This is a genomic window from Synechococcus sp. CCAP 1479/9 (genome assembly GCF_019038535.1).
GTDB lineage: Bacteria > Cyanobacteriota > Cyanobacteriia > PCC-6307 > Cyanobiaceae > Cyanobium.
Genome location: NZ_JAFKRK010000001.1, coordinates 1 through 97,835, shown reverse-complemented (window position 1 = coordinate 97,835; position 97,835 = coordinate 1). Strand labels below are relative to the sequence as shown.

Below are 97,835 nucleotides of genomic sequence, written 5' to 3'. Positions count from 1 at the left end.
TCCCGGCTATGCCATGGCCAAGCTGATCATCCGCTTCATCAACGGCATCGCCGACGTCGTCAACGCCGACCCCGACATGGACGGCCGCCTGCGCGTCATCTTCCTCGCCGACTACAACGTCAAGCTCGGTGAGCGCGTCTACCCCGCCGCCGACCTCTCCGAGCAGATCTCCACCGCCGGCCTCGAGGCCTCCGGCACCGGCAACATGAAATTCATGATGAACGGCGCCCTCACCATCGGCACCCTCGATGGCGCCAACGTCGAGATCCGCGAACAGGTGGGCGACGACAACTTCTTCCTCTTCGGCCGCACCACCGAAGGCATCGCCGAACTCAAGCAGCAGGGCTACCGGCCCTGGGAGTGGATCGGCAACGATCCGCTGCTGGCGGAGGTGTTCGCGCTGATCGAGCGGGGCCATTTCAGCCAGGGGGACCCGGACCGCTTCCGGCCTCTGACGGACCAGCTGCGGGGGACGGATCCCTTCGCCGTGCTGGCCGACTTCGGCGACTACCTGCGGGCCCAGGCCGCCATCGATGCCAGCTGGGCCGGTCGGCCCAGCTGGCATCGGATGGCCCTGCGCAACACCGCCCGCAGCGGCTTCTTCTCCTCCGATCGCGCTATCGGGGAGTACGCCCGCAGAATCTGGGCGGTGGCCCCCTTCCCGGTGACCATCGGCGGCTGAACCCTCAACCCGCCGCCCCCGGCATGAAGCGCCGCTCGTGGGGGGCTCCCTTGAGCATGCGGTTCCAGTAGATCCAGGGCAGCACGTCTTTTTTCACCACCCACATGCTCCAGCGCTCCTGGGTGGGATCGAGGGGGAAGGAGGGAACGGGCTGGGCGTCGTAGTTGAACTCGGCCATGATCACCCGCCCGTAGCCGGTGATCAGCGGGCAGCAGGCGTAGCCGTCGTAGCGGGCGGCCAGGGGCTGGCCATCGAGGTGGGCCAGCAGGTTGGCCACCAGCACCGGCGCCTGGCCCCGCACCGCCGCGGCGGTCTTGGAGTTGGGCAGCGAGGAGACGTCGCCGAGGGAGAAGACGTTGGGATGGCGCACGTGCTGGGTGGTGAACTTGTCCACGTCCACCCAGCCGCCCGCTCCGGCCACCGCCAGGGGGCTGGTGGCCACCACATCCGGGGCCGCCATCGGCGGGGTGACGTGCAGCATCCCGAAGGGGAGCACTTCTTCGCGCACCGTGTCCCCGTCCTTGACGGCGAACACCGCCTCCTTGCTGGCGGCGCGCACCTCCTTGAGGGTGTGCTGGTAGTGGGGCTCGATGCCGCGGCGGGCCACCACCTGGCGCAGGGGTTCGGCGAAGGTGGGAATGGCGAAGATGCCCGGGGTGGCGGTGGCGTAGATCACCCGGGTGGCCGCCGCCACCTCAGGCGAGCGCTTGAAGACGTCGTCGGCCAGGTACATGATCTTCTGGGGCGCCCCGGCGCACTTGATCGGCGTGTCGGGGAAGGTGAAGATCGCGTTGCCGCCGCGGAAGGCCTGGATCGTCTGCCAGGTGTAATCGACCAGATCCTTGGAATAGTTGCTGGTGATGCCGTTGCTGCCGAGGGCCTCCGGCAGGCCCTTGATCCGGTCCCAGCAGAGCTTGATGCCGGTGGCCACCACCAGGGCGTCGTAGTGGAGCGTTTCGCCGTCGCTGCTGGTCACGGTGCCGGCCACCGGATCGAAGCCGGCGGCGGCGGCGCGGATCCAGCGCACCCCTTCGGGAATCAGATCGGCCTCGGCGCGGCGGGTCTGCTCGAGGGTGAAGACGCCGGCGCCCACCAGGGTCCAGCCAGGTTGGTAGTAGTGGTCGGGGGAGGGCTCCAGGATGGCGATCTCCAGACCGGGCCGGGCCCGCTTGAGCTGGCTGGCCACGGTGAGGCCCGCAGCCCCTCCGCCGACGATCAGGATCTGGTGATGGGCCATGGAACGGGAATTCAGACGCGGAGGGCCCGGCAACGGTGAGGGGAATCGTTACGGTCCTGATCCTTCGTGGCACAGAAGCGCCAGCAGACTGAAGGAATCGAGAACCGGAGCAGGGCGATGTTTCTGAAGGTACGCCACAACGACGACGCCGGCCTGGTGGAGGTGCTGAATGTCAAGCAGTTGTTCAGCCCCTTCGACTCTCTGGTCAAGGCCCGTCTCCACGGCGGCGAGGAGATGCAGGATCCCCAGCAGTACGCCAAGGCCGACCTGTTCTTTCCCTCCGGGGAGGCCCTGCCCCGCTGCTGGCTCGATTCCCATTACCAGAGCTGAAGGCCAGTCGACGCCGGCGCTGCTAGGACGCCTCCATGGCGTCCCATTCACACCAGCACGAGCACGCGCACGAGCACGCGCACGAGCACGGGCATCCCCACCGCCAGGGTTCGCCCCGGGCCTTCTTCTGGGGTGTGCTGCTGAACAGCGCCCTCTCGGGGCTGCAGCTGGCGATCGGCATCGGCTTCGGCTCCCTGGCCCTGATCGGCGATGCCATCCACAACCTCGGTGACGTGGCCGGGCTGCTGTTCGGCTGGGGGGCCGAACGGCTCAGCGCCCGGCCGGCCACGGCCCGGTTCACCTACGGCTTCGGCCGCAGCACCCAGCTGGCCTCGCTGATGAACGCGGCCCTGATCCTGATGGCGGCCGGGGTGGTGATCGTCGAAGGGGTGCAGCGGCTGCTGGATCCGGTGCCGGTGGTGAGCGGCCCGGTGGCCTGGGCGGCGGCGGCCGGCATCGTGATCAACCTGCTCTCGGCCCGGCTGTTCGGCAGCGGCCACCACCACGATCTGAACCGGCGGGCGGCGGTGGTGCACCTGCTCACCGATGCGGCCGTCTCGGCCGCGGTGCTGGTCAGCGCCGTGCTGGTGGGGCTGGTGGGCTGGAACTGGCTGGATGCGGCCACCGCCATCGGCGTGGGGCTGGCGGTGGCCTGGAGCGGCTGGGAACTGCTGGGGGAAGCCCTCAGCGCCAGCCTCGATGCTGTGCCGCGGGGCATTGACCTGGCTGAAGTGGAGGCGGCCCTGCGCAGCCTGCCCGGGGTGGAGAACGTCCACCATCTGCACGTCTGGGGCATGAGCACCTCCCGCACTGCGCTCACGGCCCACCTGGGCCGCGCCACCGCCGGCGGAGACGACGCCGAGCTGCTGCAGCTGGCCCAGCAACGGCTGGCCGACCTCGGCATCACCCACAGCACGCTCCAGATCGAGGCGCCCGGGGGCTGCTCGCAAGGCCCGATCAGCCGTCCAGAGGCATCCGGCTCGCCTTCTTGTCCTGCTCCAGGACCTGCTCCACCAGGAGCTTGAGCAGCAGCGACACGATCGCCACGCCCCCCAGCACCATCGCCGCCCCGAAGGCCAGTTCGGTCTGGTAGTTCTTGTAGGCGTCCTCCACGAACAGGGGCAGGGTCTGGGTGAGGCCCTCGATGTTGCCGCTGACCACCGCGACGGCACCGAATTCGCCCAGGGCCCGGGCCGTGGTGAGGATCAGGCCGTACAGGGCGGCCCAGCGCACCGAGGGGAGGGTCACCTTCCAGAACACCTGCCAGTTGGTGGCGCCGAGGGTGCGGGCGGCCTCCTCCTGCTCCCAGCCCTCCTCCTCCAGCAACGGAATCACCTCCCGGGCCATGAAGGGGAAGGTGACGATGATCGTGGCCAGCACGATCCCGGGCCAGGAGAAAATGATCTTCCAGCCCAGGCTCTCAATGACACCCCCCAGCAGGCCATGGGTGGGGCTGTAGAGCAGCACCAGCATCAGGCCCACCACCACCGGCGAGATCGAGAAGGGCAGGTCGATGACGCTCAGCAGCAGGGCCTTGCCGCGGAACTCACGGCGGGCAATGGCGGTGGCCGCGGACAGGCCGAAGATGACGTTGCAGGGCACCGCCACGGCCGTGGCGAACAGGGTGAGCCGCAGGGCGGACAGCAGTTCGTGGGATTGGAAGTTCTCCAGGAACGGGCCCACCCCCTTGGCGAAGGCCGAGGCCACCACGCTCAGGGCCGGCAGCAGGATCACCACCCCCACGTAAAGGCAGGCGATCAGGGGAATCAGGATCGCCGGCAGATTCAGGCCCTGGCGGCGCGATCGCTTGGCTGGAGCGGGCGTGGGACTGTGGGTCTCCAGGCTGGGAACAACGATGGTCATGGCGAAAGGATCAACGCAAGGAAAGCTGGAGGAAAATCAGGCGGAATCGCCCTGGTAGCGCTGGCCCCAGACCTGCAGCAGGTTGATCACCAGCAGGCTGAACAGGGAAAAGATCAGCATCACCGACCCGATCACGGTGGCGGCCTCGAAGTCGTACTCCTCGAGTTTCTGGATGATCAGGGTGGGGGTGATCAGGTCACGGAAGGGCACATTGCTGGAGATCATCACCACCGAGCCGTATTCGCCCACAGCCCGGCTATAGCCCTGGGCCACCCCGCCGAGGATCGCCGGCAGCAACTGGGGCAGCACCACCCGCACGGTGGTCTGCAGGGGCGAGGCCCCCAGGCACCAGGAGGCTTCCTCCTGCTCCTTCTCCAGGGAACGCAGCACCGGCTCCACCGTCCGCACCACGAAGGGCAGCGAGATGAACACCATCGCCACCGTCACCCCGGGGGCAGCAAAGGCCACCTTGATCCCGAAGGCCTCGTTCAGCGGTTGCCCCAGCCAGCCGTTGGTGCTGTAGACGGCCGTGAGCGCCAACCCGGCCACGGCGGTGGGCAGGGCGAAGGGCAGATCGATCAGGGCATCCAGCACCCGCTGGCCGGGAAAGCGGCAGCGCACCAGCGCCCAGGCCACCACCAGACCGAAGACGCCGTTGATCACACTGGCCACCAGGGCGAGGCCGAAGCTGACCTTGTAGGTGGCGATGGCCTCCGGTGTGGTGGCCATCTCCCAGAACCCAACGGGTCCAACGCGGGCGGCCTTCAGCAGCATGGCCCCCAGGGGCAGGAAAAGGATCAGGCCCAGGTAGGTCCAGGTGATGCGCCAGGGCCAGCTGGGCAGGCTCAGGGCAGGCGGGCGCCAGCGGCGCAGGAGGGCGGAGGTCATCGAGGCGCCGGATCGGCGGTGTGGCGCTGACCGTATCACCGTAGCCGGCCTAAAGCGCGGTTCAGCGGTGTGTTTACCGGTATAGTCGGCTCTCCACTGCCACCCAGGCCGTTCCGATGGGCATCCGCGTCGCCAACGTCAGCAAGAACTTCGGCGACTTCCGTGCTGTGGACGACGTCAGCGTCGACGTGGAAAGCGGCTCCCTGGTGGCCCTGCTGGGGCCCTCCGGGTCGGGCAAGAGCACCCTGCTGCGGCTGATCGCCGGGCTGGAGGAGGCCGATGCCGGCCGCATCTGGATCACCGGCGAAGAGGCCACCCAGCGCTCGGTGCAGGAGCGCCAGGTGGGCTTCGTCTTCCAGCACTTCGCCCTGTTCAAGCACCGCAACGTGCGCCGCAATGTGGCCTTCGGCCTCGAGCTGCGCCGCTGGAAGCCCGAGGCGATCCGCCGCCGGGTCGACGAACTGCTCGACCTGGTGCACCTGCGGGGCTACGGCAGCCGCTTCCCCTCCCAGCTCTCCGGCGGCCAGCGCCAGCGGGTGGCCCTGGCCAGGGCCCTGGCGGTGCAGCCCCAGGTGCTGCTGCTCGATGAACCCTTCAGCGCCCTCGATGCCAAGGTGCGCAAGGAGCTGCGCGCCTGGTTGCGCAACCTGCACGACGAGATGCACGTCACCACCGTGATCGTGACCCACGACCAGGAGGAGGCCATGGAGGTGGCCGATCGGATCGTGGTGATGAACGAAGGGCGGGTGGAGCAGATCGGTTCCCCGGCGGAGATCTACGACCATCCCGCCTCCCCCTTCGTGATGAGCTTCGTGGGCGCCGTCAACGAGCTGCCCAGCGGCTCCCTGCCCGTGCGGCGCGATGCCGTGCCGCCGCTGCCGGCGGACGGGCGGATCTTCGTGCGCCCCCACCACGTGCAGGTGCATGCCACCCCGCAGCCGGGCACCGTGCCTGCCCGGCTGCGGCGCCTCACCCACATGGGCCGCGACCTGCAGGCGGAACTGGTGCTTGATACCGAGGAAGTGGTGATGGCCCAGTTCCCCCGGGAAGAGGTCGACTACGCCAACCTCAAGCCCGGCGACCAACTGCATGTGATCAGTCGCCAGGCCCACGCCTTTCAACCGGATTATTCGATCTGATCAGTCGATCGGAGCCCTAGCGGCGCGGCGGCGCGGAGGTTCGGAATGAACCTCCGCCAGGCGTGCATCGGCGAGGTACTGGGCCACGGCCAGGGGATCCTGGTGACGCAGCAGCTCCCCGTTGCGGAAGACGAGGGTGAAGCGCTGGGGCTGGGGCTCATTGAGCCTGGAGCGGAAGTACTGGGCAGCCATGACGGTGATGGTTGATGTGTGGGTGTTGATGAACAGACAGGACGCTGAGAATGGGGCGCCGAGAATTCGGCGCTGAAATGTTGGTACTGAAAAGTTGATGCTGAGACGCTTCGGCGCACTCAGGGGATGCTGATCATCAGGTCGGTGTCGCTCACCTGGTGCAGCAGGCCGAGGCGCTTGAAATGGTTAAGGGTCTTGGTGACCGTCACCCGGGTGAGGCCGCAGATCTCCGCCAGGGCCTGATGGGTGAGGTTCATGTCCCGCAGGGAGAGGCGGTAGCCGCGGCTGCTCACCTGCCCGAAGCGGATGCCGATCCAGCGCAGCAGCCGCAGCAGCCGTGAGTCGGCGCCGCGGACCCGGTTGATCTCGAACAGTTCCTCGGTGTTGCGGATCTGGTGATGCAGGAAGGCCAGGATCTCGGCCTCGCTGGGATGGCCCTGCTCCACCACCACCGTGGACAGGCACTGGATCTCCACCGGACTCAAGGTGGAATAGGCGTTGGTCACCCAGTCACCCGGACCCCAGAGGCCGAGGGTGAAGGATTCGCCTTCCTCGTCGTGGGAAGCGGTTCTGATGTAGCCGTCCTGGATCTTCCAATGCAGCCCATCGGGCAGGACGTCATGGGGCAGGAGCGTGAGGCGGAGGGCCTGGGGTGTGCGTGAGGTGGTCATGGCCGCAGGAAAGAAGGGATGGGTACGGGGTCATCTGGGCAGAGCAAACGGCCAGCGTTCGGCTGGCGACAGGCATTCGCCGACAACAGCACATGGGGAGCCTGCGGGGACCCCAGCACCATACCTCACATTCCCCATCGGCAATGTGGTCTATTTAACGGTCCGGTGCGGTCCGGCCGGATTCAGGGCCGGTCCGCTCAGATGAAGTACATCGCCTGGGCCTGGGCCAGGTGGTCCCGCTGGTCCAGCAGGTCCTGCAGGGTGGTGCCCGACAGAATCCCCAGGCGGGCCTCCTCCAGCCGCTGCTCCAGCCGGCCCAGCACTTCGAATTCAGGCGTGGCCCCCTCCTCAGCGGAACGGGGGGGCACATCCCCCTCCAGGCAACTGACGATGTCATCGACCCGGATCTCGGCCGGCGGCCGGGCCAGTTGGTAGCCCCCCTTCGGACCGCGGATGCTGCGCAGGATCTGGCCCCGCCGCAGGCTGGCGAGCATCTGCTCCAGGTAACGGTCGGGGATGCCCTGACGCTGCGCGATCTCCGCCACCTGGAGCACCCCGCCGCGGGAATGGATGGCGGCCAGCTCCATGAGCGAGACAAGGCCATAGCCGGTTTTCGCGCTGAAGGCCAAGGGAATCCCCGGTTGGTTTACGGGGATTGTGGCAGCCACCACCCCCGGGCCAACCACCGGCCAGACACCCAGCGGGTGTAATCCGCCTTACGTCGCAGCGGGGGGCTGACGGATAGCTTTCACCAGTTCACCCATCGGACAACCGTGCTTCATCCCTTCTCCTCGCCGGTCCTGCCAGCCGCTCGCCGCCCGTGGCATCCCGGCCTGGTGGCCGCCCCCCTGGCCGTCGCCGTCGCCCTGGGGGGTTCCGGCACCCTGCTGCCCCTGAACGCCCAGGCCCAGCAACCGGCGCCACGGCAGGAACTGCTGCTCGTGTCCTATGCCGTCACCAAGGCGGCCTACGACAAGATCATTCCCCGATTCACGGCCGACTGGAAGAAGCGGACCGGCCAGACCGTGGTGATCCGGACCAGCTACGGCGGCTCCGGCTCCCAGACCCGGGCCGTGATCGACGGTCTGGCGGCGGATGTGGTGGGCCTGGCCCTGGCGGCCGACACCCTCAAGCTCGAGGAGGCGGGGCTGATCCGTCCGGGCTGGGAGAAGGAGAACCCCAACAACAGCATCATCACCAACTCGGTGGTCGCCTTCTTCGTGCGGCCCGGCAACCCCAAGAAGATCCGCACCTGGAACGATCTCGACAACAAGAACGTTGAAGTGATCACCGCCAATCCCAAGACCTCCGGCGGTGCCCGCTGGAACTTCCTGGGCCTGTGGGGTTCGGTGACCGAGACCGGCGGCAATGAGGCCAAGGCCCGCTCTTTCGTGACCAACGTGTACCGCAATGTGGACACCCTGCCCAAGGATGCCCGTGAGGCCACCGACGTGTTCGTGAAACGCAACCAGGGAGACGTGCTGCTGAACTATGAGAACGAGGCCATCCTGGCCAGGAAGAGCGGCACCTGGACAACCCCCTTCATCGTTCCCCGCACCAACATCCTGATTGAAGGACCGATCGCGGTCGTCGACAGGAACGTGGACCGCAAGGGCACCCGCAAGGTGGCCGAAGCCTTCGCCAGGTACCTGTACAGCGAGCCGGCCCAGCGGGCCTTCGCCGAAGAAGGATTCCGCCCCATCAACGCCAGGGTGAGGGCCGAGACTAAGGCGCAGTTTGCTCCGGTCTCGAAGCTGTTCACCGCCAAGAGCTTCGGCGGCTGGGACACCATCAACAAGCGGTTCTTCGGCAAGGGAGGGCTCTGGGATTCGATCTTCTCGAAGTCCCGCTGAGCCAGCAGCCGGCCCCCTGAGCGGGGGAGCAGCAGATCAGAGAGAGGGGGAGGGGGCAGGCCAGGGGCACAGGGGAACTGGATAGCCGATCGGGATACCGGTGTAAGCTCTGCCGGATTGTCGATCAGAAAACCGTGGTTTCACCCTTCGCCCGTTCCGCCGCCCCCCTGGCCATCACCGGCCTCCTGCTGGGGGGCCTGGCCCTGACCAGCTGCGGCGCCAGGCCCGAAGGCGGTGCCGGTGACAGCGCCAGCGGCGCTCCCCAGGAGCTGCTGCTGGTGAGCTACGCCGTGACCAAGGGGGCCTACGACCGGATCCTGCCCAAGTTCGAAGCCGACTGGAAGGCCAGAACCGGTCAGACCATCAACGTCAAGACGAGCTATGGCGGCTCCGGCTCCCAGACCCGGGCGATCATCGACGGCCTTGATGCCGACGTGGCCACCCTCGCCCTGGCCGGTGACGTGCTCAAGCTCCAGGAAGCGGGGCTGGTGCAGCCGGGATGGGAGAAGGACCTGCCCGGCGGCGCGATCATCACCCACTCGGTGGTGGCCTTCATCACCCGTGACGGCAACCCCAAAGGGGTCCGGACCTGGGCCGACCTGGCCAAGCCCGACGTCACCGTGGTGACGGCCAATCCCAAGACCTCCGGTGGTGCACGCTGGAACTTCCTGGGGCTCTGGGGCTCGATCAGCCAGACCGGCGGCAGCGAGGCCCAGGCCAAGGCCTACGTCAGTTCGGTCTACCGCAACGTGGAGAACCTGCCCAAGGACGCCCGCGAGGCCAGTGACGTGTTCCTCAAACGCGGCCAGGGCGACGTGCTGCTGAACTACGAGAACGAGGCGATCCTCGCCAAGCGCAGCGGCGACCTCAAAGCCCCCTTCATCGTGCCCGAGGTCAACATCCGCATCGAGGGCCCGGTGACCGTTATCGACCGCAACGTGGATCGCAAGGGCACCCGCAAGGCCGCCGAGGCCCTGGCCACCTATCTCCAGAGTGAGCCGGCCCAGGAGATCTTCGCCGAGGAGGGCTTCCGTCCGGTCAGCCCCGGGGTCTGGAGCCGGGTGAAGGGCCGCTTCGCTCCGGTGAAGCAGCTGTTCTCGGCCGGCGACTTCGGCGGCTGGAAGCAGATCAACGACACCTTCTTCGGCAGGGACGGGGTCTGGGACCAGCTGTTCAGCAGCTCCCGCTGATCCGGGCCTCCCCCGGTGGGGAGAATGGGGGCCTCGGTGGACCTCGGGTGATGTGTGAACTGCTGGCCCTCAGCGCCAACACCCCCACCGACATGCGCTTCTCCTTCCATGGCCTCACCCGCCGGGGGGGCGCCACCGGCTGCCACGGGGACGGCTGGGGGGTGGCCAGCTTCGACCCCGATGGCCGCGGGGTGCATCTGTACCGGGAGGACGCCCCGGCCGCCTTCTCGCCGATCGCCGCCCAGGTGGCCAGCCTGGATCTGCGCTCCCACTGCTCGATCGCCCACATCCGCAAGGCGACCCAGGGGGTGGTGGCTCTGGAGAACTGCCACCCCTTTCACCGGCGCTGGCAAGGGCGGGAATGGGTGTTCGCCCACAACGGCAACCTGCTGGGGCCTCTGCCGCGGACGGAACTGTTCGTTCCGGAGGGATCCACCGACAGCGAAGTGGCCTTCTGCTGGATCCTGGAGCAACTGAACGCCGCCGGTGCCGATCCGGCGGACCTGGACGCCATCTTCCGCACGCTGGTGCAGTGCTCCCGGCAGCTGGAGCAGCAGGGCACCTTCAACTGTCTGGTGAGCAACGGCAGCTGGCTGTTCGCCCATGCCAGCAGCCGACTGCACCGCATCACCCGCCGGGCCCCGTTCGGCCGGGCCACCCTGGCCGATGACGACCTGAGCGTCGATTTCTCCGAGCTTGCCGGCGTCGACGACGTCGTGACGATCGTCAGCACCGAACCGCTGACCAGGGATGAGCAATGGCTGCCGCTTCAGGCCGGCGAAGCCGTCCTGCTGGTGGGGGGCGAAGTGGTGCGGCACCAGCCCCCTGGAGCGCCTGTCGCCCCCAACCCCTAAGCCAGGCAGAACACGTGGCGGTAACCCAGGTCGAGCAGGTCCTCCGCCAGCTGAACGGCTGACGCCTGGATCGCTCCGCCACTGCCCCGTCCGAGACAAAGCAGGGGCCAGGCCACGTCGGGCAGCAGGGCGCGGATCCGATCCGGCTCCATGTCCGCCTCCAGCTGGACGGCTCCCTGGAGGGCATCACCGAGCGGATGCTTTCGTTGCACCAGGGTGGCTCCCTCCCAGAGCAGACGGCGCACCTCCAGGGGCTGAAGATCCTGGCGCTTGGCGCGCGTGAGGTACTCCCGATCGCAGAGGGAGTCCTGACGCTCCCGGAACCCATCGTGGTCGTGGTGATAGCCCATGCGGAACGGAGGAAGAGTCCTTTTCGCCTGCAGCATGACCTGCATCAAGGGAGCAGCCTGTGCGTTCAGGCCTTCGGCCATGTGTTCACAACCACGACCGAAGCGACAGCGGAAGAGCACCATGTCGGAGTGCTCCGAAGGAGTGCGAGTAAGGGACTTCAGGGATCCTGCCGAACAGCAGGATCCTTTTTCATGGGCGGCACCCTGGAGGGACCCTCCCGGGTGACATCCGTGCAGCGCACCGGCGGAAAGCCTGCTTTCAACGGTTTGTTGCCCGGATTACCGTAGTTAAGGCTTTCGGGCCTGAAGATTGGGGCACCGCAGCAAGGATCTCCATGGCATCCGCCCTCCAAAAAGAAGAATCCACAGACCTTTCCGGTGATCTCCTCTCCCCCCGGCAACTCCTGCGCCTGCTAGCCGGCTCAGGCCCCAACGGCCCGGATGCACCGGCACTGATCATCGATCTTCGCGCCAGGAGCCGCTATCGCCACAGCCATGTTCCCGGGAGTCACAACATTCCCAGCGGCTGGCTGATCAGCGGCGAGCTCCCCGACGGTGACCTGATCCTGGTGGGCGACAGCACCCAGCATTCGGCCACGACGATCGACCATCTCCAGGCGCAGGGCCATGCCCGCCGCATCCGCCATCTCGCCGGCGGCTTCGGGGCCTGGCAACACCAGCACCTGCCCGTGACCGGACGGCAACGCAAGGGGTGGCCCCAGCTCTTCCGGGGGATCCCGGGGCTCCGCCCGAGCCGCCTGCTCCGCCCGGCCTCGCCGCAGGAGGCCTGACCTTGACGACCACCCGAACGACGCCTCGCGCCGGCCATCGGCAGGTCCTCGAGCTGTTCGGCGAGCAGCCGTTGCGGCTGGAATCCGGGGACACCCTGGGGCCGATCACCATCGCCCATGAGAGCTGGGGGCGGCCCGATGCCGCCCGCAGCAACGGGGTGCTGCTCCTGCATGGATTCAGCGGCGACAGCCACGCCGCCGGTCCGGCGGGCCCCGGCCACCCCACCCGAGGCTGGTGGGATGGGCTGATCGGCCCGGGCCGGGCGATCGACACCGACCGGTTCTTCGTGGTTTGCCCGAACGTGCTGGGGGGCTGCCAGGGCAGCACCGGCCCCGGCAGCCCGGCCCCCGACGGCAGGCCCTGGGGGAGCCGTTTCCCCACGCTCACGATCCGCGACCAGGTGGAGGCGGAGGTGGCCTTCAGCGACAGGCTCCAGATCCGGCGCTGGCAGGCGGTGATCGGGGGCTCCATGGGCGGCATGCGCGCCATGGAATGGGCGATCACCCATCCCGGGCGGCTGGAGCGGCTGGTGCTGCTGGCCACGACAGCCCGCTGCTCCGAGCGGACCAACGCCTGCCACCGCAGCCAGATCGAGGCCATTCGCCAGGATCCGACCTTCCTGGGCGGCGACTACTACGACCATCCCGGCGGCGGGCCCCGGGCGGGGCTGGCCCGGGCCCGGACCATCGCCCGGCTCACCTACGGGGGCATCGAGGACGGGGGCCTCGAGGAAGGTGGCGGGTTTGTGGAGCGCTTCGATGCCAACAGCTACCTCGTTCTCACCCAGGCCATGGCCGGCCATGACGTGGGCCGCGGGCGCGGCGGGGTGGCCGCGGCCCTGGCCCGGATCAGCGTCCCCGCCCACGTGGTGTCGGTGAGCTCCGACCGGCTCTTCCCGCCCCACAGCCAGCGGGAGCTGGCACGGGCGATCGGTGGGCCGGTCCGCTTCAGCGCGATCGACAGCCACCACGGCCACGACGGCTTCCTGGCGGAACAGGATCAGCTGGCGTCGATCCTGCGCCAGTCACTGGCCTGACGCCAGCGGGCCAGGGAACGGGAGAGGGGCGGCAGCGCCGGCGTTCCATCGGCCGAGCGCAGCAGGGCCAGGCCCAGGACAAGCAGTGGCACCCCGATCAGCAGCGGGGCCGTGAGCAGACCCAGGGCCAGCAGCAGGGTAGGGCCGAAGTTGTTGGGCACCGGAGGGAGGCTCTGGGGGTGAACGACAGGGGCCTCAGGAGAAGCGTGTGAGAAGAAAGACTGTGACACGAATGGTGGTCAGCGACAACATCGTCCTACCGACAATCGAGCGAGGGGAACGTCACTCGAACCACAGCAGGATGTGGGCCTGGATCATCGATCGAACAGCCAGCCGCAAAGCAGACAGAACGCCGCGATGAGAACGAACAACTGGGGGGAAAAGCCGATCACCTGGCCGACAAGCACACCCACCAGCATCACCATCCAGGCCCGCCAGTTCGTCCACGGACTGAAGAAGGAACCCCCACGGACCGGCTCGGCCGGCGGCTTCTGCGGCTTCCATCCGCCAGCCCGTTCACCGGGCCTTTCGCCGGCTCTGGAGCTGGGACCATCGCTCCCTGCCATCGCCAAACTTTTGCGTCCATCTTGGTGCCCATCGATGGGCGGGATGTAAGTGGAAACACATCCGATCGGCGACGGCCGGGGTCATCCCGCTGATTAAGTTATGAGCCTTCGCGGTGCCGATCGGTGCTGAAGGATCCGTTCAGCCTCGCCACGGCCGCCCGCTTCTGGCTGCGGCTGGGACTGGTCAGCTTCGGCGGGCCGGCCGGCCAGATCGCCCTGCTCCATGCCGAACTGGTGGAGCGCCGGCGCTGGCTGTCGGAGCGACGCTTTCTGCACGCGCTGAACTACTGCATGCTGCTGCCGGGGCCGGAGGCCACCCAGCTGGCCACCTACCTGGGCTGGCTGATGCACGGCCTGGGCGGCGCCCTGATCGCCGGCGGCCTGTTCCTGCTGCCCTCGGTGGTGGTGCTGCTGAGCCTTTCGGCGATCTATGCCCTCTGGGGCCAGCTGCCTTTGCTGGCGGCGGTGTTCTGGGCCCTCAAGCCGGCGGTGCTCGGGATCGTGCTCCAGGCGGCCTGGCGGCTGGGGCGGCGCACGCTGCACAACCCCGCCCTGGTGCTGATCGCGGCGGCGGCCTGCCTCTCCCTGGCCGTGGGCCAGGTGCCCTACCCCGCCCTGATCATCGCCACGGCCCTGGTGGGTTGGATCGGCGGTCGGCTGCGGCCGGCCCTGTTCCGGGGCCCCTCACCCCATACCGCCGCCGAGGTCGGGGACGCCACCCCACCGGAGGCCGCCCTCCACGGCGACGACACCCCCACCCCCACCCACGCCCGCTTCCACTGGCGCCGCCTCGCCCTCACCCTGCTGGGGGGCGGGGTGGCCCTCGGCCTGCCCCTGACCCTGCTGACGCTGGCGGGGGGCTGGGAGGGCCAGCTGGCCACCATGGCCCGGTTCTTCACCAAGGTGGCCCTGATCAGCTTCGGGGGCGCCTATGCGGTGCTCCCCTTTGTGGCCCAGGGGGCGGTGGACACCTACGGCTGGCTGGACGCCGCCCAGATGGTGGACGGCCTGGCCCTGGGCGAGACCACCCCGGGGCCACTGATCATGGTGGTGGCCTTCGTGGGCTTCATGGGCGGCTGGAACGGCAGCGGCACCCTGTCGGCCGGCGTGGCGGCCGCGCTGGTGGTGGTGTGGTTCACCTTCCTGCCCTCCTTCCTGTTCATCCTGGCCGGCGGCCCCCTGGTGGAGGCGAGCCGCGAGGACCTGCGCGTCGGCGCCCCCCTCACCGCCATCACCGCCGCGGTGGTGGGGGTGATCCTGAGCCTGGCGCTCTACCTGGCCGGACCGGCCCTGGCCCCCAGCGGCGGCCTCGACGGCGGCGCCGTGCTGGTGCTGCTGGCGGCGGTGGTGCTGCTGGGCCGGGGACTGGGGGCCCTGCCCGTGATCGGCGCCGCCACCGCGGTCGGCCTGGGGCGCTGGTGGCTCACTGCGGCGGGCTGAGGTGGCGGGCTGAGGCGGCCGTTCAGGGGATCATCCCGCAGACGAACAGCTTGTTCACCACCGGGCCGGCGACCTGGTCGATGAAGCCCTGACGCAGTTGGGGATCATCGTTGAGCATGTCGAGCACGCGCTGCTCCTGGGACCCACGCCGCTCGCTGCGGGCGGCCCAGAGCTGTTCGCAGCTGGATTTCTGGTAGCGCTCGATCACCTTCTTGGCCACCAGGTTGACGACCGGGGACTGGGCCCGGACGGGGGGGGCGGTCAGCAGACCTCCTGTAACCCCGGCCGTGACGCCAACCGTGACTCCCAGAGCGACACCCAGACGGGCCATCGGGCGGATCAGCATGGAGCGCCAGGGGAGAAGGTCCCCCCAACGTAGAACCGTCCCCTCGGCAATCCGTCCCCTCGGCCGGGCTCAGAAGACGTCCAGGGGCTCCAGGCTCGGCGACTCGACGCCACCGGTGGGGAGGGCATCGAGGCGCACGGTGAGCGACGACGCCTGGCGCCGGGCCGATTCGCCGCAGCTGCGCGGGGTGGGGAAAATCTTGCCGGGGTTGGCCAGGCCCGCCGGGTCGAAGGCCTCCCGCACCAGGCGCATGGTGGCCAGGTCGTCGGGGGCGAACATCCAGTCGAGGTAACAGCGCTTGTCGCTGCCCACCCCGTGCTCGCCGGTGATGCTGCCGCCCGCATCGATGCAGAGGCGCAGAATCTCGGCCCCCAGCGCCTGCACCCGGTCGGTCACGCCCGGCTCGTCGGCCCGGTACAGGATCAGGGGGTGGAGATTGCCGTCGCCGGCATGGAACACGTTGGCCACCGGCAGCTCGTAGCGGCGGCTGAGCTCCTCGATCGCCGCCAGCACCCCAGGCAGGGCGCTGCGGGGCACGACGCCGTCCTGCACGTAATAGGTGGGAGTGATGCGGCCGACGGCGGCGAAGGCGGACTTGCGCCCCTTCCACAGCAGGGCCCGGTCGGCCTCGCTGGAGGCGCGCCGGATCGTGCGGGCGCCGGCCTGGCGGCAGAGCTCGCCGGCGATCTCCACGGCGGCGGCCACCTCCCGCTCCTGCCCGTCGAGTTCGATCAGCAGCACCGCGGCCGCATCGCGGGGGTACTCGTCGCGGCCGAACAGATCGTCGACGGCGTTGACCGTGAAGTTGTCCATGATCTCCATCCCGGCGGGCAGCACCCCTGCCGCCGTCACCAGACGCACCGCCTCGCCAGCCGCCTCCATGGCGGTGAAATCGGCCAGCAGCACCGCCACGCTCTGGGGCGCCCGCAGCAGCCGCAGGGTGATGGCGGTGGCGATGCCGAGGGTGCCTTCGCTGCCGATGAAGACGCCGCGCAGGTCCAGCTCGGGGGTCTCGGCCAGGCCGCTGCCCAGGGTGGTGACCGTGCCATCGGGGAGCACCACCTCCATCTCCAGCACGTGGTTGCTGGTGACCCCGTACTTGAGGCAGTGCACGCCGCCGGAGTTTTCGGCCACGTTGCCGCCGATCGAGCAGACCACCTGGCTGGAAGGATCCGGCGCGTAGTAGAAGCCGTCGCCGGCCACCGCCCGGGTGACCCAGCCGTTGATCACCCCCGGCTGGACGGTGATGCGCCGGTTGGCCAGATCGATATCCAGGATCGAGCGCATGCGGGTGGTGGCGATCACCAGCGCTCCGTTCTCCGCCAGGGCGCCGCCCGAGAGGCCGGTGCCGCTGCCGCGGGCCAGAAAGGGCACGCCGCGGCGGTGGCAGAGCCGCAGCACGGCCGCCACCTGCTCGGTGGTTTCCGGCAGCACCACCAGGGGGGGCTGGGCCCGGTGCAGGGTGAGGCCGTCGCAGTCGTAGGCCAGCAGCTCCTGGGGCGCCGCCACCACGGCCCGCGCCGGCAGCAGGGCGCGGCAGTCACGCTCCATCGCGGCCCAGTCGATCGTCACGGAAGGGGTCCGGTGGGCCGGTGAAGGGGGTGCCATTGCTTCCGAACTTACCGACGCCCGGCACCCCGGCACCCTTCTGGGTCAGGATGGGAAACGAATGCGTCCACCTTCCGCGGATCCCGCCTTGAGTTCGGCCACCCCTTCAGCGCCCGCCTCGGCCCCTTCCCTCCTCACCACCCGATCCGAGGAGATCTTCGCCGCCGCCCAGACACTCATGCCCGGGGGCGTCAGTTCCCCCGTGCGGGCCTTCAAGTCGGTGGGCGGCCAGCCGATCGTCTTCGACCGCGTCAAGGGGGCCTACGCCTGGGACGTCGACGGCAACCGCTACATCGACTACGTCGGCAGCTGGGGGCCCGCCATCTGCGGCCACAGCCATCCGGAGGTGATCGCCGCCCTCCACCAGGCCCTGGAGAAGGGCACCAGCTTCGGCGCCCCCTGCGTGCTCGAGAACGAGCTGGCCGAACTGGTCATCGCCGCCGTGCCGTCGGTGGAGATGGTGCGCTTCGTGAACTCCGGCACCGAGGCCTGCATGGCGGTGCTGCGGCTGATGCGCGCCTTCACCGGCCGGGAGAAGGTGATCAAGTTCGAGGGCTGCTACCACGGCCACGCCGACATGTTCCTGGTCAAGGCGGGCTCCGGGGTGGCCACCCTGGGCCTGCCCGACTCCCCGGGTGTGCCTCGCGCCGTCACCGCCGGCACCCTCACCGCCCCCTACAACTGCCTGGAGTCGGTCAAGCAGCTGTTCGCCAACAACCCCGGTGAGATCGCCGGGGTGATCCTGGAGCCGGTGGTGGGCAATGCGGGCTTCATCACCCCCGAGCCCGGCTTCCTTGAGGGCCTGCGCGAACTCACCAAGGAGAACGGCGCCCTGCTGGTGTTCGACGAAGTCATGACCGGCTTCCGCATCAGCTACGGCGGCGCCCAGGCCCGCTTCGGCGTCACCCCGGACCTCACCACCATGGGCAAGGTGATCGGCGGCGGCCTGCCGGTGGGCGCCTACGGCGGCCGGGCCGACATCATGGCGATGGTGGCCCCCGCCGGCCCCATGTACCAGGCGGGCACCCTGAGCGGCAATCCCCTGGCCATGACCGCCGGCATCAAGACCCTGCAGCTGCTGAGCCAGCCCGGCACCTACGAGCGGCTGGAGACGATCACCAAACGGCTCATCGACGGCATCCGCGCCGCCGCCGCCGAGGCGGGCATCCCCTTCTGCGGCGGCAGCATCAGCGCCATGTTCGGCTTCTTCCTCTGCGAGGGGCCGGTGCACAACTTCGAGCAGGCCAAGGCCGCCGACACGGTCCGCTTCGGCCGCCTGCACCGGGGCATGCTTGAGCGCGGCGTCTACCTGGCTCCGAGCGCCTTCGAGGCCGGCTTCACCTCCCTGGCCCACAGCGACGCCGACATCGACGCCACCATCGACGCCTTCCGCGACGTCTTCCTGTCACTGGCGTGAGCGTCGGTCGTCTCCTGAGGGTCGGCACCGGGCTGCTGACCCTGACCCTGCTGGCAAGCTGCGCCGCTGACCCCGGCAGCAAGCCCGTCGACGTGTCCGGCGGCGTGCCGGTGGGGGCGGTGCTCGCCCTGACGGGCAACGCCAACGTCTACGGCCAGGACCAGAAGATCGGCCTGGAGCTGGCGCTCCAGCACCGCAACGGCGCCGGCGGCATCAACGGCACCCCCCTGAAGCTGGCGCTGGAGGACAGCGGCAGCGACGAACCGGGGGCCAACGCGGCCTTCACCCTGCAGATCAACCGGGGCGTGCTGGCCCTGATCGGCCCCACCCTCTCCCAGCAGGCCTTCTCCGCCGACCCGATCGCCCAGCGCCGCGGCGTGCCGGTGGTGGCCCCCTCCAACACCGCCACCGGCATCCCGGAGATCGGCTTCTTCATCAGCCGGGTCTCGGCCCAGAGCTCGGTGATCGCCCCCCTGGCCATCGAACGGGCCCTGAAGATCCAGCCGGGCCTGAAGCGGGCGGCGGTCTTCTACGCCCAGGACGACGCCTACAGCACCGCCGAGACCACCATCTTCCAGAAGGCCCTCAAGGAGAAGGGCCTCGATCCGGTGACGGTGCAGCGCACCCAGCTCAACGACCAGGACTTCCAGAACCAGATCAGCGCCGCCCTGCGGGAGAAGCCCGACCTGATCGTGCTGTCGCTCCAGGCGGTGGACGGCGGCAACCTGATCCGCCAGCTGCGGGAGCTGGGTTACAAGGGCCTGATCGTGGCCGGCAACGGCATGAACACCCCCAACATCTATCCGATCTGCCAGAAGTACTGCGACGGTCTGCTGATCGCCCAGGCCTACAGCCCCGAGCTGGACACCCCCGCCAACACGGCCTTCCTCAAGGCCTTCCAGGCGGCCAAGGGCGGCGCCATCCCGCCCCAGCTCACGGCCCAGGCCTACACGGCCCTGCAGGTGATCGGCGACGCCCTGGTGCGGCTGGACAAACGCCAGCCCCTGAAAGGGGCCACCCTGGGCAACGCGCGCAAGGCGCTGATGGAGGAGATCCTGGCCGGCACCTACGCCACCCCCCTGGGGGAGATCCGCTTCACCCCGGAGGGTGAGGTGATCCAGAGCCAGTTCTTCGTGGCCCAGGTGCGCATGGATCCGGGCGGGCGCAGCGGTCGCTTCGCCCTGCTGAAGTGATCGCCGGGTGGACCTGCTCCAGATCCTGGTCAACGGTCTGTCGGTGGGGGCGGTCTACGGGCTGTTCGCCCTCGGCTACACCCTGGTGTTCTCGGTCCTGGGGGTGATCAATTTCGCCCATGGGGCGGTGTTCACCCTGGGGGCCTACTTCACCTACCTGCTGATCGGCGGCGCGGTGGGGGCCAACGGTCTGCTGGCCGGCTTCCAGCTGCCCTTCGCCCTGCCCTTCTGGGGCGCCCTGCCCCTGGCGGGGCTGGGGGCGGCCCTGGTGGCCCTGCTGGTGGAGCGGGTGGCCTTCCGCCCCCTGCGCCGCCGCCGGGCCGATCCCCTGCTGGCCCTGATCACCAGCCTGGGGGCCGGCGTGATCCTGGTGAACCTGATCCAGTTGCTGGTGGGGGCGGAGAGCTACGCCATCCCCACCGGCGCCCTCGGCGGCCTGCCGGCCTCCTTCCCCCTGCTGGGGGCCCGGGTGCGCACGGTCCAGGCCCTGCTGCTGGGGATCGCCGTGCTGCTGCTGGCCCTGCTCACTCTCTGGCTGGAGGGCAGCCGCAACGGCAAGGGGCTGCAGGCGGTGGCCGAGGACGCCGAAACCGCCCAGCTCCTCGGCATCGACAGCGCGGCCATGGTGCGCCTGGCCTTCGGGCTCAGCGGCTTCCTGGCCGGGGTGGCCGGCGGCCTGGTGGGGCTGAGCGTCAGCATCGCCGGGCCCTACTTCGGCATCGGCTACGGCCTCAAGGGGCTGGCGGTGCTGGTGCTGGGGGGGCTGGGCAGCGTGCCGGGGGCGGTGCTGGGCGGGCTGATCGTCGGGCTGGCGGAGGCGTTCGTCCCAGCCGACTGGTCGGGCTACAAGGATGCGGTCAGCTACGGCTTCCTGTTCCTGGTGCTGCTGCTGCGGCCCCGGGGGCTGCTGGGCCGGCCGCTGCCCACCAAGGTGTGAGGGCCATGGACGCCGCCCTGCTCGAACAGATGCTCCTCGGCGCCCTGCTGGCCCTTTCGGTCTACCTGCCGCTGCGCTGCGGCCAGCTGTCCCTGGCCACCCCGGGCTTCTATGCGGTGGGGGGCTACGTGGCCGCCCTGCTCTCCACCGGCGTCCCCGCCTTCGCCGGCAGCGGCGCCACCTCACCGTTGCCGGCCCTGCTGGCGGAGATGGTCCTGGGCGGGGCCCTGGCGGGGCTGATCGCCCTGGCGATCGGCGGGCCGGTGCTGCGGCTGCGGGGGATCTACCTGGCCATCGCCACCATCGCCCTGGTGGAGATCCTGCGGGTGCTCAACCTCAACCTGCCCTTCACCGGCGGGGCCATGGGGATCTTCGGCATCCCCCAGCCCTTCGCCCACGCCGAGGGCTACGTGCTGTTCACCCTGGCGCTGCTGGCCCTGGCCTGCTGGCTGTGCCAGCGGCTGGAGGCCCTGCGGCTGGGGCGGGCGATGGCCGCCATCCGCGACGACGAACTGGCGGCCGCCTGCGTCGGCATCGACACCCCCCGCACCAAGCTGACCGCCTTCGTGGCCAGCGCCGTGCTCGCCGGCGTCACCGGCGCCCTGGCGGCCCATTTCTTCAACTCCTGGAACGCCCGGGCCGGCAGCTTCGACGCCAGCATCACCACCCTGGCCTTCGTGGTGTTCGGCGGTTCCCGCCTTTGGCCGGGGCCGGTGCTGGGGGGGCTGGTGCTCACCGCTCTGCCGGAGTTGCTGCGGCCGGTGGGGGACCTGCGCCTGATCCTGTTCGGGGCGGTGATCCTGCTGGGTCCGCTGTTCTTTCCCCAGGGACTGGTGACGGCGGAGCGGCTGCACTGGCTGGCCGCCCGGCTGGGACGAGGGCGCCACCGGGGCCGCCAGGCTCCCCAGGCCCCATGAGCCGAAGCCCCGACAGCACCGGCCCCGTTCCCCTGCTGCAGGTGGAGGCGGTCAGCTGCCGCTTCGGCGGCCTGCTGGCCCTCGATCAGGTGAGCCTGGCGCTGGAGGAGGGGGAGATCTTCGGCCTGATCGGCCCCAACGGCGCCGGCAAGACCACCCTGTTCAACGTGATCTCCGGCCTCACCCCCCCCAGCGGCGGCCGCTGCCTGTGGCGGGGGGCCCCCACCACGGGCCTGGGGGCCAGCGGCCTCAACCGCCTCGACATCGCCCGCACCTTCCAGAACCTGCGCCTGTTCGAGAGCCTGTCGGTGCGGGAAAACGTGCTGGTGGGCCTGCACCACGCCGCCCGCGCCCCCCTGCTGGGGTCCCTGCTGGGCAGCGGGGCCTTCCGCCGGCAACAGGGGCAGCTGCAGGAGCGGGCGATGGAGCTGCTGACCCTGCTGGAGCTGGAGGCCCTGGCGGAGCAGCGGGCCGGGGACCTGCCCTACGGCGACCGCCGCCGGCTGGAGATCGCCCGGGCCCTGGCGACGGCACCGCGGCTGCTGCTGCTGGATGAACCCGCCGCCGGCATGAACCCGGCCGAAAAGGACGACCTGCGTCGGCTGATCGGCACGATCCGCCAACACTTCACCCTGACGGTGCTGATCATCGAGCACCACGTGCCGCTGATGATGCAGCTCTGCGACCGGCTGGCGGTGCTCAACTTCGGCAGGCGCATCGCCCTAGGCAGCCCCGCCGAAGTGCGCACCGATCCACGGGTGATCGAGGCCTACTTGGGCAGTTCGGGTGGCAGTTCGGGCGGCAGTTCGGGTGGCGCCGGCGGAGACGGCCGATGAGCGCACCGCTGCTGGAGCTGCGTTGCCTCACCGTGCGCTACGGCGCCCTCACCGCCCTGCGGGGCCTCGATCTGCAGGTGAAGGAAGGGGAGCTGGTGGCCCTGCTGGGGGCCAACGGCGCCGGCAAGAGCACCACCCTGCGGGCCATCTCCCGGCTGGTGGGCGCCGCCGCCGGCCAGGTGCTGTGGCGCGGCGCCGACCTGGCGGGGGTGAGCACCCACCGCACGGTGCGGCTCGGCATCGGCCACTGCCCGGAGGGCCGCCGGGTGCTGGCCCGCCAGACCGTGGCCACCAACCTGGAGCTGGGGGCCTGGCTGCGCCGCGACCGGGCCGGCATCGCCGCCGACCTGGAGCGCTGCTACGGCCTGTTCCCCCGCCTGGCGGAACGGCGCCGCCAGCTGGCCGGCAACCTCTCGGGCGGCGAGCAGCAGATGCTGGCGATCGCCCGGGCCCTGATGGGCCGGCCCAGCCTGCTGCTGCTGGATGAGCCGAGCCTGGGCCTGGCACCGAAGCTGGTGGCCGAGGTGATGGCCGCCCTGGCGGCGCTGCACAGCGAAGGGCTTTCGATGCTGCTGGTGGAGCAGAACGCCACCGCCGCCCTGGAGATCGCCGACCGCGGCGTGGTGCTGGAGGGCGGCGCCATCGGCCTCGAGGGCAGCGCCGACGCCCTGCTGGCCGACGCCGGGCTGCGGGCCTCCTACCTGGGGAGCGGCTGACGATGCTGCAGGTGCCGCTGCTGGAGCCCCTGCTGGTGCCGCTCCTGCTGGTCGGGCTGGTTGCCGTTGCCCTGGCCCTGGTGCGGGTGGTCGGGCGCCCCTGGCTGGAGCGCACCATCCTCGAGACGGACACCCCCTCCGGCAAGGCCTTCGACGCCGTGCTGATGCTGGCGATCGCCCTCAGCGTGCTGGCGGTGGTGCTGGAGAGTGACTCGCTGCTGCGGCAGCGCTGGGCCGCCGCCTTCCTGGGGCTGGAGTGGGCCTTCACCCTGCTGTTCAGCCTCGAGTACCTGCTGCGGCTGCTGCTGGTGGCCGAGCCGCGCCGCTACGCCACCAGCTTCTTCGGGCTGGTGGACCTGCTGGCGATCCTGCCCACCTACCTGGGGCTGCTGATCGGCGGCGGCCAGCTGTTCCTGGTGGTGCGGGTGCTGCGGCTGCTGCGGGTGTTCCGGGTGCTGAAGCTGGGGGCCTACCTGCAGGAGGCCGAACTCCTCTGGAGCGCCCTGATCGCCGCCCGCCGCAAGATCACCGTGTTCCTGCTGGCGATGGTGACGCTGGTGATCCTGATCGGCGCCTTCATGTACGTGATCGAGGCCGGCAACGACGGCTTCCGCAGCATCCCGGTGGCCATCTACTGGGCCTGCGTCACCATCACCACGGTGGGCTACGGCGACGTGGCGCCGGTGACGCCGCTGGGGCGCTTCATGGCCTCGGTGGTGATGCTGATCGGCTACAGCATCATCGCCGTGCCCACCGGCATCCTCAGCGCCGAGATCGGCCTGTCGGTGCTGCGGCCGCCGCAGGAGGACCAGACCAGCCCGGTGGTGTGTGGGGCCTGCCTCAAGGGCGGACATGACCCGGATGCCCGCCACTGCAAGTTCTGCGGCGCCGAACTCTGAGCGATGGCGTCTTGATGCCGCCTTGATTCAACAGTGCTGGTGCCAGGCCATTGTTATGGTGCGATGTCGTGGTAATAGCCTCATTCCGTTGCCGTCCATCCGTCCACCACAGCACACGCCAGCGGAAGGGCTGGCGTGAGCGATCATCCTTTCGCGCTATGGCTGAAACGCCTGGGACGATCCCGGAACCAAGGCCGATCAAGCCAGCGCCCTGAGCCTCAGCCGCGCCGGAACGACCGCAAGGCCCGGCCCCTTCACAAAGGGAGGCCCCAAAGCCCGGGGACACCGAGGTGGCGGCTCGCCGTGCTCAGCGCCTCCGGCGTGATCCTTGCCGGCACCATCGGACTGCTTGTCAAGCTTGCCTTCCCAACCGAAGGCTCCCCCGAGCAGGCCCTAAAGGCCCGGCGGCTGGAGCAACAGCAGGAATGCGAGCATCTTGTGAAGACCAAGCTGCTGTATCCAGCCAGCTACAAACTGGCCAGCCGGTTCTCGGAAACCAGGGATGACGGCGCCCAGCGCACCTTCGAATGGACCTTCACCAGCCGGAGCAAGGATGGAGCGACGGGCAGGGGCTTGGCCCGCTGCAAAGCCAGCAACCACCTGCACATGGCGACCATCGAAGTCCGGCAGGTCGAGTAGGCCGGGCAGCTCGACCGCATCGAACCGAACCCTGAGCGCGGTGGTCGGGGAGACTGCTGGAGCCCCCAGGGACTTCCGTCAGTGATGCCGACGCCGGAGCCAAGCCATCGCGCCGCCCTCAGGGCTGGGGGCTGGGCGGAGGTGGATGTGCGTCGCTATGGGCAGCTGTTGGAGTACCGCAGCCGCTGGGGTGCCGCCAACCTCAGCCGCGAGGAACGGCGATTTCTGCGCAACGCTGAAGCGGCCTTGGCCCAGATCCCGGCGTCGCCGGCCCCATCCAGCGCTCCCGGCCTGGGGGCCCTCCAGCCGGACTGCTTCGTGGCCCTGGATTTCGAGACGGCCGATCAGGGCCGGGACAGTGCCTGCTCGATCGCCCTCGTGCGGGTGGAGGGGCGCCAGATCGTGCGCCGCGAGCACCACCTGATCCGGCCGCCGCGCCGGACGTTCCTGTTCACCTCCATCCACGGGATCAGCTGGTCGCAGGTGACCGATGCGCCCAGCTTCGCCGAGCTCTGGCCCCAGCTGGCGGCCTGCCTGGATGGGGCGCAGTTCATCGCCGCCCACAACGCCAGCTTCGATGCCGGTGTGCTGCGGGCCTGCTGCGAGCAGGCGGGCCTGCGCCCCCCGGCCCAGCCCTTCGTCTGCACCGTGCAGGTGGCCCGGCAGGCCTGGAATCTGCGGCCCACCAAGCTGCCGGATGTGTGCCGGCATCTGGGGCTGCCGCTCCAGCACCACGATGCCCTCTCCGACGCCGAGGCCTGCGCCGGCATCGTGCTGGCGGCGGGTCAGGAGGTGACGGCCGGCTTGGCCCGCAGCCGCTGAGGCCGCCCCCTCAGGCTCCAGAGCAGGGCCAGCAGGAAGCCGAAGAACTGCACGATCACCACGCAGGGGCCCGACGGCAGGTTGGTGAGCCCCGAGCCAAGCAGGCCCAGCACGGCGCAGCCGCCGCCGATCACCGAAGAGAGCACCAGGTAGGTGCCGAAGCGCCGGCTCACCAGCCGGGAGGCGCAGGCGGGGATCACCACGAAGGCGCTGATCAGCAGCACCCCCACCGCCTTGATCGACACGGCCACCACCACGGCGAGCAGCAGGATGAAGGCGATCCGGTGCCACTGGCTGCCGACGCCGAAGGCCCCGGCCAGATCGGCATGCAGGGTGACCAGGACCTGGGCCCGCAGGCTCACCAGCAGGTAGGCCACCGCCGCCACCAGCAGCACGGCGATCAGGGCGAGGTCCAGCCAGGAGATGCCGAGGATGTCGCCGAACAGCAGTTGCTGGATCCCGCCTTTGTAGGTGGCGACCAGGCTGAGGGCCACCACCGCGAACGCAAGGGACGTGGAGTAGACGATGTTCAGCAGGGCATCGGTGGGCAGCTGGCTGCGCTGCACCAGCAGGTTCACCAGCAGGGCGAACAGCACCGCGAAGGGGATCAGCACCAGGGTGGGGTTGAGCCCCAGCAGGATGCCCAGGCTGATCCCCAGCAGGGCGGAATGGCCCAGGGCATCGCTGAAGAAGGACAGCTGGCGCAGCACCGCGAAGCTGCCCAGCAGGCCGCCCAGGGCCCCGGTGAGCAGCCCACCCACCAGGGCCCGCTGCATGAACGGCTGGCCGATCACGGCGCTGAACGGGGAGAACTCCGTCATCCGATCCGGGGGCGGCCCATGGGTGCCTGGCGCCGGGGATGGCTGGGGAGGTCGGCCGGGTCGTAGAGGCGCTCCAGCTGGGCCCGGGACAGGGCCAGTTCGGGATGGCCGCTGCAGCGCAGCTGGCGGTTGAGACACAGCACCTGGTCGCAGCTGCGCCGCACCATGTCCAGGTCGTGGGAGACCTGCAGCACGGTCCAGCCCTCACTGCGGCGCAGGTCGAACAGCAGGCTGTGGAACTGCTCGGTGGAGGGGGCGTCCAGGCCGGCCTGGGCCTCATCCAGCACCAGCAGGCGCCGCGGCCGCACAACGCAGAACGCCAGCAGCACCCGCTTCAGCTGCCCCCCCGACAGCTCGCTCAGCAGGCGCTCGGCCAGGGGACCGCAGCCCGTCTTGGCCAGGGCGGAATGCACGGCGGAGCGGCGCGCGCTGCCGCCGCTCCAGGGCAGACGCGGGCCGGGCGGATCCCAGCCGAAGCCGACGAACTCGGCCACGGTGAGGGGCAGGCGCCACTGGAGCGGCAGGGCCTGGGGCAGGAAGGCCAGCTGGGCGCGGACCTGGGCCGGCAGCTGGCCGGCGGGGCCCAGCCGGTGGCCGAGGATCCGCACCTCCCCGGCCTGGCGGGGGATCAGGCCCAGGATCGCCCCCACCAGGGAGCTCTTGCCGGCTCCGTTCGGCCCCACCAGGGCTGTATCGCTCTCGGCCGCGAGCTGGAAACTGACGTCGTCCACCGCCAGCACCCCATCGCGCAGCACCCGCAGGCCCTCGACCTCCAGCACGGCCATCAGCGGAAGGCGCTCACCAGGTCGGTGACATTGCGGCGCATCACTTCGGCGTAGGTGCCAGGGTTGCGGGAGGCCTCCTCGGTGCCGGTCTCCATCGGATCGAAGACGCTGATGCGGATTCCCAGATCCCCGGCCAGGGCGTTGAAGGAGCGATTGCCCTGCTGGGGTTCACTGAGCAGGGCCCGCAGCTGGGTGCGCTTCACCGTCTCCGCCACCCGGGCCAGATCCGCCGGCGAGGGGTTCTGCTCCGGCACATCCACCAGGTACGAGGCCTTGAGGCCGTAGCGGTCGGCGAAGTAGGGGGCGAAGTCGTGCAGGACCACGAAGGTCTTGCCCCGGAACGGCGCCAGCTGCTTCTCGAAGTCCGTGTTGAGCTGGCGCAGCTGGCCGCTGAAGGCGGCGGCGTTGCGGCGGTAGCCGTCAGCGCAGGCCGGATCGGCGGCGATCAGGCCGTCACGGATGTTGTCCACCTGCTGGGCGGCCCGCAGCGGATCAAGCCAGATGTGGGGATTGATCGGGCCGTGGTCGTGGCCGACGTGGCCGTGATCGTGGGCCTCGGCCTTGGCCTCACCGCTCGCCTCCGGGTTCTCCAGGGTGGCGATGCCGCTGCTGGAGTCGATCACCTTGAGATCGGGGTTCTCGGCCCCCTTGACCAGCTTGTCGAGGAAGGACTCCATCTCCAGACCGTTCTTGACCAGCACCTTGGCGTTCTTCAGGGCCGCCACATCCCCTGGCCTGGCCTGGAAATCGTGGGGGCCGCTGGCGGCGGGGATCAGGGCCGTCACCTCGGCGCAGTCGCCGGCCACGGCCCGGGTGAACAGGGTGATCGGCAGGAAGGTGGTCACCACCCGGGGGCGATCGGCCCGGCCGGCCTGGGCTTCCGGCGCCTGCACGGCGGGGCGGCAGCCCAGCAGCAGGGCGGACAGCCCCGCGGCCAGGGCCAGGACGGGACGACGGACGGGGGGCTGGGTCATGGGGCGAAACCTCCGGAACGGGGTGGGCGGGGCTGGGAGCGGGAAGGCTGGGGGCGGGAACGGACGGATGGGGGCAGGCTGACGGGCCAGAGCCACCACTGCCCCTGGTCGCCGCCGGCGACGAGGTGGCGGCCATCGGGTCGCCAGCTGAGGCAGGTGATCGCCTGGCCGTCGCCCTCGAGCAGCTGCTGCAGGCGACCGCGGCCATCCCAGAGCGCCACCGTGCCATCGCTGGAGGCGCTGGCCAGCAGGCTGCTGCCGGGGGCGAAGGCCACGGCGTTGACGCGGCCCTCGTGCAGCACCAGGGGCTCCGGCTTCCAGCCCTTGGCGCCGCGGTCCTGCTGGCTCCAGAGCACGGCGATGTCGGTGGAGGCCACGGCCAGCAAGGGGGCCAGGCGCCCCGGCTGATCGCACCAGGCCAGGGACCGCACCTTGCCGGGGAAGCCGCTGAACTGCCAGCCGCGGCCGGCGGCGCCGTCGGGCCAGAGCATCAGCGAGCCGTCGAGCTGGCCACTGGCCAGCAGGGTCCCCTGGTCGGACCAGCCCAGGGCCACGCCGGCCGAGCCGGTGGCGCAGCGCTGGGGCAGGTCGCCGGGATCGTCCGGCCGCCAGAGGAGCACCTCGCCGTGGCAGGCGGCCGCCAGCCGCTGGCCATCGCGGCTCCAGGCCAGGGACAGCACCGTGCGCTCCAGCTCCTGACTCTCCTCCCGCAGCGCGCGGGCTTCCCCGTCCCAGAGCCTCACCCGCCGGCCGGCCCCCAGCGCCAGCAGGGCGCCCTGGGGCCGCCAGGCGGCGGCATCCAGCCAGCCGGCCTGCAGCGGCACCGGATCGAAGGCCATCGGCCGCACCCCCGTGCCCCCCATCTCCCAGAGCAGCAACTCGCCGCCCTGGCCCGCCGCCATCAGAAACCGGCCGTCGGGACTGAAGCCGAGCACATCAAGGCTGCTGTCCCGCTCGCCGCGCAGCAGCTCCTCGCAACCCGCCCGGAAGTCGAGCAGCAGCAGCTCCCCGCCGGCCGTGGCCATCGCCAGGAATTCGCCATCGGCCGACCAGGCCTGGGCGGTGATGGCGTTGCCGCAGGTGCCACTGAGACGTTCCTGCACCAGGGCCTGGGGGGGCGCCATGGCCGGATCAGGCGACACAGGCCTCAAAACCGGCCCGCAGGGCGGGTTCATCGAGATCGCGGCCGATGATCACGAAATCGGTTCTGGGGGTTTCATCCGCCCGCCAGGGACGATCCCGGGCGCTGTCGATGAGCATGTGCACCGACTGGAAGACGTAGCGGTGGCTTTCGCCATCGATCTGGAGGATGCCCTTCATGCGGAACAGATCGGGACCCCGCTCGCTCACCAGCCCATCGACCCAGCGTTCCAGCTTCCCGTAACTCATCGGCCGCTCTTCGATGAAGGCCACCGAGCTGACGGCATCGTCGTGTTCGTGGTCATGGTCGGAGGCAAGGAACTCCGGATCGATCTCCTGGGCCCGCTCGAGCTCGAAGGCCCCCACGCCCAGGATCTGGTCCATGGCCGCATCGGCCCGGCAGGTGGGAATCACCCGGGCCAGGGGATTGATGGCCCGGGTGCGCTGGCGGATGGCCTCGAGCGCTTCAGCTTCCACCAGATCGGTCTTGTTGAGCAGCAGCACATCGGCGAAGGCCAGCTGTTCCTGCACCTCCTCGCTCTCCCAGTGCTGCTCCACATGCCGGAGGTCGACCAGTGTGACCACGGCGTCGAGCCGAAGCTGGTCCCGCAGGTCCTCATCAACGAAGAACGTCTGGATCACGGGGGCCGGATCGGCCAGGCCGGTGGTCTCGATCACCAGGTGATCGAAGCGGTCGCGGCGCTTCATCAGGTTGCCGATGATGCGGATCAGATCGCCGCGAACGGTGCAGCAGATGCAGCCGTTGTTCATCTCGAAGATCTCCTCATCGGCATCGATCACCAGCTGGTTGTCGATGCCCACCTCACCGAATTCGTTGACGATCACCGCCACCTTGAGACCGTGCTCGTGGGTGAGGATGCGGTTGAGCAGCGTCGTCTTGCCGGAGCCGAGATAGCCGGTGAGGACGGTGACGGGCAGACGATCCCGATCAGGGGCCGTGGAAGGGGCCGAGCGCATCGGAGCAGAACCCAAAGGGCCAGACATGGGAATCATTTTCAAGCTAGCAGTCCCGGTCCCCCCTGGCGGCCCCAGCGGGTCACCCCGCCAGCCCGTCCGCCAAACCGCTTCCGTCACTACCGCCCCGCCGCCATGAGCTGCCTACGGTTCGTTCCTGAGGATCAGCCCGATGGCCCCGGAACGCTTCTTCCTCGAGCTGGACCCACCTCTGGAGGCCATGCGCGACTGGCCCCACGTGGTGATCGTGGGCGGTGGCTTCGCCGGGCTCAAGGCCTGCCATGTCCTGGCGGGACAGCCGGTGCGCGTGACCCTGATCGACAAGCGCAACTTCAACCTCTTCCAGCCCCTGCTGTACCAGGTGGCCTCAGGCCTGGTGTCGGAGGCGGATGTGGCGTCGCCCCTGCGGCAGATGGTGGGCCAGGCCCCCAACATCCAGATCCTGCTGGGCGAGGTGGTCGACATCGACACCGAGGCCAGGGAGGTGGTGTTCAACGACCACCGCTACGCCTACGACCACCTGATCCTGGCCAGCGGTTCCGGCAGCACCTACTTCGGCCACGAGGAGTGGCGGCCCCTGGCGCCACCGATGAAGATCCTCGAGCACGCCGATGAGATCCGCCGCCGGCTGCTGATGGCCCTCGAGGAGGCCGAGCAGACCCGGGATCCCGAGCGGCGCCGCTTCCTGCAGTCGGTGGTGGTGGTGGGGGCCGGGCCGGCGGGCTGCGAACTGGCCGGCTCCCTGATCGAGCTGATGCACCGCGCCGTGGAGCGGGACTTCAAGCAGCTCGACCGCACCCAGTGCCGGGTGATCCTGCTGGATGCGGTGGATCGGGTGCTGCCGGCGATGGCGGCCGATCTCTCCGCCGACGCCGCGGCCTACCTGGAGCGGGCCGGCGTCGAGCTGCACCTCAACACGATGGTGGCCTCCATCGAACCCGGCCGGGTGCTCCTGCGGCGCCCCCCGGACGCCGCCGCTGACGAGGCGGACGCCGGCGGCGCTGGCCTCGGCGACCTGGAGGCCGCCACCATCTGCTGGACCGCCGGGGTGCGCGCCTCCCGCCTGGGCCGGCTGCTGGCCGAACGGACCGGCGCCCCCGTCGACCGGGGCGGACGGCTGCAGGTGGAGGCCGACTTCTCGCTGCCGGCTCACCCGGAGATCCGGGCGGTGGGCGATCTCTGCCATTACGCCCACACCGGCGACGGCCGGGTGCTGCCGGGCATGGCGGGCCCGGCAGTGCAGATGGGCGGCTGGGTGGCGCGCGACATCCTGGCGGGCCTGGAAGGCCGCCGCAGCGCCCCGTTCCGCTGGTTCGACCTCGGCAGCATGGCCGTGATCGGCCCCTGGTACGCGGTGGCGGATCTGCGCGGGCTGCACGTGAGCGGGCTGGCGGGCTGGATCCTGTGGGCCCTGGCCCATCTGGCCTTCATCCCCGACACCGAGAACCGCATCGCCCTGTTCAGCAAGTGGATGTGGCAGATCGCCACCCGCCAGCGCACGGCCCTGTTGATCACCGGCCGTCCCGATCAGCACCTCGGGGTGGACGTGGGTCTGGAGCGGGCCGTGCCACCCGATGGCGTGACTCAGTCGCCGGAGGCTTCCCCCCCCGGACCCTTGAACCGGTTGATCAGCACCCCCAGGATCACGGCGATGTAGAGCGGCCCGGCGATCCCCAGCACCACGCTGGCCATGCGCGCCGGGGGCCTGGCCGGAGTGATGTCGCCATAACCGGTGGTGGTGAGGCTGACGAAGGCGAAGTAGTTGATGCGGGCGAAATCCAGCTGCCAGACGCTTTCGGCGTTCGCCCCCGGATGGGAGCGAACGATCGCGGCCTGGCCATCGGCGGTGTTGGCCAGAAAGCTGCCGGGCTCGATCGTCTCCAGCACGCTCAGCACCAGGCCACCACTGAGGCCGAGCAGCAGGTAGCCAGCCACTGCCCCGGCCACCACCGGACTGGTGGCCCGGGGCTCCCGGCCCAGGGTCCGCACCAGCCGCACCAGGCTCCAGCCGATGAACAGCGTGGTGATCAGCAGCAGGGGCACCCCGGACAGCCGCTGCGACGCGGGGGTGAGCAGCCAGTACAGCTGCAGGAAGGGGTTGGTGCATCCCAGCGCCAGGAACAGGCGGTCGCTCCAGGAGCGCCCAACGCCACCGGCCAGGCACCCGCTCAGTTCCAAGGTGGTGAGGACCGTGATCAGGAGGTAGCTCACCGATCCGACCAGGCTCAGCGTCTGGGGAAACGCCAGGCTGAGCATCACCAGCAGGCAGAGAGCCAGCAGCCGGCGGTAGAAGCGGTGCCGCCGGCGCGCCAGAACGGCCGGCGACGCCGGCGCTGCCAGGGGTCGGATCACGGCGGCGATGGACTCGGAACCGACAACGTAGGCCGCGCTTCAGCGACAGCCAGCGGCGCTCAGACGCACGGGCGGATCACCGCCTGATACTGGAGACCTCCGCAAGGACTCCGATGGCCTTCCGCTTCCGGCCCGCCTCCCGCCTGCTGCCCGCCGCCGCGGGTCTCCTGCTGGCGGTGGCCCCCCTGGCCCCGTCCCTGGCCCAGGGCATTCCCTTCAACGAGATCCGGGCCCTGAACCTGGCCCGCAACGCGGCCGTGCTCAGCAACGGCGGGCTGACGGTCTACACCCCGGCCAACTGCATGTTCAGCACCTCGGCGGCCACCAACCCCTGCCTGGTGCGCAGCGGCGCGGACGGCTTCGTCTACCGCTTCCTCGGAGGCCCCCCCGGCTGGGAGGCCAAGGGCCTGCCGGCCACCACGGAAACGGAGATCAAAATCGCCCCGGACGGCCGCACGGTGGTGGCCATCCTCTACAACGGCCCGCCCCGCACCCGCTGATCCCGGCGGTCGGCCCGGGGAAAGCGGCCTAACCTCCCACCAGCCTCTCCAAGCCCTTGTCCGTCCCCGCTTCCCCCACCCTGCGCTGGGTCACCGCCGGCCTGCTGCTGGTGGCGGCTGTCCTCTGCCTGGCGCTTCCCTTCGTGTCAGCCACCCTGCTGACCATCGCCCTCGGTGGGGTGTCAGTCGCGGCGGGCGCCTCCCAGCTGCTGCGGCTCACCTCGGCCGATGACACCCGCAGCAAGGTGTTCCGCGCCATCTCCGGGGTGCTGTACGTGGTGGGCGGCATCGGCCTGGTGGCCTTCCCGGTGGCCAGCACCGTGAGCCTGACCCTCTTCATCGGCGTCCTGCTGGCCGTCGAGGGGGTGATGGAGCTGGCGGGCGCCGCCGCCGGCGCCGGGCCGGCCCGGGGGCTGGTGCTGCTCGATGGGATCGTCACCGTGGTGCTGGGGGGAATGCTGATCGCCGAATGGCCCTCCGACAGCCTCTGGGCCATCGGCACCCTGTTCGGCTTCGGCCTGGCCTTCTCCGCCTTCAACCTGATCACCGCCCCAAGCGCGCCCACGGCCGAGGGCTGAGGTTCATTCGGCCGCGGCCAGGCCTTCGGCCCGGCGCGGATCCACCGTCCCCAGGCTGCCGCCGCCCGCCAGCACCTCGACGCTGTTGGCCGCCCCCATGGCCGGGGCCCGGCGGACGCTGTGGCCCATGGCCTCCAGCAGCCGGCGGCTGTCGGGGCTGAGGCCCTCCTCCACGTCGATCCGGTCGGGCCACAGCTGGCTGTGGATCCGGGGGGCGGCCACGGCGCCGGCCAGGTTGAGGCCGTGCACCATCCGGTTGACCAGCACCTGAAGGATGGTGGTGATGATCCGGCTGCCGCCGGGGCTGCCGGTGGCGAGCCAGGGGCGGCCATCGGGGCGGAACACCAGAGTGGGAGCCATCGAGCTGAGCGGGCGCCTGCCCGGTGCGATGGCATTGGCCGACCCCTGGCGCAGGCCGAAGGCGTTGGCGCTGCCGGGGAGGGCGGTGAAGTCGTCCATCTCGTTGTTGAGCAGGAAGCCCATCCCCGGCACGCTGATGCCGTTGCCGTAGGGGAAGTTGAGGGTGGTGGTGAGGGCTGCCAGGCCGCCCTGCCGGTCGGCCACCGAGAGGTGGGTGGTGTTGGTGCCTTCACGGGCGGCGGCCGCCTCCAGGGCCGGGGCCGGGGTGTGGCGCCGGGGGTTGATGCGGCGGCGCAGGCCGTCGAGGTGGGCCGGCGCCAGCAGCCGTTCCACCGGCACCGGCACCTGGTCGGGGTCGCCGAGGAGGGCGTTGCGATCCCGGTAGGCCAGGTTCATGGCCTCGGCCATGGGGTGGAGGCTGGCGGAGGCATTCAGGCCGGTGGCCGCCAGGTCGAAGGGCTCGAGGATCCCCAGCAGCTGCAGCAGGGTCAGCCCGCCCCCGGGCGGTGGCATGGTGAGCACCGGATGGCCGCGGAACTGGCGCCGCAGCGGCCGCACCAGCCGGGCGCGGTAAGAGCGCAGGTCGCCATGGGTGATCAGGCCGCCGCCCCGTGCCATGGCCGCCACCAGAGCGTCGGCCACCGGTCCCCGGTAGAAGCCGTTGTCCCCCTCGGCGGCGATGCGACGGAGGCTGGCCGCCAGCTCGCTCTGGCGCATCACGCTGCCCGGCACCGGGGGCGGCAGGAACAGGCGGCGGGAGACGGGATCGGCCTGCAGCCGCGGGGCGGCGGCGGCCAGGGAATCGCTCAGCTCGCGGCTCACCGGGAAGCCCCGGGCCGCCAGGCGGATCGCCGGCGCCATCACCGCCTGCAGCGGCAGGCGGCCGTAGCAGCGCTGGGCCAGGACGAGGCCGGCGACGCTGCCGGGCACGGCGGTGCTGAGCAGGCTGCGGGTGGCGCGGGTCCGGTCGACCTGGCCATCGGGGCCCAGGAACATCGTGGCCGTGGCCGCCGCCGGGGCCGTCTCGCGGAAACTCACCGCCACCGCCGTGCCGCCGCCGATGGCCAGCTCGGGCCCGGCCGCCGGGTTGCCGCCGGGTGCCCGGTCCAGGCAGCCCCGCTGGCGGGCCGGCGAAGGGCCGGGCAGCCAGAGCAGCAGGAAGCCGCCGCCACCCAGGTTGCCGGCCTGGGGCAGGGTGACCGCCAGGGCGAAGGCGGTGGCCACCGCCCCATCCACCGCGTTGCCCCCCTGGCGCAGGATCGCCGCCCCCGCCGCCGAGGCCAGCGGCTCCTGGGCCGCCACCAGCCCCCGGGCCGACCACTGGGGCCGGAAGCGCTGCTCGCCCTCCAGCAGCACGTTGGTCTCGGTGGCAACCGCGGCCGGCGTCACCATCAGCAGCACCGCCCCGATGGCGACCCGGCGAACCATGCTCACAGCGAGGCTCCCGCGGCGCCGGCGTCCGTGGTGCCGTAACCGCCGCCGCCGGGGGTGGCGATCTCCAGCCGGTCGCCCGGCTGCACGGCCACCTGGTCGCAGCCGGCCAGCTCCTCCAGCCGGCCATCGGCCCGCTCCAGTCGGTTGCGTCCCACCGCACCATCGCCACCACCGGCCAGGCCGAAGGGGGGCACCCGACGGGAACCCGACAGGATGGCCACGGTCATCGGCGCCAGGAAGCGCAGCCGCCGCACCACGCCGTTCCCGCCGGGCCAGCGGCCGGCGCCGCCGCTGCCGTGGCGGATGGCGAAGCGCTCCAGTCGCACCGGGAAGCGGTCTTCGAGGATCTCCGGATCGGTGAGGCGCGAGTTGGTCATGTGGCTCTGCACCGCGCTGGCCCCGGCGAAACCGCTGCCATCCGCCAGCACGCCGGCGCCGGTGCCGCCGCAGATGGTCTCGTAGTACTGGCGCTGGGCATCGCCGAAGCTGAGGTTGTTCATCGTGCCCTGGGCCGCCGCCATCACCCCCAGGGCCCCGAACAGGGCGTTGGTGACCGCCTGGGAGGTTTCCACGTTGCCGGCCACCACCGCCGCCGGCGGCAGCGGATGCAGCAGGCACCCCTCCGGCACGACCAGCTCGATCGGTTCGAAGCAGCCGGCGTTGAGCGGGATCGGGCGGCCCACCAGGCAGCGGAAGACATAGAGCACCGCCGCCTTGGTGATCGCCAGCGGGGCGTTGAAGTTGCCATCCAGCTGGGGGGAGGTGCCGCTGAAGTCGATGCGGGCCCGGCGGGCGGCCCGGTCGATGCGCACGGCCACGACGATGCGGCTGCCGTTGTCGAGCTCGACGCTGTGGTCGCCGTCGCTGAGGCGGGCGATCGCGTCACCCACAGCCTCGGCCGCATTGGCCAGCACGTGGCCCAGGTAGGCGCTCACCTCCCTGGTGCCATCGCGGCTCAGCAGCCGCTGCAGTTCGCTCTCCCCCAGCCGGTTGGCGGCCACCTGGGCCTGGAGGTCGGCCAGCAGCTGGTCGGGGTTGCGCACCGGGTGGGGGCCGGCGGCCAGCCGCTGCCGCCAGGCGGCCGCATCGAACTGGCCCTGGCGCAGCAGCGGCACATGGCGCAGCAGCAGCCCCTCCTCCTCGATCCGGCGGCTGAAGGGGGGCATGGAGCCCGGGGTGAGGCCGCCCACGTCGGCATGGTGGCCGCGGCAGGCCACGAACAACAGCGGCGTCGCCCCGCCCTCGGGGGCGAACACCGGCGTGATCACGGTGATGTCGGGCAGGTGGGTGCCGCCGTCGAAGGGGTCGTTGGCGGCGTAGGCATCACCCGGCGCCAGGGGCGGCAGGCTGCCGGCGGCCACGGCGGACAGCAGGCTGGCGACGCTGTCCCCCATCGAGCCGAGGTGTACCGGGATGTGAGGGGCGTTGGCCACCAGCCGGCCGGCGCCATCGAACAGGGCGCAGGAGAAGTCGAGCCGCTCACGGATGTTCACCGAGCGGCTGCACTGGCGCAGCCGTTCCCCCATCTGTTCGGCGATGGCGCTGAAGCGGTGGTTGTAAAGCTCCAGCCGCACCGGATCCACCGCCCCGGCGCTGCTGGAAGCCAGGGCCGCTCCGGCTGCCGGCGCCTGCCGCTCCAGCAGCAGCTCGCCCCCCGCCAGCACCCGGCCGTCCCAGCCGGGTTCCAGCAACGTGGTGCCCGTGGGCTCCACCACCAGGGCCGGCCCCGCGATCCGCTGGCCCGCCGCCAGCTGCTCCCGGCGCCAGAGGGGCACCTGGAGCCAGACCATCCCGGAGCCGGCAGCGGCGCCGTGCTCTTCGGCCAGGCAGAGGGGCACCCATTCGCAAGGCTCGGGCGCATCCACCGCCTCACGCAGATCAGCGGGCCTGGTGGCGGGCGGCGGGGTCTCGGGCACCGGGGCACCCACCTCCACCTGCAGCCGCTCCGCCACCAGCGGCTCGTCCGGCACCACGAACCCGAAGCGCTGCCGATGGCGGGACTCGAAACCGGCGCGTAGCCCGGCCAGCCCTTCGGGCGAACCGGGGGACCAGGGCAGCTCCAGCCCCTGGTCGCTGCCGCGGTAGCGCAGCTCCAGGCGGGCCTGCCAGCGCGGCGCCTCGCCGGGCACCAGATCACCGCTGGTGCGCAGCTCGGCGGTGGCTTCGGCCACCAGCGCCTCGATCTGCCGCTCCAGCTGGGGAAGCAGGGCCGGCTCGAGGGGTTGCCGCAGGGTGCGCTCCCGCAGCAGGGAGGGGCGGGCCAGGCCGATGCCGTAGGCCGAGAGCACCCCGGCCAGGGGATGGAGCAGCACCCGGGTGAGGCCGAGGGCGTCGGCCAGGGGGCAGGTGAGCTGGCCGCCGGCGCTGCCGAAGGTGACAAGCACGGCGCCACGCAGGTCGTGGCCCCGCTGGATCGAGATGCGCCGGATCGCCTCGGCCATGCGCTCGATGGCGATCGTCAGCGCCCCCTGGGCCGCCACCTCCGGCCCGGCCACCCCCAGCTGGCGGGCCAGGGCTTCGAAGCGCTCGACCACCACCCCCCGATCGGCCGGCTGATCGCCGCCGGGGCCGAACAGCCGCGGCAGCGCGTTCACAGGGAGCCGGCCCAGCAGCAGGTTGGCGTCGGTGATCGCCAGGGGACCGCCGCGGCCATAGCAGGCGGGACCGGGGTTGGCGCCGGCCGAGCGGGGCCCCACCTGCAGGCGCCCGTCCTGAACCTGCAGCACCGAGCCGCCACCTGCCGCCACCGTGTGGATCGGCAGCATCGGTGCCAGCAGCCGCAGGCCGTCGATCTCGGTGTCGTTGCCGCGCTCCCAGGCGGCCTCGCCGCGGCTGCCATCGAAGTGGAAGACGTCACTGGAGGTGCCGCCCATGTCGAAGCCGAGGATCGGGCCATCGCCGAATCCGGCCGCCGTCGCCGCTGCCACCGCCGCCACCATGCCGCCGGCGGGGCCGGAGAGGATCGTGTCCTTGGCCTGGAGCAGGGCGGGGGCGCGCAGGGCACCGGCGGAGGTCATCACCCGCAGCGGGATGGCCGCCCCGATGGCGGCCCGCACCTGATCGAGATAGGCGCCCAGCACCGGACCCAGGGAGGCCTCCAGCACGCTGGTGTCGAGGCGAGGCACCAGCCGGGGCTGGCGGCTGAGCTGGTGGGAGAGCACCACCGGGCCGAAGCCCTGCGACGCCAGCCAGCTCCCCAGGGCCTGCTCCTGGACCGGGTGGCGACCGGCATGGAGCAGGGCCACGGCCACGCTGCCGAAGCCGTCGGAGCGGGCCCCCGCCAGGGCCGTCTCCAGATCCGCGTCCAGCTGCAGGGGCTCCAGCACCTGCCCATCCGCAGCCAGGCGGCCGCCCACTTCGATCACCCGCAGGGGCGGCGGCTCGGGCCGCCGGATCTCCAGGGCAAAGAGGTCGGGGCGGTGCTGGTCGCCGATGCGCTGCAGATCGGCGAAGCCGCGCGTCACCAGCAGCAGCACCGGCGCCCCCTGGCGCTCCAGCAGGGCATTGGTGGCCACGGTGGTGCCCAGCCGAAGCTCCGACACGAGCCCGGGGGGGATGGGCTGGTCCGGCGCCAGCTCCAGCAGCTCCCGCAGGGCGGCCACGGCGGGATCCTGCGGTGCGGTGCCATCGACCGGGCGCGGCGGATCGGAGAGCCTCTTGCGCACCAGCAGCTCGCCAGTGGGCGTGCGGGCCACCACATCGGTGAAGGTGCCGCCGCGGTCGATCCAGAAGCGCCAGCTGCCGCCACTCGTCACGATGGGCGCTGAGAGCTGGGTCGGCAGGCAGACACCGGAGAGGGCCACGGAGAGGCCTTCCCAGGATGAAGGTGCCGTCGGCATCTGGGAAGCCGATGGCCGGAGGTTCCAGCCGGCTGCTCGCCGCCGTGCTCGGCCGCATCATCAGATTCTCGCAGCTGCAATCGGTGGGCGGAGCAGAATGATGTTCAGGACAGAGGTGACTCTGTCGAGGGTGAATCCCGTTTCACCATCATCTCCGGAACTGGGGAGATTCATCGACGGCCCAGCTCAACATCCAGACAGCTGCAATGCCATACGTCTTGACGGCAGTCGCGACCAGCTGGTGGTCGCGACTGCCTGCGGGCGAGTGAGGCGTTGGCACTGGGATGCATACCGGCATCAGATCTGCATCAGTGGTGAAGATCCGACAACACTGACTGCCGCGCCAGCCATCTTCATCAAGGATGGAAATAGCGGCGACGCAGTCACAATGAAAAGGCCAGGTTGTCGACCCTATCCATCCATTGCCGTTGGGATCGTCAGTACCATGCTGCTGGCTCCGCAGGCGGCTCTGGCCTTGGACATCAAGTTCGTTCTCGGCGGTTTCATGGGCGTCTTCCGTGGCCTCGAGGCAGGTCAGACCACCGACGTACCTCCCGCCGAAGCCTGGATGACCTTCACCCACTCGAGCAGTGCCCCCGAGGGTCTCTACAGCCGGGCACCCATCTGCCAGCTGCCGGATTGTGGCTTCATCTCCGTGGATATCAGTGGCAGGAATCTCACCACTCCAGCCCTCTTCCACGGCGTCAATGGAGGCTGGCAGCTGTTGATCACGCCCTCAAGTTCAGGCGATCCCGGAAGTTCCGACTGGCCCCTGTACGGATCCCTGATTTACTGCCCCGGCTACGAAAGCGACGGCGATCCCGATGCGTGTCCGGATCCCACCCCCGAGACCGAGCCACGCTCCGGACCGGTCACACCGATGCCGCACCCCGACCCCGGGGATTCCGATGCACCTGGCCCCCTGCCGATCCTTGGGGTCGCCGCCGCCTTCCGCTGCAGCCGGCGCCTGAGGGGCCGGATCCGCGGTGGCCTCAGCGGTAGTTCTCGAACTGCAGCGGCACCTCCAGGTCCTCGGCCCGCAGCAGGGTGATCACCTGCTGGAGGTCGTCCTTGTTCTTGCCGGTCACCCGCAGGCTCTCGCCCTGGATCGCCACGGTCACCTTCTTGACCTCATCGCGCACCTTCTTGCTGAGCTTCTTGGCGAGCTCCTGGCTGAGGCCCTTGCGCAACTTCACCACCTGCTTCACCCGGTTGCCGCCCACCGGCTCGGGGGTCTGCAGGTCGAAGATCTTCAGCGACAGGTTGCGCTTGGTGGCCTTCTGACGCAGCACATCGACCACCGCGTCGAGGGTCATGTCGCTGGCGGTGGTGATCGTCAGGCTGGCCTCCTCCACCTCGATCTCGGTGTTGGAGTCCTTCAGGTCGTAGCGCTGGCCCACCTCGCGGCGCACCTGGTCGACGGCGTTCACCAGCTCCTGGCGGTCGAAGTCGGAGACGACGTCGAAGGAATAGCTGTCGGCCATGGCGCAGGCGAAGGCAAGGCAGCGCCAGCCTAGAAAAGAGACCCCAGCCGCCCGGTTCCGATGGCCACCTCCCTGCTCAGCCCCCTCCTGGCGGCCAGCATCGCCCTGCCGGTGCTGCCGGCGGCCGCCGGCGGGCCCTTCGCCTGGTCGCTGGTGCTCTCGGGAGCCGTGGTGGTGCTCAGCCTGATCCCCCTGGGCGCCGCCCGCTCCCAGGCCGACTTCCAACCCTCCGACCTGGCCGCCCCCCGGGCGATGTTCGAGCGGCTGCCGGCCTGGGGCAAGCGGGCCAACTGGGCGCACCAGAACAGCTTCGAAGCCTTCACCCTGCACGCCCCCGCCTGCCTGCTGTGCCTGCTGGTGGCCCCCTCGGTGCTGGCGGCCGCCCCGTGGGTGCCCCTGGTGGCCTGGCTGCACCCCGCCCTGCGTCTGGGCTACATCGGGGCCTATGTGGCCAACCTGCCGCCGCTCCGCAGCCTCTGCTGGGCCGGCGGCATTCTCTGCACAGCTCTTCTTTACAGCGAAGGCCTGCGGGCGGTGCTGCGCAGCTGAGGGCAAGGACGGCGGACGGGCCTCAGCTGCCGCCCTTCTCCTGCAGCCCCTTGAGGGCCGCCAGCAGCGAGGCCGGGCTCTGGGGATCCACCATCAGCACCGATCCGCCGTGGGAGCGGGCCATCTCCTGACCCATGGCCATCCAGTCCTTGGCCAGCAACAGCCGCAGGCCCTCGGCCGCCGCCGGATGGGCTTCGATCACGGCCGCCAGCTGGGTGGCCGACTCGGCCCGCGCCTTGGCCAGCAGCAGCTGCTGCTTGGCCTGGGCATCGGCATCGAGCAGCACCGCCTCCTGCTTGGCCTTGGCATCCAGCACCAGGGCCTCGGCCCGGCCCCGGGCCGCGTTCACCTGGGACTCCCGCTCCCCCTCGGAGCGCAGGATCGCCGCCCGCTTCTCCCGCTCGGCGGTCATCTGCTGCTCCATCGCCTGCTGCACCCCCTGGGAAGGCTGGATGTCGCGCAGCTCTACGCGGGTCACCTTGACGCCCCAGGGATCGGTGGCCTGATCCAGTTCCTTGAGCAGGGTCTCGTTCACCTCGCTGCGGGTGGTGAAGGTCTGGTCGAGGTCGAGCTTGCCCATCTCGGCCCGGATCTGGGTGAGCACCAGGTTGACCATGGCCGCCTGCAGGTTGTCGACGGCGTAGTAGGCGCGGGCGTGCTCCAGCAGCTGCCAGTACACCACCGCATCCACCTCGATCGAGACGTTGTCGCGGGTGATGCACTGCTGGGGGGGGATGTCGAGCACCCGCTCCTTCAGCGATTCGTGGCTGACCACCCGCTCCATGCCGGGGATCACCAGCGAAAGGCCCGGGCGCAGCTCCCGGTCGTACTTGCCGAGGCGCTCCACCAGCATCGAGCGACTGCTGCTGGTGACCTTGATGCCGCTGATGCCGAGACCGCCGAGCACCAGGAGCACCGGAATGAGGAGCACTTCCATGCCGGCTTCTTCACTGGCGCCACGCTAGGCAGGATGGGGGCGACGGCCAACCTTCCCGTTGGTTTCGTTGTTGCTCCGTCTCCGCCCCTGAGCCCGCCGCCGATGCCCGCACCCCCGATCCTCTGGCTCGCCCTGGCGGGGGTGCTGCTGCTGCTGGAGCTGGTGGGCGCCGACGGCGACGGCCTGCTGCTGATCGCTGCCGTGGCGGCCCTGCTGCTCACCCTCGTCGCCATCCTGGCGCCGGTGGTGCCGCCCCTGGCCCAGCTGCTCCTCTTCGCCGTGCTGGTCGGCACGGGCTACGTCTGGCTGCGGCGCTGGTCGGCCCGCCGCCAGGCCCGCACCATCCCCCCCGGCGCCCGCGCCGAACTGGCAGAGGTGACCACGGCCTTCGATGCCAGCGGCGAGGGCCGGGTGCGCTGGCAGGGCCAGAGCTGGGCCGCCCAGAACCTGGCCCCCGACCAGCTCCTGCCCCCCGGCGCCCAGGTGACGGTGATGGGCCGGGAGGGAACGCGGCTGCAGGTGCTGCCCCGCCAGGAAAACCTGCTGGGCTGAAGCCCGGCTGGACCGAAACCGGCGGCTCAGTCGAAGAACATCAGGCTGACCACCTTGCCCATATCCTCGGCGGTGCGACAGCTGGAGAGCAGGGTCTCGCTGTCGTGGAAGGCGTAGCAGATCAGCTGGTCGCAGCGGTTGATGATCTCCTGGTTGCAGAGGCTGCTGGCCATCGGCAGGGGCAGCTCGTCGTTCTCAGGCTTCTCCACCAGGTGCAGCACCCGCTCCAGCTGGCTGCGGGATTCGCCCGGCTGGCGCTCGAGGCTCTGGGGCAGCAGCACGGTGAGCCGGGCCGGATCCACCTCCAGCACGCTGCGGATCACGGCCGCATTGACCCCCTGGGCACCGGACGTGATCAGGTTGTGGCCCTCCTGGGCCAGGGAGCGGGCCACCAGCTCCACCAGATGGATCGACACCACCGGCACATGGCGGCTGCCGAGGAAGGCGATTCTGCGTTTGCCCCGGTCCTGGAGCATGGCCAGCTCCTGGGCGAGTGTATCGATCCGGTCCAGGGCCGGAAGATCTAGGGACCGGGTCACCCGTTATCGACAACCAACGAACTGAAACTAGCAGCGCCCTCAGGCATGGACCGCCAGCCGCAGCCGGCCGAACAGCCGATCGAAGTGGCAGTTCTCTTCGACCAGCCGGATCGCATAGGTGGCCTTCACCGCTTCGTGCAGCCGCACATGGCCGATGGCGGCGTCGATCACCTCGACGGTGGTGAGGGTGTCGTGGTCGACCTTGAGCACCGGCACCTCCAGCTCCTCGGCCCGGCTGATCAGCTGGGGCAGCGGCTCACCGGCGCCGGTGAGGATCAGGCACTGGGTGGAGGCCTCCAGGGCCGCCAGCTGGATGTCGGTGCGGTCAGCACCCGTCACCACAGCCATGTTGCGGCGGCGCCGGAAGAACTCCATCGCCGAATTGACGTTCATGGCGCCGATCGAGAGGGTCTCCACCAGCAGGTCGAGGCCGTCGTGGCAGCAGAGCACGGTGGCCTCGAGCCGGCGGGCCAGCTCCTCCACCGTGACGCTGCGCAGCAGGGGGCTGCGGGGCATCACGCCCAGCACCGGGATCCCCAGCCGCTCCAGGGCCGGCAGCACCGCCTCCCGCACCTCCGGCACCACCTCGGGCAGCACGGCGTTCAGCACCACACCCGCCAGCAGGTCACCCAGCTGGTGCCGGGCCTCCAGCAGGGCGTCAACGCTGCGGCTGTCGCTCCAGGGGTGCACCAGCAGGACCGGGGCCTGCAGGGCCTGGGCGAGCTGCACCAGGCCCAGGCCGTAGAGCTGACCTTCGCTGAGGCTGCCGGCCCCCTCCAGCAGCACCAGCCGTTCGGCGTCGTCGTGGATGCGCCGCTGCAGGAGCGTCAGCCCCTCCCCCGGGGCCAGATCCCCGGCCAGCAGCCGGGCCTTGGCGGCCGCCGGCTCCAGCACGTGCAGCGAAGGGATCAGCTGCTCCGGCTCCAGCCCCAGGGTGGCGCCGATGAAGCGCACATCTGGGTCCAGCAGCGGGTTGCCCGGCGCCCCATCGGTGGGGGCGTCGAGGGGGTCGTCCATGCAGGTGGCCAGCGGCTTGCCGAAGGCGAGCGGCACGCCCTGGCGGGCGAGCTGGCGACCCAGACCCAGCACCACCGCCGACTTGCCGCTGAAGGGTTCACAGGAGCCGATCAGCAGGGGGATGGACATGGTGTGACCTCGCCGGGACCCGCAGGTGCCGGGCAATCTAGGCAGCACGACCACCGCAGGCCCATGCCGGACCCCTCGAACGAAGCGCTCACCGTGGCCGTCACCGGTGCCAGCGGCGCCCTCGGCCAGGCCCTGCTGCGCCGCTGGCACCGCCGCGGCGCCCGGCTGATCGCCCTCACCCACAGCCCGGCCCCGCTGCAGCTGGCAGGCCCGGACGGGCAGCCGATCCCCCTGCGCCAGGTGCACTGGCAGGTGGGTCAGGAGGCTGCCCTGGACTCCCTGCTCGAGGAGGTGGACCTGCTGGTGATCAACCACGGCATCAATGTCCATGGTGATGGCGGCGCCGAGGCGACCGGCCGTTCCCTGGAGGTCAACGCCCTGAGCGCCTGGCGGCTGCTGGAGCTGTTCGCCGTCGTGGTGCAGCGACGGGAGCCCTTGGAGCGTGACGGGCGCCGGCGGCCGGAGGTGTGGGTGAACACCTCGGAAGCGGAGATTCAGCCGGCCGTGAGCCCCCTCTACGAGATCAGCAAACGGCTGCTGGGCCAGCTGCTCAGCCTGCGGGCCCCGGCCCTCGCCCCGACCCTGCGGCTGCGGCGCCTGGTGCTGGGGCCGTTCCGCTCGGCCCTCAACCCCGTCGGCGTCATGGGCGCGGACTGGGTGGCGGGCGAGATCCTGCGGCAGGCCGACTGGAACTGCAGCCTGATCATCGTCACCCCGAACCCGCTGACCTTCGTGCTGATGCCCCTGGCGACCCTGACGCGCTGGGCCTACATGAGCCTGCTGCTGCGGCGCTGAACGGCGCAGCGGCAGGGCCGGCCGGACCTAGAAGTCGCGGTCGGTGAGGATGTCGCAGCCGTCGGAGGTGACCACGATGGTGTGCTCCCACTGGGCCGAGAGGCTGCCGTCCACGGTCACCACGGTCCAGCGGTCCTTGAGGGTGCGGCAGGCCCTGCTGCCGGCGTTGAGGATCGGCTCCACCGCCAGGGTCATGCCGGCCCGCAGCTGCATGTTGGGCAGGTCCCGGGTGCGGTAGTTGAACACCGAGGGCTCCTCGTGGAGGTTGCGGCCCACGCCGTGGCCCGTGTAGTCCTCGACGACCGCGTAGCCATGGGCCTCGACGTGGTCCTGGACGGCACCGGCCAGCTCCAGCAGGGTGCTGCCGGCCTTCACGGTGGCCAGGCCCTTCATCAGGGATTCCTGGGCCACCCGGCTGAGGCGGCGGGCCTCCTCCGGCACCCCCTCGCCGACGCAGAGGGTGACGCAGCTGTCGCCGTGGAAGCCCTCGAAGTAGGCGCCGGTGTCGATCTTGACCAGATCACCGGCCTTGATCACCCGTTTGGCGCTGGGGATCCCGTGCACCACTTCGTCGTTGATGCTGGCGCAGATGCTGGCCGGAAAGCCGTGGTAGCCCTTGAAGCTGGGGGTGGCCCCCATGGCGCGGATGCGGGCCTCGGCGTGGCGGTCGAGGTCGCCGGTGGTCATGCCCGGGGCGGCCATGTCGATGATCTCCCGCAGCACGGTGGCCACGATGCGGGAGGCCTGGCGCATGATCGCGATCTCCCGCGCCGACTTCACCTCCACCCCACGGCGGCCCTTCTGGATGCGGGGACCGGCCTGGGTGAGAGGGGTGCCACCGCCCTTGACGCCGTTGGTGCTGGCCAGCAGATCGGCGAACAGGTTCATGCGATGGGAGTCGGGCCGGACATTCAAGTTATCAATAGCGTCCCTCCCGCCGTCGTTTCCCCGTGTCCAGCCCCAGCCCCGCCGCCCCCCCACGGCCCGCCTCACCCTCCTGGGGCGCCCGCCTGCGGCAGGCCCATGCCTGGATGGCGCCGCTGGTGCTGGCGCCCCTGCTGCTCTCGGCCGTCACGGGTGTGGGTTACCGCCTGCTGCGGGACTGGGGCGGGCTGAGCCGGGACCAGGTCCATCCGCTGATGGTGCTGCACGAGGGCGAATGGCTCCAGAGCTGGCTGGGCCAGGTGGGGGAGACGCTCTACGTGCTCCTCAACGGCCTGGGGCTGCTGTGGATGCTGGTCACCGGCGGCGCCATGGCCTGGGAGCGGCTGCAGCGGAGCTGGCGGCGGCGCGGGGGGAAGGGGGTCACCTGAGGCGGTAAGGTGTTGGTTTGGCCAGGCGCTCAGAGAAAAGGGATGGCAACCGAGACCGATCCGACCACCACCGATCCATCCACCGAGGTGGACCCGCAGACCGTGGACCAGGAGACCCCTGACGTGGCGGCCCCTGCCGCCGTGACTGTCACCACCGGCAAGCTCAGTGCCCGTGCCCTGATCGAGGAGTTCGAGGCGGCCCAGCTGAAGAGCGACCTGCCCGAGATCTACGTGGGCGACACCGTCAAGGTGGGCGTGCGCATCCGGGAGGGCAACAAGGAGCGGGTGCAGCCCTACGAGGGCGTGGTGATCGCCAAGCGCCACGGCGGCCTCAACCAGACCATCACCGTGCGCCGCATCTTCCAGGGCATCGGCGTGGAGCGGGTCTTCATGCTGCACAGCCCCCAGGTCGCTTCCGTGAAGGTGGAGCGGCGCGGTAAGGTGCGTCGGGCGAAGCTCTTCTATCTTCGTGACCGGGTGGGTAAAGCCACGCGCGTCAAACAGCGCTTCGATCGCTGAAGCCTGGTTTCACGGGATTTCATTGCCCGCGTTTCCCTTTCACGCTTTCCAGGGGCCATCGGCCTTGCGCCGTTAGTTCAGTTGGTAGAACGCAGGTCTCCAAAACCTGATGTCGGGGGTTCAAGTCCTCCACGGCGCGTTCGATGGTCCCATTTGCAGTCTCGTGGTTCCGAACATGGAGTTGGATCTACAACCCGGTGATGTGGTCAAGGTGCTGGAATCGGCCGCCCTTGGCTGGGTCCGGGCCCGGGTCATCCGGGTCAAGTCCGGAGGTCGGGTCGTGGTCCAGAGCGACCAGGGGCGGGAGTTCACCGCCCGTGGCAATCAGGTGCGTCTGATCGAACCCGCTGGCTTCCGCCCCTGAGCCCAGCGCCTCGGCGTCCCCTTTGGTCAGCGCCAGCCCCGTGCCCCGCACGGGGCTTTTTGTGTCGCCCAGTCACCAGGCCCGTCCCCTGCCAGCCTTCGAGGGCGCCGTTGACGAACCGCGTTGACGGAGGGACCGGTGACGATGGATACTTCCTTGGTCGGCGTCCGCGCCGTCGTGATCGCCCATCGGTGCCGCATCCACCCCCCGGGGCGGATCGAGCCTCGAATGTCGGTCTGGGACTGTAGTTCAATCGGTTAGAGCACCGCCCTGTCACGGCGGAAGTTGCGGGTTCGAGCCCCGTCAGTCCCGTTCTCACCACCTGGAGCCGATTCCGTGGCCGCAGCGGTTCCCGTACGCGTTCGGCTGGCCCCCAGCCCCACCGGCACCCTCCACATCGGCACCGCCCGCACGGCGGTGTTCAACTGGCTGTTCGCCCGCCACCTGGGGGGCGCCTTCCTGCTCCGCATCGAGGACACCGACCGGGAACGGTCCAAACCGGAATTCACCGAGAACATCCTCGATGGCCTGCGCTGGCTGGGCCTCACCTGGGACGAGGAGCCGGTGGTGCAGAGCGCGCGCATCGAGGCCCACCGGGCCGCGATCGAGCAGTTGCTTGAGGGCGGCCACGCCTACCGCTGCTTCGCCAGTGACGCCGAGCTGGCGGCGATGCGGGAGCGCCAGCAGGCCGAGGGCCGGGCCCCCCGCTACGACAACCTGCACCGGGATCTCACCCCGGAGCAGCAGCAGGCCTACATCGACGAGGGACGCGAAGCGGTGGTGCGCTTCCGCATCGACGACGGCGCCACGATCACCTGGAACGACCTGGTGCGCGGCGAGATGCGCTGGGCCGGCAGTGACCTGGGCGGCGACATGGTGATCGCCCGCCGGGCGCCCGCCGATGCCATCGGCGACCCCCTCTACAACCTGGTGGTGGTGGTGGACGACGCCGCCATGGCCATCAGCCACGTGATCCGCGGCGAGGACCACATCGCCAACACCGGCAAGCAGCTGCTGCTCTATGCCGCCCTGGGGCTGACGCCGCCCCAGTTCGCCCACACCCCGTTGATCCTCAACCAGGAGGGCCGCAAGCTCTCCAAGCGCGACGGCGTCACCTCCGTGGGTGATTTCCGCGCCATGGGCTACACCGCCGAGGCCCTGGTCAACTACATGACCCTGCTGGGCTGGTCGCCGCCGGAGGGCATCGGCGAGCGCTTCAGCCTCGAGCAGGCGGCGGCGGTGTTCTCCTTCGAGCGGGTCAACCGGGCCGGGGCGCGCTTCGACTGGGACAAGCTCAACTGGCTCAATGCCCAGGTGCTGCACGGACTGTCGGCCGGCGAACTGCGCCAGCGGCTGCTGCCCCTCTGGCAGGCCCGGGGCTGGGGCGAGGGCGCCGCTGCTGACGCCGGCTGGCAGGAGGATCTCTGCGCCCTGCTCGGCCCCTCCCTCAGCCTGCTGGCGGACGGGGTCGACCAGGCCGCCCCCTTCTTCGAGACGCCGGTGCCGGACGAGGCAGCCCTGGCCCTGCGGGCCGACGACCCCAGCCGCGCCGCCCTGACGGCCCTGCTGGAGCAGTTGCCGGAGGGGCCGCTCGAGGCCGAAGCCGCCCAGGCGCTGCTGGGGGCCGCCGCCACGGCGGCGGGCGTCAAGAAAGGGGTGCTGATGAAGGGCCTGCGGGCCGCCCTGCTGGGCAGCCTCAAGGGGCCCGACCTGCTCACCACCTGGCTGCTGCTGCACCGTCTCGGCAGCGACCGGGAACGGATCGCCACAGCGCTCTGATCCTCAGCGCTCTGACGAACGGCCTCTGGGCCTCAGTCGTCGAGGGCGCCGTAGATCGGCTCCACCCGGATCGCCTGGACGCTGCCGGCCCGCAGCACCAGGAACTCGCTGGTCAGGTCGCTGATCGGCACGTTCACGAAGGTGTCGAGGGCCGCCGCGTTGAGCACGCCGCCGTACCAGTTCTGGAAGTCCTCCAGGGTGTTGAAGTGCACCTCCTGGTGGTGGCCGCCACTCAGGAACAGGTGGATGGCATAGCGGCGGGGGGTGCGGGCCATGGGGCGCGGACGGCGGCGTCGGACTGCCCACAGGATGCCCCAAATGGCCGCAACAGGCTTGTGGCCGGCCGGTAGAGGGGATGGAGCGGGGCGCCGGAGGCGGTGAGGCCGAGACACACCAGCCGGGAGCGGTGGGGTTCCAGCAGCTCCAGCACCCGTTCGTCCTGGCCGGAACGGCGGCCGCCGTTGCCCCAGCCCACCCAGATCAGCGGCGGCGGCGCACCGGCCCGGGCGGAACCGCTGCGCCGCTCGCCGGCCCGCACCCTTCGCCGGATCCAGGCGGGGTTGGCGGCGCCCACCGGATCGGCCGCCAGGGCCAGGGCCGCCGGGTGGGGGCTGATGCGGGCGAACAGGTTCAGCACCTCCAGGCCGCCGTAGCCCCAGCCGGCGGCGAAGGCCATCAGCCGCCGCAGGGTGGGGTCGTCGTGGCGATGGTCGGCGCGGGAGGGGTTGAGGCCGATGAACAGCAGCCGGCCGCCCTGCGGCTCCCACACCCGCTCCAGCCACCAGCGGTACTGGCGGCAGCGGCTGAAGGCGGCCCGGCCGGTGGCCGTCACGGCGCATCCGGGCCGCCGGATGGCAGGCTGTGGCGGACGGCGGACGGATCCCGGGAACGGCCATGGAGCGGGACAAGCCCCTGTTGCTGCTCGTGGACGGCCACTCCCTGGCCTTCCGCAGCTTCTACGCCTTCGCCAAGGGCGGTGAGGGGGGACTGGCCACCAAGGACGGGGTGCCCACCAGCGTCACCTACGGCTTCCTCAAGGCCCTGCTCGACAACTGCAAAGGCCTGGGGCCCCAGGGGGTGGTGATCGCCTTCGACACGGCCGAACCCACCTTCCGCCACGAGGCGGACGCCGCCTACAAGGCCCACCGGGAAGAGGCCCCGGAGCACTTCTTCGCCGATCTGGCCAACCTGCAGGCCATCCTCAGGGATTGCCTCGACCTGCCCCTGTCGATGGCGCCGGGCTACGAGGCCGATGACGTGCTCGGCACCCTGGCCAACCGGGCGGCGGGCGAGGGCTGGCGGGTGCGGATCCTCTCCGGCGACCGCGACCTGTTCCAGCTCGTGGACGACGAGCGCGACATCGCCGTGCTCTACATGGGCGGCGGCCCCTACGCCAAGAACAGCGGCCCCACCCAGATCCGCCGGGCCCAGGTGATCGAGAAGCTGGGGGTGCCGCCGGAAGGGGTGGTGGACCTCAAGGCCCTCACCGGCGACAGCTCCGACAACATCCCCGGGGTCAAGGGGGTGGGGCCCAAGACCGCCCTCGCCCTGCTCAAGGCCCACGGCGACCTGGACGGCATCTACGCCGCCCTCGACGAGCAGAAGGGGGCCCTGAAAACCAAGCTGGAGACCGACCGGGAGAACGCCTTCCGCTCCCGGATGCTGGCGGAGATCCTGGTGCAGATCCCCCTGCCCGAGGAGCCCCGCCTGGCCCTGGGGCGGGTGGACCGCGAGGGGCTGGGGGCCCGGCTGGCCGAGCTGGAGCTGTTCAGCCTGGTAAAGCAGACCGAGGGCTTCGCCCGCCTGTTCTCTTCGGAGCCTCCCGAACCCGCCGCCGCCGCTGGCCCGGACGCCGGCGCTGCTGCTGCAACGGCCGCCGCCCCACCGGCGTCCCCAGCCGCGGCCGCGCCTGAGGCCCCGGACGCCACCGTCTCCCCGGAGGACGGGGGGGATCCGGCCCTGCCCGCCCTGCGCCCGGAGCTGGTCACCACCCCCGAGGCCCTGGCCGCCCTGATCGAGCGGCTGATGGCCTGCACCGACCCGACGGCACCGGTCGCCCTCGACACCGAGACCACCTCCCTCAATCCCTTCAAGGCGGAGCTGGTGGGGATCGGCTTCTGCTGGGGGGAGGGGCTGGCGGATCTGGCCTACGTGCCCATCGGCCACCACAGCCCACCGGCCGCCGACCTGCTCACCGCGCCCCCCCCGGCCCCGGAGCAGCTGCCCCTGGACGCGGTGCTGCTGGCCCTGGGGCCGTGGCTGGCCAGCGCCGGGCACCCCAAGGCGCTCCAGAACGCCAAGTACGACCGCCTGATCCTGCTGCGCCATGGGCTGCCCCTGGCCGGTGTGGTGATGGACACCCTGCTGGCGGACTACCTGCGGGATGCCAACGCCAAGCATGGCCTGGAGGCGATGGCGGCGCGGGAGTTCGGCCTCCAGCCGACGACCTACGGCGATCTGGTGGCCAAGGGTCAGAACTTCGCCGACGTGCCGATCGAGGCTGCGGCGCTCTACTGCGCCATGGACGTGCACCTCACCCGGCGCCTGGGCGCCGTGCTGAGCCGGCAGCTGGCGGCGATGGGGCCCCAGCTGCCCCTGTTGCTGCAGCAGGTGGAGCTGCCCCTGGAGCCGGTGCTGGCCCAGATGGAGGCCACCGGCATCCGCATCGACGTGCCCTACCTGAAGGAGCTGGCCGTGGAGCTCAGCACCACCCTGGCCCGGCTGGAGCAGGAGGCCCAGGCGGCGGCGGGCGTGGACTTCAACCTGGCCTCCCCCAAACAACTCGGGGAACTGCTGTTCGACACCCTGGGGCTCGACCGCAAGAAATCGCGCCGCACCAAGACCGGCTGGAGCACCGATGCGGCGGTGCTGGAAAAGCTGGAGGACGACCATCCGGTGGTGAAGCTGGTGCTGGAGCACCGCACCCTCAGCAAGCTGCTGAGCACCTACGTGGAGGCGTTGCCGGCCCTGGTGGAACCCGAGACCGGGCGGGTGCACACCGATTTCAACCAGGCGGTGACCGCCACCGGGCGGCTGTCGAGCAGCAACCCCAACCTGCAGAACATCCCCATCCGCACCGAGTTCAGCCGCCGCATCCGCAAGGCCTTCCTGCCCCAGGAGGGCTGGCGGATGATCAGCGCCGACTACTCCCAGATCGAGCTGCGCATCCTCACCCACCTCTCCGGAGAACCGGTGCTGGTGCAGGCCTACAACGAAGGCGATGACGTCCACGCCCTCACCGCCCGGCTGCTGCTCGAGACCGACACGGTGACACCGGAGGAGCGGCGTCTGGGCAAGACGATCAACTTCGGGGTGATCTACGGCATGGGGGCCCAGCGGCTGGCCCGGGAAACCGGCATGGGCCAGGCCCGGGCCAAGGAGTTCCTGAGCCTCTACAAGCAGCGCTACCCGAAGGTGTTCCTGTACCTGGAACTGCAGGAGCGGCTGGCCCTCAGCCGCGGCTACGTGGAGACGATCCTGGGGCGGCGGCGGCCGTTCCAGTTCGATCCCGGCGGCCTGGGCCGGCTGCTGGGCAAGGATCCGCTGGACATTGACCTGGAGGTGGCCCGCCGCGGCGGCATGGAGGCCCAGCAACTGCGGGCCGCCGCCAACGCCCCGATCCAGGGCTCCAGCGCCGACATCATCAAGCTGGCGATGGTGAGCCTGCAACGGGCGCTCAGCGAGGCCGGCCTGCCGGCCCGCCTGCTGCTGCAGGTGCACGACGAACTGGTGCTGGAGGCGGCGCCGGAGGCGCTCGAGGAGGTGCGGGAGCTCACCCGCCGCACCATGGAGCAGGCGGTGCAACTGCTGGTGCCACTGGCGGTCGACACCGGCGTCGGCCCCAACTGGATGGAGGCGAAATAGCCACGCGAAGGTAGGCTGCGCGCGAGCTTTGCCTCCGCCATCGATGCCTGAACCGGTGCGGGTGCTGCTGACCGGCCGCCACGGCCAGCTCGGACAGGCCCTGCTGGCCAGCGTCCCCGCCGGTATCGACCTGATCGCGATGGGACGGGATGACCTGGATCTGGCCGATCCGGCCGCCTGCCGCGCCGCGGTGCACCGTCACCGGCCCGACTGGGTGCTCAATGCCGGCGCCTACACCGCCGTCGACCGGGCCGAGAGCGAACCGGAGCTGGCCGAAGCGGTCAACGCCGGCGCCCCCGGGGCCTTCGCCGAGGCCCTGGCCGAGTCCGGCGGCCGGCTGCTGCAGGTGAGCACCGATTTCGTCTTCGACGGTGAACAGGGCCGTCCCTACGCCCCGGAGCAGGCCCTGGCCCCCCTGGGCGTCTACGGCGCCACCAAGGCCGAGGGGGAACGGCGGGCGGCGGCCGCCCTGGGCGCCGATCGCCTCTGTCTGCTGCGCACCAGCTGGGTGTACGGGCCGGTGGGGGCCAACTTCTGCCTCACCATGCTGCGCCTGCACCGGGCGAAAGCCGCCGCCGGCGAGCCCCTCAAGGTGGTGGCCGACCAGGTGGGCTGCCCCACGGCCACGGCCGGCCTGGCCCAGGCCTGCTGGCGGGTGATCGGCCGGGGGGTGAGCGGGCGCCACCACTGGAGCGACTGCGGTGCCGCCAGCTGGTACGACTTCGCCGTGGCCATCGGGATGCTGGCGGCGGCGCGGGGGCTGATCTACACCCCGGCCCGGGTGCTGCCGATCACCACCGCCGACTACCCCACCCCGGCCCGTCGCCCCTCCTATTCCCTGCTGGATGGCACCACCACCCGGCACGCCCTGGACCTGGAGGGGCAACACTGGCAGGCCGCCCTCGCCGAGGTGCTGGCGCGGATTCCCCTGCCCCAGGCCTGAACACTCCGACCCCGTCTCGCCCCACACCGATGGATCCGTACCCCTCCCTCGACCTGCCGCTGCTGCTTGCCGGCCGTCGCCGCATCCTGGTGACCGGCGGCGCGGGCTTCATCGGCGGGGCGCTGGTGCGGCGGCTGCTGCAGGACAGCACCGCGACGGTGTTCAACCTCGACAAGATGGGCTACGCCAGCGACCTGCTGGGCATCTACAACACGATCGCGGCGCTGGGACCGGCGGCGGAGCGGGCCGACGGACCGCGGCACCGGCTGCTGCAGGTGGACCTGGCCGACGCGGAGGCCACCGCAGCCGCGGTGCGGCAGGCCGATCCGGACCTGGTGCTGCACCTGGCCGCCGAAAGCCACGTCGACCGCTCGATCGACGATCCGGGCGCCTTCCTGGTCAGCAACGTGATGGGCACCTACCACCTGCTTCAGGCGGTGCGGGCCCACTGGGAGGGGCTGCCAGCGGAGCGGCGGGAGCTGTTCCGGTTCCACCACATCAGCACCGATGAGGTGTTCGGCTCCCTGGGGGCCACGGGCCGGTTCTCCGAGACCACCCCCTACGACCCGCGCAGCCCCTACTCGGCCAGCAAGGCGGGCAGCGACCACCTGGTCCAGGCCTGGCACCACACCTTCGGGCTGCCGGTGGTCCTGACCAACTGCAGCAACAACTACGGGCCCTGGCAGTTCCCCGAGAAGCTGATCCCGGTGGTGATCCTCAAGGCCGCCGCCGGAGAGCCGATCCCCCTCTACGGCGACGGGGCCAACGTGCGCGACTGGCTCTACGTGGAGGACCACGTCGAGGCCCTGCTGCTGGCCGCCACCAGCGGCGAGGTGGGCCGCAGCTACTGCGTCGGTGGTCACGGCGAACGAACCAACAAGGAGGTGGTGCACGCCATCTGCGCCCTGCTCGACGAGCTGCGGCCCGACGGTGCCCCCCACGCCGGCCTGATCACCCCGGTGGCCGACCGGCCGGGCCACGACCGGCGCTATGCCATCGACCCGCAGCGGATCAGCACCGAACTGGGCTGGCAGCCCCGCCACGACTTCCAGCAGGGCCTGAGGGAAACGGTGCAGTGGTACCTGGAGCACGACGACTGGTGCGCCAACGTGCGCAGCCGGGCCGGCTACGGCGGCGGCCGCCTTGGCCACGCGGGTGCTGGCGCCGGAGCAGTGGCGGGAGCGGGCCATTGACCCTGCGGCTCACCAACACCCTCACCCGCACCTGCGAGCCGTTCGAGCCGCTGCAGCCGGGAAGGGTGTCGATCTACTGCTGCGGCGTCACGGTCTACGACCTCTGCCACCTGGGCCACGCCCGGAGCTACATCGTCTGGGACGTGCTGCGGCGGTATCTGGTCTGGAGCGGCTACGCCGTCACTTTCGTCCAGAACTTCACCGACATCGACGACAAGATTCTCAAGCGGGCCGAGGAGGAGGGCAGCTCCATGGAGGTGGTGAGCGAGCGCAACATCGCCGCCTTCCAGGCCGACATGGCCGCCCTGCACATCCTTCCCCCCGACCGGATGCCCCGGGCCACCCGCAGCCTGGACGCGATCCGTGCGCTGATCGGCGAGCTGGAGGCCAAGGGGGCGGCCTATTCGGCCGATGGCGACGTGTACTTCGCCGTGATGCGGCAGGCCGGCTACGGCAAGCTCAGCGGCCGCACGCTGGAGGAGCAGCAGGAAGGGGCCAGCGGCCGCACGAACGAGGCGGAGGAGGCCCGCAAGCGCCACCCCTTCGATTTCGCCCTCTGGAAGGGGGCCAAGCCGGGCGAACCCAGCTTCCCCTCGCCCTGGGGCGCAGGCCGGCCCGGCTGGCACATCGAATGCTCGGCGATGGTGCGCGAGGAGCTGGGCACCACGATCGACATCCATCTGGGTGGTGCCGATCTGATCTTTCCCCACCACGAGAACGAGATCGCCCAGTCGGAGGCGGCCAGCGGCCAGCCCCTGGCCCGCTGGTGGCTGCACAACGGCATGGTCAACGTGGGCGGCGAGAAGATGTCCAAGTCGCTGGGCAACTTCACCACGATCCGCGCCTTGCTGGAGAGCGGCGTCAGCCCGATGACCCTGCGGCTGTTCGTGCTGCAGGCCCACTACCGCAAGCCGCTCGACTTCACCGCCGAGGCCCTGGCGGCGGCCGCCACCGGCTGGAAGGGGCTGGACGCCGCCCTCGGCCTGGGGGGCCGCCACGGGGCGACCCTCGGCTGGGGGCCCACGGCGGCAGCCGTGAACGGCCCGGAGCCGGAGCGCGAGGCCGCCGGCCCGCTGGCCGGGGTCCGGGAGCGCTTCGCCGCCGCCATGGACGACGACCTCAACACCTCGGCGGCCCTGGCGGTGCTGTTCGAACTGGCCCGGCCGTTGCGGGCCCTGGCCAACCGGCTGGAACGGGGGGGGAGCGACGCCGAAGCCGCCGGTGAGACGGCGGAGCTGGAGCCCCGCTGGCGGCTGCTCCTGGAGCTGGCCGGGGTGCTGGGGCTGGAGGCGGAGGCGGCGAGCGCCGCAGCGGAGGGCACCCCGGCCGAGGCGGCGGAAGCGGAGACGGCGATCCAGCAGCGGATCGAGGAGCGCCGGGCCGCCAAGGCCGGCCGCGATTTCGCCACCGCCGACCGCATCCGGGCCGAGCTGGCCGCCGAAGGCATCGAGCTGATCGACCGGCCCGGCGGCGTGACCGACTGGGTGCGGAGCTGAGCCGATGGCCAGCGTCTCGGTGGTGATCCAGTTCTTCGAGGACTTCGATTTCATCGAGCGGGTGGTGGAGCGGCTCGCCTGGGTCGACGAGATCGTGGTGAACGACGGGCCCTTCCAGTTCACCCGCGAGCTGCTCGAGCCCCTGGTGGGCCGGGATCTGGAGCAGCCCAGCCAGCGGGCCGCCGGGCTGTTCGCCGGGCTCGCCCGGCGGCTGGGGGTGCCGATCCACTACCACCACGGCGTGTTTGCGGGCGAGCGGGAGAAGCGGATCCACGGCTACGGGCTGGCGACCGGCGATGTGGTGCTGTCGGTGGATGCCGATGAACTGCTGCTGCTGGATCGGGCGGCGGTGGAGCGCTTCTGGGCCAGCCCGGCGGTGGTGGCCAGCTTCGACTGCGTCAATTTCACCTACCTGAATCTGGTGTGCGGCAAGCCGGGCAGCCCCCTGGTGGCCCGCAAACCGTTCGCCTTCAAGCGCGGGGCGATCACGGCCGAGCGCCACCTCAACTACCTCTGGCTGGTGGGGGTGGAGCAGGCGGCGGTGGCCAGCGAGGACTTCCTGCCGGAGGCCCTCTGCGGCGGCGCCCATCTCACCACCGTGCGCAGCGCCTATGGGGCCAGCATCAAGTTCGGCTTCTACAACTGCCTCTATTTCCACCTGCACGGCGAGCGGGGCCTGGAGGGCAGCTTTCAGGCAGCGCGGCAGTTCTTCGCCCAGGGAGACTTCGACGTCCGGGCCCAGGCGGAGGTGTACGGGCGGGCGATGGCCGATGCGATCGGCTTCCCGGACCAGCAGTTCTTCCGCGCCGCCGACCCCGCCCGGGTGCCCGAGGCGATCCGCCATCTGGCGGAGGAAATCGGCGAACCCCACAACCACGGACGGCCGCACCGGCGCCTGAGCGGCCGGCTGGTGCCGGGGGTTCCCCTCTATGCGCTGCTGGAGCCGGGAAGCGGCTGGCGCGTGTCGTTCTCCATCGCCGGCGAGGCACGGCTGCGCGTGTTCCCCCTGGTGCTGGACGGTCCACCGCTGGAGCTGGAACGCGCCGCCATGGAGCAGCCCTGGACGGCGGAGGCCCTGAAGCCCCACGCCCTGCAGATGGAGCAGCCGCAGGAGGGCCGGGCGGGCCAGCGGATCGGCGATCTGGTGGAGCTGGTGGTGTGGAGCGGTGCCGAGGTCGTGGCGGCCTGGGCACGGGCGTCACTGGCGCCCCAGTTCAGCCTGCAGGTGTTGGATGGTGATGGCGGCGGGTGAACGCCAGCACCGGGCAGGCATCAGTTCAGCAGGTCCCTGTACTCGTCGTCAGAGCCGAACAGCACCTTTCGGGCGAACAACCGATCGGCGAGATCCTGTTCCCTGAGCTCCTCCACGGACGTGAAGACATAGGGCTTGGGATCTCTGGCGAAGTCATCGAACATCGGGTGGGGCAACACCTCAGCCGCGGGGAAACTCAATCGGAACAGGGTCTGAACATAGGTTTCATCAGGCACAGCCGAGTACCGAAAGGAGTCACGCAGCAGCCGATTGGACGTATGCAACGCCAGGATCGTTTCGCATTCCTTCCTGGGGAGAACCCACCATTGCTTGCCACAGTAAAGATCCGGCAACGGGTGCTTGCCATAGGTCATGATGGCGCGCAGCCGATTCAGCTCCTCCAGTTCGGCCTCGCCAACGGATCGCTGCTCATTCAGGAACCATCGGGGGTTGCTGAATTTGGAATCCATATAAAAGAACTTGTCGTAGCGCTGGCGGAAGAGATGGTCGTCTGGAACTCTCCAGGTGTTGATGCGGGGCAGCCCGCTGCCCTCGATACTCGCCACCAACCGATCAGCTTTGAGGAGGGGATAGGAATCATCCGAGATCAGGGCAAAGAAACCGGCATCCGACGTCTCCAGGGCGAGTTTCAGAAGGCTGAAGGTGGCTTCGACCATGGAAAAGCCGGCCCAGTAGACATCGGTTCGGGACTCGCACAGGGTGATGTTGTCAGGCAGCTCATCGCCCAGCCCCTTGCGGTAGGCAGCCAGATCCGCCTTGGCATCGACATGGACGAACAGGGAGATCTCCGGCGAGGCCGAAAGGGCTCTGGACGTCGCCGCAAGGGTGCTCGGACAGCCATGGGCCAACACCAGAATCGCAACAGACATGGACCAAGGGGGATGACGGAGATGGCAACCAATCCCATCCGCTACGCCGGCTGGTTAGCGGTCAGGTAGCTAGCGTAATCGGAGTGGAATGTGACGAGATCGGGCGGCAGCAGGCCCCGATCCAGGATCGGTCTCAGCACAGCATTCAACTTGCCGTAGTTGTTTTCGATGGCATGCACAGGGCCCTTCGTGAGCAGGCGACCAATAACAACATGCAGGCGATCGCTGACAACCGAGTCAAACAGGGAAAGCGTTGAAAGGAACAGGGAGGCTTGCGTCAGGATCGAAGACTTCACACTTCCCACGGCACCGACAACCACAGACAGATCAACGTTATCTGGCGGCAGGGAGCCCGCCTGATGCTGGCTCTCAGAGTCCATGCGCAGGGCCTTGAGAACGTAGGCCCCCGGCGGACACGCAGACCTGGCCGCTGCCCTCAATGGAGCGATGCTGTTAAGTCCGAACTGGGTCATGTCCACAGCGGTGGCCATGTCAGCGGCAAAGTGGACGGGGATCCCTGTGTGAGAACTGGCGAAGTCGCAACTGGCCTGATCACGACAAAAGATGATGCCACTGGTCATGGCACCGAGAAGATCGGGATGCGATCGGATGGTGTGGGGGAGGATGACGACGGGTTTGCCGGAGGCGGCCGCCTTCTTGAGAAACTGGGCCGCACCGTCATAGTTTGGCACCAGATTGCCACCACCTCCGTAGATCAACACATCAAAGCTGGGAGAATCCAATGGCCTGCCATTGAGCATCGACCACTGCACACCACTTTGGTCCAGAGCACAGATGCAGCCTGCGGAAATCAGGATGTCACCCAGATTCCCCCCGTTCGGTTCGAAGGCATAGCGTGCATTCCCATAGGTCTCCACGATGGCCTGAATGACCTGGCTTGGAGCGAGAAGAGACGTCATGGGGGAAGCGTGCGAATGGCTCTGGAGTGGCTCTGGTCAGATCAATCACCGTGGCCAAACAGGATGGCCAGGGCCTCAAGCCTCGAAGGGGTGGCTTCCTTCAACACCAACAGGCGATGCAACTCCCGGCGAACGGAATCGACAGGGGGCGACAGCTGCCTGATCAGGGGTTGGGCTTCCTCACTGAAGCTTCTCCAGCAGGAGGTTTCGATCGAAACGCCGGATTGCAGATAGAAGCTCTCAAGGCGTTGGAACGCCGCACTGGAGTGCTGAAAGAAGGCCGTGGCATGCGGAATGATCTGCGTGGGGGTCTGTCCCGCAGAGACAATGCATTCAGCCAACTCAATGGTGGCATCCAGCGCCGTACGGATCATGCCAATCCCTGCCTGCCAATCCGTTCCGGCAGGATTCGACTGGCCAGCCGTCTGATCCGGAATGAAACTGCCTTGCAGACTTTCCACCTGCCTGCTGATTCCATCCGGATCGGCAAGCAGGCAAATCGAGCTGGCACTCTCGACCAACCGCTTCCAATAGGGAGGAGGATAACGATAGCCAATCACGAAATGATGCTGACGGCTGCTTTTCATCCCTTCGATCCAGGCACCCGGATCGGGTTCATCCAACTGCTGCGCCGGAGGATCCACACAGCCATGGCCGTTCTGAAGAGCCAGGCGCTGGATGAAGCTGAAAAACACCGAGTCAATCCCCATCGGCTGGGCCACCGTGAGGTGAATCATGCCGCCACTCCAAGCGCAAGGGCCTTGCCGTAACTCTGCAGAGCCCGACGTGGATTCAGGCGGCTGGCGGTCTGATGGGCGGCGTGGGCCATGGCCAGATACCTGTCCTGCTCCATCTCCAGAAACAGCGCCATCTTGGCGGCCAGATCGGAGGAGTCCCTGGCCACGAAGTTGAAGCCATCCACACCGTGCTGCACCCGCTCCGCCAGACCACCGATGGAGGCGGCGATCACCGGCTTGTAGCAGGCAAAGGCTTCGGTCACCACCAGGCCGAAGACTTCGGGCCAGGTGGAAGGCACCACCACCACATCCACGCCGGCCATGCGGCGGATCAACTCATCATGGGTGTAGCCCCCCAGTTCCACCACCTCGCCATGGTCCCAGGCATGGCTGTCGCTGATCAGCGCATCCACCTTTCTCTGGTAGTCGCCGGAGGCGAAGTTCTTGTTGCCGCCATTGATGACGATCTGGAAGGGACGCAGGGGCTGGCTGCGGTTGAGCAGATCACCGGCCTTCAGCAGCACATGGATCCCCTTGTTGTCGACGAACTGGCCGAAGAACCCGAAACGGATCGGCTTCTGATCCGAGGCATCCGGAACTGGCGCCTCCGCCGGGTAACGCTCCAGGTCGATCGGATGGTTGATCACATGTACACGCTCTGCATCAATGCCCATCTCCTTCACCAGCACACCACCGAGATGCCTGGCCGGGACGATGTAGCTGTCGGCCATCTGGAGCAGGTCGACGTTGTACTTATGCCGGGCCATGAAGGTGTCGGCGCTGATGTGGGGGAAGCACATGGCACAGAGTTCCGGCTCGGCCTTGCTGCACAGACCACCGTTCGTCTTCTTGACCATCTGGCCATCGGCCAGACAGGCAAACAGCATTTCATGCAGTCCCACACTGATGTGCACCTCAGGAAGGGCAAAGCGAAGCAGCCCCAGCAGATCGATGCCGACGTGCATGTAGTGGGAAAGGAAAATAGAGCGGGGCTCGAGCTTTCGCAGGAACAGGGTCAGGTCTTTGATCGCCCGGGAATCGACGCAGTTATGCCAGAAATAGTCGTATTCACCGGTGAAAAAATAGTATTCATCTTCCGCTCCCGGCACCTTACGCAGATAGGCCGAAGCCTTGGTATGGAGGTTCGTCTGGGGGGAGGTGGCACCAATGAAGCACACCCTGAGATCCGAGTATTTGCGCAGATTGAGGAACAGGTCATAGGCGCACTGCTGTGCACCGCCAGGCACCACCTTGGGGTGGAACAGGCTAAGAATCACCAGATCGTAGCGGCTCATAGCGAATACTCCACCGGCAACTCCATTCCCTCAAGAACCCGCCGCCATTTCAGGGAAAACAGCAGCCGATTGATATGACTGGTGGTGCCGCTGAGGTGATACGGCGCCACCGATCCCGTACCTTCCGCGTGATAGAAGGTGATGTCATCCCAAACCCGCACGGGGATGCCCTCCTGTCGCGCCCGGAGGCAGAGATCGAAATCCTCGAAATGGGCATACACGATCTCCTCGCTGAACCCTCCCAGGTGATGGAATAACGGCGCGCTGATCGCCATCAGGGATCCGGAGCAAGCGATCACTTCGGCCCGCGTCTGATTGCGGCCCACCGAGAAGCCATTGAACAGCGGAATCGCTCCGGCCTTGGCAGTGGTGAGGCGGGTGGCCGTGAGACCCTCCTGCATCAGGGTGCCATCGGTGAAGTACTGGAAGGCGCTATGGATGGCATTCGGTTCGCCCAGCGCCCGGCCGATCAGCTGCTGATAATCCCCCACGGAATCCGCGAACAGGTCGTTGTTGTGGAACAGCAGGCATTCACCGCTGGCATGCTGCGCCCCGAGATTGCATCCGGCAGAGAAGCCGAGGTTCGTGGCCCGGTTCAGGATGCCGATCCGCAGGTTGGGACGAATGTCGGCAAAGCGATCGAGGATGTGGAAGGTTTCCGAGAACAGCTCGGGTGAATTGTTGACGACGATCAACTCCAGGGGCAAGCCGGATTTCGCCAGCTGCAGGATGGCCGGCTTGGCAGCCAGGAAGGAGCCCAGCTGGACAAAGATCACCGAGGCCACGGGCGGCTGATCCAGGGGTGTGCGCGTCAGCCAGTGGACCTCCACGTCGTCCCGTTCGGCGGCCACGTGGCGGGCGAACAGCCCGGATGCCGCCACCGCCGTCTGGGGTGTGAACAGGCGCAGGGAGTCCGGCCAGCGGTTGCCGCTGTCGATCGAGACCCGGAACACACCGAGCGCCGCTTCGAAGAAGCGCGGGGCGCTGGTTTCCTCCGCCACCTCCGCCAGGCAGAGTTCCACCGAGGTGGCGCGTGCCTTCTCGTCCCCTTCGGGTTCCACGATCAGTGGCAGCCGGCCCAGTTCCGACCAGCGCCGGAAGCCGGAACAGTCGATCAGGGCGGCAAAGCCGTGGCGCTGATGCTCCGGCAGGCCCAGGGCCTGGCACACATCGGGGCGGTGATAGAAGGTGGCCGATCCCACGGCATGGGCGCCGGGCATCAGCGGGTCGCTCAGCCGGAACAGGCTGCCGCTGCCGAAGGCCTCCCGGCACCAGCCGATCAGCAGCAGCAGGGAGCCACAGCGCAGGCTGCGGTCCAGGTGCACATCAACGGCGGCCCCGGTCTCGCAGACCTGGGCCGTGATCGCATCGAGGCGGCCGAGGGGAACATCGCCCTCCGCGGTGGTGCGGTCGGCCTCGATCGAGGCCCAGGTGAAGCTGGGCTGGATCCCCCTGGCCTCACGGAAGCAGAGGTAGGCCTCATCGGGCTGGCCCAGGGCCTTGTGGATCAGACCCAGCTCGAAGGGAATCCACGGGCTGGTCGCCTGCCCGCGGAACGGCCGCAGGATCGCCAGCGCCTCTTCGGTGCGTCCACTCTGGCGGTAGGCGTGGGCGCGGATGAACGCCAGCATCGGATCCGACGTGTCCTGCACCGTGCATTCCATCCAGTCATCGATGAGTGCCATGGCCTGGCTGAACTGGTCTTCATCCACCAGCTGCTTGGCCTTGCGGAAGATCGCCTCCGAACTCAACTGCTCGATGCCGGGCTCGATGAAGACGTGGGTCGCCGAAGCACTGGCCGTTGACTCCGACTTCGTTGGGGTTCCCGAGGCCTCAAGGGGTGCTGGAGCCTGCAGGACTGATGAATGGTCCGAAAGCTGATCCTTGATGCGATGGGGCCCCGAAAAGGTACCCAGACGATCCCAATCCTTCAGGGAGCCAGGATTGCACAAAAGACTGATCTGAAGTGCTTTGCGATCGGGCGAGTCAACAGGCACAGCTCAGAACAAACCAACGAATGGCTGGCATGGATAACTAAATTTACACTAGTCGATCCTGCCTGAGCCGTCACCTATTTCCGGTGGTTCATCGGATGTTGGAAGGATGATCCAGCCCTTAAACTTGCATGGGAGACGTGTTAACCGATGCGATCGGATCCGCTGCTGCTCTACCGCAGGGCCTCGATCACCAGCACGCCAGGGAGATCGGATCCGAGCACCCCGTACTTCCAGCTGGCCATGTGGTGAATCCGCGCCTCGGCGAAGCCGGCGGCCCGCAGCTGGTCGAGCACTTCCCACCCCGGGATCCGATACACGAGCGAGCCGCCCACCGGCCGGATCGGATCGCCATGCCGCTCGGGCTCCCCGATGAGTTCCGGCAGACCCGTTTCCATGTTGTGCCGGGCCTTCACGATCGACTCCCGCTGACCGAAGGCCAGCGGGCAGGTGGCCACCAGCCGCCCACCAGGCCGCAGCACCCGGGCGATCTCCCGGAAGGCGACCTCCAGCTGGGGCACGTGCTCGAACAGCTCGTTGCACAGCACCACGTCGAAACGGGCCTGCGGGAACGACAGGGCGCAGAGGTCCTGGTGCAGGAGATCGCTGCCGGCCAGTTCCGCGCCCTCCAGGTATTCGCTGCAGACGAGCGAGCCCGACCCCAGCCGGCGCTGCAGCCACAGGGCGAGGCCGCTGAGCGCCTCCGCCAGGTACACCTCCTGCCGGGCCAGGGCGTCCAGGGATCCGCAGGCCTGCTCCAGCACCCGAAGCACGGCCCGGTTGCGGCTCAGCAGGCCGTTGGCCACCAGGGATTCCCGATAGTTCGGCCCCTGGATCTGCAGCGCCTCCGGCGGGATGTGCTCGCCCGTGAGGGGTTCGAGCAGTCCCAGGGTCTGCGTCACCGCGACGCACTCGCCCAGCAGACTTCCCTGCTGGAGCAGGTCGGCGAGCTCCGGCCGAAACGCCTCGAAGCTGGTGTAGCTGCGCTGCAGATCGTGCAGGGCGAGCACCTTCTCGCCGGGCATGAGCTGCGGGCGGATTCCGGCCTGCACCAAGGCTCTTTCGCCAGTATGGGCTGAAGGCTAGGGAGGGGTGGCCGGCGGCGCCATCATCCCGTTCTTGGCTTTGCTGGGCCTGTCCGTCCTCCCCGGCATCAACCGCTCTGTCGTCTGATGCCGGGCCCGACCACCTGAGGGGGGCTGACCGATTGCGTGGGCTGAGCAGCCGATCGGAGGCGGGCGTTGGCGACCACACCCGCCTCACAGGCGCAGGCCTGTCTCGCGTTGGCATCACGCGAATCTGTACAGGCTGTACACAACCCGGAACCACTCACAGCCCGAACGCCGCTGGCCCGGTCAACCCCATCGGGCATGGCTCGCCGGGCTCGACCCCGATCCGGCCGTCATCCCCAACCGGCACGGCGCCGCAGCGCGTCCGCCGCCGCTGGGGCCCCGGCCAGCTCCAGGCCCTCCGCCAGGCTGAGCAGGGTCGCCTGACGCTGGCTCAGGGCCACAGCCTCCTTCGTCGCCCCCAGCCCTTCGGCGTGGGCGAAGGCCAGCCCCGCCTGCTGCTGCTGCTGCCGCTCCTGGGCTGAGGGTTCGATCCGCTGGCTGAGGGCCACCCCGTAGCGCAGCCACTCCCCCGGATCGTGACTCTCCAGCGGGTGGGCCGCGATCACCGCCTGCCAGTCGGTGGTCATGCCGGTTGGGTCGCTGCTGGTTGGCTCATTCATGATCGGCGGCCCTCCAGCCACCCCACCAGGGGGGAGGTCACGGCCACCGCCAGCACCCCGAACCGGCTGCCGATGGCCTGGGCCAGGGGCAGGCGATAGGCCCCACCGGTCGCCAGCAGCACCGTGAACGGACGCTCCCGGTGGAGCGCCTCCACGTCCGCCAGCAGCCGCTCCAGGCTGTGCTCGAAACCGGCCGCCGGCCGGTGGGGGTGGCGGCTCTCCGGCACCTCCAGACAGCGCAGACCGAAGGCCCCGCCCGCAAACAGGCGGCCGGCCCGGTGGGCCTCCTGCAGCGCCTCGCAGCCTTGCCCCACCAGCACCACCTCGGCTCCGCCGAGGAGCTCCAGCAAGGCGGAACCCTGGGGGGGTTGGCGCAGCCGGCCCGGCCGGCCCTGCAGCTCCCAGGGCAGCCAGAGGCCCTGGGTCGCGACATCCGCACTCCACACCTGGGCCTGCAACAGGGCCTGCAACGCCGGCCGGGCCCAGTGGCGCAGGCTGTCGAGGGGTGCCTGGGTGGTCGCGTAGAAACCGGCCTCCAGCTGGAAGCGCCCCAGCACCTCCAGCGCCCCGGGCTGGGCCGCGACCGCCTCGGTCGCGCTCGCGGCCGCTGGGACCGCCGCGGCCCAGAAGTCGTCGTCGTGGTGGCGGCGCCGCAACTCGGCCAGCGCCTCCTCCAGGGGTTCGGCGGCCCCTGCGGCGTGACGCAGCACCATCAGCTCCAGCGGGTCCAGCTCCACCACCAGGGCGCCGGGGCGCCACTCCACCGCCGGCAGCGGCCCCACCTGCGCCCCCAGCCGCTCCTGCCAGAGCGCCGCCGCCCGCCGCAGAACCATCAACGCGTCGTTGCCCGGCGGTGGCCCACCCTCCCCCAGGCTCTCCACCAGGCTGGCGATCGGATGGCCGGCCTGCCGGCCGCTGTTCTGCCAGGGCTCCAGAAACGCCTCCAGGGCGCCGGTCGCCCCCTCCCCGTCGCCCGTGAGGAAGGGCGCCAGGGAAAACACGTCCCGCTCCTGCGACGGATCCGCCGCCGTCGCCACCAGTCGCAGGGGCGGCAGCGCCGCAGCGGCGCCACCCCCGTCGTCGTCATCGTCGAGCCACTCCGCCTCCAGCACCTCGCTGGGGGCGCCGCCCGCCGCTCCGCGGCCCTGCTGCAGCAGCTCCAGGCTGAAGCGCGCCCGCAGCAGCGCCGCCTCGAAGGCCCGGCGCCGTTCCGCCGCCACCGGCAGCCGACCCACCCTTGCCACCAGCAGGGCCAGTTCGCTGGCGCTGATCCCGCCGGCGTCCGGCAGCCCCTCGATCACCCGGGCCATGGCGCTCTGGCACCCCACGGCGACCCAGTCCGGCAGGGGATCCAGCAGCCGGCTCAGCCGCAGGAACAGATCCAGGCAGGGCCCGGCGGCGGCCCCATCGGTGCCGATCCGCTGCTGGAAAGCCAGGGCACCGTGCTGCACCAGCTGCTGCTCCAGCACGGGCAGCCAGTCGGGCACGGGCCAGGGGTGGGGTGCCGCCCGCTCCAGCACCTCCGCCATCCGCAGGCAGAGCGCCCCGTCGCCGGCCCGTTCGGCGGCCCCGAAGTCCGGCGTCTGGCCATCGCGGGGAATCACCTGCCCATGGACCTGCACCGTCAGCTGGCCCAGCAGATCCCCGTAGCGCTGCCACAGCACCACCGCCACCGCCGGCCGCGCCGCCGCCAGCTCGATCACGTGCTCCAGCAGGGGGTCGTGGGCGGCCAGGGCCGCCTCCCCATCCCGCCGCTCGAGCGCCTCCCGCAGGGCCGCCGCGCCCAGCTCGGTCAGCTCCGTCAGCAGGGGGTCTCCCGGAGCCCCCCCTGCCGTTTCCGAGCGCAAGGTCGCGATCAGTCGATGGTGTGCGGCAGGGGACAGATCCAGCTGCCGCAGCACCCGCAGCGGCACCCAGACACCAGCCTCACCGCCATCGCCGCCAGCGCTGTCCATGGCGGCACGAGACAAAGCGGTAGGGCGGCAATAACGTTCCGCCAACGATTCCAGCATGGCTGCGATGCTCGCCGAGCCGCCCGGCACCCTGGAAGATTCCACCGCCTCCCTGGCGGAGCTGCGGCGCCCTGGCCTGGTCGGTCGGCTGGAGGGCTGGAGCCCCGAGGGGGGCCTCAGCGGCTGGGCCTGTCCCTGGCCCCTGCACGGCCAGGCGGCACCCCTGCGTCTGCAACTGGTGCTCGAGGATCTGCTCGATCCCGGCCAGCGACGGGTCATCGCCGAGCTGATGGCCGTGCAGGCGCGGCCCGATCTGCTCGCCCTGGGCATCGAGCAGCCCTGCGGCTTCCGCTTCTGGTGGGGCCCCAGCCACCCCCTGCCGCCCTTCTCCCAGGGATTGGTGCTGCGGGTGGTCGCCGACGGGAGCGGGACGGAGCTGCCCGGCAGTCCCCTGCGGCTCGATGCCGGCACCCACGGGCGGATCGAGCACCAGCGCCGCCACGGTCCCATCCGCGAAGGCGCCCTCACCCAGCTGCAGATGCCGCTGGTGCACGGCTGGGGCCGCGGCGCCGAGCCCCTGCAGCTGCGCCTCGACGGCGGCACCTGCCTGCCGATCGCGCCCCCCGAGCCGCTGCCGGAGGGTCCCTGGCCGTTCCAGCTGCTGCTCCCCGCCGCCCTCGCCGACGGCGCCGTGCACCATCTCCAGCTGGAGACAGCCGCGGGCCTGGTGCTGGACCAGCGCTTCGAGCTGCTCCCCTTCCATCTCACCCCCTGGGCGGCCCTGCAGCGGCACGCCCGGCCCCCGTTCCCCGACGAGCTCTCGCCGCTGGCCCGCGAGCGCTACCGCAGCCTGCGCACCTGGCTCGCCTGGGCCGACTCAGGTGGCACGCCCCTGCCCCCCGACCTGCCCCTGCTGCAGCGCCTGCTCGAGCAGCCCCTGCCGCGCACCGAAGGGGCGCCGGTGGCCGTCGGCCCCAGCGAACCGGGACCCGACGGCATCGCCACGGTGCGCCAGCCCCTGCGGCTGCCGATCGCGGCGGATCCGCGCGTGTCGATCGTGATCCCGGTGCACAACCAGTACGGCGTCACCCGCCGCTGCCTGGCGGCGATCGCCTATGCCCCCACCCGCATCCCGTTGGAGATCGTGGTGGTCGACGACGGCTCCAGCGACGGCACCGCCGAGGCCCTGACCGCCGACGCCCCCGGGGTGCGCCTGATCCGCCACGACTTCGCCCGCGGCTTCAACCAGGCCTGCTGCAGCGGCGCCGCCGCCGCCCGCGCCCCCTTCCTGGTGCTGCTCAACAACGACACCGAACCCTGCGCCGGCTGGCTGGAGGAGCTGCTCGATCCCTTCGAGCGCTGGGGCGACACCGGGATGGTGGGGGCCCAGCTGATCTACCCCGACGGCACCCTGCAGGAGGCCGGCGGCATCGTCTGGGGCAACGGCGAACCCTGGAACTACGGCCGCGGCGGCAACCCCCACGATCCCCGCGTCGCCTACGCCCGCCAGGTGGACTACGTCAGCGCCGCCGCCCTGGCCATCCCCCTGGAGCTCTGGAAGCGGATCGGTGGCTTCAGCCCGGAGTTCTCCCCCGCCTACTACGAGGACACCGACCTGGCCTTCAAGGTGCGCCAGGCCGGCCACACCGTGCGCTACAGCCCCCTGGCCCGGGTGATCCACCACGAGGGCCTCAGCTGCGGCACCGACACCCAGGCCACCACCGGGCTCAAACGCTTCCAGGCGGTCCACGGCCCCGTCTTCCAGCAGAAGTGGGCCGCCGCCTTCGAGGGCAGCCGCGAGCCCGGCCACGCCGCCGCCGAAACCATCAAGGACCGCGGCATGCTTGGCCGCGCCCTCTGCCTCGATCAGGAGACCCCCCGGCCCGACCGCGATGCCGGCAGCCATGCGGCCCTGGTCGAGATGGGGCTGCTCCAGGAGCTGGGCTGGAAGGTCACGCTCCTGCCCCTCAACCTGGCCTGGCTGGCCAGCTATAGCGAGGAGCTCCAACGCCGCGGCATCGAGCTGATCCATGCCCCGTTCGTGCTCTCGCTCGAGGCGTTCCTGCGGGAGCGGGGCCGGGAGTTCGAGCTCATCTATCTCACCCGCTACACCGTGGCGGCCCAGGCCCTGCCGTTGATCCATCGCTATGCCCCCCAGGCCCGGCTGCTCTTCTGCAACGCCGACCTGCACCACCTGCGACAGTTGCGCGCCGCCCGTGCCGAGGGCCTCGAGGGCGACGCCGCTCGCCGCGCCCTTGAGGCTGTGGAGGAGGTGAAGCGCCAGGAGCTGGCGGTGATGCGCGAGGTGCACCTGACGTTCAGCTATTCGGAGGTGGAACGGGCGGTGATCGAGGCCGAAACCCTCGGCGAGGCGGCCACCGCCCCCTGTCCCTGGGTGGTGCAGGGCCCGGAGGCCCCCGCCCCCCTCGAGAGCCGCAGCGGCCTCGCCTTCCTTGGCAGCTACGGCCACCCCCCCAACCGGGACGCCGTCGAGGCCTTCCTGATGCAGGTGTGGCCCCTGCTGCTCAAGCGGCGGCCCGAGCTGCGCCTGCATCTGTACGGCAGCGGCCTGGACGACACCACCGCCGCCCGCTGGGGCGCCGAACCCGGGGTGATCGTCGAGGGCTGGGTCGCCGATCCGGCCACCGTGTACGCCCGCCATCGCCTGTTCGTGGCCCCGCTGCGCTCCGGCGCCGGCCTCAAGGGCAAGGTGGTGGCCGCCGCCGCCCACGGCATCCCCCAGGTGCTCAGCCCCCTGGCCGCCGAGGCCACCGGCCTGCGCCACGGCCAGGAGGTGCTGATCGCCCGCAGTCCCGACGACTGGTGCCAGGCCGTGCTCCGGCTCGACGGGGACGACGACGCCTGGCGCGCCATGGGCGCCGCCGCCTTCGCCTATGCGCGGGACACCTGGAGCCGGGAGCGCGGCCTGGCCCTCATGGCCGACGCCCTGGCCCGCCTCGATCTGCCCCACCGGAGCCCCGCGTGATGAGCACCGCCCGCGACACCCTGCCCGAACCCCTGTCCGGCCTGCGGGAGCCGGCCGTGGTGGAGCTGCCCCCCGGCCGCCCCTGGCTGGCCCTCTCCGAACTCAACCGCCTGATCCGCCAGCAGAACCAGGCCCGACCCCTGGCCCGCGCCTGGGTGCTCGACCAGCTCGTGCACGCCATTCCCCTGCCCATCGAGGAGGAGAAGGCCCTGATGGCGGCCTTCCTGGAGCGCCGGGGCATCACCGACGACGACCAGGTGCCCGGCTGGCTGCAGGAACGCGGCCTGGTCTTCGACGACCTTCGCATCCTCGCCACCCAGAAGCAGCGCCTGCAGCGCCTGGTGCGCAGCCGCTGGAACGAGGAGGTGGAGGTGCGCTTCCTGCAGCGCAAGCCCGAGCTCGACCAGGTGGTCTATTCGCTGCTGCGGGTCGAGAACGAAGACCTCGCAGCTGAGCTCCATCACCAGATCGCCGAAGGCGAGGCCGACTTCGCCGATCTCGCCCCGCTCCACTCAAGCGGCCCCGAGCGCCACTGCCGCGGCCAGATCGGCCCCCTGCCCCTGGCCACCGGCCACCAGAGCCTGGTGAGCCGCCTGCGCCGCGGCCGCCCCGGCCAGCTGTTCGACCCCTTCGAGGCCGGCGACAGCTGGGTGGTGCTGCGGCTGGAACAGTTCCTGCCGGCCGAGTTGAACGCCCCCACCAGGGAGCGCATGATGGGCGAACTCTTCGAGGAATGGCTCGAGCAGCGGGTGCGGCTCCTCCTCGAGGGCCAGCCGTTGCCGCCCCTCGACGCGATGCTCGCCCTGCTGCAGGAGGACGGCACCCCATGACCTCCTCCCCCGGGGCCATCAGCGGTCTCCTGAACGACTTCGCCCCCTTCGACCGCCTGCCGCCCGCCCGGCGCGACGCGATCGATCCGCTGCTGGAACCCCTCCGCTTCCGCATCGGCCAGACCGTGCTGCGGCCGGACGTGCAGCCCGAGGGCCTGCTGCTGCTCTGCAGCGGCCAGCTGCGCAGCCTCGGCCCCAGCCCCAACGGCCGGGGGCTGCGCACGATCGAACGTCTCGGCCCCGGCTCCCTGGCGGGCTGGGCCGGCCTGCTGCGCCGCGATCCCTGCGAACATCTGCGCGCCACCACCGACCTGGAGGCCCTGCAGCTCCCCGCCGCCGCCTTCCGGGAGCTGCTGGAGGGCCATCCCGACTTCGCCGCCTGGTTCGCCAACCGGCCCAGCGCCGCCGAGCTCCACACCCTGTTGCTGGCCCTGGCGAAACGGGATCCCCTCGGCGAAGCCCTCCTCGACGACTGGCCCCTGCCCGCCGACCAGGTGCGCCTGCGCAGCCTGCGGCCCGGCGCCCCCAACGAGCTGGGCCTGCCCCCCGGCTTCCGCTGGTTCGCCAGCAGCGGCCTGCCCCTGGCCGAGCCCTGGTCGGACCGTCCCCTGGCGGCCCCCGGCCCGGAGGCCCCCTGGCTGCGGCTGGTGGGCCTGGCGAGCCCCCGGGAGGCGGAAGCCCCGATCACCCTCGGCGCCGACCCCCTCACCCCGACCCTGCTCCCCAGCGTGGAGGGGGGCGGCGCCAGCTACGCCCCGCCAGTGGAGCCCCCACCCCGTCGGGCCGCCGACCGCAGCGGCCAGCTGGTGCTGGGCCGGGCCAGCGGCCCCCGCGCCGTGCCCATCGCCCTCTGCCAGGCCCTGGCCGATTACTTCGGGGTGCCCCTGAACCGCGATGCCCTGGCCGATCAGGTGGACGCCATCCTGCAGCGCCAGGACCGGCTCAACCTGGTCAACATCGGCCAGATCATGGACACCCTGGGCCTGCGGGTGGTGCTCTCCCGGGTGCCCGCGAGCCGCCTGGGGCGGGTGCCCGCCCCGGCCCTCCTATACCAGAACGGCCATTTCGGCCTGCTCGACGGCGTCGAGCCCGATGGCCGCGCCCGCCTGCTCGAGGCCGAACTCGGCGCCCTGCTGGTGCCGGCCGAGGAGCTGGTCACCCACGAGGGGGGCCTGGTGGAGCTGCTGCTGTTCGACCGCAAGCCCGATGCCAAGCAGCGCCGCTTCGACTGGAGCTGGTATGGCCCCTTCCTGCGCCAGCACCGCCGCGAGCTGATCGAGGGGCTGGTGGCCTCGGTGGTGATCAACGCCCTGCGTCTCGTCTTCCCCCTCGGCCTGATGGTGCTGATCCAGAGCGTGGTGGCCAGCCGCAACATCGGCGCCCTGGTGAGCATCTCCAGCGTGATGCTGCTGGCCGCCCTGGTGGAGAGCATCTTCAAGACCCTGCGCAGCTTCCTGTTCACCGACCTGGCCAACCGGATCGACCTGGACGCCAAGGCGACGATCCTCGACCACCTCGTACGCCTGCCCCAGGGCTTCTTCGATGCCCGACCCGTGGGCCGGATCACCTTCTACTTCTCCCAGCTCGACCGCCTGCGCGATTTCCTGCTCGGCCAGACCCTGCCCACCCTGGTGGACTTCGCCTTCAGCCTCATCTACATCGCGATCCTGTTCGCGATCAGTCCCCTGCTCACCCTGGTGACCCTGGCCACCCTGCCCCTGATCGCCGCCGTGGGCCTGGTCAGCAATCCCCTGGTGCGCAGCCAGATCAACCGCACCATGGCCCAGGCCGTGCGTGCCTCCAGCTTCCTCACCGAGGCGATCACCGGCATCCAGACGATCAAATCCCAGAACGCCGAACTCAAGACCCGCTGGGAATTCCAGAACCGCTACGCCGCCTACATCGGTGAGGACTTCAAGCTCAAGGTGACCCGTGAATCGATCGCCAACCTCTCCAACTTCCTGAGCAACCTGGGGCAGCTGGTGGTGATCGCCGTGGCGATCTGGCTGATCATCAAGGGCGACCTCAGCCTGGCCGCCCTGTTCGGCTTCAACATCCTCTCCGGCTATATCCGCCAACCCCTGGTGCAGCTGGTGGGCACCTGGCAGGACTTCCAGTTCAACACCCAGGCCCTGCGGATGGTGGCCGACGTGGTCGACCGCGACACCGAGCAGACCCGCGAGCAGGCCAGCAACATCCCCCTGCCTCCGCTCCAGGGCCGGGTCCAGTTCGTGGATGTGGGCTTCCGCTTCAGCGACCAGGGCCCGATGGTGCTCGACGGGGTGGATCTGGAGATCCCCGCCGGCTCGTTCGTGGGGCTGGTGGGGGGCTCCGGCAGCGGCAAATCCACCCTGCTCAAGCTGCTCTCCCGCTTCTACGGGCCGGAACGGGGCAGTGTCCTGATCGATGGCCTCGACATCGGCAAGGTGGAGCTCTATTCCCTGCGCCGGCAGATCGGTGTGGTGCCGCAGGATTCGCTCCTCTTCGACGGCACGATCCGCGAGAACCTGCTGATGGTGAAGCCCGATGCCACCGCCGCCGAGATGATGCGCGCCGCCCGCATCGCCTGCGCCCACGACTTCATCATGCAGATGCCCCAGGGCTACAACTCCAGCGTCGGCGAACGGGGCGCCGGCCTCTCCGGCGGCCAGCGCCAGCGCCTCGCCCTGGCCCGGGCCGTGCTCCAGAACCCCCGCCTGCTGATCCTCGACGAGGCCACCAGCGCCCTCGATGCCACCACGGAGCGGCAGGTGTGCATCAACCTGTTCGAGGCCTTCCGGGGCCGCACGGTCTTCTTCATCACCCACCGCCTCTCCACCGTCCAGCCCGCCGACCTGATCGTGCTGATGGACCGCGGCGCCGTGATGGAGCAGGGCAGCCACCGCCAGCTGATGCAGCTGCGCGGCTGGTACTACGCCCTCTACCGCAGCCAGAACCAGGAGGGACTCAGCTGATGGCCACCCCACCCCGCTCCGCCGATCCCGCCTCCCGCCTGGTGGCCCTGATGGAGGACTGCGTCGGCTGGCTGCGCTCCCCCCGGGCCAGCCGCCGCCCGGTCATGCCGATGCGGGTTGATCTGGTGGGCCGGAAGTCCCCGCCCGCCACGGCCCCGCCGGCCGCAACCACCCCTGCCACCCCCGGGGCCCCAGCCGAGGGGAGCCCCGTTGCCGCCCCGGAGGAGGGCCACCCCTTCGGTGCCGGCCTGGCGGCCGCCGACGGCGACGCATCGCGTGAATGGTCGTTCCGCGAGACGGTGGTGCTGCGCAAGAGCCGCCGCAGCTCCAGCTTGCTGGTGTGGGCCGGGGTGGGGGGCGTGGTGGCCCTCGGCCTCTGGAGCGTCACCGCGCCGATCGCCGAAACCGTGGCGGTCCCGGGCAAGCTCGAACCCTCCACCACCGTCAAGGACGTGGATTCGCCCGTCCCCGGCGTGGTGGAGGCGGTGCTGGTGAAGGAGGGTGAGTCGGTGAAGAAGGGCCAGCCCCTGATCCGCTTCGACCTGCGCGAGCCCCGCAGCAAGCTGGCCGCCGCCGAGAGCATCCGCGAGCGGCTGCTCAACGAGAACCTCGTCGCCCGCGCCACCCTCGGTGAGGACGCTGCCACCGCCGGCCTCACCGCCAACCAGCGCAGCCAGCTGCAGGATCGCGCCCGGGAGCTCAACAGCCGCCTCGAGGCGGCCCGCGAGGAGCTGGCCAAGAGCAGCACCCGCCTGGCCGGCTACCGCGATTCCCTGCGCATCTACAGCGACATCGAGCGGCGCTACCAGTCCCTGGTGCGGGACGGCGCCGTCAGCGAGGTGCAGCTGCTCGAGGCCCGCAACCGGATGCAGGACGTCCAGACCAGCGTGGCCGAGGAGGAGCGCGAGATCGCCCGGCTCCGCTCCCAGCTGGTCAACACCGGCTCCGGCACCGATGTGGAGCTGCGCACCACGATCGAAACCAACCTGCGCCAGATCAGCGATCTCGACGCCCAGATCCGCCAGGCCCGCCTGCAGATCCAGTACGGCGTGCTGACGGCTCCCACCGATGGCCTGGTGTTCGACGTCGAGGCCAGTGCCGGGAGCGTGGTCGGCGCCACCGAGACGACGCCGCTGCTGAAGGTGGTGCCCCAGGACTCCCTGCGGGCCAAGGTCTACCTGCCCAACAAGGCCATCGGCTTCGTGCAGGTCGGCCAGAGCGCCGACCTCTCGATCGAGACCTTCCCCGCCAACAGCTTCGGCTACGTGCCGGCCACGGTGCAACGCATCGGCTCCGACGCCCTTACCCCCGAGGAGCAGACCCAGGTGCTCGGCACCCAGGCGGAGGGCCTCCACTTCCCGGTCATCCTTCAGCTCCGACGCCAGACCATTCCCCTGCCCGACAAGGGCAGCGTGCCGCTTCAGGCCGGCATGGCCCTGACCGCCGACATCAAGCTGCGGGAACGGCGCGTGATCAGCCTGCTCACCGGCCTGTTCGAGGATCAGCGCCGCAACCTCCAGCGCCTGCGATCCAATTGAGCACCAGGCCCCAGGGCGACTGGTGGCGCTTCGTGCCACCCGAGCAGCGCCGGCGCCGGCGCTTCAAGGCCTGGCGGCTGCGCTGGAAGGAGCGCCTGCGGCAGCGCTGGCTGGCCATCACCATCGCCTTCCTGGCCTACGGGCTGGTGCTGCTCTGGCTGCTGCTGCACCTGCCGCCGGTGGTGACCCTGCTCGCCCTGGCCCCGATGCTGCTGGTGCCGCTGCTCGGCTACCTCACCTACTGGCTGCTGTGGAAAGAGTTCCACGAATAAGGCCATCGGGCCATGGGCCGGCCGCCCTCAGCCCTTCACATAGAGGCTGGGCAGGGCCCCCAGCAGCCACTGGGGCATGAACTGCTCACCGCCGGCGAAGCCGATCTTGCCGGGGGGGTAGAAGGGCAGCACCGCCAGCACCACCTGGGTGGCCTTGGGGCGGGTCATGTTGCGCACGTAGTGGGCCAGCTGGGAGCGCAGCTGCCGGTCCTCCTCCGCCAGGGGGGTGGCGGCGTAGCCGCTGCGCAGGAACTTGCGGTAGAGGTCGCCGAAGGTGCTCTCGAACAGGGGCTGCAGCCGCTCCTCGGGCGTGTCCAGCCAGATCTGGCCCAGCTGGCGCCGGAAGCTGCCCAGTTCCTGGCGGATGGCGCCATCGTCGGGGTCGATCTCGAACAGGTTCACCAGCCCGTTCAGGCGGGTGAGAAATTCCTCGCTGCCGGTGAGCTGGAGGGCCTGGGCGCCGGTGAACGACGACAGCTGGGGCAGCGGCGGCGGTGTCTCGGGCTCCACACCCGCCGCCCGCACCGCCCCCGCCGGTGCCAGGGCCTTGCGCTCCAGGGGGCTGGGCTGGCGCAACCGGGGCAGAAGTTCCGGCTCGAACAAGCTGGCGTAATCCTCAAGAAGCCAGCTGGGCAGATTCTGTTCGCAGTTGCGCACTTTCATCTTGCCGCGGCGGAAATAGGGCATCACCGCCAGCACGATGTTGGCCATCTCCGGGCGATCGAAACCGCCCGACAGGCGCTCGGAGAGATGGTCTCTCCAGGCCTCCTCATCGCGCAGCAGCGGTTGGCTGGCCAGCTCACTGCCGATCATCCGGCGGTAGCTGTCACCGACCGCGGAGCCATAGAGAAGCTCCAGGGCATCGATCGGGGCACTGAGCCAGAACTTCGACAGGCACTGGCGAGCCAGTCGGGCCTCCGCCAGCCGCGTGGGGGTGGCTTCATGGGCGTAATCCATGAAGATCGTGCCCAGCCGCGCCGCCGACCATGGCGTGACCTGGGGCCGGCGATCCATCTCCATCGGGACGGTGCCAGGATCACTCACCAGAGTATCCAGAAGACCACCATCTTTTTCAGGCTTTCTTTCACCCCAGCTCACCGTATCCCGGCGTCCGAACAGACGGCTCCAGAGCGACATGACGCAGGTCAGGTACAGGCAGCGGGATTGTAATAGCGTTGTCAGATGGAACTGTTGCTGATCCATCAGAACCATCCCGGCCAGTTTCGTGATCTGACACCCGCCCTCGAACGTCGCGGCCATCGCGTGCTCGGCCTGGGCGCCACACCCAGGGCCGGAGTCCCCCGGCTCCACTACGACTGGCAGGCGCCGGTGCTCCCCACCGGGCTGGCCGACCCGCTGCTGGAGAGCAACCTGCGCCGGGCCTCCCGGGTCCAGGAGCGCTGCCGGCAGCTGCGGGGTCAGGGCTACCGCCCCGACGCCGTGATCGGCCACAGCGGCTGGGGGGAGCTGCTCTACCTGCGCGACATCTGGCCCGAGGCGGTGCTGATCGCCTACCCCGAGCTCTATGCCAGCCCGCTGCTGCTCGGCTACGGCTTCGATGCCGACCTGGGCGAACCCTCCCCCGCCCTGCGGGCCCAGTGGCGCCGGGGCAACCTGATGGGCCTGGCGGCGGTGGCCGACGCCGACGCCTGCGTCGTTCCCACCCGCTTCGCCCGCGACACCTTCCCGCCGCACCTGCGCGGCCGCTTCCAGGTGCTGCACGAAGGCATCGCCCTGCCGGCCCCCGCCTCCGGCCCCACCAACCTGAGGCTGGAGGGCGGCCCGACCCTGACCAAGGGGGATCCGGTGATCACCTTCGCCAGCCGCAATCTTGAGCCCCTGCGTGGCATCCGCAGCCTCCTGCGGGCCCTCCCCGCCGTGCTCGCCGCCCGGCCGGACGCCCGGGCCGTGATCGTGGGCGGCACCGACAGCGGCTACGGAGCGCCCTCGTCCCATCCCGATGGCCACAAAGGTGAACTGCTGGCCCTGCTCGGCCACCAACTGCCCCTGGATCGGGTCCATTTCCTACCGCCCCTGCCGCACCGCGAGCTGCTGGCCCTGTTCCGCATCAGCGCCGCCCACGTCCACCTCACCTACCCCTACGCGCTGTCCTGGAGCGTGCTGGAGGCGATGGCCTGCGGCGCCCTTGTGGTGGGCTCCGACAACCCACCGCTGGACGAGGTGATCCAGCACGGCCACAACGGGCTGCTGGTGCCCTTCAACGAACCCGACCGCCTGGCCGAGGTGTTGCTGGCCGTGCTCGCCGATCCCGCCGCCTTCGCAGCGATGGCCGAAGCGGGCCGTGCCACCGTCGCCGCCCGCTACGAGGTGAACCGGGCCGCCGAGGCCTTCGAGGCCCTGATCCTCAGCCTGCGGCTGCTGCCCTGAACGCCGCCGCTGCCTCGACCGCCGCCGCCTGAAGCACCGCCGCCACCACCGGGAGCCAGTCCCGGTCCTCACCCTGGCGGAACAGGCGCAGGCTCGGGTACCAGGGGCTGTCCTGGCGCTGCCGCAGCCAGCGGGGATCGGCGCTGAAGGGGAGCAGCACCCAGGCCGGATGGCCCATGGCACCGGCCAGGTGGGCCATGGCCGTGTCCACCGTGATCAGCAGATCGGTGCTGGCCAGCACCCCGGCCGTGGCCAGAAAGTCGCCGTCCGGGGGGATGGCATCGACGAACAGGGGGGCCACGGGCTGGGCCATCTCCCGGTCTTCGCCCTGCTGCAGCAGCACCGGCTCCCACCCCTGCGCCACCAGCCCCTCCACCAGCCGCACCAGGGCGGCGGCCGGCAGGGTGCGCTTGCGGTACTCCCGCCGGGTGAAGCCGTCGGCGAGCTTGCGGCCACTGGCCCAGGTGAGACCCACCCGCGGCGGCCGGCCCCAGCCGTCGGCAGGCCTGGCCGGGGCCAGCCCCCGCAGGTAAGTCCCCCGGCCATCCGGCCCCGGCGGCTGGGGACAGGGGGCCCCGCCGAGGGCCGCCGGCAGCGACAGCAGGCTCACCCGATCCCGGGCAGGGGCGGGCTCCTGGCCGTCGCCGCCCGTGCCAACGCCAAGCGGATCGTCGTCGCCCGGCCCTGGCGTGGCGCGCACCTCCGGCGGCTGGGGCAGCCAGGCCAGGCCCCGGCGCAGCAGCGTCACCAGCGACGGCTCCACCTCCAGCACCACCGACTGGCCCCGGGCCGTCGCCTGCTCGAGCAGCGGGGGGATCCAGCGCAGGTACTGGAGGCCATCACCCAGGCCCTGCTCGGTGCGCACATGCAGCACCGGGGCGCTGGCCACCACCGCCGCCACGCCACCCTCCGGTCCGGGGCCCATGCCGGGCAGCTCGAAGCGGCGTTCGGCCAGGCCATAGGCCTCGTCGTAGGACTCCAGCCCGATCAGCAGGGCGGCATGGTTGCAGGCCAGGGCCGGGCCATCCCTCCGCTGGCGGCTGGCCCGGAAGGCCCGGTCAGCCGCCTCGAAGCGGTTCAGGTCCCGCAGGCTGTTTCCCAGGCCCATGAAGGGGGCGGGGCTGTCCGGCAGCAGCAGGGATGCCCGCCGGTAGAGCTCCAGGGCCTCCTCCGGCTGGTCCGAGAGCCAGAGGGCATTGGCGGCCCGCAGCAGCAGCGGAGCCGGCGCGTCAGCGGAGCCGACCAGCTCCTGATAGATGCAGGCGGCTGCACACCATTCCTGCCGGCGCTCCGCCGCCTCCGCTTCCTGAAGGACCTGGCCGAGGTCGAAATCACCGGGAAGGACTGACATGACAGGAATCCTGAACCGGCAACCAGGCTGCGGCAACAATGTATCTCCTGAAGGCCTTGGTGCAGACAGCATCGATGCAACAAAGTCAGAACAAAGTCGGCGTTAAGGTTTCAACCTTTCGTGGTGAATTGTTCAAGAAGTATGACGGAAAACGAAGCCTGGGATACACATACCCCCCAAACCAGCCCCCTAGGGTCTCGAACAAATAAGCGACATCTTTTGTCGAATGGCTTCCTCCGATACCCTTTCGATCTTTGTGCCGGACCCCGGCACGACGGTCACCCAGACCACCAGCAGCGGCGCCCGGGTCTTCACCAGTCAGACCGGTGACGTCACGAACACGCGGGTCTTCCCCAACAGGGGCCGCAGCATTGAGGATGTCGGCATCAGGGAGTCCTCCTCCGGTGACACCCGCACCACCTTTTCGGGTGCTTCCAAGGACACCTCCTACCTCGGAAATGCTGACGACAACACGGTTGTCTTCACTGGCGACGCCAGAAACACCACCGTCAGCACCGGGGCTGGTGACGACACTCTGATCGCCACCGACATCACCCGAGGAACCATCTCCCTGGGCAGTGGTGACAACACCGCCGTCACCGGAGCACTGAAGAACACCACCTTCACCGCCGGCAGCGGCGCCGACAGTTTCACGATCACCGACAAGGCCGAATCGGTCAGAATCAGTGCCGGTGGCGGCGATGACACCCTGATCTTCGGGGGCAGGGTCTCCGACTCCACCGTCCTGCTCGGCCAGGGCGCGGATGTGCTGGACTTCTCCGCCCGGGTGCAGAACACCTGGATCGACCTCGGCAACGATGCCAACGTTGATCAGGTCTCCTTCTTCAGTAGGGGGGACATCGGCAGCGGCACCCAGATCTTCGGGGCCGGCGATGGCGATCTGCTCATCATCGGCGGCGAAGAATACGTCTTCGATGACAGCCAGACGGCCTTCATCTCCACCAGGGGCGATTCCATCACCTTCGGCTGATGACCCCAGCCACCCGTGGTCACCTTGGAACAGGCCCGCTTCGCCCGTAACTACGTCACCTGCCTGGAGAAGGGGGACCTGGCCGCCGCCAGGTCCCTTCTCCTTCTCTGGAGCAAGACCTACTTCTCCCACCTGCCCGCCTCCCCCGGCCGCCGGGATCTCACCAATCCCGATCTCTGGGGCTGCCTGGCCCAGTACGCCTCCCTCAGCGGAGACCGTTCCCCCGTCGACGACTTCTGGCGGCAGCTGGATGGCGTCACTCCCCACACCACGGCGACGGGCGCCATCCCCCTGCTGGGGGTGCCGATCCTCAACCGCCCCGATCTGCTGCAGCGCCTGCTGGACAGCCTCGACCACCCCGTCGAGACCCTCGCCATCGTCGACAACAGCATCGGCTCCGGCCTGGCCGACAGCGACGCCCTGCAGCGGCTGCTGGCCCGGCTGGAGCAGCAGCCCCCCGCCGGCGTCGCCCGGGTGCGGGTGGCGCGGCCCTTCGGCAACCAGGGGGTCGCCTCCAGCTGGAACGCGATCCTCACCTCCTTTCCGGAAGCCGGTTTCGCCCTGCTGGTCAACAACGACGTGGTCTTCTCCCCTGGCGTCCTGGCGGAGGTGGTTGGGCGCGTCGATCCCTCCCGCCCCCAGTTCCTGCCACTGCTGCCGGCCCCCCAGGAGTTCTCCGCCTTCGCCCTCACCCCGGCCGCCTGGAACCGGGTGGGCCTGTTCGATGCCAACTTCCACCCGGCCTACTGCGAAGACCTGGACTACGCCGAGCGCCTGCGCGGCTGCCCCACCATCGAGTGGATCGCCCCGGAGGCCCTGCAGCGGCGGCAGCAGCAGGCCAACCCCATTGCCAGCGCCACCATCGCCAGCGACGGCCGGCTGAAGGCCTGCAATCGCACCACCTTCCTGCTCAACAGCCTCTGGCTCCACAGCCGGCGACGTCTCGACCAGCCCCACCGGGGCACCTGGATGCGCCGCTGGCTGAGCCAGTGGGACCTCGAAGCGGCCCCTGCGCCGGCGCCTGAACCCGTCGGTTCTGTCGGCGCGGGGCGGCCATGAACACCCTGCCCCGCCTGATGCGCCGCTTCCGGGACGAGGATCTCGGCCCACGGCCCCGGATCGTGGTGCTCGGCGCCGCCAAGCTGGGCAACTATGTGGTGCTCCAGCCGCTGCTGCGGGGGCTGCGCCACAAGTATCCCGACGCCCTGCTCACCTACGTGGGCAGCCAGCGCACCCGGGAGCTGGAGCGGCTCAATCCCTGGATCGACGCCAGCCTTCCCCTGGCGGAGCAGGGCCCGGCGGCCCTGCCGGCCCTGCGGCAGTGGCGCCGAACCCTCCCGGAGAAAGGACGGGGGGACGGGGTGGATCTGGTGATCAACGCCGACGGCCACGCCCCCCACAGCCCCGCCTGGGCCCAGGCCCTGGAGCCGCGCTTCGTGGTCGGAGCGGCAACGATCCCCGCCGGCGACCACCCCCTCCACGCCCTCGCCCTCGATCCCCACTGGGCCAGTCCCTCCCTGGTGGAGCGCTACCGCGGCTGGATCGGCAGCAACAGCATCCGCGAACTGCACTGCCGCATCGCCTGGGTCGACACGGCGTTCGAGCGGGTGGAGCTGCCCGCCGAGCCCGCCCCCCCCGGGCTGCCGCCGGTGCTGATCGCCGTGAACGGCGAGCGGCCCGCCAAGCTCTGGCCCCTGGAGCACTGGCTGGTCCTGCTCGAGCGCCTGCACCGGGAGATGGGCCTGCCGGCCGGATCGATCGGCCTGATCGGCGGCCCTCCCCCCGCCGAAGCGCGCCGGCCCGGCGACCGGCTCGAGCGGGCCCTGCTGGCCCGCACCGGGATGCGGGATCTGCGCGGACGCCTCAGCTTGCCGGTGCTGGTGGGGGCCCTGGCCCGCAGCCGGCTCTGCATCGCCGTGGATTCCGGCCCGCTGCACCTGGCCGCCGCCGCCGGCTGCCCCACGGTGGCCCTGTTCGGCACCGACGCCGACGGCATCGGCGCCAGCCCCCGGGATCTCTGGGCCCCCCGGGCCGACCACGTCTGGGTCAGCCGCAGCCGGCAGCGCTGCGGCGGCTGCCTCCAGGTGCGCTTCGAGAACCCCGCCTGCCCGCTGGAGCGTCACGCCTGCATGGACGGCCTGCCGCCCGATGCGGTGTGGCCCCTGGTGCAGCAGGCCTGGCAGCGGAACGGGACCCGGAACGGAGCCGCCTGCGGCACGCCCGGCTGAACGCCGCCTGGCCGTCACTCAGGCTGCTTGCCCGCCATCAGGGTTTCGATCTTGCGGATCCGCTGAAGGGTGGTCTGCCACACCTCCAGCTGGAAGGCCCGCTCCCCGTCGCCGGCCGCCACAGCCCGGCGGCAGTCCTCCACCAGCGCCTCCAGGTCCTCACGGCGCTCGAAGGCTTCCCAGAGCTGGCGCTCGATCCGGGCCCGCTCGATGAAGTTCCAGCGCTGCAGCCACGACATGGGAAGGGATCGGTGTGGCCCCAGTTAAGCCAGCGGGGACGGCGGCCGGGGATGGGACACTGGGAGCCCACGAACCCGATGGGGGAGCCGCGCGTGAAGGCCATCAGCGTTCTGGGCTCCACCGGATCGATCGGCACCCAGACCCTGGAGATCGTCGAGGAGTTTCCCGATCGCTTCAAGGTGGTGGCCCTCACCGCCGGCAACAACCTGGATCTGCTGGTGGAGCAGATCCTCCGCCATGCCCCGGAGGTGGTGGCCCTGGCCGATGCCGGCCGGCTCGGCGAGCTGGCCGGCCGCCTGGCGGACCTCGAACCGGCCCGGCGTCCCGCCCGTCTGCCCGAGCTCCTGGGGGGCTCCGACGGCCTCTGTGCCGCGGCGGCCTGGGCCAGCGCCGATCTGGTGGTGACCGGCATCGTCGGCTGCGCCGGGCTGCTGCCCACCCTGGCGGCGATCCGCGCCGGCAAGGACCTGGCCCTGGCCAACAAGGAAACCCTGATCGCCGCCGGCCCGGTGGTGCTGCCCGAACTGCAGCGCAGCGGCAGCCGGCTGCTGCCCGCCGATTCGGAGCATTCGGCCCTGTTCCAGTGCCTGCAGGGCACCCCCTGGGCGGACACCGCCCGCCTCTCCACCGGCGTGCCCACCCCGGGCCTGCGGCGGATCCAGCTCACCGCCTCCGGCGGCGCCTTCCGCGACTGGCCCGCCGCCGATCTGGCCAAGGCCACGGTGGCCGATGCCACCAGCCATCCCAACTGGAGCATGGGCCGCAAGATCACGGTGGATTCGGCCACCTTGATGAACAAGGGGCTGGAAGTGATCGAGGCCCACTACCTGTTCGGCCTCGACTACGACCACATCGAGATCGTCATCCACCCCCAGAGCATCATCCACTCGATGGTGGAGCTGGCCGATTCCTCGGTGCTGGCCCAGCTGGGCTGGCCCGACATGAAGCTGCCCCTGCTCTACTGCCTCAGCTGGCCGGAACGGCTGGAGACCCCCTGGCGCCGCCTCGATCTCACCGCCGTGGGCCAGCTCACCTTCCGCGCCCCCGACCGGGAGAAGTACCCCTGCATGGCCCTGGCCTACGCCGCCGGCCGGGCCGGCGGCACCATGCCCGCGGTGCTCAACGCCGCCAACGAGCAGGCGGTGGCCCTGTTCCTGGAGGAGGCGATCCCCTTCCTGGCCATCCCCAAGCTGATCGAGCGGGTCTGCGACCGTCACCGCGCCGATCACCACGGCACCCCCAGCCTCGACGACGTGCTGGCGGTGGACGCCTGGGCCCGCCAGGCCACCCGGGAGGCCGCCGCCGCGCTCCGCAGCCATCCGGCGCCGGCCCTGCCGGCGTGAGCGGGGTCCAGCACCACCTGCTGCTCTGCGCCACCCCCACCAAGGCGCTCTGCGGCGATCCGGCCGTCGGTGCGGCCAGCTGGAACCGCCTCAAGCAGCTGGTGCGGGACCTGGGCCTCGAAGACCCCGGCCGGCCCCAGGGGGTGGTGCTGCGCACCAAGGCCGACTGCCTGCGCGTCTGCTGCGAGGGCCCGGTGCTGCTCATCTGGCCGGAAGGCCTCACCTACGGGGGTGTCACCCCCGAGCGGATCGAGCGCATCGTCCACGAACACGTCATCGGCGGGGTGCCGATCGAGGAGTGGATCGTGCGGCGCACCCCCTTCAGCCGTCCCCTTCCGCCCGACTGAGGCGCTTCAGCCAGCTCACCGCCAGGCGATCGGCCCAGCAGGCCGGTCCGTCACCGGGGGCATGGAAGCCGTTGTGGCCGCCATGGGGCGTGATCACCACCGTGGGAACCGGTCCTGCGCTGGCGCGGCCGGGTAGCGCGGCCGCCAGCTGGCGCAGCGGACTGACCGGCACCCAGGGGTCGTCACCGGCATGGAGCAGCAGGGTGGGGGGCAGGGGCCGGCCCGCGATCAGGGGCGCCAGGGGGCTGGCGGCGTCGTAGTAGGCGGCCACCGAGGCGAAACCCCAGCGCGGGGCGGTGATGGCCGCATCGAAGGCCCGGATCGTGCGGGCCCGAGCGGGCCCCGCCAGCGCCCGGTGTTCGGCCTCCTGCAGCCCGCCCGGATCGGCCAGGGTCTGCTCCCGCAGGCGCTGCATCAGCCAGCGCTGGTACACCCGGTTGCGGCGTCGCTCGAACTGGACGGCGCAGACATTGAGCTCCAGCGGGCTGCTGACGCAGACCAGGCCATCGAAGGCCAGCCCGGCCAGGCTGCCGTTGAGCAGCACCGTGCCCCCCAGGGAGATGCCGGCGCCGAACAGGGGCCGGTCGCCGGCCAGCTGGCGGGCCAGGGCCACGGCGGGACGCAGATCCTCGCTGCAGCAGGCGCAGTAGGTGCCCCGGGCGAGCGGCCGGCCCCGGCCGGCCCCCCGCAGGTTGAGGCGCAGCACGGCGAAGCCCTCGGCGACCAGGGCCAGGGCCAGCCGGCGGGGGCCGGGGCCATCACTGGAGCCCCCCAGCCCGTGCATCACCAGCACCAGGGCGGCCGGCGCGGCCCCGGAGGGGCGGTCCAGCAGCCCCAGCAGCTGACCGCCCTCCGCCAGGGGGATGGTCAGCGCTTCGGCCCGATCGGGGGGGAAGCGCTGGGGATGCAGGGTGTCCCGCAGGGTCTGCAGATCCCCCCCGATCCAGGGGGAGCGCTGGCGGAAGGGGCTCAGGCCGAGGTGCTCGGGGAGCTTGGACACGACCGGGGCCCCACCCTCAGGCCGCCACCTTCACCTTGCCCACGCCCATCGCGCGCAGCTCGCTGAGCAGGCCGTTGAGCACCGCCTTGGCGTCCCCGAACACCATGGCGGTCTGGGGCATCTCGAACAGGGCGTTGTTGATGCCCGCATAGCCCGCACCCAGGCTGCGCTTGACCACGAACACCTGGCGGGCCTGGTCCACCTCCAGCACGGGCATGCCGTAGAGGGGGCTGGTGGGGTCGTTCTTGGCCTGGGGGTTCACCACGTCGTTGGCCCCCAGCACGATCACCACGTCGGTGCGGGGGAACTCGGGGTTGACCAGATCCATCTCCAGCAGCTGCTCGTAGGGCACATCGGCCTCGGCCAGCAGCACGTTCATGTGGCCGGGCATGCGTCCCGCCACCGGATGGATGGCGTAGCTCACCTCCACCCCATGGCTCTCGAGCAGCTTGGCCAGCTCCCGCAGGGAATGCTGGGCCTGGGCCACGGCCAGGCCGTAGCCCGGCACGAACACCACCCGCTCGGCCTGCTCCAGGGCCATGGCGCATTCCTCGGCACTGCAGCTGGTGATGCGGGTGTAGCCCGCCTCGCTGCCGCCGCCACCCACGGCCCCGGCGCTGGCCCCGAGGGCACCGCCGAAGAGCACGGAAACCAGGGAGCGGTTCATGGCGGTGCACATCACCTGGGTGAGGATCAGACCCGCCGCCCCCACCATGGCGCCGGCCACGATCAGCAGCTGGCTGCCCACCACGAAACCGGCCGCCGCCGCCGCCACCCCGGAATAGGAGTTGAGCAGGGAGATGACCACCGGCATGTCGGCCCCGCCGATGGGCAGGGTGACACCGATGCCGAGCAGGGTGGAGCCCCCCATCAGCAGCCACAGGGGCAGGCCGCCGGGATCGCCGGGAAGCAGCAGGGCCGAGACCAGGCAGAGCACCGCCAGGGAGATGTTGACGCCGTGGCGCAGGCGGCTCTGGGTCCAGCCGGGGGTGTCCAGCCAGCCCTGGAGCTTGGCCATGGCCACGATCGAGCCGCTGAAGGTGATGGCGCCGACGAACACCGACACGGCGATCGACACCAGGGCGACGATGTCGGCATCACCGGTGTCGAAGATGGCCACGCCCATGGCCACCAGCAGGGAGGCCATGCCACCGCAGCCGTTGAACAGGGCCACCGTTTCCGGCATGGCGGTCATCGGCACCCGGCGGGCGGTGACCAGGCCGGCCAGGCCGCCGACGGCACTGCCGACGGCGATCCAGAGCCAGGCGATCGGATCGGGGCGGATCTGGATCAGCAGGCCGACCACGGCCAGCCCCATGGCCAGGGCGGCCAGGCCGTTGGCCCCGCGGGCCGAGCTCACCTTCGAGAGACCCTTGATGCCGAGGGCGAGCAGGAGAACGGCCGCCAGATCGATGCCGGCGGCAAAAGCATCCATGGAGAAAGTCATCGGCTGTCGCCCTTGCGGCGGAACATGGCGAGCATGCGATCGGTGACGAGGAAGCCGCCGATCACGTTGTAGAGGGCGAAGCCCAGGGAGAGGGCTCCGATCACCAGCAGGGCCGTGTTGTCCCCGGCCTGCTGGATGAGGGTGAGGGAGGCCAGCACGGTGATGCCGCTGATGGCGTTGGCCCCCGACATCAGCGGGGTGTGCAGGGTGGGTGGCACCTTGCCGATCAGTTCCAGCCCCAGCAGGCTGCCCAGCAGGAGCACCCAGAGGGACTGCGTCAGAAGGCTCATGAACGGGCTCCGATGGGGGACAGGCCGGCGGGCTGGACGATGTCGTCCCGGCGGCAGACACCCGCGTGGGTGAAAAGGCAGCCGTCGAGGATCGGATCCTCCGGATCCAGCCGGAAGCCGTCCTCCCCGAGCACGTGCTCGATGAGGGCGGCGACGTTGCGGGCGTAGAGGGCGCTGGCGTGGTTGGGCACGGTGCTGGGCAGGCCATCGGCCCCGATCAGCAGCACGCCGCGGCGCTCCACCGTGGCCCCGGGGATCGTGCCGAAACAGTTGCCCCCCTGGGCCACGGCCAGATCGACGACCACGGCGCCGGGCCGCATGCCGTCGAGCATGGCCTCGCTGATCAGGCGGGGCGCCGGGCGGCCGGGCACCAGGGCCGTGCAGATGACCATGTCGGCCAGGGCCAGCTGGTCGGCCAGCTGCTGGCGCTGGGCCTCAAGGAACGCCTCGCTGGCCTGGCGGGCGTAGCCCCCCACCTCGGCCGGGGCCTCCTCCTGTGCCGGAGGGTCGATGAAACGCCCGCCGAGGGATTCCACCTGCTCCTTCACCGCCGGCCGCACGTCCGAGACGTAGACCACGCCGCCCAGGCGGCGGGCGGTGGCCAGGGCCTGCAGACCGGCGACCCCGGCCCCCAGGATCAGCACCCGGGAGGGCTGGATCGTGCCCGCCGCCGTCATCAGCATCGGCACGTAGCGATCAAGGGCCGCCGCCGCCAACAGCACCGCCTTGTAGCCGGCGATGTTGGCCTGGGAGGAGAGCACATCCATCGACTGGGCCCGGGTGATCCGGGGCAGCAGTTCGAGGGCGATGGCGGAGGCCCGCCGGTCGTTGAGGGTATCGACCAGGGCCGTGGCGCCGTAGGGGGCCAGCAGCCCCACCAGCAGGGCCCCGGCCTGGAGGCGGGCCAGCACCTCGGGACGCGGCGGCTGGACGCAGAGCACGGCATCGGCCATCTCCCAGTCCCGGGCCTCCCCGTCCCACAGTTCGGCGCCCACGGCGGCGTAGTCGGCGTCGAGGAAGCCGGCCGCCTGGCCCGCCCCCCGTTCCACCTGCAGGGTCGCCCCCTTGGCCACCAGCCGTCTGACCGTCTCGGGGGTCGCGGCGACCCTCCGCTCACCGGGAGCCGTCTCCCTGGGAATCAGCAATTTGACCAACGCGAGGCCACACACACTTCTTCCGCGATAGACAGACCCGCCGGTGACGGCAAGCAACCGTCAGCCAATGTGCGGACACGCCCACCCGGCCCTGGACGGCCCAGCAGAATCGATGGATGGCGCCACCGTCCTTCGATCTGGGTCTGCGCCGCCATGCCGGGGCACCTGGCCCCTCCCCGGCCGCCGGCGGCCCCGAGCCACGGGCCTGGCAGCGGCGCCTGATCCAGCTGCTCCGGGCCCGGTTGGTGGCGGCGAGCCCCGGCGGCCAGGACGTGCTGCTCCACGCCGGTCCCGGTGCCGGCAAGACCCTGGGGGCCCTGCTCGCCTTCCGGCAGCTGCAGCGGGAGGGCCGGCTGGAGCGGTTCGTGGTCTTCTGCCACCGCAGCGCCATCGGCCGCCAGTGGGTCAATGCCGCCGCCCGCCTCGGCCTGGACCTGCGGGAATGGGACGCCCCGGGGGAAGCCCCCCCGTCGCCCGCCGGCCAGGGGCTGCTGCTGAGCTACCAGGCGGCGGCCCTGCACCGCCAGCGCCTGGAGCGGGAGCTGGGCAGCCTGCTGGCGGGCCGACCCTGGCTAGCGATCGCCGACGAGGTGCATCACCTGGGCGTCGATCCCCTGGAACCGGAGGCCACGGCCTGGGGCCACGCCTTCAGCAGCCTCAGCGGCGGCGCCCGGTTGCGGCTGGGGCTGACCGGCACCCCCTTCCGCGCCGACAACCTCGGCTTCTGTGCCGCCCGTCGGATCCGGATGCATGACCAGGACGGGCCGGCCGAGCGGATCATCCCGGACCTCTGCGTCGAGCCCCGGGCCCTGATCGCCGCCGGCGACGTGCGGCCCCTGGAATTCCGCTTCCAGGACGGCTGGGTGGAACACGGGCGACCGGAGGACGGCCGCGAGCGCGAGACCTCCCCCCTGTCGGCGGAGCAGCGGGAGAGCTGGCGGGCCCGCAACCTGCGTCGGGCCATCCGGCCCGGGGATCGGGGCGGGATCGCCCTGCGGCTGCTGCTCCAGGCCCGCCGCCGCCTGGAGAGGGTGCGGCTGGAGCATCCGGGGGCCGGCGGGCTGGTGGTGGCCCGCGACATCGGCCACGCCGGCGCCATCGCCGACCTGCTGGCCCAGGAGGGGGACCGGGTGCACCTGGTGCACTCCCAGGATCCGGAGGCCGCCCGCCACCTGGCCGCGTTCCAGGCCGGAGACGCCGACTGGCTGGTGAGCATCGACATGTGCGCCGAAGGCTTCGACGCCCCGCGGCTGCGGGTGGTGGCCTACCTCACCACCGTGGTCACCCGCAGCCGCTTCGTGCAGGCGATCACCAGGGCCGTGCGCATGGACGGGGATCGCTCCGGTCAGGAATCCATCCCACGGCGACCGTCCTATGTGTTCGCTCCGGCCGATCCGCTGCTGATCGGCTACGCCCGGGGCTGGACCGTGAGCGAGCCCTACGTGATCCGCCCGCGCCCGTCGGAGATGGCAGCCGCCGGGGGCAGCCCGTCGGGCAGCGGCGAGCGACTGCCGCTGCAGGCCCTGGCGGACGACGCCGGGCGGATGATCAGCGTCAGCGGCCCCGTGCTGCCGAACATCGGGCGCCGGTCGGCCTGAAGTCGCCCATCGGCTTAATTTTTGGCTTTGATTGGCTTGTTGCCGGCGCTTTTCCTGCAACGATGTGACAACCAACACCGTCGTTGCGCCCACCAGCCGCCAACGTGGGCACCACAGGACATCCACCGAGATCACCCCGATGGACAGGCCAAGAGACGACGCCAGCGATCACGACGGTTTTTCCGATACCCCGCTCGATGCGGCGGTCCATCGACGTGTGACCGTGGCCGTCTGCTGGGCCCTGGCCCGCAGGGCCGCCCTGGACGGCCGTGAGCTGTTCGAGGACAGCTACGCCATCAACGAGGAATTCCGTGAGTGGCTCCTCACCCTTGAGGACCACCCCGAACTGCTTCAGGCCAACGTGCTGATGGTGCCGAGGGACCTGCACCTGGATCGCCGACCGGAAACCGACGGACTGCTGGAGATCTGAGGTCTCCGGAGATGGAACGTCTCCGGAGTTCTGGGGGGCAGGGAACTGGCTGGCCGGGCCAGGCTCAGCGGCGTCGGGGACCGCCCGGGCGGTTGCCGCCGGGCCGGGGGCCGGTGGCGCCGGCATTGCGTTCCCGGTAGGTGATGCGCCCACGGGTCAGGTCGTAGGGGCTGATCTCGACCAGCACCTTGTCGCCGGCCAGAAGCTTGATGCGGAACTTGGTGAGCTTGCCCGCCGCCCGGCAGAGGCACTGGTGACCGGCAGGCTGCTCGAGGGTGACGAGGTAAAACCCGTTGCCCTGCTCCTTTTCGATCACACCGGACGTTTCGATCATGCGGGAAGGCTGGCGTAAGGACAACAACAGTCCACCAGCTTAGGCGCCTAGCGTGCCCCACCTCCCGGCGCCAGACCCGACGCCGGGTCGCCCCCCCCCCCCGCCACACGCAGGCCGGTACGGAGCGATAGGGTCGGCCCGCCGCCCGCATCCAGCCCCCATGATCCTTCCCCCCATTGCGATGGATCTGGGCCTGCTGCTGATCTCGATCGGCGTGGTCAACCTCTGGCGGGCCAGGGAAAGCTCCTGACAGCAGCGGCGGTGACCACCACCCTGCTCTTCCACAAGCCCTACGGGGTGCTCAGCCAGTTCCGGCCCGAACCCGGCAGCGCCTGGGGCAGCCTGGCGGACCACATCGATCGTCCCGGCGTCTATGCCGCCGGCCGGCTGGATGCGGACAGCGAAGGACTGCTGGTACTCACCGACGATGGCCGTCTCCAGGCCAGGCTCACCGATCCGGCCTGGGGTCACTGGCGCCGCTATCTGGTGCAGGTGGAGGGAATCATCACCGAGGCGGCCCTCGACAGCCTCATCCGGGGGGTGATGGTGAAGGGACGCCGCACCCTGCCGGCCCGGGCCAGGGCGGTGGAGGATCCCGCTCTGCCGGAGAGGGATCCGCCGATCAGGCACCGCCTGCGGGTGCCGACCGCGTGGCTGGAGGTGGAGCTGCGGGAGGGGCGCAACCGGCAGGTGCGGCGCATGACCGCGGCGGTGGGGCTGCCCACCCTGCGCCTGCTGCGCACGGCGATCGACCTGATGGATGGGGGCCCGCCGCTGGATCTGGCCGGGCTGGCCCCGGGCGTCTGGCGGGAGGTGAGCCCCGGAGAGCGGCAACGGCTGGGGGCGCTGCTCAGACGGTCAGCGCGTCCTTCAGCTCCCTGACGGTCTGCAGCTGGCCGTAGTAGTAGTTGGCCCGGGCACGGCGGTCGGGATCCTCGAGGGTGTCGAAGGCATCGAAGCCCAGGGAGGCCCAGAGCTCATGGCCGCAGGCGCGGGTGAGCTCGGCGATCGCCTCCTCCTCCAGGTTGGCCAGACGCCGCTGCAGGTTCTTGATCTGGGAAATCGCCATGGCCGCCGCCAAACGCCGCAATAGTACACACGAACTGGCGAGCCGGGCCGCTCAGAACGGCAGCTTCTTCTTGGCTTCCTTGTCGAGGTCCGACTCCATCTCCCGCAGGCGCCGCAGGATCGTGTCGTAGTACTCCTTGAGGTACTCCTCCAGGCGGGTGGTCTCGGCCGCATCGAGACCGAAGGCGGCATAGCTGGCCTCCATCGGCGCCGTAAGGGGCTCGCCTCCCCCCACCACCTCGGCGAAGGCGAGGCGCTCGGCCACGTTCAGGCTGGCTTCGAAGAATCCCGTGATCGCCTGCATCAGCTGCAGCAGCACCGGTGGCACCCGGAACACCCGGGCCTCGCGGCCGCTGTAGCGCTCGCAGAGCTGGGTGATCTCCCCGGTGGTCCAGGCCCGGGGACCGACGACGGGGAACGCCTGCCGAACCGTCTCCGGACGCTCCAGGGCGGCCACGGCGAAGCGCGCCACATCCTGGGTGTTCATGTAGGCGATCGGGGTCGGGGCCCCGCTCACCCAGACGGTCTGGCTCTCCAGCACCGGGATGGCGAACTGGCTGATCAGGCCCTGCATGAAGGCGACGCAGCGCAGGATCGTGTAGTCGAGGTCGGAGGCCTCGAGCCAGTCCTCCGTGCAGGCCTTGATGTCCATCAGCGGCACGCTGCGGTGGCGGGCCGCATCGAGCAGGGAGACGAACACCAGCCGGCGCAGACCGGCCCGGCCACAGGCCGCGAACAGGTTCTGCTTGCCGGCCCAGTCGATGTCGTAGGCACTGCCGCCATCGGTGGCCCGGGCCGTGGCGGCGTCGATCACCGCCTCCTGGCCCTCGAGGGCGTAATCGAGGCTGTCGGGCTCGAGCAGGTCACCACGGGTGAGGTCGCAGCCCCATTCCTGGAGAAAGGCGGCCTTGCGCGGCGACCGCACCACACAGCGCACGACATGGCCCGCGTCAAGGGCGCGACGGGCGATCTGGCGACCGAGGGTTCCTGTTCCGCCGATGACAAGAACCTTCATGGACCCCAGCAAAGGAAGCGGGCTGAGCCTAGTGGTGCGTCCGGCGCCGGCGCGATCCGGGACTTCAGTCGTTGAGGAGCTTGAGCAGCAGGGCGCCGCCCGCCAGGCCGACGGGGATCAGCACCCAGAAGATGGCGGCGGTGCCGAAGATTTCAGAGGCCATGGCCCGGACAAGGGGGAACGGGGTACCTATCTAGCAGCCGTCGCGGCCACGAGGCCCCGGGCCGTGGCCACGATCACCGGCCAGGGAGCCTCACTGCGGAGCTGACCGGCCATGACGCCGCTGGCGGCGGAGGCGAACCCCTGCGCCGACAGTGCCGCCACCAGGTCGGCCAGCGGCGGGGGGCCCTGGCCCAGCCGGCGGGCGATGGCATCCACGGGCCAGCAGCGGGGGGTGGTGGCCGGATCGGCCCGGAGCCGTTCCAGCAGCCGCCGGCCCGGGCGGTCGAGGTGGGCACCGCCGGCCTCGGCCTCCTGGAGCATGGTCGTGAGCGTGGCGGGATCCTGCAGGGGGCCGATCCAGAGGGGGCCGCTCACCGCCAGGGGCGGGACCTCACCGGATGGCGCCCCGGGGCAGCCGCAGGGCCGCCACCGCCCCAGCCGTCCCAGGCTCTGCACCTGCTGGTCCCCGCAGCCGTGGCAGTGGGCCACCAGGCCCAGCTGACCCTCCTCGCCGCGGGCGGGGTGGCGTTCCAGCCGCAGGGCGGTGCGGAAGGCCCGTCCTTCACTGAAGCTGAGCAGGGGGGTGATGCCGCGGCCCATCGCCCAGGCGCTGCGGGCCAGCAGCCCCAGCTGCAGGCGCAGGGCCATCTCCCAGCTGGCGGGGTGGGCCCGGGCGGCGGCGCCGAAACGGCGCAGGGCGGCCCGGCGGTCGTGGCCCGTGGCGGAGCGTCCATCGGTGCTGGCCAGGTAGAGCACCCCGCCGAAGGCCACCGCCTCCAGGGCCAGGGGAACAAGGGCGGCGGGACAGCCGAAGGCGTCGAGATCCACCAGCTCGAAGCGGCGCCCCTCGACCAGGCAGCCCGCCAGCAGCTGCTGGGCCGTGGCGGCACCCACCTGCCGTTCCACCGCCGCCGGCAGGCCGGCGAGATTCCGCTCCAGCAGCGGCAGCCGGTCGGGGTCGGCGTCGTTGGCCCACACCGCCGTGGCGCCCCCTTCGAGGCCATAGCGGAGGGCCCGGATGCCGCAGCCCGCCATGCCATCGAGCACCCGCACGGACCCGCCCGCCGCCCCGGCGGCCAGGCTCCGGACCAGCAGGACGCCGAAGTCCCTGGCCGGCCGGGAGGCGGGCCGGAAGAATCCGTCACCGGTCTCCAGCACGGCCGCCCCTTCGCAATAGTGATCAGGTCCGCTCACGTCCGGATCCTTGCCGCAGCCATCGGTGTCGTCCGCCGACCCCCAGCCTGCCTCCGGGGAGGGCCCGGCGCCGGAGGGGGCCGACTGGGGGGAGCACGCCCTCTGGACCTGGAAGGGCCACGGCTGCCACTGGCGCCGCCTGGGGGAAAGCGGCCGGCCGGCCGTGGTACTGCTGCACGGTTTCGGGGCCGGCAGCGGCCACTGGCGCCGCAATGCCGGTGCCCTGGCGGCGGCGGGGTGGTGCGTCTACGGGCTCGACCTGATCGGCTTCGGTGCCTCCAGCCAACCGGGGACCCATCGCCATCAAGCCCTGGACAACCGGCTCTGGGCTCGCCAGGTGCAGGCGTTCCTGGCGGAGGTGGTCGGCGGGCCGGCGGTGCTGGTGGGCCATTCCCTCGGCGGCCTGGTGGCCCTCACCTGCAGCGTGTTCTTCCCCACCTGGGTGCGCGCCGTGGTGGCGGCCCCCCTCCCCGACCCCAGCCTGCTGATGGCCCAGCGGCGGCAGCCCCGGCGCCGGCCCTGGCGGCGGCGCCTGAAGCGGCGGGGGATCCAGCTGCTGCTGCGGCTGCTTCCCCTGGAGCTGGTGGTGCCCCTGCTGGCCCATTCCCCGCTGCTCGACCTGGGCATCCAGTCGGCCTACCACCACCCGGTGATCGGTGACCAGGAGCTGCGCCGGGTGATCGCCCGCCCCGCCCGGCGGCCCGGCGCGGTGCGGGCCCTGCGGGCGATGAGCATCGGCATGGCCCTGCGGCCCCATCGGGCCACGGCCGTCTCCCTGCTGCAGCGGCCGGGGCGGCCCACCCTGCTGATCTGGGGGGGCCAGGACCGGCTGGTGCCGGTGGAGGTGGCCCGGCAGTGCCTCGGCCTGCGCAGCGACCTCGTCCTGCAGGTCATTGCCCAGTGCGGCCACTGTCCCCACGACGAAACCCCCGACGCCTTCCACGGCGCGGTGCTCCCGTGGCTGGAACGTCTGGGGAACGGCTGACTCCAGGGCTCACCCCGGCGCGTAGTTTTGGGAGGACCATCCCGGTCGCCGTTCCGGTCCCCCGCAGCACTCCGCTCCCGACCCCGACATGAAGCACACCCTCTCGGTGCTGGTGGAAGACGAATCGGGGGCCCTCAGCCGCATCTCCGGTCTGTTCGCCCGGCGGGGCTTCAATATCGAGAGCCTGGCGGTGGGGCCGGCCGAGCACCGCGGCATGTCCCGGCTCACGATGGTGGTGGAAGGGGACGACCGCACCCTCGAGCAGATGACCAAGCAGCTCAACAAGCTGATCAACGTGCTTGGCGTCATTGACCTCTCCACCATTCCTGCCGTGGAGCGGGAGCTGATGCTGCTGAAGGTGGCGGCACCGGCCGAGAACCGCGGCGCCATCTTCGATCTGGTACAGGTGTTCCGGGCCAAGGTGGTGGATGTGGCCGACGATGCCCTCACCCTCGAGGTGGTGGGGGATCCGGGCAAGCTGGTGGCCCTGGAGCGCCTGCTCGAGACCTACGGCATCCTCGAGATCGCCCGCACGGGCAAGGTGGCGCTGGAGCGGGCCTCGGGGGTGAACACCGAGCTGCTCAAGGCCACCGTCTCCGACAAGCGGGTCCCGGCCTGAAGGCAGCCGGTTCCGCCACAGGCGACCTCAGGGCTTCTTGTTCTGGACCAGCGTGCCGCCTTCGATCACCCGGGCCCGGATCAGCTTGTCCCCCTGCTGGATCCGGTCGATCACGTCCATCCCCTTGCTGACCCGGCCGAACACCGCGTAGCGGCCGTCCAGCTCGGGCAAGGCCTGAAGGGCCACGTAAAACTGGGCGCTGGCCGAATTGGGATCGTTCGAGCGGGCCATGGCCACGGCGCCACGCTCGTGGCTGAGGGCCAGCTGGCGGGTGACGGTCGGGGAGGTGATCTCCTCCCCGTAGCGGGGTTCCTGCTCGCCGTCGAGCTTGAGCTCCAGGGGGATGCGCCGGGACTCGCCACTGGCCGGGTCGACGAAGCCGCCCGAGCCGTAGTCGCTGGCGGGCACCTTGGGATCGGCGCTGCTGGGGTCACCGCCCTGGACCACGAACGGGACCGGCTCCTTCACCACCCGGTGGAAGACCGTGCCGTTGTACACGCCCCGGCGGACGAGATCGACAAAGTTTCCGGCCGTAAGCGGGGACGTCGCCCCATCGAGGGTCAGCTCCACCGGCCCCTTGCTGGTCTCCATCGCCACCACGGCCGTGCCCTTGAGACAGGGGGTGGTGGCCGCTTCGCAGCCCATGGGTCGGTTGCCGGTGTCGGCGGCGCAGGCCGCCAGGCCGAGGGGGGTCAGGCCCAGCAGCACCAGAAGCAGCAGGCGCCAGCCGAGGCCGGCGGCTTTCGTGGTGGACCGCATCGTCAGATGCCCTCCAGGGGGACGCCCAGGAAACGGGCCAGGCGGGCACCGGCCAGCTCCAGATCCGCCAGGGGCATCGGCTCCCCCACCCGGGTCAGGGGCATGTCCCTTCGGCCCTGCACCCGCAGGGCCAGGCGTCGCTGGGGGCTGAGGCCGTCCCGCACCTCCACCTTCACCGCCTGGATCTCCCGCAGGGGGATCACCACCTCGATCAGCTGGCGGAAGCCGCGGCGGCTGATGCGGGCTTCCCCGGACCCGCGGTCGAAACGGTTCAGTCCAGAGCCCACATCAATGGTGATGACCAGCCAGAGGTAGGTGGCCAGCAGCAGCGCCGCCACGCCGTAGAGGCCCATCACCAGCCCCTGCGGCACCCAGACCAGGGCGGCGGGATGGCCAATGGGCAGCAGGTCACGGCCGAACCGGCTGGAGGCACTGGTGAGCACGAAGCCGATGCCACCGATGGTCACGGCCGCAGCCACCAGCAGGTTGGAGAGACGCCGGGAGCCGAGCACCGGCTGCTCCAGCACCTGCTCGTCGGCCGAAGGGGAAGCGACGCCGGGCGAAGCCATGCGGTCAGAGGGGGCGATGGGCCGCCATCCTGCCGCGAAGCGTGCCGGAGGCGTCAGTTTCAGCCCATGTCGCCCGGCGCGGGAGGCGGATCAACGTTGTTACCATCCCCCGGTAACCCACAGCCCTGCGGGTCATCCGCACCGCTTTCACCCATGACGATCGCCCTAGGGCGTGCACCGGCCACGCGTGGATGGTTCGACGTCCTCGACGACTGGCTCAAGCGCGACCGCTTCGTTTTCGTGGGGTGGTCCGGTCTGCTGCTCTTCCCCACGGCCTATCTGGCCCTGGGCGGCTGGCTCACCGGCACCACCTTCGCCACCTCCTGG

97 protein-coding genes, 2 tRNA genes and 1 pseudogene are annotated in these 97,835 nt (G+C 70.5%); 53 read left to right on the top strand and 47 right to left on the bottom strand.

Features of this window, described 5'->3' with window-relative positions:
• Window positions 1–682: glycogen/starch/alpha-glucan phosphorylase (locus tag KUG38_RS00500; protein WP_216918551.1), on the top strand; the 682-nt coding region annotated here is incomplete at its 5' end.
• A 4-nt stretch (window positions 683–686) separates the two neighbouring features.
• Here the strand turns inward: KUG38_RS00500 and KUG38_RS00495 are convergent.
• Window positions 687–1,919, bottom strand: coding sequence for an NAD(P)/FAD-dependent oxidoreductase (locus KUG38_RS00495; protein WP_216918550.1), 1,233 nt, complete (start codon window positions 1,917–1,919; stop codon window positions 687–689).
• Between the two features lie 117 nt (window positions 1,920–2,036).
• Here KUG38_RS00495 and KUG38_RS00490 point away from each other — a divergent pair, with 117 nt between their 5' ends.
• Together KUG38_RS00490 and KUG38_RS00485 are read left to right on the top strand one after the other, a co-directional pair.
• Window positions 2,037–2,249: an acetyltransferase gene (locus KUG38_RS00490; RefSeq protein WP_216918549.1), complete on the top strand. Its 213-nt coding sequence runs from the start codon at window positions 2,037–2,039 to the stop codon at window positions 2,247–2,249.
• A 35-nt stretch (window positions 2,250–2,284) separates the two neighbouring features.
• A complete protein-coding gene (locus tag KUG38_RS00485) occupies window positions 2,285–3,274 on the top strand; it encodes a cation diffusion facilitator family transporter (protein ID WP_216918548.1) in 990 nt (329 codons plus the stop codon).
• Here the strand turns inward: KUG38_RS00485 and cysW are convergent.
• Both cysW and cysT read right to left on the bottom strand, forming a co-directional pair.
• Complete coding sequence (gene cysW / locus KUG38_RS00480) at window positions 3,207–4,112, bottom strand: sulfate ABC transporter permease subunit CysW (protein WP_216918547.1); 906 nt, start codon at window positions 4,110–4,112, stop codon at window positions 3,207–3,209. The two genes, KUG38_RS00485 and cysW, sit on opposite strands and share 68 nt — an antisense overlap.
• A 36-nt stretch (window positions 4,113–4,148) precedes the next feature.
• Window positions 4,149–5,000 (bottom strand): sulfate ABC transporter permease subunit CysT, encoded by an 852-nt coding sequence (gene cysT, locus KUG38_RS00475; protein ID WP_216918546.1) that lies wholly within the window; start codon window positions 4,998–5,000, stop codon window positions 4,149–4,151.
• 116 nt (window positions 5,001–5,116) lie between these two features.
• Between cysT and KUG38_RS00470 the strand changes: the two genes are divergently transcribed.
• Window positions 5,117–6,139, top strand: a complete 1,023-nt coding sequence (locus KUG38_RS00470; protein WP_216918545.1) for a sulfate/molybdate ABC transporter ATP-binding protein — start codon at window positions 5,117–5,119, stop codon at window positions 6,137–6,139.
• Here the strand turns inward: KUG38_RS00470 and KUG38_RS00465 are convergent, their stop codons facing one another.
• The 3 genes from KUG38_RS00465 to KUG38_RS00455 form a co-directional block, all read right to left on the bottom strand.
• Entirely contained in the window at window positions 6,140–6,331 is a 192-nt protein-coding gene (locus KUG38_RS00465) for a hypothetical protein (protein WP_216918544.1), read from the bottom strand. It abuts the gene before it with no gap.
• 119 nt (window positions 6,332–6,450) lie between these two features.
• Window positions 6,451–7,002 carry a Crp/Fnr family transcriptional regulator gene (locus KUG38_RS00460; RefSeq protein ID WP_216918543.1) on the bottom strand — a complete coding sequence of 184 codons (552 nt, stop codon included), beginning with the start codon at window positions 7,000–7,002 and terminating at the stop codon, window positions 6,451–6,453.
• A gap of 197 nt (window positions 7,003–7,199) precedes the next feature.
• The gene (locus KUG38_RS00455; protein ID WP_216918542.1) at window positions 7,200–7,631 is read right to left on the bottom strand and encodes an RrF2 family transcriptional regulator; all 432 of its coding nucleotides are present in this window, start codon (window positions 7,629–7,631) and stop codon (window positions 7,200–7,202) included.
• 144 nt (window positions 7,632–7,775) lie between these two features.
• Here KUG38_RS00455 and KUG38_RS00450 point away from each other — a divergent pair, with 144 nt between their 5' ends.
• The 3 genes from KUG38_RS00450 (at window position 7,776) to KUG38_RS00440 (ending at window position 10,899) form a co-directional block, all read left to right on the top strand.
• Entirely contained in the window at window positions 7,776–8,855 is a 1,080-nt protein-coding gene (locus KUG38_RS00450; protein WP_353617664.1) for a sulfate ABC transporter substrate-binding protein, read from the top strand.
• A gap of 134 nt (window positions 8,856–8,989) precedes the next feature.
• Window positions 8,990–10,045: a sulfate ABC transporter substrate-binding protein gene (locus KUG38_RS00445; protein WP_216918541.1), complete on the top strand. Its 1,056-nt coding sequence runs from the start codon at window positions 8,990–8,992 to the stop codon at window positions 10,043–10,045.
• A 50-nt stretch (window positions 10,046–10,095) separates the two neighbouring features.
• Window positions 10,096–10,899 carry a class II glutamine amidotransferase gene (locus KUG38_RS00440; RefSeq protein ID WP_216918540.1) on the top strand — a complete coding sequence of 268 codons (804 nt, stop codon included), beginning with the start codon at window positions 10,096–10,098 and terminating at the stop codon, window positions 10,897–10,899.
• On the opposite strand, the gene KUG38_RS00435 is transcribed toward KUG38_RS00440, so the two are convergent.
• A complete protein-coding gene (locus KUG38_RS00435) occupies window positions 10,896–11,285 on the bottom strand; it encodes a hypothetical protein (protein ID WP_216918539.1) in 390 nt (129 codons plus the stop codon). The two genes, KUG38_RS00440 and KUG38_RS00435, sit on opposite strands and share 4 nt — an antisense overlap.
• A gap of 299 nt (window positions 11,286–11,584) precedes the next feature.
• Between KUG38_RS00435 and KUG38_RS00430 the strand changes: the two genes are divergently transcribed.
• Window positions 11,585–12,040, top strand: coding sequence for a rhodanese-like domain-containing protein (locus KUG38_RS00430; RefSeq protein WP_216918538.1), 456 nt, complete (start codon window positions 11,585–11,587; stop codon window positions 12,038–12,040).
• 2 nt (window positions 12,041–12,042) lie between these two features.
• Window positions 12,043–13,077 carry a homoserine O-acetyltransferase family protein gene (locus tag KUG38_RS00425; protein WP_216918537.1) on the top strand — a complete coding sequence of 345 codons (1,035 nt, stop codon included), beginning with the start codon at window positions 12,043–12,045 and terminating at the stop codon, window positions 13,075–13,077.
• Here KUG38_RS00425 and KUG38_RS00420 read toward each other — a convergent pair.
• A complete protein-coding gene (locus KUG38_RS00420) occupies window positions 13,041–13,238 on the bottom strand; it encodes a hypothetical protein (RefSeq protein ID WP_216918536.1) in 198 nt (65 codons plus the stop codon). The two genes, KUG38_RS00425 and KUG38_RS00420, sit on opposite strands and share 37 nt — an antisense overlap.
• 528 nt (window positions 13,239–13,766) lie before the next feature.
• Here KUG38_RS00420 and chrA point away from each other — a divergent pair.
• Window positions 13,767–15,083: a chromate efflux transporter gene (chrA, locus tag KUG38_RS00415; RefSeq protein WP_353617663.1), complete on the top strand. Its 1,317-nt coding sequence runs from the start codon at window positions 13,767–13,769 to the stop codon at window positions 15,081–15,083.
• A gap of 22 nt (window positions 15,084–15,105) precedes the next feature.
• Here the strand turns inward: chrA and KUG38_RS00410 are convergent, their stop codons facing one another.
• A complete protein-coding gene (locus tag KUG38_RS00410; RefSeq protein ID WP_216918535.1) occupies window positions 15,106–15,429 on the bottom strand; it encodes a hypothetical protein in 324 nt (107 codons plus the stop codon).
• Window positions 15,430–15,498: 69 nt separating this feature from the next.
• On the bottom strand, window positions 15,499–16,980 hold the full coding sequence (locus tag KUG38_RS00405; protein WP_286195464.1) for an FAD-linked oxidase C-terminal domain-containing protein: 1,482 nt from the start codon (window positions 16,978–16,980) through the stop codon (window positions 15,499–15,501).
• Between the two features lie 118 nt (window positions 16,981–17,098).
• Between KUG38_RS00405 and hemL the strand changes: the two genes are divergently transcribed.
• The 9 genes from hemL (at window position 17,099) to KUG38_RS00360 (ending at window position 25,413) form a co-directional block, all read left to right on the top strand.
• Complete coding sequence (gene hemL, locus KUG38_RS00400; protein WP_190612086.1) at window positions 17,099–18,454, top strand: glutamate-1-semialdehyde 2,1-aminomutase; 1,356 nt, start codon at window positions 17,099–17,101, stop codon at window positions 18,452–18,454.
• On the top strand, window positions 18,451–19,647 hold the full coding sequence (locus KUG38_RS00395; RefSeq protein WP_216918533.1) for an ABC transporter substrate-binding protein: 1,197 nt from the start codon (window positions 18,451–18,453) through the stop codon (window positions 19,645–19,647). Before hemL ends, KUG38_RS00395 begins: the two co-directional genes overlap by 4 nt.
• 7 nt (window positions 19,648–19,654) lie before the next feature.
• Window positions 19,655–20,584 (top strand): branched-chain amino acid ABC transporter permease, encoded by a 930-nt coding sequence (locus KUG38_RS00390; protein WP_216918532.1) that lies wholly within the window; start codon window positions 19,655–19,657, stop codon window positions 20,582–20,584.
• A 5-nt stretch (window positions 20,585–20,589) separates the two neighbouring features.
• A complete protein-coding gene (locus tag KUG38_RS00385; protein ID WP_216918531.1) occupies window positions 20,590–21,501 on the top strand; it encodes a branched-chain amino acid ABC transporter permease in 912 nt (303 codons plus the stop codon).
• Complete coding sequence (locus KUG38_RS00380) at window positions 21,498–22,337, top strand: ABC transporter ATP-binding protein (RefSeq protein ID WP_216918530.1); 840 nt, start codon at window positions 21,498–21,500, stop codon at window positions 22,335–22,337. The genes KUG38_RS00385 and KUG38_RS00380 overlap by 4 nt, the downstream gene beginning before the upstream one ends.
• Window positions 22,334–23,053: an ABC transporter ATP-binding protein gene (locus tag KUG38_RS00375; protein WP_216918529.1), complete on the top strand. Its 720-nt coding sequence runs from the start codon at window positions 22,334–22,336 to the stop codon at window positions 23,051–23,053. The genes KUG38_RS00380 and KUG38_RS00375 overlap by 4 nt, the downstream gene beginning before the upstream one ends.
• A gap of 2 nt (window positions 23,054–23,055) precedes the next feature.
• Window positions 23,056–23,952 carry an ion transporter gene (locus tag KUG38_RS00370; RefSeq protein ID WP_216918528.1) on the top strand — a complete coding sequence of 299 codons (897 nt, stop codon included), beginning with the start codon at window positions 23,056–23,058 and terminating at the stop codon, window positions 23,950–23,952.
• 303 nt (window positions 23,953–24,255) lie between these two features.
• Window positions 24,256–24,591: a hypothetical protein gene (locus KUG38_RS00365; protein WP_216918527.1), complete on the top strand. Its 336-nt coding sequence runs from the start codon at window positions 24,256–24,258 to the stop codon at window positions 24,589–24,591.
• An 84-nt stretch (window positions 24,592–24,675) separates the two neighbouring features.
• Window positions 24,676–25,413: a 3'-5' exonuclease gene (locus KUG38_RS00360; protein WP_286195453.1), complete on the top strand. Its 738-nt coding sequence runs from the start codon at window positions 24,676–24,678 to the stop codon at window positions 25,411–25,413.
• On the opposite strand, the gene KUG38_RS00355 is transcribed toward KUG38_RS00360, so the two are convergent.
• From KUG38_RS00355 to KUG38_RS00335, 5 genes are read right to left on the bottom strand one after another with little or no spacing between them, the layout of a single operon-like run.
• A complete protein-coding gene (locus KUG38_RS00355; RefSeq protein ID WP_216918526.1) occupies window positions 25,377–26,234 on the bottom strand; it encodes a metal ABC transporter permease in 858 nt (285 codons plus the stop codon). The two genes, KUG38_RS00360 and KUG38_RS00355, sit on opposite strands and share 37 nt — an antisense overlap.
• On the bottom strand, window positions 26,231–27,019 hold the full coding sequence (locus KUG38_RS00350) for a metal ABC transporter ATP-binding protein (RefSeq protein ID WP_216918525.1): 789 nt from the start codon (window positions 27,017–27,019) through the stop codon (window positions 26,231–26,233). Before KUG38_RS00350 ends, KUG38_RS00355 begins: the two co-directional genes overlap by 4 nt.
• On the bottom strand, window positions 27,019–27,993 hold the full coding sequence (locus KUG38_RS00345; RefSeq protein WP_216918524.1) for a metal ABC transporter solute-binding protein, Zn/Mn family: 975 nt from the start codon (window positions 27,991–27,993) through the stop codon (window positions 27,019–27,021). The genes KUG38_RS00350 and KUG38_RS00345 overlap by 1 nt, the downstream gene beginning before the upstream one ends.
• Complete coding sequence (locus KUG38_RS00340) at window positions 27,990–29,117, bottom strand: WD40 repeat domain-containing protein (protein WP_216918523.1); 1,128 nt, start codon at window positions 29,115–29,117, stop codon at window positions 27,990–27,992. Before KUG38_RS00340 ends, KUG38_RS00345 begins: the two co-directional genes overlap by 4 nt.
• Before the next feature lie 7 nt (window positions 29,118–29,124).
• Window positions 29,125–30,111 carry a CobW family GTP-binding protein gene (locus KUG38_RS00335; RefSeq protein ID WP_216918522.1) on the bottom strand — a complete coding sequence of 329 codons (987 nt, stop codon included), beginning with the start codon at window positions 30,109–30,111 and terminating at the stop codon, window positions 29,125–29,127.
• 169 nt (window positions 30,112–30,280) lie between these two features.
• Between KUG38_RS00335 and KUG38_RS00330 the strand changes: the two genes are divergently transcribed.
• Complete coding sequence (locus KUG38_RS00330) at window positions 30,281–31,765, top strand: NAD(P)/FAD-dependent oxidoreductase (protein WP_216918521.1); 1,485 nt, start codon at window positions 30,281–30,283, stop codon at window positions 31,763–31,765.
• On the opposite strand, the gene KUG38_RS00325 is transcribed toward KUG38_RS00330, so the two are convergent.
• Window positions 31,693–32,460, bottom strand: coding sequence for a potassium channel family protein (locus tag KUG38_RS00325; RefSeq protein ID WP_353617661.1), 768 nt, complete (start codon window positions 32,458–32,460; stop codon window positions 31,693–31,695). The genes KUG38_RS00330 and KUG38_RS00325 overlap by 73 nt on opposite strands.
• 113 nt (window positions 32,461–32,573) lie before the next feature.
• Here KUG38_RS00325 and KUG38_RS00320 point away from each other — a divergent pair, with 113 nt between their 5' ends.
• On the top strand, window positions 32,574–32,960 hold the full coding sequence (locus KUG38_RS00320; RefSeq protein ID WP_216918520.1) for a hypothetical protein: 387 nt from the start codon (window positions 32,574–32,576) through the stop codon (window positions 32,958–32,960).
• Between the two features lie 56 nt (window positions 32,961–33,016).
• Window positions 33,017–33,538, top strand: a complete 522-nt coding sequence (locus tag KUG38_RS00315; protein WP_216918519.1) for an HdeD family acid-resistance protein — start codon at window positions 33,017–33,019, stop codon at window positions 33,536–33,538.
• Window positions 33,539–33,541: 3 nt separating this feature from the next.
• On the opposite strand, the gene ggt is transcribed toward KUG38_RS00315, so the two are convergent.
• From ggt to KUG38_RS00300, 3 genes are all read right to left on the bottom strand, one after another.
• Complete coding sequence (gene ggt, locus KUG38_RS00310; RefSeq protein WP_216918518.1) at window positions 33,542–35,326, bottom strand: gamma-glutamyltransferase; 1,785 nt, start codon at window positions 35,324–35,326, stop codon at window positions 33,542–33,544.
• Window positions 35,327–35,328: 2 nt separating this feature from the next.
• A complete protein-coding gene (locus KUG38_RS00305; RefSeq protein ID WP_353617666.1) occupies window positions 35,329–39,087 on the bottom strand; it encodes a hydantoinase B/oxoprolinase family protein in 3,759 nt (1,252 codons plus the stop codon).
• A gap of 1,076 nt (window positions 39,088–40,163) precedes the next feature.
• Window positions 40,164–40,655 (bottom strand): YajQ family cyclic di-GMP-binding protein, encoded by a 492-nt coding sequence (locus KUG38_RS00300; RefSeq protein ID WP_216911965.1) that lies wholly within the window; start codon window positions 40,653–40,655, stop codon window positions 40,164–40,166.
• A 60-nt stretch (window positions 40,656–40,715) separates the two neighbouring features.
• Between KUG38_RS00300 and KUG38_RS00295 the strand changes: the two genes are divergently transcribed.
• Window positions 40,716–41,204 (top strand): MAPEG family protein, encoded by a 489-nt coding sequence (locus tag KUG38_RS00295; protein WP_286195452.1) that lies wholly within the window; start codon window positions 40,716–40,718, stop codon window positions 41,202–41,204.
• 22 nt (window positions 41,205–41,226) lie between these two features.
• Here the strand turns inward: KUG38_RS00295 and KUG38_RS00290 are convergent, their stop codons facing one another.
• Window positions 41,227–42,141, bottom strand: coding sequence for an SPFH domain-containing protein (locus tag KUG38_RS00290; protein WP_216918516.1), 915 nt, complete (start codon window positions 42,139–42,141; stop codon window positions 41,227–41,229).
• Window positions 42,142–42,243: 102 nt separating this feature from the next.
• Between KUG38_RS00290 and KUG38_RS00285 the strand changes: the two genes are divergently transcribed.
• The gene (locus tag KUG38_RS00285; RefSeq protein ID WP_216918515.1) at window positions 42,244–42,693 is read left to right on the top strand and encodes an NfeD family protein; all 450 of its coding nucleotides are present in this window, start codon (window positions 42,244–42,246) and stop codon (window positions 42,691–42,693) included.
• Between the two features lie 26 nt (window positions 42,694–42,719).
• Here KUG38_RS00285 and KUG38_RS00280 read toward each other — a convergent pair whose 3' ends face one another.
• A complete protein-coding gene (locus KUG38_RS00280) occupies window positions 42,720–43,232 on the bottom strand; it encodes a DNA recombination-mediator protein A (protein ID WP_094583973.1) in 513 nt (170 codons plus the stop codon).
• Window positions 43,233–43,271: 39 nt separating this feature from the next.
• Window positions 43,272–44,378 (bottom strand): phosphotransacetylase family protein, encoded by a 1,107-nt coding sequence (locus tag KUG38_RS00275; protein ID WP_216918514.1) that lies wholly within the window; start codon window positions 44,376–44,378, stop codon window positions 43,272–43,274.
• Between the two features lie 63 nt (window positions 44,379–44,441).
• Between KUG38_RS00275 and KUG38_RS00270 the strand changes: the two genes are divergently transcribed.
• The gene (locus KUG38_RS00270; RefSeq protein WP_216918513.1) at window positions 44,442–45,173 is read left to right on the top strand and encodes an NAD-dependent epimerase/dehydratase family protein; all 732 of its coding nucleotides are present in this window, start codon (window positions 44,442–44,444) and stop codon (window positions 45,171–45,173) included.
• A gap of 27 nt (window positions 45,174–45,200) precedes the next feature.
• Here the strand turns inward: KUG38_RS00270 and map are convergent, their stop codons facing one another.
• On the bottom strand, window positions 45,201–46,061 hold the full coding sequence (map, locus tag KUG38_RS00265; protein WP_216918512.1) for a type I methionyl aminopeptidase: 861 nt from the start codon (window positions 46,059–46,061) through the stop codon (window positions 45,201–45,203).
• Window positions 46,062–46,204: 143 nt separating this feature from the next.
• Here map and KUG38_RS00260 point away from each other — a divergent pair, with 143 nt between their 5' ends.
• The 6 genes from KUG38_RS00260 to gltX all read left to right on the top strand — a co-directional run bounded on the left by KUG38_RS00260 (window position 46,205) and on the right by gltX (window position 49,148).
• On the top strand, window positions 46,205–46,486 hold the full coding sequence (locus KUG38_RS00260; protein WP_190612165.1) for a peptidase: 282 nt from the start codon (window positions 46,205–46,207) through the stop codon (window positions 46,484–46,486).
• Window positions 46,487–46,528: 42 nt separating this feature from the next.
• The gene (gene rplS / locus KUG38_RS00255; RefSeq protein ID WP_286195451.1) at window positions 46,529–47,005 is read left to right on the top strand and encodes a 50S ribosomal protein L19; all 477 of its coding nucleotides are present in this window, start codon (window positions 46,529–46,531) and stop codon (window positions 47,003–47,005) included.
• A 66-nt stretch (window positions 47,006–47,071) separates the two neighbouring features.
• Window positions 47,072–47,144 (top strand) — tRNA-Trp (locus tag KUG38_RS00250).
• A 36-nt stretch (window positions 47,145–47,180) separates the two neighbouring features.
• On the top strand, window positions 47,181–47,369 hold the full coding sequence (locus tag KUG38_RS00245) for an SH3 domain-containing protein (RefSeq protein ID WP_006043540.1): 189 nt from the start codon (window positions 47,181–47,183) through the stop codon (window positions 47,367–47,369).
• A gap of 238 nt (window positions 47,370–47,607) precedes the next feature.
• Window positions 47,608–47,681, top strand: a tRNA-Asp gene (locus KUG38_RS00240).
• A gap of 24 nt (window positions 47,682–47,705) precedes the next feature.
• A complete protein-coding gene (gene gltX, locus KUG38_RS00235; RefSeq protein ID WP_216918511.1) occupies window positions 47,706–49,148 on the top strand; it encodes a glutamate--tRNA ligase in 1,443 nt (480 codons plus the stop codon).
• Between the two features lie 32 nt (window positions 49,149–49,180).
• On the opposite strand, the gene KUG38_RS00230 is transcribed toward gltX, so the two are convergent.
• Together KUG38_RS00230 and KUG38_RS00225 are read right to left on the bottom strand one after the other, a co-directional pair.
• Window positions 49,181–49,423: a hypothetical protein gene (locus KUG38_RS00230; protein WP_190612129.1), complete on the bottom strand. Its 243-nt coding sequence runs from the start codon at window positions 49,421–49,423 to the stop codon at window positions 49,181–49,183.
• Window positions 49,381–49,980: a DUF1643 domain-containing protein gene (locus KUG38_RS00225; RefSeq protein ID WP_216918510.1), complete on the bottom strand. Its 600-nt coding sequence runs from the start codon at window positions 49,978–49,980 to the stop codon at window positions 49,381–49,383. The genes KUG38_RS00230 and KUG38_RS00225 overlap by 43 nt, the downstream gene beginning before the upstream one ends.
• A gap of 62 nt (window positions 49,981–50,042) precedes the next feature.
• Here KUG38_RS00225 and polA point away from each other — a divergent pair, with 62 nt between their 5' ends.
• From polA to KUG38_RS00200, 5 genes are read left to right on the top strand one after another with little or no spacing between them, the layout of a single operon-like run.
• On the top strand, window positions 50,043–53,012 hold the full coding sequence (gene polA / locus KUG38_RS00220) for a DNA polymerase I (protein ID WP_216918509.1): 2,970 nt from the start codon (window positions 50,043–50,045) through the stop codon (window positions 53,010–53,012).
• 43 nt (window positions 53,013–53,055) lie between these two features.
• Window positions 53,056–53,955, top strand: a complete 900-nt coding sequence (gene rfbD, locus KUG38_RS00215) for a dTDP-4-dehydrorhamnose reductase (RefSeq protein WP_216918508.1) — start codon at window positions 53,056–53,058, stop codon at window positions 53,953–53,955.
• A gap of 29 nt (window positions 53,956–53,984) precedes the next feature.
• Window positions 53,985–55,148 (top strand): dTDP-glucose 4,6-dehydratase, encoded by a 1,164-nt coding sequence (rfbB, locus tag KUG38_RS00210; RefSeq protein ID WP_216918507.1) that lies wholly within the window; start codon window positions 53,985–53,987, stop codon window positions 55,146–55,148.
• Window positions 55,145–56,644, top strand: a complete 1,500-nt coding sequence (cysS, locus tag KUG38_RS00205) for a cysteine--tRNA ligase (protein WP_216918506.1) — start codon at window positions 55,145–55,147, stop codon at window positions 56,642–56,644. The genes rfbB and cysS overlap by 4 nt, the downstream gene beginning before the upstream one ends.
• A 4-nt stretch (window positions 56,645–56,648) precedes the next feature.
• The gene (locus KUG38_RS00200) at window positions 56,649–57,896 is read left to right on the top strand and encodes a hypothetical protein (RefSeq protein WP_216918505.1); all 1,248 of its coding nucleotides are present in this window, start codon (window positions 56,649–56,651) and stop codon (window positions 57,894–57,896) included.
• A gap of 20 nt (window positions 57,897–57,916) precedes the next feature.
• On the opposite strand, the gene KUG38_RS00195 is transcribed toward KUG38_RS00200, so the two are convergent.
• The 8 genes from KUG38_RS00195 to KUG38_RS00160 all read right to left on the bottom strand — a co-directional run bounded on the left by KUG38_RS00195 (window position 57,917) and on the right by KUG38_RS00160 (window position 67,419).
• Window positions 57,917–58,786: a beta-1,6-N-acetylglucosaminyltransferase gene (locus KUG38_RS00195; RefSeq protein WP_216918504.1), complete on the bottom strand. Its 870-nt coding sequence runs from the start codon at window positions 58,784–58,786 to the stop codon at window positions 57,917–57,919.
• A gap of 41 nt (window positions 58,787–58,827) precedes the next feature.
• Window positions 58,828–59,706, bottom strand: coding sequence for a polysaccharide pyruvyl transferase family protein (locus KUG38_RS00190; RefSeq protein ID WP_216918503.1), 879 nt, complete (start codon window positions 59,704–59,706; stop codon window positions 58,828–58,830).
• A gap of 41 nt (window positions 59,707–59,747) precedes the next feature.
• Window positions 59,748–60,443 carry a hypothetical protein gene (locus KUG38_RS00185; RefSeq protein WP_216918502.1) on the bottom strand — a complete coding sequence of 232 codons (696 nt, stop codon included), beginning with the start codon at window positions 60,441–60,443 and terminating at the stop codon, window positions 59,748–59,750.
• Complete coding sequence (locus KUG38_RS00180; RefSeq protein WP_216918501.1) at window positions 60,440–61,738, bottom strand: glycosyltransferase; 1,299 nt, start codon at window positions 61,736–61,738, stop codon at window positions 60,440–60,442. Before KUG38_RS00180 ends, KUG38_RS00185 begins: the two co-directional genes overlap by 4 nt.
• Window positions 61,735–63,489, bottom strand: a complete 1,755-nt coding sequence (locus KUG38_RS00175) for a glycosyltransferase (protein WP_216918500.1) — start codon at window positions 63,487–63,489, stop codon at window positions 61,735–61,737. Before KUG38_RS00175 ends, KUG38_RS00180 begins: the two co-directional genes overlap by 4 nt.
• A 416-nt stretch (window positions 63,490–63,905) precedes the next feature.
• Window positions 63,906–64,784, bottom strand: a complete 879-nt coding sequence (locus KUG38_RS00170) for a class I SAM-dependent methyltransferase (protein ID WP_353617665.1) — start codon at window positions 64,782–64,784, stop codon at window positions 63,906–63,908.
• Between the two features lie 350 nt (window positions 64,785–65,134).
• On the bottom strand, window positions 65,135–65,464 hold the full coding sequence (locus tag KUG38_RS00165) for a hypothetical protein (protein ID WP_216918498.1): 330 nt from the start codon (window positions 65,462–65,464) through the stop codon (window positions 65,135–65,137).
• Window positions 65,461–67,419: a hypothetical protein gene (locus KUG38_RS00160; protein ID WP_216918497.1), complete on the bottom strand. Its 1,959-nt coding sequence runs from the start codon at window positions 67,417–67,419 to the stop codon at window positions 65,461–65,463. Before KUG38_RS00160 ends, KUG38_RS00165 begins: the two co-directional genes overlap by 4 nt.
• Before the next feature lie 55 nt (window positions 67,420–67,474).
• Between KUG38_RS00160 and KUG38_RS00155 the strand changes: the two genes are divergently transcribed.
• The 5 genes from KUG38_RS00155 to KUG38_RS00135 are packed head-to-tail and all read left to right on the top strand — an operon-like array spanning window position 67,475 to window position 75,996.
• Entirely contained in the window at window positions 67,475–70,402 is a 2,928-nt protein-coding gene (locus KUG38_RS00155; protein ID WP_286195450.1) for a glycosyltransferase, read from the top strand.
• Window positions 70,402–71,232 (top strand): peptidylprolyl isomerase, encoded by an 831-nt coding sequence (locus KUG38_RS00150; RefSeq protein ID WP_216918496.1) that lies wholly within the window; start codon window positions 70,402–70,404, stop codon window positions 71,230–71,232. The genes KUG38_RS00155 and KUG38_RS00150 overlap by 1 nt, the downstream gene beginning before the upstream one ends.
• Window positions 71,229–74,186, top strand: coding sequence for an ABC transporter transmembrane domain-containing protein (locus KUG38_RS00145; RefSeq protein WP_216918495.1), 2,958 nt, complete (start codon window positions 71,229–71,231; stop codon window positions 74,184–74,186). Before KUG38_RS00150 ends, KUG38_RS00145 begins: the two co-directional genes overlap by 4 nt.
• Window positions 74,186–75,724: a beta-barrel domain-containing protein gene (locus tag KUG38_RS00140; RefSeq protein ID WP_216918494.1), complete on the top strand. Its 1,539-nt coding sequence runs from the start codon at window positions 74,186–74,188 to the stop codon at window positions 75,722–75,724. The genes KUG38_RS00145 and KUG38_RS00140 overlap by 1 nt, the downstream gene beginning before the upstream one ends.
• Window positions 75,721–75,996, top strand: coding sequence for a hypothetical protein (locus KUG38_RS00135; RefSeq protein WP_094583944.1), 276 nt, complete (start codon window positions 75,721–75,723; stop codon window positions 75,994–75,996). The genes KUG38_RS00140 and KUG38_RS00135 overlap by 4 nt, the downstream gene beginning before the upstream one ends.
• Before the next feature lie 27 nt (window positions 75,997–76,023).
• Here the strand turns inward: KUG38_RS00135 and KUG38_RS00130 are convergent, their stop codons facing one another.
• Window positions 76,024–77,040, bottom strand: coding sequence for a hypothetical protein (locus KUG38_RS00130; protein ID WP_216918493.1), 1,017 nt, complete (start codon window positions 77,038–77,040; stop codon window positions 76,024–76,026).
• Between the two features lie 138 nt (window positions 77,041–77,178).
• Between KUG38_RS00130 and KUG38_RS00125 the strand changes: the two genes are divergently transcribed.
• Window positions 77,179–78,384 (top strand): glycosyltransferase, encoded by a 1,206-nt coding sequence (locus tag KUG38_RS00125; protein WP_216918492.1) that lies wholly within the window; start codon window positions 77,179–77,181, stop codon window positions 78,382–78,384.
• Here KUG38_RS00125 and KUG38_RS00120 read toward each other — a convergent pair.
• Complete coding sequence (locus KUG38_RS00120; RefSeq protein WP_216918491.1) at window positions 78,362–79,735, bottom strand: glycosyltransferase family protein; 1,374 nt, start codon at window positions 79,733–79,735, stop codon at window positions 78,362–78,364. The two genes, KUG38_RS00125 and KUG38_RS00120, sit on opposite strands and share 23 nt — an antisense overlap.
• 226 nt (window positions 79,736–79,961) lie before the next feature.
• Between KUG38_RS00120 and KUG38_RS00115 the strand changes: the two genes are divergently transcribed.
• The 3 genes from KUG38_RS00115 to KUG38_RS00105 are packed head-to-tail and all read left to right on the top strand — an operon-like array spanning window position 79,962 to window position 82,954.
• Complete coding sequence (locus KUG38_RS00115) at window positions 79,962–80,726, top strand: hypothetical protein (protein ID WP_216918490.1); 765 nt, start codon at window positions 79,962–79,964, stop codon at window positions 80,724–80,726.
• A gap of 15 nt (window positions 80,727–80,741) precedes the next feature.
• Window positions 80,742–81,785 carry a glycosyltransferase family 2 protein gene (locus KUG38_RS00110; protein WP_216918489.1) on the top strand — a complete coding sequence of 348 codons (1,044 nt, stop codon included), beginning with the start codon at window positions 80,742–80,744 and terminating at the stop codon, window positions 81,783–81,785.
• Window positions 81,782–82,954, top strand: a complete 1,173-nt coding sequence (locus KUG38_RS00105; protein WP_216918488.1) for a glycosyltransferase family 9 protein — start codon at window positions 81,782–81,784, stop codon at window positions 82,952–82,954. Before KUG38_RS00110 ends, KUG38_RS00105 begins: the two co-directional genes overlap by 4 nt.
• Window positions 82,955–82,968: 14 nt before the next feature.
• Here KUG38_RS00105 and KUG38_RS00100 read toward each other — a convergent pair whose 3' ends face one another.
• Window positions 82,969–83,193 (bottom strand): hypothetical protein, encoded by a 225-nt coding sequence (locus KUG38_RS00100; protein ID WP_094583937.1) that lies wholly within the window; start codon window positions 83,191–83,193, stop codon window positions 82,969–82,971.
• 93 nt (window positions 83,194–83,286) lie between these two features.
• Between KUG38_RS00100 and KUG38_RS00095 the strand changes: the two genes are divergently transcribed.
• The gene (locus KUG38_RS00095; RefSeq protein WP_216918553.1) at window positions 83,287–84,537 is read left to right on the top strand and encodes a 1-deoxy-D-xylulose-5-phosphate reductoisomerase; all 1,251 of its coding nucleotides are present in this window, start codon (window positions 83,287–83,289) and stop codon (window positions 84,535–84,537) included.
• The gene (locus KUG38_RS00090; RefSeq protein ID WP_094583936.1) at window positions 84,534–84,884 is read left to right on the top strand and encodes a (2Fe-2S) ferredoxin domain-containing protein; all 351 of its coding nucleotides are present in this window, start codon (window positions 84,534–84,536) and stop codon (window positions 84,882–84,884) included. The genes KUG38_RS00095 and KUG38_RS00090 overlap by 4 nt, the downstream gene beginning before the upstream one ends.
• On the opposite strand, the gene KUG38_RS00085 is transcribed toward KUG38_RS00090, so the two are convergent.
• Genes KUG38_RS00085 through KUG38_RS00070 form a run of 4 tightly spaced genes read right to left on the bottom strand, consistent with a single transcriptional unit; the run spans window position 84,859 to window position 88,775 of the window.
• Window positions 84,859–85,884, bottom strand: a complete 1,026-nt coding sequence (locus KUG38_RS00085; RefSeq protein ID WP_216918487.1) for a YheT family hydrolase — start codon at window positions 85,882–85,884, stop codon at window positions 84,859–84,861. The genes KUG38_RS00090 and KUG38_RS00085 overlap by 26 nt on opposite strands.
• Before the next feature lie 16 nt (window positions 85,885–85,900).
• Window positions 85,901–87,331 (bottom strand): NAD(P)(+) transhydrogenase (Re/Si-specific) subunit beta, encoded by a 1,431-nt coding sequence (locus KUG38_RS00080; protein ID WP_216918486.1) that lies wholly within the window; start codon window positions 87,329–87,331, stop codon window positions 85,901–85,903.
• Window positions 87,328–87,621: an NAD(P) transhydrogenase subunit alpha part 2 gene (locus tag KUG38_RS00075; protein WP_015108787.1), complete on the bottom strand. Its 294-nt coding sequence runs from the start codon at window positions 87,619–87,621 to the stop codon at window positions 87,328–87,330. The genes KUG38_RS00080 and KUG38_RS00075 overlap by 4 nt, the downstream gene beginning before the upstream one ends.
• Entirely contained in the window at window positions 87,618–88,775 is a 1,158-nt protein-coding gene (locus tag KUG38_RS00070) for an NAD(P) transhydrogenase subunit alpha (RefSeq protein ID WP_286195448.1), read from the bottom strand. The genes KUG38_RS00075 and KUG38_RS00070 overlap by 4 nt, the downstream gene beginning before the upstream one ends.
• Window positions 88,776–88,891: 116 nt before the next feature.
• Between KUG38_RS00070 and KUG38_RS00065 the strand changes: the two genes are divergently transcribed.
• A complete protein-coding gene (locus tag KUG38_RS00065) occupies window positions 88,892–90,373 on the top strand; it encodes a DEAD/DEAH box helicase (protein ID WP_216918484.1) in 1,482 nt (493 codons plus the stop codon).
• Between the two features lie 139 nt (window positions 90,374–90,512).
• On the top strand, window positions 90,513–90,803 hold the full coding sequence (locus KUG38_RS00060; protein WP_094583933.1) for a DUF8673 family protein: 291 nt from the start codon (window positions 90,513–90,515) through the stop codon (window positions 90,801–90,803).
• 64 nt (window positions 90,804–90,867) lie between these two features.
• Here KUG38_RS00060 and infA read toward each other — a convergent pair whose 3' ends face one another.
• A complete protein-coding gene (infA, locus tag KUG38_RS00055) occupies window positions 90,868–91,137 on the bottom strand; it encodes a translation initiation factor IF-1 (RefSeq protein ID WP_015108791.1) in 270 nt (89 codons plus the stop codon).
• Between the two features lie 261 nt (window positions 91,138–91,398).
• On the opposite strand from infA, the gene KUG38_RS00050 reads away from it, so the two are divergent.
• Window positions 91,399–92,019: a pseudouridine synthase gene (locus KUG38_RS00050; RefSeq protein ID WP_216918483.1), complete on the top strand. Its 621-nt coding sequence runs from the start codon at window positions 91,399–91,401 to the stop codon at window positions 92,017–92,019.
• Here KUG38_RS00050 and KUG38_RS00045 read toward each other — a convergent pair.
• The 4 genes from KUG38_RS00045 to KUG38_RS00030 all read right to left on the bottom strand — a co-directional run bounded on the left by KUG38_RS00045 (window position 91,988) and on the right by KUG38_RS00030 (window position 94,576).
• The gene (locus KUG38_RS00045) at window positions 91,988–92,206 is read right to left on the bottom strand and encodes a DUF8669 family protein (protein WP_094583931.1); all 219 of its coding nucleotides are present in this window, start codon (window positions 92,204–92,206) and stop codon (window positions 91,988–91,990) included. The genes KUG38_RS00050 and KUG38_RS00045 overlap by 32 nt on opposite strands.
• 51 nt (window positions 92,207–92,257) lie before the next feature.
• The gene (locus KUG38_RS00040) at window positions 92,258–93,220 is read right to left on the bottom strand and encodes an NAD(P)H-binding protein (protein WP_216918482.1); all 963 of its coding nucleotides are present in this window, start codon (window positions 93,218–93,220) and stop codon (window positions 92,258–92,260) included.
• A 64-nt stretch (window positions 93,221–93,284) separates the two neighbouring features.
• Complete coding sequence (gene petM / locus KUG38_RS00035; RefSeq protein ID WP_015108796.1) at window positions 93,285–93,383, bottom strand: cytochrome b6-f complex subunit PetM; 99 nt, start codon at window positions 93,381–93,383, stop codon at window positions 93,285–93,287.
• Window positions 93,384–93,409: 26 nt separating this feature from the next.
• Window positions 93,410–94,576 (bottom strand): N2,N2-dimethylguanosine tRNA methyltransferase, encoded by a 1,167-nt coding sequence (locus tag KUG38_RS00030; protein ID WP_353617660.1) that lies wholly within the window; start codon window positions 94,574–94,576, stop codon window positions 93,410–93,412.
• Between the two features lie 25 nt (window positions 94,577–94,601).
• Between KUG38_RS00030 and KUG38_RS00025 the strand changes: the two genes are divergently transcribed.
• On the top strand, window positions 94,602–95,561 hold the full coding sequence (locus KUG38_RS00025; protein WP_216918481.1) for an alpha/beta fold hydrolase: 960 nt from the start codon (window positions 94,602–94,604) through the stop codon (window positions 95,559–95,561).
• An 88-nt stretch (window positions 95,562–95,649) separates the two neighbouring features.
• A complete protein-coding gene (ilvN, locus tag KUG38_RS00020; protein WP_094583928.1) occupies window positions 95,650–96,180 on the top strand; it encodes an acetolactate synthase small subunit in 531 nt (176 codons plus the stop codon).
• A gap of 27 nt (window positions 96,181–96,207) precedes the next feature.
• Here the strand turns inward: ilvN and KUG38_RS00015 are convergent, their stop codons facing one another.
• Window positions 96,208–96,939 (bottom strand): peptidylprolyl isomerase, encoded by a 732-nt coding sequence (locus KUG38_RS00015; protein ID WP_216918480.1) that lies wholly within the window; start codon window positions 96,937–96,939, stop codon window positions 96,208–96,210.
• A gap of 2 nt (window positions 96,940–96,941) precedes the next feature.
• Window positions 96,942–97,508 (bottom strand): photosystem I assembly protein Ycf4, encoded by a 567-nt coding sequence (locus KUG38_RS00010; RefSeq protein ID WP_216918479.1) that lies wholly within the window; start codon window positions 97,506–97,508, stop codon window positions 96,942–96,944.
• A 153-nt stretch (window positions 97,509–97,661) separates the two neighbouring features.
• On the opposite strand from KUG38_RS00010, the pseudogene KUG38_RS00005 reads away from it, so the two are divergent.
• A pseudogene (locus tag KUG38_RS00005) lies at window positions 97,662–97,835 on the top strand (photosystem II D2 protein (photosystem q(a) protein)); the annotation flags it as partial.

Coding starts and splice junctions, on each gene's coding strand:
- KUG38_RS00495 (WP_216918550.1), bottom strand. CDS start 1,919: ATGGCCCATCACCAGATCCTGATCGTCGGCGGAGGGGCTGCGGGCCTC.
- KUG38_RS00490 (WP_216918549.1), top strand. CDS start 2,037: ATGTTTCTGAAGGTACGCCACAACGACGACGCCGGCCTGGTGGAGGTG.
- KUG38_RS00485 (WP_216918548.1), top strand. CDS start 2,285: ATGGCGTCCCATTCACACCAGCACGAGCACGCGCACGAGCACGCGCAC.
- cysW (WP_216918547.1), bottom strand. CDS start 4,112: ATGACCATCGTTGTTCCCAGCCTGGAGACCCACAGTCCCACGCCCGCT.
- cysT (WP_216918546.1), bottom strand. CDS start 5,000: ATGACCTCCGCCCTCCTGCGCCGCTGGCGCCCGCCTGCCCTGAGCCTG.
- KUG38_RS00470 (WP_216918545.1), top strand. CDS start 5,117: ATGGGCATCCGCGTCGCCAACGTCAGCAAGAACTTCGGCGACTTCCGT.
- KUG38_RS00465 (WP_216918544.1), bottom strand. CDS start 6,331: ATGGCTGCCCAGTACTTCCGCTCCAGGCTCAATGAGCCCCAGCCCCAG.
- KUG38_RS00460 (WP_216918543.1), bottom strand. CDS start 7,002: ATGACCACCTCACGCACACCCCAGGCCCTCCGCCTCACGCTCCTGCCC.
- KUG38_RS00440 (WP_216918540.1), top strand. CDS start 10,096: ATGTGTGAACTGCTGGCCCTCAGCGCCAACACCCCCACCGACATGCGC.
- KUG38_RS00435 (WP_216918539.1), bottom strand. CDS start 11,285: ATGCTGCAGGCGAAAAGGACTCTTCCTCCGTTCCGCATGGGCTATCAC.
- KUG38_RS00430 (WP_216918538.1), top strand. CDS start 11,585: ATGGCATCCGCCCTCCAAAAAGAAGAATCCACAGACCTTTCCGGTGAT.
- KUG38_RS00410 (WP_216918535.1), bottom strand. CDS start 15,429: ATGCTGATCCGCCCGATGGCCCGTCTGGGTGTCGCTCTGGGAGTCACG.
- KUG38_RS00405 (WP_286195464.1), bottom strand. CDS start 16,980: ATGGAGCGTGACTGCCGCGCCCTGCTGCCGGCGCGGGCCGTGGTGGCG.
- hemL (WP_190612086.1), top strand. CDS start 17,099: ATGCGTCCACCTTCCGCGGATCCCGCCTTGAGTTCGGCCACCCCTTCA.
- KUG38_RS00385 (WP_216918531.1), top strand. CDS start 20,590: ATGGACGCCGCCCTGCTCGAACAGATGCTCCTCGGCGCCCTGCTGGCC.
- KUG38_RS00380 (WP_216918530.1), top strand. CDS start 21,498: ATGAGCCGAAGCCCCGACAGCACCGGCCCCGTTCCCCTGCTGCAGGTG.
- KUG38_RS00375 (WP_216918529.1), top strand. CDS start 22,334: ATGAGCGCACCGCTGCTGGAGCTGCGTTGCCTCACCGTGCGCTACGGC.
- KUG38_RS00370 (WP_216918528.1), top strand. CDS start 23,056: ATGCTGCAGGTGCCGCTGCTGGAGCCCCTGCTGGTGCCGCTCCTGCTG.
- KUG38_RS00360 (WP_286195453.1), top strand. CDS start 24,676: ATGCCGACGCCGGAGCCAAGCCATCGCGCCGCCCTCAGGGCTGGGGGC.
- KUG38_RS00355 (WP_216918526.1), bottom strand. CDS start 26,234: ATGACGGAGTTCTCCCCGTTCAGCGCCGTGATCGGCCAGCCGTTCATG.
- KUG38_RS00350 (WP_216918525.1), bottom strand. CDS start 27,019: ATGGCCGTGCTGGAGGTCGAGGGCCTGCGGGTGCTGCGCGATGGGGTG.
- KUG38_RS00345 (WP_216918524.1), bottom strand. CDS start 27,993: ATGACCCAGCCCCCCGTCCGTCGTCCCGTCCTGGCCCTGGCCGCGGGG.
- KUG38_RS00340 (WP_216918523.1), bottom strand. CDS start 29,117: ATGGCGCCCCCCCAGGCCCTGGTGCAGGAACGTCTCAGTGGCACCTGC.
- KUG38_RS00335 (WP_216918522.1), bottom strand. CDS start 30,111: ATGCGCTCGGCCCCTTCCACGGCCCCTGATCGGGATCGTCTGCCCGTC.
- KUG38_RS00330 (WP_216918521.1), top strand. CDS start 30,281: ATGGCCCCGGAACGCTTCTTCCTCGAGCTGGACCCACCTCTGGAGGCC.
- KUG38_RS00320 (WP_216918520.1), top strand. CDS start 32,574: ATGGCCTTCCGCTTCCGGCCCGCCTCCCGCCTGCTGCCCGCCGCCGCG.
- ggt (WP_216918518.1), bottom strand. CDS start 35,326: ATGGTTCGCCGGGTCGCCATCGGGGCGGTGCTGCTGATGGTGACGCCG.
- KUG38_RS00300 (WP_216911965.1), bottom strand. CDS start 40,655: ATGGCCGACAGCTATTCCTTCGACGTCGTCTCCGACTTCGACCGCCAG.
- KUG38_RS00295 (WP_286195452.1), top strand. CDS start 40,716: ATGGCCACCTCCCTGCTCAGCCCCCTCCTGGCGGCCAGCATCGCCCTG.
- KUG38_RS00290 (WP_216918516.1), bottom strand. CDS start 42,141: ATGGAAGTGCTCCTCATTCCGGTGCTCCTGGTGCTCGGCGGTCTCGGC.
- KUG38_RS00285 (WP_216918515.1), top strand. CDS start 42,244: ATGCCCGCACCCCCGATCCTCTGGCTCGCCCTGGCGGGGGTGCTGCTG.
- KUG38_RS00275 (WP_216918514.1), bottom strand. CDS start 44,378: ATGTCCATCCCCCTGCTGATCGGCTCCTGTGAACCCTTCAGCGGCAAG.
- KUG38_RS00270 (WP_216918513.1), top strand. CDS start 44,442: ATGCCGGACCCCTCGAACGAAGCGCTCACCGTGGCCGTCACCGGTGCC.
- map (WP_216918512.1), bottom strand. CDS start 46,061: ATGAACCTGTTCGCCGATCTGCTGGCCAGCACCAACGGCGTCAAGGGC.
- KUG38_RS00260 (WP_190612165.1), top strand. CDS start 46,205: ATGGCGCCGCTGGTGCTGGCGCCCCTGCTGCTCTCGGCCGTCACGGGT.
- rplS (WP_286195451.1), top strand. CDS start 46,529: ATGGCAACCGAGACCGATCCGACCACCACCGATCCATCCACCGAGGTG.
- KUG38_RS00245 (WP_006043540.1), top strand. CDS start 47,181: ATGGAGTTGGATCTACAACCCGGTGATGTGGTCAAGGTGCTGGAATCG.
- KUG38_RS00230 (WP_190612129.1), bottom strand. CDS start 49,423: ATGGCCCGCACCCCCCGCCGCTATGCCATCCACCTGTTCCTGAGTGGC.
- polA (WP_216918509.1), top strand. CDS start 50,043: ATGGAGCGGGACAAGCCCCTGTTGCTGCTCGTGGACGGCCACTCCCTG.
- rfbD (WP_216918508.1), top strand. CDS start 53,056: ATGCCTGAACCGGTGCGGGTGCTGCTGACCGGCCGCCACGGCCAGCTC.
- rfbB (WP_216918507.1), top strand. CDS start 53,985: ATGGATCCGTACCCCTCCCTCGACCTGCCGCTGCTGCTTGCCGGCCGT.
- KUG38_RS00200 (WP_216918505.1), top strand. CDS start 56,649: ATGGCCAGCGTCTCGGTGGTGATCCAGTTCTTCGAGGACTTCGATTTC.
- KUG38_RS00195 (WP_216918504.1), bottom strand. CDS start 58,786: ATGTCTGTTGCGATTCTGGTGTTGGCCCATGGCTGTCCGAGCACCCTT.
- KUG38_RS00190 (WP_216918503.1), bottom strand. CDS start 59,706: ATGACGTCTCTTCTCGCTCCAAGCCAGGTCATTCAGGCCATCGTGGAG.
- KUG38_RS00185 (WP_216918502.1), bottom strand. CDS start 60,443: ATGATTCACCTCACGGTGGCCCAGCCGATGGGGATTGACTCGGTGTTT.
- KUG38_RS00180 (WP_216918501.1), bottom strand. CDS start 61,738: ATGAGCCGCTACGATCTGGTGATTCTTAGCCTGTTCCACCCCAAGGTG.
- KUG38_RS00165 (WP_216918498.1), bottom strand. CDS start 65,464: ATGAATGAGCCAACCAGCAGCGACCCAACCGGCATGACCACCGACTGG.
- KUG38_RS00160 (WP_216918497.1), bottom strand. CDS start 67,419: ATGGACAGCGCTGGCGGCGATGGCGGTGAGGCTGGTGTCTGGGTGCCG.
- KUG38_RS00155 (WP_286195450.1), top strand. CDS start 67,475: ATGGCTGCGATGCTCGCCGAGCCGCCCGGCACCCTGGAAGATTCCACC.
- KUG38_RS00150 (WP_216918496.1), top strand. CDS start 70,402: ATGAGCACCGCCCGCGACACCCTGCCCGAACCCCTGTCCGGCCTGCGG.
- KUG38_RS00145 (WP_216918495.1), top strand. CDS start 71,229: ATGACCTCCTCCCCCGGGGCCATCAGCGGTCTCCTGAACGACTTCGCC.
- KUG38_RS00140 (WP_216918494.1), top strand. CDS start 74,186: ATGGCCACCCCACCCCGCTCCGCCGATCCCGCCTCCCGCCTGGTGGCC.
- KUG38_RS00125 (WP_216918492.1), top strand. CDS start 77,179: ATGGAACTGTTGCTGATCCATCAGAACCATCCCGGCCAGTTTCGTGAT.
- KUG38_RS00120 (WP_216918491.1), bottom strand. CDS start 79,735: ATGTCAGTCCTTCCCGGTGATTTCGACCTCGGCCAGGTCCTTCAGGAA.
- KUG38_RS00115 (WP_216918490.1), top strand. CDS start 79,962: ATGGCTTCCTCCGATACCCTTTCGATCTTTGTGCCGGACCCCGGCACG.
- KUG38_RS00105 (WP_216918488.1), top strand. CDS start 81,782: ATGAACACCCTGCCCCGCCTGATGCGCCGCTTCCGGGACGAGGATCTC.
- KUG38_RS00100 (WP_094583937.1), bottom strand. CDS start 83,193: ATGTCGTGGCTGCAGCGCTGGAACTTCATCGAGCGGGCCCGGATCGAG.
- KUG38_RS00080 (WP_216918486.1), bottom strand. CDS start 87,331: ATGACTTTCTCCATGGATGCTTTTGCCGCCGGCATCGATCTGGCGGCC.
- KUG38_RS00075 (WP_015108787.1), bottom strand. CDS start 87,621: ATGAGCCTTCTGACGCAGTCCCTCTGGGTGCTCCTGCTGGGCAGCCTG.
- KUG38_RS00065 (WP_216918484.1), top strand. CDS start 88,892: ATGGCGCCACCGTCCTTCGATCTGGGTCTGCGCCGCCATGCCGGGGCA.
- KUG38_RS00060 (WP_094583933.1), top strand. CDS start 90,513: ATGGACAGGCCAAGAGACGACGCCAGCGATCACGACGGTTTTTCCGAT.
- infA (WP_015108791.1), bottom strand. CDS start 91,137: ATGATCGAAACGTCCGGTGTGATCGAAAAGGAGCAGGGCAACGGGTTT.
- KUG38_RS00045 (WP_094583931.1), bottom strand. CDS start 92,206: ATGGCGATTTCCCAGATCAAGAACCTGCAGCGGCGTCTGGCCAACCTG.
- KUG38_RS00040 (WP_216918482.1), bottom strand. CDS start 93,220: ATGAAGGTTCTTGTCATCGGCGGAACAGGAACCCTCGGTCGCCAGATC.
- petM (WP_015108796.1), bottom strand. CDS start 93,383: ATGGCCTCTGAAATCTTCGGCACCGCCGCCATCTTCTGGGTGCTGATC.
- ilvN (WP_094583928.1), top strand. CDS start 95,650: ATGAAGCACACCCTCTCGGTGCTGGTGGAAGACGAATCGGGGGCCCTC.
- KUG38_RS00015 (WP_216918480.1), bottom strand. CDS start 96,939: ATGCGGTCCACCACGAAAGCCGCCGGCCTCGGCTGGCGCCTGCTGCTT.
- KUG38_RS00010 (WP_216918479.1), bottom strand. CDS start 97,508: ATGGCTTCGCCCGGCGTCGCTTCCCCTTCGGCCGACGAGCAGGTGCTG.